Annotated in this window: 108 protein-coding genes and 1 pseudogene (2 of these 109 only partly in view); 54 read left to right on the plus strand and 55 right to left on the minus strand. The window is 62.1% G+C overall.

Annotated elements, in window-relative coordinates; genetic code table 11:
- Positions 1-1,102: the 5' portion of a pyridoxal phosphate-dependent aminotransferase gene (locus tag Q1A53_RS04985; protein WP_299963554.1), read on the minus strand. The gene continues 101 nt to the left of window position 1, outside the view; the window shows 1,102 of its 1,203 coding nt (coding positions 1-1,102); the start codon lies at positions 1,100-1,102; the stop codon falls past the left edge of the window.
- Positions 1,103-1,188: 86 nt separating this feature from the next.
- Between Q1A53_RS04985 and Q1A53_RS04990 the strand changes: the two genes are divergently transcribed.
- The 3 genes from Q1A53_RS04990 (at position 1,189) to Q1A53_RS05000 (ending at position 2,455) form a co-directional block, all read left to right on the plus strand.
- Complete coding sequence (locus Q1A53_RS04990; protein ID WP_299963556.1) at positions 1,189-1,596, plus strand: helix-turn-helix domain-containing protein; 408 nt, start codon at positions 1,189-1,191, stop codon at positions 1,594-1,596.
- The gene (locus Q1A53_RS04995) at positions 1,580-1,846 is read left to right on the plus strand and encodes a succinate dehydrogenase assembly factor 2 (protein WP_299963558.1); all 267 of its coding nucleotides are present in this window, start codon (positions 1,580-1,582) and stop codon (positions 1,844-1,846) included. The genes Q1A53_RS04990 and Q1A53_RS04995 overlap by 17 nt, the downstream gene beginning before the upstream one ends.
- Positions 1,847-2,002: 156 nt before the next feature.
- A complete protein-coding gene (locus Q1A53_RS05000; RefSeq protein WP_299963560.1) occupies positions 2,003-2,455 on the plus strand; it encodes a winged helix DNA-binding protein in 453 nt (150 codons plus the stop codon).
- Here Q1A53_RS05000 and Q1A53_RS05005 read toward each other — a convergent pair.
- The 3 genes from Q1A53_RS05005 to Q1A53_RS05015 are packed head-to-tail and all read right to left on the minus strand — an operon-like array spanning position 2,449 to position 4,312.
- Positions 2,449-3,186: a DUF1194 domain-containing protein gene (locus tag Q1A53_RS05005; RefSeq protein WP_366872372.1), complete on the minus strand. Its 738-nt coding sequence runs from the start codon at positions 3,184-3,186 to the stop codon at positions 2,449-2,451. The genes Q1A53_RS05000 and Q1A53_RS05005 overlap by 7 nt on opposite strands.
- Complete coding sequence (locus Q1A53_RS05010) at positions 3,183-3,884, minus strand: DUF1194 domain-containing protein (protein ID WP_299964447.1); 702 nt, start codon at positions 3,882-3,884, stop codon at positions 3,183-3,185. The genes Q1A53_RS05005 and Q1A53_RS05010 overlap by 4 nt, the downstream gene beginning before the upstream one ends.
- Positions 3,884-4,312 carry a VOC family protein gene (locus Q1A53_RS05015; protein ID WP_299963562.1) on the minus strand — a complete coding sequence of 143 codons (429 nt, stop codon included), beginning with the start codon at positions 4,310-4,312 and terminating at the stop codon, positions 3,884-3,886. The genes Q1A53_RS05010 and Q1A53_RS05015 overlap by 1 nt, the downstream gene beginning before the upstream one ends.
- A gap of 185 nt (positions 4,313-4,497) precedes the next feature.
- Between Q1A53_RS05015 and thyX the strand changes: the two genes are divergently transcribed.
- The gene (thyX, locus tag Q1A53_RS05020; protein WP_299963564.1) at positions 4,498-5,406 is read left to right on the plus strand and encodes an FAD-dependent thymidylate synthase; all 909 of its coding nucleotides are present in this window, start codon (positions 4,498-4,500) and stop codon (positions 5,404-5,406) included.
- Here thyX and Q1A53_RS05025 read toward each other — a convergent pair.
- From Q1A53_RS05025 to Q1A53_RS05040, 4 genes are read right to left on the minus strand one after another with little or no spacing between them, the layout of a single operon-like run.
- Positions 5,403-6,557, minus strand: coding sequence for an ABC transporter permease (locus Q1A53_RS05025; protein WP_299963566.1), 1,155 nt, complete (start codon positions 6,555-6,557; stop codon positions 5,403-5,405). The two genes, thyX and Q1A53_RS05025, sit on opposite strands and share 4 nt — an antisense overlap.
- Positions 6,554-7,582: an ABC transporter permease gene (locus Q1A53_RS05030; RefSeq protein WP_299963568.1), complete on the minus strand. Its 1,029-nt coding sequence runs from the start codon at positions 7,580-7,582 to the stop codon at positions 6,554-6,556. Before Q1A53_RS05030 ends, Q1A53_RS05025 begins: the two co-directional genes overlap by 4 nt.
- Positions 7,579-9,498, minus strand: a complete 1,920-nt coding sequence (locus tag Q1A53_RS05035) for an ABC transporter substrate-binding protein (protein ID WP_299963570.1) — start codon at positions 9,496-9,498, stop codon at positions 7,579-7,581. Before Q1A53_RS05035 ends, Q1A53_RS05030 begins: the two co-directional genes overlap by 4 nt.
- On the minus strand, positions 9,491-11,266 hold the full coding sequence (locus Q1A53_RS05040; protein ID WP_299963572.1) for an ABC transporter ATP-binding protein: 1,776 nt from the start codon (positions 11,264-11,266) through the stop codon (positions 9,491-9,493). The genes Q1A53_RS05035 and Q1A53_RS05040 overlap by 8 nt, the downstream gene beginning before the upstream one ends.
- A 164-nt stretch (positions 11,267-11,430) precedes the next feature.
- On the opposite strand from Q1A53_RS05040, the gene Q1A53_RS05045 reads away from it, so the two are divergent.
- On the plus strand, positions 11,431-11,916 hold the full coding sequence (locus tag Q1A53_RS05045) for a class I SAM-dependent methyltransferase (RefSeq protein ID WP_299963574.1): 486 nt from the start codon (positions 11,431-11,433) through the stop codon (positions 11,914-11,916).
- Between the two features lie 8 nt (positions 11,917-11,924).
- On the opposite strand, the gene rpe is transcribed toward Q1A53_RS05045, so the two are convergent.
- Entirely contained in the window at positions 11,925-12,614 is a 690-nt protein-coding gene (gene rpe, locus Q1A53_RS05050; protein WP_299963576.1) for a ribulose-phosphate 3-epimerase, read from the minus strand.
- Between the two features lie 131 nt (positions 12,615-12,745).
- Between rpe and Q1A53_RS05055 the strand changes: the two genes are divergently transcribed.
- From Q1A53_RS05055 to Q1A53_RS05065, 3 genes are read left to right on the plus strand one after another with little or no spacing between them, the layout of a single operon-like run.
- Positions 12,746-13,765 (plus strand): ABC transporter substrate-binding protein, encoded by a 1,020-nt coding sequence (locus Q1A53_RS05055; protein ID WP_299963578.1) that lies wholly within the window; start codon positions 12,746-12,748, stop codon positions 13,763-13,765.
- 4 nt (positions 13,766-13,769) lie between these two features.
- Positions 13,770-14,537: an ABC transporter ATP-binding protein gene (locus Q1A53_RS05060; RefSeq protein WP_299963580.1), complete on the plus strand. Its 768-nt coding sequence runs from the start codon at positions 13,770-13,772 to the stop codon at positions 14,535-14,537.
- Positions 14,515-15,324, plus strand: a complete 810-nt coding sequence (locus Q1A53_RS05065; protein WP_299963582.1) for an ABC transporter permease — start codon at positions 14,515-14,517, stop codon at positions 15,322-15,324. Before Q1A53_RS05060 ends, Q1A53_RS05065 begins: the two co-directional genes overlap by 23 nt.
- Positions 15,325-15,461: 137 nt before the next feature.
- Here Q1A53_RS05065 and Q1A53_RS05070 read toward each other — a convergent pair whose 3' ends face one another.
- Positions 15,462-16,334 carry a MurR/RpiR family transcriptional regulator gene (locus tag Q1A53_RS05070; protein WP_299963584.1) on the minus strand — a complete coding sequence of 291 codons (873 nt, stop codon included), beginning with the start codon at positions 16,332-16,334 and terminating at the stop codon, positions 15,462-15,464.
- Between the two features lie 121 nt (positions 16,335-16,455).
- Between Q1A53_RS05070 and Q1A53_RS05075 the strand changes: the two genes are divergently transcribed.
- From Q1A53_RS05075 to Q1A53_RS05105, 7 genes are all read left to right on the plus strand, one after another.
- On the plus strand, positions 16,456-17,220 hold the full coding sequence (locus Q1A53_RS05075) for an N-formylglutamate amidohydrolase (protein WP_299963586.1): 765 nt from the start codon (positions 16,456-16,458) through the stop codon (positions 17,218-17,220).
- Positions 17,221-17,282: 62 nt separating this feature from the next.
- A complete protein-coding gene (locus Q1A53_RS05080) occupies positions 17,283-17,795 on the plus strand; it encodes a TRAP transporter small permease subunit (RefSeq protein ID WP_299964450.1) in 513 nt (170 codons plus the stop codon).
- Positions 17,785-19,107, plus strand: a complete 1,323-nt coding sequence (locus tag Q1A53_RS05085) for a TRAP transporter large permease subunit (protein WP_299963588.1) — start codon at positions 17,785-17,787, stop codon at positions 19,105-19,107. The genes Q1A53_RS05080 and Q1A53_RS05085 overlap by 11 nt, the downstream gene beginning before the upstream one ends.
- A 46-nt stretch (positions 19,108-19,153) precedes the next feature.
- Positions 19,154-20,188 carry a TRAP transporter substrate-binding protein gene (locus Q1A53_RS05090; protein WP_299963590.1) on the plus strand — a complete coding sequence of 345 codons (1,035 nt, stop codon included), beginning with the start codon at positions 19,154-19,156 and terminating at the stop codon, positions 20,186-20,188.
- A 56-nt stretch (positions 20,189-20,244) separates the two neighbouring features.
- On the plus strand, positions 20,245-21,609 hold the full coding sequence (locus Q1A53_RS05095; RefSeq protein WP_299963592.1) for a glutamine synthetase family protein: 1,365 nt from the start codon (positions 20,245-20,247) through the stop codon (positions 21,607-21,609).
- 3 nt (positions 21,610-21,612) lie between these two features.
- Positions 21,613-22,986, plus strand: coding sequence for an aldehyde dehydrogenase family protein (locus tag Q1A53_RS05100; protein ID WP_299963594.1), 1,374 nt, complete (start codon positions 21,613-21,615; stop codon positions 22,984-22,986).
- A 4-nt stretch (positions 22,987-22,990) separates the two neighbouring features.
- A complete protein-coding gene (locus Q1A53_RS05105) occupies positions 22,991-24,136 on the plus strand; it encodes an iron-containing alcohol dehydrogenase (protein ID WP_299963596.1) in 1,146 nt (381 codons plus the stop codon).
- 4 nt (positions 24,137-24,140) lie between these two features.
- On the opposite strand, the gene Q1A53_RS05110 is transcribed toward Q1A53_RS05105, so the two are convergent.
- Positions 24,141-24,881, minus strand: coding sequence for a sulfite exporter TauE/SafE family protein (locus Q1A53_RS05110; protein WP_299963598.1), 741 nt, complete (start codon positions 24,879-24,881; stop codon positions 24,141-24,143).
- Positions 24,882-25,178: 297 nt separating this feature from the next.
- Between Q1A53_RS05110 and Q1A53_RS05115 the strand changes: the two genes are divergently transcribed.
- The 3 genes from Q1A53_RS05115 to Q1A53_RS05125 all read left to right on the plus strand — a co-directional run bounded on the left by Q1A53_RS05115 (position 25,179) and on the right by Q1A53_RS05125 (position 28,675).
- Positions 25,179-26,567, plus strand: a complete 1,389-nt coding sequence (locus tag Q1A53_RS05115) for a cytochrome ubiquinol oxidase subunit I (protein ID WP_299963601.1) — start codon at positions 25,179-25,181, stop codon at positions 26,565-26,567.
- A 2-nt stretch (positions 26,568-26,569) separates the two neighbouring features.
- Entirely contained in the window at positions 26,570-27,580 is a 1,011-nt protein-coding gene (locus Q1A53_RS05120; protein WP_299963603.1) for a cytochrome d ubiquinol oxidase subunit II, read from the plus strand.
- Between the two features lie 72 nt (positions 27,581-27,652).
- Complete coding sequence (locus tag Q1A53_RS05125) at positions 27,653-28,675, plus strand: aldose epimerase family protein (RefSeq protein WP_299963605.1); 1,023 nt, start codon at positions 27,653-27,655, stop codon at positions 28,673-28,675.
- Here the strand turns inward: Q1A53_RS05125 and Q1A53_RS05130 are convergent.
- The 4 genes from Q1A53_RS05130 to Q1A53_RS05145 form a co-directional block, all read right to left on the minus strand.
- Entirely contained in the window at positions 28,662-30,185 is a 1,524-nt protein-coding gene (locus tag Q1A53_RS05130; protein ID WP_299963607.1) for a tripartite tricarboxylate transporter permease, read from the minus strand. The two genes, Q1A53_RS05125 and Q1A53_RS05130, sit on opposite strands and share 14 nt — an antisense overlap.
- A gap of 38 nt (positions 30,186-30,223) precedes the next feature.
- Positions 30,224-30,727, minus strand: coding sequence for a tripartite tricarboxylate transporter TctB family protein (locus Q1A53_RS05135; protein ID WP_299963609.1), 504 nt, complete (start codon positions 30,725-30,727; stop codon positions 30,224-30,226).
- A gap of 43 nt (positions 30,728-30,770) precedes the next feature.
- On the minus strand, positions 30,771-31,718 hold the full coding sequence (locus Q1A53_RS05140; protein ID WP_299963611.1) for a tripartite tricarboxylate transporter substrate binding protein: 948 nt from the start codon (positions 31,716-31,718) through the stop codon (positions 30,771-30,773).
- A 147-nt stretch (positions 31,719-31,865) separates the two neighbouring features.
- Positions 31,866-32,720, minus strand: coding sequence for a universal stress protein (locus tag Q1A53_RS05145; protein WP_299963613.1), 855 nt, complete (start codon positions 32,718-32,720; stop codon positions 31,866-31,868).
- Positions 32,721-33,094: 374 nt separating this feature from the next.
- On the opposite strand from Q1A53_RS05145, the gene Q1A53_RS05150 reads away from it, so the two are divergent.
- From Q1A53_RS05150 to Q1A53_RS05160, 3 genes are all read left to right on the plus strand, one after another.
- Positions 33,095-33,679: an SGNH/GDSL hydrolase family protein gene (locus Q1A53_RS05150; RefSeq protein WP_299963615.1), complete on the plus strand. Its 585-nt coding sequence runs from the start codon at positions 33,095-33,097 to the stop codon at positions 33,677-33,679.
- 1,328 nt (positions 33,680-35,007) lie between these two features.
- On the plus strand, positions 35,008-36,195 hold the full coding sequence (locus Q1A53_RS05155) for an XRE family transcriptional regulator (protein WP_299963617.1): 1,188 nt from the start codon (positions 35,008-35,010) through the stop codon (positions 36,193-36,195).
- A complete protein-coding gene (locus tag Q1A53_RS05160) occupies positions 36,192-36,701 on the plus strand; it encodes a DUF4411 family protein (protein WP_299963619.1) in 510 nt (169 codons plus the stop codon). The genes Q1A53_RS05155 and Q1A53_RS05160 overlap by 4 nt, the downstream gene beginning before the upstream one ends.
- 120 nt (positions 36,702-36,821) lie before the next feature.
- Here Q1A53_RS05160 and Q1A53_RS05165 read toward each other — a convergent pair whose 3' ends face one another.
- From Q1A53_RS05165 to hisD, 8 genes are all read right to left on the minus strand, one after another.
- The gene (locus Q1A53_RS05165) at positions 36,822-37,715 is read right to left on the minus strand and encodes an IS1595 family transposase (protein WP_299963621.1); all 894 of its coding nucleotides are present in this window, start codon (positions 37,713-37,715) and stop codon (positions 36,822-36,824) included.
- Between the two features lie 240 nt (positions 37,716-37,955).
- A complete protein-coding gene (locus Q1A53_RS05170; protein WP_299963623.1) occupies positions 37,956-39,059 on the minus strand; it encodes an alpha-hydroxy acid oxidase in 1,104 nt (367 codons plus the stop codon).
- 3 nt (positions 39,060-39,062) lie between these two features.
- Positions 39,063-39,617, minus strand: coding sequence for a sulfopyruvate decarboxylase subunit beta (gene comE / locus Q1A53_RS05175; RefSeq protein WP_299963625.1), 555 nt, complete (start codon positions 39,615-39,617; stop codon positions 39,063-39,065).
- Complete coding sequence (gene comD, locus Q1A53_RS05180; RefSeq protein WP_299963627.1) at positions 39,614-40,120, minus strand: sulfopyruvate decarboxylase subunit alpha; 507 nt, start codon at positions 40,118-40,120, stop codon at positions 39,614-39,616. Before comD ends, comE begins: the two co-directional genes overlap by 4 nt.
- A 53-nt stretch (positions 40,121-40,173) precedes the next feature.
- On the minus strand, positions 40,174-40,578 hold the full coding sequence (locus tag Q1A53_RS05185; protein ID WP_299963629.1) for a universal stress protein: 405 nt from the start codon (positions 40,576-40,578) through the stop codon (positions 40,174-40,176).
- Positions 40,579-40,613: 35 nt separating this feature from the next.
- Complete coding sequence (locus Q1A53_RS05190) at positions 40,614-41,630, minus strand: alcohol dehydrogenase catalytic domain-containing protein (protein WP_299963631.1); 1,017 nt, start codon at positions 41,628-41,630, stop codon at positions 40,614-40,616.
- Positions 41,627-42,379, minus strand: coding sequence for an SDR family oxidoreductase (locus tag Q1A53_RS05195; RefSeq protein ID WP_299963633.1), 753 nt, complete (start codon positions 42,377-42,379; stop codon positions 41,627-41,629). The genes Q1A53_RS05190 and Q1A53_RS05195 overlap by 4 nt, the downstream gene beginning before the upstream one ends.
- A 6-nt stretch (positions 42,380-42,385) precedes the next feature.
- Positions 42,386-43,693 (minus strand): histidinol dehydrogenase, encoded by a 1,308-nt coding sequence (gene hisD, locus Q1A53_RS05200; protein WP_299963635.1) that lies wholly within the window; start codon positions 43,691-43,693, stop codon positions 42,386-42,388.
- Between the two features lie 237 nt (positions 43,694-43,930).
- Between hisD and Q1A53_RS05205 the strand changes: the two genes are divergently transcribed.
- The 8 genes from Q1A53_RS05205 to Q1A53_RS05240 all read left to right on the plus strand — a co-directional run bounded on the left by Q1A53_RS05205 (position 43,931) and on the right by Q1A53_RS05240 (position 51,375).
- On the plus strand, positions 43,931-44,950 hold the full coding sequence (locus Q1A53_RS05205) for a LacI family DNA-binding transcriptional regulator (RefSeq protein WP_299963637.1): 1,020 nt from the start codon (positions 43,931-43,933) through the stop codon (positions 44,948-44,950).
- Between the two features lie 111 nt (positions 44,951-45,061).
- Positions 45,062-46,174 (plus strand): S-(hydroxymethyl)glutathione dehydrogenase/class III alcohol dehydrogenase, encoded by a 1,113-nt coding sequence (locus Q1A53_RS05210; RefSeq protein ID WP_299964452.1) that lies wholly within the window; start codon positions 45,062-45,064, stop codon positions 46,172-46,174.
- Between the two features lie 3 nt (positions 46,175-46,177).
- Positions 46,178-47,002, plus strand: coding sequence for an S-formylglutathione hydrolase (gene fghA, locus Q1A53_RS05215; RefSeq protein WP_299963639.1), 825 nt, complete (start codon positions 46,178-46,180; stop codon positions 47,000-47,002).
- A 37-nt stretch (positions 47,003-47,039) separates the two neighbouring features.
- Positions 47,040-47,441, plus strand: coding sequence for a cytochrome c family protein (locus Q1A53_RS05220; RefSeq protein ID WP_299963641.1), 402 nt, complete (start codon positions 47,040-47,042; stop codon positions 47,439-47,441).
- Between the two features lie 128 nt (positions 47,442-47,569).
- On the plus strand, positions 47,570-49,372 hold the full coding sequence (locus Q1A53_RS05225; RefSeq protein WP_299964454.1) for a methanol/ethanol family PQQ-dependent dehydrogenase: 1,803 nt from the start codon (positions 47,570-47,572) through the stop codon (positions 49,370-49,372).
- A gap of 122 nt (positions 49,373-49,494) precedes the next feature.
- Positions 49,495-49,995: a c-type cytochrome, methanol metabolism-related gene (locus tag Q1A53_RS05230; RefSeq protein WP_299963669.1), complete on the plus strand. Its 501-nt coding sequence runs from the start codon at positions 49,495-49,497 to the stop codon at positions 49,993-49,995.
- Entirely contained in the window at positions 49,979-50,830 is an 852-nt protein-coding gene (locus Q1A53_RS05235; protein WP_299963671.1) for a substrate-binding domain-containing protein, read from the plus strand. Before Q1A53_RS05230 ends, Q1A53_RS05235 begins: the two co-directional genes overlap by 17 nt.
- Positions 50,827-51,375: a PQQ-dependent catabolism-associated CXXCW motif protein gene (locus Q1A53_RS05240; RefSeq protein WP_299963673.1), complete on the plus strand. Its 549-nt coding sequence runs from the start codon at positions 50,827-50,829 to the stop codon at positions 51,373-51,375. Before Q1A53_RS05235 ends, Q1A53_RS05240 begins: the two co-directional genes overlap by 4 nt.
- 6 nt (positions 51,376-51,381) lie before the next feature.
- Here Q1A53_RS05240 and Q1A53_RS05245 read toward each other — a convergent pair whose 3' ends face one another.
- The 4 genes from Q1A53_RS05245 to Q1A53_RS05260 are packed head-to-tail and all read right to left on the minus strand — an operon-like array spanning position 51,382 to position 54,140.
- On the minus strand, positions 51,382-52,194 hold the full coding sequence (locus tag Q1A53_RS05245; protein ID WP_299963675.1) for a quinoprotein dehydrogenase-associated SoxYZ-like carrier: 813 nt from the start codon (positions 52,192-52,194) through the stop codon (positions 51,382-51,384).
- Complete coding sequence (locus tag Q1A53_RS05250) at positions 52,191-53,129, minus strand: cytochrome D1 domain-containing protein (RefSeq protein ID WP_299963677.1); 939 nt, start codon at positions 53,127-53,129, stop codon at positions 52,191-52,193. Before Q1A53_RS05250 ends, Q1A53_RS05245 begins: the two co-directional genes overlap by 4 nt.
- Positions 53,113-53,658 carry an SRPBCC family protein gene (locus Q1A53_RS05255; RefSeq protein ID WP_299963679.1) on the minus strand — a complete coding sequence of 182 codons (546 nt, stop codon included), beginning with the start codon at positions 53,656-53,658 and terminating at the stop codon, positions 53,113-53,115. Before Q1A53_RS05255 ends, Q1A53_RS05250 begins: the two co-directional genes overlap by 17 nt.
- Positions 53,655-54,140: a DUF3280 domain-containing protein gene (locus Q1A53_RS05260; protein WP_299963681.1), complete on the minus strand. Its 486-nt coding sequence runs from the start codon at positions 54,138-54,140 to the stop codon at positions 53,655-53,657. Before Q1A53_RS05260 ends, Q1A53_RS05255 begins: the two co-directional genes overlap by 4 nt.
- A 151-nt stretch (positions 54,141-54,291) precedes the next feature.
- Between Q1A53_RS05260 and Q1A53_RS05265 the strand changes: the two genes are divergently transcribed.
- The 7 genes from Q1A53_RS05265 to Q1A53_RS05295 all read left to right on the plus strand — a co-directional run bounded on the left by Q1A53_RS05265 (position 54,292) and on the right by Q1A53_RS05295 (position 59,546).
- A complete protein-coding gene (locus Q1A53_RS05265; RefSeq protein WP_299963683.1) occupies positions 54,292-55,479 on the plus strand; it encodes an ABC transporter substrate-binding protein in 1,188 nt (395 codons plus the stop codon).
- A gap of 13 nt (positions 55,480-55,492) precedes the next feature.
- The gene (locus Q1A53_RS05270) at positions 55,493-56,464 is read left to right on the plus strand and encodes a YVTN family beta-propeller repeat protein (protein WP_299963685.1); all 972 of its coding nucleotides are present in this window, start codon (positions 55,493-55,495) and stop codon (positions 56,462-56,464) included.
- A 31-nt stretch (positions 56,465-56,495) separates the two neighbouring features.
- The gene (locus tag Q1A53_RS05275; RefSeq protein WP_299963687.1) at positions 56,496-56,933 is read left to right on the plus strand and encodes a hypothetical protein; all 438 of its coding nucleotides are present in this window, start codon (positions 56,496-56,498) and stop codon (positions 56,931-56,933) included.
- 20 nt (positions 56,934-56,953) lie between these two features.
- Entirely contained in the window at positions 56,954-57,205 is a 252-nt protein-coding gene (locus tag Q1A53_RS05280; protein WP_299963689.1) for a PepSY domain-containing protein, read from the plus strand.
- Positions 57,206-57,293: 88 nt separating this feature from the next.
- The gene (locus Q1A53_RS05285) at positions 57,294-58,193 is read left to right on the plus strand and encodes an ABC transporter substrate-binding protein (protein WP_299964456.1); all 900 of its coding nucleotides are present in this window, start codon (positions 57,294-57,296) and stop codon (positions 58,191-58,193) included.
- Positions 58,194-58,203: 10 nt separating this feature from the next.
- On the plus strand, positions 58,204-58,953 hold the full coding sequence (locus Q1A53_RS05290; protein ID WP_299963691.1) for an ABC transporter permease: 750 nt from the start codon (positions 58,204-58,206) through the stop codon (positions 58,951-58,953).
- Positions 58,938-59,546: an ABC transporter ATP-binding protein gene (locus Q1A53_RS05295; protein ID WP_299963693.1), complete on the plus strand. Its 609-nt coding sequence runs from the start codon at positions 58,938-58,940 to the stop codon at positions 59,544-59,546. The genes Q1A53_RS05290 and Q1A53_RS05295 overlap by 16 nt, the downstream gene beginning before the upstream one ends.
- A 142-nt stretch (positions 59,547-59,688) precedes the next feature.
- On the opposite strand, the gene Q1A53_RS05300 is transcribed toward Q1A53_RS05295, so the two are convergent.
- Complete coding sequence (locus Q1A53_RS05300; protein ID WP_299963695.1) at positions 59,689-60,147, minus strand: hypothetical protein; 459 nt, start codon at positions 60,145-60,147, stop codon at positions 59,689-59,691.
- Between the two features lie 110 nt (positions 60,148-60,257).
- Positions 60,258-62,795: an HWE histidine kinase domain-containing protein gene (locus Q1A53_RS05305; RefSeq protein WP_299963697.1), complete on the minus strand. Its 2,538-nt coding sequence runs from the start codon at positions 62,793-62,795 to the stop codon at positions 60,258-60,260.
- A 120-nt stretch (positions 62,796-62,915) separates the two neighbouring features.
- On the opposite strand from Q1A53_RS05305, the gene Q1A53_RS05310 reads away from it, so the two are divergent.
- The 3 genes and pseudogenes from Q1A53_RS05310 to Q1A53_RS05320 all read left to right on the plus strand — a co-directional run bounded on the left by Q1A53_RS05310 (position 62,916) and on the right by Q1A53_RS05320 (position 66,862).
- Positions 62,916-63,353 carry a response regulator gene (locus Q1A53_RS05310; protein WP_299963699.1) on the plus strand — a complete coding sequence of 146 codons (438 nt, stop codon included), beginning with the start codon at positions 62,916-62,918 and terminating at the stop codon, positions 63,351-63,353.
- A gap of 1,404 nt (positions 63,354-64,757) precedes the next feature.
- Positions 64,758-65,888 carry a mannitol dehydrogenase family protein gene (locus Q1A53_RS05315; RefSeq protein ID WP_299963701.1) on the plus strand — a complete coding sequence of 377 codons (1,131 nt, stop codon included), beginning with the start codon at positions 64,758-64,760 and terminating at the stop codon, positions 65,886-65,888.
- A 38-nt stretch (positions 65,889-65,926) separates the two neighbouring features.
- Positions 65,927-66,862 (plus strand): annotated as a pseudogene (locus Q1A53_RS05320) (aldo/keto reductase).
- A 2-nt stretch (positions 66,863-66,864) separates the two neighbouring features.
- Here Q1A53_RS05320 and Q1A53_RS05325 read toward each other — a convergent pair.
- Positions 66,865-67,707: a GntR family transcriptional regulator gene (locus tag Q1A53_RS05325; protein ID WP_299963705.1), complete on the minus strand. Its 843-nt coding sequence runs from the start codon at positions 67,705-67,707 to the stop codon at positions 66,865-66,867.
- A 228-nt stretch (positions 67,708-67,935) separates the two neighbouring features.
- On the opposite strand from Q1A53_RS05325, the gene Q1A53_RS05330 reads away from it, so the two are divergent.
- The 4 genes from Q1A53_RS05330 to Q1A53_RS05345 all read left to right on the plus strand — a co-directional run bounded on the left by Q1A53_RS05330 (position 67,936) and on the right by Q1A53_RS05345 (position 71,786).
- The gene (locus tag Q1A53_RS05330; RefSeq protein ID WP_299963708.1) at positions 67,936-68,949 is read left to right on the plus strand and encodes an ABC transporter permease; all 1,014 of its coding nucleotides are present in this window, start codon (positions 67,936-67,938) and stop codon (positions 68,947-68,949) included.
- A 32-nt stretch (positions 68,950-68,981) separates the two neighbouring features.
- The gene (locus Q1A53_RS05335; protein ID WP_299963710.1) at positions 68,982-69,923 is read left to right on the plus strand and encodes an ABC transporter substrate-binding protein; all 942 of its coding nucleotides are present in this window, start codon (positions 68,982-68,984) and stop codon (positions 69,921-69,923) included.
- Between the two features lie 61 nt (positions 69,924-69,984).
- Positions 69,985-70,770, plus strand: a complete 786-nt coding sequence (locus tag Q1A53_RS05340) for an ATP-binding cassette domain-containing protein (RefSeq protein WP_299963712.1) — start codon at positions 69,985-69,987, stop codon at positions 70,768-70,770.
- Positions 70,767-71,786 (plus strand): zinc-binding alcohol dehydrogenase family protein, encoded by a 1,020-nt coding sequence (locus Q1A53_RS05345; protein ID WP_299963715.1) that lies wholly within the window; start codon positions 70,767-70,769, stop codon positions 71,784-71,786. Before Q1A53_RS05340 ends, Q1A53_RS05345 begins: the two co-directional genes overlap by 4 nt.
- A gap of 121 nt (positions 71,787-71,907) precedes the next feature.
- Here the strand turns inward: Q1A53_RS05345 and Q1A53_RS05350 are convergent, their stop codons facing one another.
- Together Q1A53_RS05350 and ugpC are read right to left on the minus strand one after the other, a co-directional pair.
- The gene (locus tag Q1A53_RS05350) at positions 71,908-72,663 is read right to left on the minus strand and encodes an HAD family phosphatase (RefSeq protein ID WP_299963717.1); all 756 of its coding nucleotides are present in this window, start codon (positions 72,661-72,663) and stop codon (positions 71,908-71,910) included.
- A gap of 10 nt (positions 72,664-72,673) precedes the next feature.
- On the minus strand, positions 72,674-73,690 hold the full coding sequence (gene ugpC / locus Q1A53_RS05355; RefSeq protein WP_299963719.1) for a sn-glycerol-3-phosphate ABC transporter ATP-binding protein UgpC: 1,017 nt from the start codon (positions 73,688-73,690) through the stop codon (positions 72,674-72,676).
- Positions 73,691-73,843: 153 nt separating this feature from the next.
- Here ugpC and Q1A53_RS05360 point away from each other — a divergent pair, with 153 nt between their 5' ends.
- The 11 genes from Q1A53_RS05360 (at position 73,844) to Q1A53_RS05410 (ending at position 84,431) form a co-directional block, all read left to right on the plus strand.
- On the plus strand, positions 73,844-75,187 hold the full coding sequence (locus Q1A53_RS05360) for a sugar ABC transporter substrate-binding protein (RefSeq protein ID WP_299963721.1): 1,344 nt from the start codon (positions 73,844-73,846) through the stop codon (positions 75,185-75,187).
- Between the two features lie 72 nt (positions 75,188-75,259).
- Complete coding sequence (locus tag Q1A53_RS05365) at positions 75,260-76,126, plus strand: sugar ABC transporter permease (protein WP_299963724.1); 867 nt, start codon at positions 75,260-75,262, stop codon at positions 76,124-76,126.
- 3 nt (positions 76,127-76,129) lie between these two features.
- Positions 76,130-76,948 (plus strand): carbohydrate ABC transporter permease, encoded by an 819-nt coding sequence (locus tag Q1A53_RS05370; protein ID WP_299963727.1) that lies wholly within the window; start codon positions 76,130-76,132, stop codon positions 76,946-76,948.
- Between the two features lie 65 nt (positions 76,949-77,013).
- On the plus strand, positions 77,014-77,994 hold the full coding sequence (locus Q1A53_RS05375) for a sugar-binding domain-containing protein (protein ID WP_299963729.1): 981 nt from the start codon (positions 77,014-77,016) through the stop codon (positions 77,992-77,994).
- Positions 77,995-79,038: an NAD(P)-dependent alcohol dehydrogenase gene (locus tag Q1A53_RS05380; protein WP_299963731.1), complete on the plus strand. Its 1,044-nt coding sequence runs from the start codon at positions 77,995-77,997 to the stop codon at positions 79,036-79,038.
- On the plus strand, positions 79,035-79,601 hold the full coding sequence (locus Q1A53_RS05385; RefSeq protein ID WP_299963733.1) for an SIS domain-containing protein: 567 nt from the start codon (positions 79,035-79,037) through the stop codon (positions 79,599-79,601). The genes Q1A53_RS05380 and Q1A53_RS05385 overlap by 4 nt, the downstream gene beginning before the upstream one ends.
- A gap of 3 nt (positions 79,602-79,604) precedes the next feature.
- Positions 79,605-80,372, plus strand: a complete 768-nt coding sequence (locus Q1A53_RS05390) for a glucose 1-dehydrogenase (protein WP_299963736.1) — start codon at positions 79,605-79,607, stop codon at positions 80,370-80,372.
- 32 nt (positions 80,373-80,404) lie between these two features.
- Positions 80,405-81,217: a sugar phosphate isomerase/epimerase family protein gene (locus tag Q1A53_RS05395; RefSeq protein WP_299963738.1), complete on the plus strand. Its 813-nt coding sequence runs from the start codon at positions 80,405-80,407 to the stop codon at positions 81,215-81,217.
- Between the two features lie 10 nt (positions 81,218-81,227).
- Entirely contained in the window at positions 81,228-81,953 is a 726-nt protein-coding gene (locus Q1A53_RS05400) for an SDR family oxidoreductase (RefSeq protein WP_299963740.1), read from the plus strand.
- Positions 81,950-83,578 carry an FGGY-family carbohydrate kinase gene (locus Q1A53_RS05405; RefSeq protein ID WP_299963743.1) on the plus strand — a complete coding sequence of 543 codons (1,629 nt, stop codon included), beginning with the start codon at positions 81,950-81,952 and terminating at the stop codon, positions 83,576-83,578. Before Q1A53_RS05400 ends, Q1A53_RS05405 begins: the two co-directional genes overlap by 4 nt.
- A gap of 175 nt (positions 83,579-83,753) precedes the next feature.
- Entirely contained in the window at positions 83,754-84,431 is a 678-nt protein-coding gene (locus tag Q1A53_RS05410; RefSeq protein WP_299963746.1) for a hypothetical protein, read from the plus strand.
- Between the two features lie 76 nt (positions 84,432-84,507).
- On the opposite strand, the gene Q1A53_RS05415 is transcribed toward Q1A53_RS05410, so the two are convergent.
- The 23 genes from Q1A53_RS05415 to Q1A53_RS05530 all read right to left on the minus strand — a co-directional run.
- A complete protein-coding gene (locus Q1A53_RS05415) occupies positions 84,508-85,542 on the minus strand; it encodes a hypothetical protein (RefSeq protein ID WP_299963748.1) in 1,035 nt (344 codons plus the stop codon).
- A 12-nt stretch (positions 85,543-85,554) separates the two neighbouring features.
- Positions 85,555-86,280: a protein phosphatase 2C domain-containing protein gene (locus Q1A53_RS05420; protein WP_299963750.1), complete on the minus strand. Its 726-nt coding sequence runs from the start codon at positions 86,278-86,280 to the stop codon at positions 85,555-85,557.
- A gap of 1 nt (position 86,281) precedes the next feature.
- On the minus strand, positions 86,282-86,872 hold the full coding sequence (gene tagF / locus Q1A53_RS05425) for a type VI secretion system-associated protein TagF (RefSeq protein ID WP_299963752.1): 591 nt from the start codon (positions 86,870-86,872) through the stop codon (positions 86,282-86,284).
- On the minus strand, positions 86,869-90,438 hold the full coding sequence (gene tssM / locus Q1A53_RS05430; RefSeq protein ID WP_299963754.1) for a type VI secretion system membrane subunit TssM: 3,570 nt from the start codon (positions 90,436-90,438) through the stop codon (positions 86,869-86,871). Before tssM ends, tagF begins: the two co-directional genes overlap by 4 nt.
- A 3-nt stretch (positions 90,439-90,441) precedes the next feature.
- Positions 90,442-91,812, minus strand: a complete 1,371-nt coding sequence (gene tssL / locus Q1A53_RS05435) for a type VI secretion system protein TssL, long form (RefSeq protein ID WP_299963757.1) — start codon at positions 91,810-91,812, stop codon at positions 90,442-90,444.
- 24 nt (positions 91,813-91,836) lie between these two features.
- A complete protein-coding gene (gene tssK / locus Q1A53_RS05440; protein ID WP_299963759.1) occupies positions 91,837-93,171 on the minus strand; it encodes a type VI secretion system baseplate subunit TssK in 1,335 nt (444 codons plus the stop codon).
- A gap of 18 nt (positions 93,172-93,189) precedes the next feature.
- Positions 93,190-93,624, minus strand: a complete 435-nt coding sequence (tssJ, locus tag Q1A53_RS05445; protein ID WP_299963761.1) for a type VI secretion system lipoprotein TssJ — start codon at positions 93,622-93,624, stop codon at positions 93,190-93,192.
- Positions 93,625-93,636: 12 nt separating this feature from the next.
- Positions 93,637-94,836, minus strand: coding sequence for a type VI secretion system-associated FHA domain protein TagH (tagH, locus tag Q1A53_RS05450; protein ID WP_299963764.1), 1,200 nt, complete (start codon positions 94,834-94,836; stop codon positions 93,637-93,639).
- Positions 94,837-94,841: 5 nt separating this feature from the next.
- The gene (locus tag Q1A53_RS05455) at positions 94,842-95,132 is read right to left on the minus strand and encodes a PAAR domain-containing protein (RefSeq protein ID WP_299963767.1); all 291 of its coding nucleotides are present in this window, start codon (positions 95,130-95,132) and stop codon (positions 94,842-94,844) included.
- Positions 95,133-95,197: 65 nt separating this feature from the next.
- Positions 95,198-95,755, minus strand: a complete 558-nt coding sequence (locus Q1A53_RS05460) for a hypothetical protein (protein ID WP_299963770.1) — start codon at positions 95,753-95,755, stop codon at positions 95,198-95,200.
- 8 nt (positions 95,756-95,763) lie between these two features.
- Positions 95,764-97,794, minus strand: a complete 2,031-nt coding sequence (tssI, locus tag Q1A53_RS05465; RefSeq protein ID WP_299963775.1) for a type VI secretion system tip protein TssI/VgrG — start codon at positions 97,792-97,794, stop codon at positions 95,764-95,766.
- A gap of 44 nt (positions 97,795-97,838) precedes the next feature.
- Positions 97,839-100,655, minus strand: a complete 2,817-nt coding sequence (gene tssB, locus Q1A53_RS05470; protein WP_366872387.1) for a type VI secretion system contractile sheath small subunit — start codon at positions 100,653-100,655, stop codon at positions 97,839-97,841.
- Positions 100,656-100,733: 78 nt separating this feature from the next.
- Positions 100,734-103,385: a type VI secretion system ATPase TssH gene (gene tssH / locus Q1A53_RS05480; RefSeq protein ID WP_299963778.1), complete on the minus strand. Its 2,652-nt coding sequence runs from the start codon at positions 103,383-103,385 to the stop codon at positions 100,734-100,736.
- 24 nt (positions 103,386-103,409) lie between these two features.
- Entirely contained in the window at positions 103,410-104,426 is a 1,017-nt protein-coding gene (tssG, locus tag Q1A53_RS05485) for a type VI secretion system baseplate subunit TssG (protein ID WP_299963780.1), read from the minus strand.
- On the minus strand, positions 104,390-106,264 hold the full coding sequence (gene tssF / locus Q1A53_RS05490; protein WP_299963782.1) for a type VI secretion system baseplate subunit TssF: 1,875 nt from the start codon (positions 106,262-106,264) through the stop codon (positions 104,390-104,392). The genes tssG and tssF overlap by 37 nt, the downstream gene beginning before the upstream one ends.
- Before the next feature lie 4 nt (positions 106,265-106,268).
- Complete coding sequence (gene tssE, locus Q1A53_RS05495) at positions 106,269-106,766, minus strand: type VI secretion system baseplate subunit TssE (protein ID WP_299963784.1); 498 nt, start codon at positions 106,764-106,766, stop codon at positions 106,269-106,271.
- Positions 106,759-107,589, minus strand: coding sequence for a type VI secretion system accessory protein TagJ (locus tag Q1A53_RS05500; protein ID WP_299963786.1), 831 nt, complete (start codon positions 107,587-107,589; stop codon positions 106,759-106,761). The genes tssE and Q1A53_RS05500 overlap by 8 nt, the downstream gene beginning before the upstream one ends.
- 90 nt (positions 107,590-107,679) lie before the next feature.
- Positions 107,680-108,213, minus strand: a complete 534-nt coding sequence (locus tag Q1A53_RS05505) for a type VI secretion system tube protein Hcp (protein ID WP_299963788.1) — start codon at positions 108,211-108,213, stop codon at positions 107,680-107,682.
- A 33-nt stretch (positions 108,214-108,246) separates the two neighbouring features.
- Positions 108,247-109,740 (minus strand): type VI secretion system contractile sheath large subunit, encoded by a 1,494-nt coding sequence (gene tssC / locus Q1A53_RS05510; protein ID WP_299963790.1) that lies wholly within the window; start codon positions 109,738-109,740, stop codon positions 108,247-108,249.
- Between the two features lie 3 nt (positions 109,741-109,743).
- Positions 109,744-110,250, minus strand: a complete 507-nt coding sequence (tssB, locus tag Q1A53_RS05515) for a type VI secretion system contractile sheath small subunit (RefSeq protein ID WP_299963792.1) — start codon at positions 110,248-110,250, stop codon at positions 109,744-109,746.
- Between the two features lie 53 nt (positions 110,251-110,303).
- Positions 110,304-111,344 (minus strand): type VI secretion system protein TssA, encoded by a 1,041-nt coding sequence (gene tssA / locus Q1A53_RS05520; protein WP_299963794.1) that lies wholly within the window; start codon positions 111,342-111,344, stop codon positions 110,304-110,306.
- Positions 111,337-112,674, minus strand: a complete 1,338-nt coding sequence (locus Q1A53_RS05525) for a serine/threonine-protein kinase (protein ID WP_299963796.1) — start codon at positions 112,672-112,674, stop codon at positions 111,337-111,339. Before Q1A53_RS05525 ends, tssA begins: the two co-directional genes overlap by 8 nt.
- Positions 112,667-112,689, minus strand: the final stretch of a protein-coding gene (locus Q1A53_RS05530; protein ID WP_299963799.1) for a DUF3365 domain-containing protein. 850 nt of this gene lie beyond the right edge of the window; only the last 23 of its 873 coding nucleotides appear in the window; its start codon lies beyond the right edge, outside the window; the stop codon is at positions 112,667-112,669. Before Q1A53_RS05530 ends, Q1A53_RS05525 begins: the two co-directional genes overlap by 8 nt.

Below are 112,689 nucleotides of genomic sequence, written 5' to 3' on the forward strand. Positions count from 1 at the left end.
AGGCCGCGCCAAAGACCACGGCGACGCCCGTTTCCTCCAGCAGCGCAGTTGCGAATGCCTCGTCATCTTCGATCAGCGCACCACCGGCGGAAGTCTTGCCGATGCAGCCCGCAATCGACGGGTAGACATAAAAGGCCCCGTCCGGCACCGGGCAACGCACACCCTCGGCGGCATTCAGCATCTCAACCACCAGATCCCGGCGGCGCACGAACATCTCGTTGTTGGGCGTGATGAACTCCTGCGTGCCGTCCAGCGCCTCGACCGCGGCCCATTGGCTGATGGAGCAGGGGTTGGAAGTGCTTTGCGACTGCACCTTGCGCATCGCCTTGATCAGTTCTTCGGGACCCGCGGCATAGCCAATCCGCCAGCCGGTCATGGCGTAGGCCTTGCTGACGCCGTTCACGGTGAGCGTCCTGTCGTAGAGCTGCGGCTCAACTTGCGCAGGCGTGCAGAACTGGAAGTCGCCGTAGACGAGGTGTTCATACATGTCGTCCGACATGATCCAGACATGCGGGTGGCGCATCAGCACATCCGTCAATGCCTTCAGCTCGTCCCAGGTATAGCCCGCGCCCGTAGGGTTGGAGGGCGAGTTGAAGATCAGCCACTTGGTCTTGTCGGTGATCGCGGCGTCCAGCTGATCCGCGGTCAGCTTGAACCCGGTCTGCAACGATGCTTCGGCCACCACCGGCGTGCCACCGGCGAGCAGCACCATATCCGGATAGCTCACCCAGTAGGGCGCGGGGATCACTACCTCGTCGCCTTCATTCAGCGTTGCCATGAGGGCGTTGTAAAGGATTTGTTTACCACCTGTGCCCACACTGACCTGCGAGGGGGTGTAGGTTAGATCATTGTCGCGCTTGAATTTCTTGCAGATGGCCTGCTTCAACTCTGGAATTCCGTCCGGTGCGGTGTATTTTGTCTTACCAGCGGCGATGGCAGCGACGGCGGCATCCTTGATGTTCTGCGGCGTGTCGAAGTCAGGCTCGCCCGCGCCCAGGCCGATCACATCGCGCCCTGCGGCTTTCAGCTCTGCCGCCTTTGTTGTGACCGCGATGGTCGGAGACGGTTTGACGCGGGCGAGTGTCGTAGACAGGAATTCCATTTCGGCCTCAGGTTGGTACAAGCTGGGTCGACTCATAGGGGGCAGCTTGCCGCCGTTCAAGCGCGATCGTCGAAGGAGACTACAGCATGCATGAAACGGAAAACTGGTACGGGCCCGAAACCGCAACGTTCGGGGATCGTGTGGCTGCCGCCCGCGAGACCGCGGAAATGACGCAGGCGCAGCTCGCGCGGCGCTTGGGTGTGCGGGTATCGACGCTGCGGTCCTGGGAAAACGACCTGAGCGAGCCTCGCGCCAATCGGTTGTCGATGATGGCGGGGCTGCTGAATGTCTCGATGATGTGGCTGATGAACGGCCAGGGTGAAGGGCTGGAGGCGCCCGGCGACGAGGCGGACTTGATGCCGAGCGCACAGGATCTGCTGAATGAGCTGCGCGATATGCGCGCCGATATGGTTGCCCGGGCCGAACAGATGGCGCGTCTGGAGAAAAAGTTGCGGGTGATGCTGAAGGAAGAAGCCCATGACCGAGCCGCGTGAGCATCGCATAAAACGGCTTCAGATGCGATCCATGCGGCGGGGCATCAAGGAAATGGACGTCATCCTGGAGCGGTTTGCCCGCGCGAATTTGGATGCCATGTCCGAGGCCGATTTGGAGGTCTATGACGCCATGCTCAGCGAGAATGATCACGATTTATATCAGTGGGTTAGTGGCCAAGTAAGTCCCCCGGACCCCTATGGAGCGTTGATCGGTCGGATTGTCGCCGGTCTGCCCAAACCAGCTATCTGACCGGCTGCGTACGTACTATTTTTGTTCTTTTAACGAATTATTGGCGTTTCTATTCCAAATTCCTGGCGAATTGGAATGAGTCGGAGCGCTTGGCACATGAGCAGACAAGAACAAATTCCGCACGATCCCTCCGCCACGAACCGCACACAGGGGTTTATGGTCAGCTATCTGGAGGCATTGTCGCTGGTCGAACGGCTGCACCGCTTGTTGCTGGATGTCATCAAGGATGAATTCGAACGCGTCGGCGTGCTCGAAATCAACGCGGTTCAGGCGCTGCTGTTGTTCAACATCGGCGACAACGAAGTGACCGCGGGGGAATTGAAAAGCCGAGGTTATTACCAAGGCAGCAACGTAAGCTACAATCTCAAAAAGCTGGTGGATATGGGCTACATGCACCATCAGCGCTGTGAAATCGACCGCCGCTCTGTCCGGGTTAAGCTTACCGACGAAGGGCAACATATTCGCCGCGTCGTGTCTGATCTGTTCTCACGCCATGCGGATGGATTGGAAAACAAGGGGGTGCTTGGGCCGGATGGCATCGACAGCATCACAGGCTCGCTCCGCCGGATGGAACGCTACTGGTCGGATCAGATCCGCTACATCTATTGACGCTCTGTCGAAGAAATAGCGCTCAACGGCCGACCGCTTAGCTCACGCTTGAGCTTGGCGGTCATTGCTTTTGCGTAGTCCTCGAACCCCAGTGCCGTCTGGACGAAGGCATCCGGTCCGGTGATCACCTCTGTCCGGAAGTAGGACGACAGCGCGGCGATGTCTGCTTGCCGTCGGTCGCCCGTTCCCGGCGCATCGGCGCCGATGACCAACGCATTGATCGTGATCCCCCGCGCACCGATGGCGTCCTTGAGGCTGCGAGGACGTGGGCCGAGGTTGGCCTCGCCGTCACCGGAGATATCGAGCGTGCGCCGCCAGCAATCGGGATGCTCATCAAGAAATGCCGCCCCGGTCTGCATTGCGACACCCAGTGCGGTGCCCGGGGTCGTCACCCGCCGTTCGGCATTCGCCAGCGCCGCACTGACCTCCGCCAACGTGTCCTCACCGGCAATCTTTGTCCACGGCACGATAATGGTCTGATCTGCCGGACCGCTCCATTCAAATACCAGCAGCATCACGGGTGCGGACGGCTCTGTCAGAAACGCCGCCATGACGCCCGGATCAGTCAGGGCAGTCACGATGCCATCCAGCTGCAACCGATACTCGCGCAGATCGACCGACGCCGATACGTCAAGCCCGAGCGCCAGCGCCTGGCGGCATTTCGTGAACCCTGCGACAGGCAGGCTTGCCGCTAGCAGCAGGCCCAGCAAACCGGCGCGTACCACCCTCACCCGCCCGTCACCGGAAGGGGACTGACGGCTCCGATGACCCGCGGGCTTAGTTCCCGTTCCAGCTTGCGGCGCATGGCGCGTTCGTAGTCATCAAATCCCTGGGCAATCTCGATGAAGGCGCCGGGTCCGTGCAGCACTTCGCGCTGGTAAAAGGCGATCAACCCCGTTTCCGCTTCAAAGTCGGCTCCGTTCACCACCAGCCCATTCACGGTCACGCCGTCGAAAGGAAACTCTGCGTAGGCCCGACGCGGGCCGAACCCTTCGTTGTTTTGCCCGTCCCCAGCCATATCCAGCGTCCGGAACAGACAATCGGGGCCGCGCCGGAACAACCCGGCACCAAAGCCGAGCGCATATCCCATGGCCGTGGGGAAATCATTGTGGCTACGGGTGCTGGTGGCCAGAACCTGCGACGCACGCAACAGCACCGCGGGGCTGTCAATCAGGGTCCAGTCCAGCAGGACCTCCTGATTATACCGCCCTGACCATTCGTAGACGGCAAGTGCCACATGCTGATCGCCCGCAAAGAACGCGGCACGGACCTCAGGTGCTGCGAGGGCCGCCGCCAACCCGCTGCGCTGCAGTCGGTCCTCCTCTGCATCGACAGAGCTTGAAACGTCAATCGCCAGCACGAGTGCCAGCCGACACTCCGCCGAAGCGGGGCCGGCCAGTACCGCGCAGGCCAAAAGACGCGAGAAGATCACCAGTGCCCTGTGTTTTCCATGCTCGACCAAGGCTCGGCCGGGGGCAGGTTGTCACCCTCCTGCAACAACTCGATGGAGATATTATCGGGAGAGCGCACGAAGGCCATGTGCCCGTCGCGGGGCGGGCGGTTGATAGTGACGCCGTTGTCCATCAGGGTCTGGCACATCTCGTAGATGTTGCCGACACGGTAGGCGAGATGTCCGAAATGGCGGCTGTCGTCCGGCAGCGCATCGTCGCCGTCCCAGTTGTAGGTCAGCTCCACGGGGCACTCTTCCTGCCCGGGCGGTGCCATGAAGACCAGCGTGAAACGCCCGCCCTCGCTGTCCATCCGCCGGGTCTCTTTCAGTCCCAGAAATTCGTAAAACGCCATGGACTTTTCCAGGTCTTTCACGCGCACCATCGTATGCAGGTATCTCAGGCTCATGGCCCCTCCGTTGCTTGTGTATTTCCGTCTGCGGAAGAATAGCACACCGCTGCCATGAGGCCACCCACCTCCGGTAGAAGTGACCACGGCGCAATTCCCGACGCAATACAGGATATAGCGTGTTTCGCACGTGAGACAGCCCAGATATAGTCAATGGCGACTCACCCCAATGAGAGGACAGTTCCATGCCGATCAGCCCGGAGCATCAAGCCGAGATCGACGCGCTGCGCAGCGCCCCGCAAAGCACGCTGCGGGCGGTTGCCCCGGGGATGGAGCAGCATCTTTACCGGGCTGCGCCGGTGCTGGATCACGGGTTCGTCCGCGTGATCGACTACATGGGTGACGATGCGGCGATTTGTCAGGCGGCACGGGTGTCCTACGGGCGCGGCACAAAATCAGTGCAGAATGACGAGGGGCTGATCCGCTATCTGATGCGGCACTGGCATTCAACGCCGTTCGAGATGTGCGAGATCAAGCTTCATGTGAAGCTGCCTGTCTTCGTGGCACGCCAGTGGATCCGGCACCGCACGGCCAACGTCAATGAGTACTCCGCGCGCTATTCGATCCTCGACCGGGAATTCTACATCCCCGCGGAGGGTGATCTGGCCGCACAATCGGTGGTCAACAATCAGGGCCGGGGCGGGACACTGGAGGGCGAAGAAGCGGCCCGCGTTCTGGAGATCCTGAAGGCGGACAGCAACCGCTGCTATGATAACTACGAGGCGATGATCAGCCAGGACGGTCAGGACGGTCTTGCGAGAGAGCTCGCCCGCATGAACCTGCCCGCCAATATCTATACGCAGTGGTACTGGAAAGTGGATCTGCACAACCTCTTTCACTTCCTGCGGCTGCGGGCCGATGCGCATGCGCAGTACGAGATCCGGGTCTATGCCGATGCGATCTGCGCCATGGTGGCCGATTGGGTGCCTGCGGCCTACCGGGCGTTCGAGGACTACCGGCTCGGCGGAGCGACGCTTTCTGGCCGGGCGCTGGAGTGCGTGCGCAAGATGCTGGCGGGTGAAGAGGTCACGCAGGAAACCTCCGGCATGAGCAAGGGCGAGTGGCGCGAGTTTCAGGCCACGTTGAACGGTTAGCTTTTGTAGGGGTCCAGCGAGGCGCGCAGCCCATCGCCGAGGAAGTTGAAAGCCAGCACCACAAAGATGATCGGCAGCATCGGGATCGCTGTCCAGGGGTAGATCTCAATGGAGGCGAGGTTTTGTGCGTCGTTCAGCATGACGCCCCAGCTGACGGCGGGCGCACGCAGGCCAAGACCGAGGAAGCTGAGCGCCGTCTCGCCAAGGATCATCGCGGGGATCGACAGCGTGGCCGAGGCGATCAGGTGGCTCATGAAATTGGGTAGCAGATGCCGCCGGATCACCCGGCCGGGCTTGGCGCCCATCATCTCTGCCGCGCGGACATATTCCTCCTCCCTCAGGCTGAGGAACTTGCTGCGCACGGCGCGGGCGAGGCCAGGCCAGTCGAGGATCCCCAGAATGATCGAGATGATAAAGAAGACCGCCACGGGCCCCCAGTTCGACGGTACGGCGGCGGATAGCGCCAGCCAGAGCGGCAGTTCCGGCAGAGAGCGCAAGACCTCGATCACCCGGTTGATGAACCAGTCGGTCTTGCCGCCGAAGTAGCCAGCGATGGCACCAAAGAAGATGCCCAGAGCAAAGGACACGGTGATCCCTATCAGCCCGACAGTCAGCGACAACTGCGCGCCGTAGAGAATGCGGCTGAAAACATCACGCCCCAACCTGTCCGAGCCCCAGAGGAAGATCGTGGCACCTTCGGGCGCGCAGAAAAGATGGGTATCGGAGGGGATGAAGCCCAGCAGCCGGTACTCCGCCCCCTCGCAGAAGAACTGCAGCGGCATGGGGCGGGTCGTGTCCGTCTCATAGGTCCAGCGGAAATTCTCCAGATCCGCGGTGGCGGTGGTGGGATAGACATATGGTCCGATGAACTGACCCTCGTGCCAGAGATTGATGGATTGCGGCGGGGCATAGAGGTACTCCGCACTGCGTTCGTTTGCTGTGTAGGGCGCGATGAACCCTGCAATGGGCAGGATCAGGTAGCAGATCAGCAGGAACAGCCCCGAAATCAGCCCCAGCCGGTGGCGGCGGAACTTGCGCCAGACCAGCAGCCAGTTGGGCGCGTCCATGTCCGAGCGCTCCGGCGCCGACAGATCCGCGTCATCTGACCACGGGGTCTCGTCCACAAAGCGGCCATCGGGGAGCTGTTTCATGCGGCGCGGGCCCCGTAGCGGATACGCGGATCAAGGAGTACGAGCAGCAGATCCGAGACCATCGTACCGATGAGTGTCAGAAGGGCCACGAACATCAGGATGAACCCCGCAAGGAACTGGTCCTGCGATTTGAGCGCGGTCAGCAGCGAAGGCCCGATGGTCTGCAACCCCAGCACCACCGACACCAGCACGGAACCCGAGATCATCGCAGGCAGCAGGTTACCAATGTCGGCGACGAAGGGGTTGAAGGCCATGCGGAGCGGGTACTTCGCCAGCAGCTTCGAGGGTGCGAGGCCCTTGGCCTTGGCGGTCTCAACGTAGGGTTTGCCCAACTCGTCGAGCATGTTGGCGCGCAGTCGCTGCATCATCGCCGCAGCCCCGGAGGTGCCGATCACAAAGGTGGGCACAATGAGGTGGATCAGGACCGAACGGACCTTTTCCCAGGACATGGGGGCGCCTTCGAACCGCGGATCCATCAGCCCGCCGATCGGCAGATCAAAATACTTGTTACCGTAGTAGAACAGCATGAGCGCCAGCAGGAAATTGGGCGTGGCGAGGCCCAGATAGCCCACGAACGCGGCTGAGTAGTCGACCCAGGTTTCCGATTTCGCGGCGGCCAGCACACCGAGGGGTAGGGCGACAAGGTAGACAAAGAGAACGGCAGCGAGGTTGACCAGCACCGTGAGCCACAGCGCGTCGCCCACGATCTCGGAAACGGGGCGGTCGAACTCAAAGGACCAGCCGAAATTGCCCTGGATGAGCCCGTACCAGCCCTGCGGCCCCGGTGCCATGCCGACCCAGATCAGATATTGCTCCCAGATGGGCCGGTCGAGCGCGTACTCCACGCGCAGAAACTCGGCCTTAGCGACGCCTTCTGCCTGTCCTGTGGCGCGCAGCTCGGCGATCTGGTTGCTGAGGTAGTCACCAGGGGGCAGGTTGATGATCACGAAGATCATGATCGACACCACCCAGAGCGTCAGCAGCATGGTGATGAAGCGGTAGATCGCGTAGCGCAGAAACATCATTGGGTGAGCTGCTGGAAAGGTTCGTCGTAGTAAAACTCATCGACCCGGTGGATGCCGAAATGCGCGCCTGGATCCCAAGACCATTTCGCCTGTTCCGGTACGTTCCGCAGCCTGTTCGAGACAACGATCGGCTGTGGCGCCTCGGCCAGAATGCCGATACCGAATTGCTGTTCGGCGTGGATGTCGAGCATCTCTTTCCAGATCGCGAGGCGTTTTTCGCGGTCCTGGGTTCGGTCCCACCGCTCGCTCAGTCTCATCAGATCCCGTGCGGCGGGTATGTCAGGCTGCTCGCCCACCTCGCCGCGGGTCTGGTAGTATTGTCCCCACTTGGGCCAGGCAAAGAACTCCTGTTGCGTAGGTGCCAGATAATCGGGCGGCGTATAGGGCTGCGGCAGCCCGTTGTCCCAGCCGAACCAGACCGCAGCCATGCTGAGGCCGGAGTAGACGCGGTTACGCAGGATGTCGCGGTCCAGCGGGCGCATGATCAGCTCTACCCCGATCTCGCGCCAGGTATCGGTGATAATGGCCAGTGCGTTTTCAACCTCCTTGCGTTCGCCTGCGGTTTCGATCACGAACTCCATTGGCCGACCGTCGGGCAGTTTGCGGATGCCCGATGGTGTCCGCTCGGTCAGCCCCATCTCGTCCAGCATCGCATTGGCGGCTTCGGGGTCGTAAATGGCCCATCGGGACAGGTTGGAGGGATCGAAGAACGGGCTCTTGGCCAGCGCCGTCATCCCGCCTTCCTTGGCCAGCCCGAAGTAGAGCGCGCGGTTGATCATGCGCCGGTCGATGGACAGGGACAGCGCACGCCGAAAGCGTACGTCACGCATCACCTCACGCCAGACCGGATCGGCGAAATTCAGGTTGGGGTAGATGGCGATCTGGCTCGCAGCCCCATTGCCCCAGAGCAGCACGCGGTAGCCCGCGCCGTCCCGCTCGCCCTTTTTCAGGATCGAGATGTCGGGAAAGTCGAGCCCGCGCGCCTGCAGATCCACTTCGCCCGCGTTGGCCTTGGCCGCGATCAGCCCGCCGCCCACCACGGTCATTTCCACCACGTCGATATAAGGAAGCTGCACACCGCGGCTGTCCGCGCGGTGATAGTAGGGGTTGCGGACAAAGACGTTGCGGCTGGACTGGGTGCCAGAGGCGTTCATCCAGGGCTGGAGTGTCGGCAGATCCGGGTTGTCGAACTTGTACATGTTGTCCCGGTCGTTGTGCAGCGCAGCCCAAGTGCGCAACCGGGCCGTCTTGATGGTACGACGCAGGGTCTTGGGGTCCGTGAAGTCGGCGTGAAACTGTTTGAGGTAATGCGCGGGTCGGTAGATATAAAGCGGGCTCGCTTGTGCCAGCAGTTGCAGAAACTGCGTGTTGGGCTCTGGCCATTCAACGACAACCGTCTGCGCGTCCGGAAAGGACATCTTGGCGAGCTGGTCGTTCACGAACATGGATTGGGGCGGGCCTGCGGGGTTGAGCTCTTCGTTGAGCGCCACATGCTCCCACCAGTATTCGAAATCCGCGGAGGTGAAGGGGTGGCCGTCCGACCAGCGGTGGCCCGGGCGCAGATGCAGGGTGAACCTGCGCCCGTCCTCGACCTCCACATCGCGCAGGATGTCGGGGGCGAGTTCATAGTTCTCGTCGTATCCCACCAGCCGCGCGTAGCCATAGACCACCATCTGCCGCACGTCCTTGGACCGCGAGACCAGCGTGCGCAGCGTGCCGCCCTGCGTGCCAAAGCTGCGGCCTTTGGCGCCCAGATCCACGATCAGGGGTGTGTCGGGCATGCGCGCCTCGACGTCTGGCAGGATTCCGTTGGTGACTTCCTTTTGCCAAAAGCTGCTTTCCTGCAACGTGGGCGGCTCTGCGCGAACACCAAGGCTCGTCAGACAAAAAAGGAGGACGATGAGGGATCTAAACATGACAACGCACCTTGTGGCCGGGTTCAAGTTCGGTGAGAGCAGGGGCCGCAACGCCTTCGAAACGGAAGGCTTCGGGCCAGGTCGCCGGACTGCCGGCGCCTTTTGACACGAGCTCAAGATTGATCGGTCTGGATATATCTGGCTCGGGCTGCGCGGCGATCAAGGCGCAGGTGTAGGGGTGGCGGGGGTTGTAGAAAAGCGTATCCGGCGGGGCCTGTTCCACGATCACGCCCTGGCGCATGACGGCAACCTCATCGGCGATGCGCGCGACAACCGCCAGATCGTGGCTGATGAAGAGATAGCTCAGCCCGATGCGGTCTCGGATGTCCTCCAGCAGGCAGAGGATCTGTTCTTGCACCGACACATCGAGCGCTGAGGTCGGCTCGTCACACACCAGCAGTACGGGATCCAGTGTCAGCGCGCGCGCGATGGACAGCCGCTGCCGCTGCCCGCCCGAGAACGCATGCGGATATCGGCTGAGCATCGACGGATCGAGGCCGACCCACCGCAGCATCTCTGCGGCCTTCTCGCGCCGCTCAGATTTGCGGCCCAGATCGTGGATCTCCATCGGTTCGGTGAGTGCCTGGCCCACGCGCATGCGCGGCGAGAGTGATGAGTAGGGGTCCTGAAATACCATCTGCGCCTGGCGCTGAAAACGGATCCGATCCTCGGCATTCATGTCGTGGATCTTGAGCGGCGCAGCGTCCGCGGTGGCGCGAAACAGGATCTCACCGCCCTGATCAGGGGGTTCCGCACCCAGAGCGAGCCGCGCGCAGGTCGTTTTGCCGGAGCCGCTTTCGCCGACGACAGCGAGCGTCTTGCCGCGCTGCACGGTGAGGTTGACCTCGTGGCAGGCCGTGATCAGCGTTGGCTTGCGCCAACCGCCCGCGCGCATCGTGTAGGTCTTGCAGACGCCGCGCATCTGTAGGATGGGATCGTCATTGGTCTCGGGTCGGGCGGGGGCGGCCACTTGGGGGATCATCGGGGCAGCGGCAAAGAGCTTTTGGGTGTAGCCATGTGCCGGATCGGACAGTACTGCCTCGGCCGGGCCGCGCTCCATCACCCGGCCCTTGTTCATCACCACGACGCTCTCGGCCATGTTGGCGACGACGCCCAGATCGTGGGTCACGAGGATCACTGCCATGCCGGTCTCTGACTGCAATTCCTTGATCAGCCCCAGCACCTGCGCCTGTGTCGTCACGTCGAGTGCGGTTGTCGGTTCATCCGCGATCAGCAGTTCGGGTTTTGCCACCATTGCCATGGCGATCATGGCGCGCTGCCGCATGCCCCCGGACATCTCGAAGGGATAGGAGCGCCAGACCCGTGCGGGATCGGGGAACCCGACGCGCTCGAACGTCTCCAGCACCGAGGCCTTCGCGCGTGCGGCGTTCATATCCCGGTGCAGCAAAAGCACCTCTGACACCTGATCCCCCAGACGGTGCAGAGGCGACAGCGACCGCATGGGCTCCTGAAAGATCATGGAGATATGGTTGCCGCGGACCTTGCGCAGTGCGCGTTCCGGTTGACGCAACAGGTCAACGGTGCTGCCTTGCTGCGTGCTGGAGAACGTGATGCTGCCGCTGCGTATCTGCGCGGCCTCGGGCAGGATCCGCAAAACCGCCCGGCAACTGATGGTCTTGCCCGATCCGCTTTCGCCCACCAGCGCCAGGGTCTCTCCCGGCATGACCTGAAAGCTCACGTCTTGCACCACCGGTTTTTCGGTGCCAAAGCCGATGCTCAGGTCCTGCACGTTGAGCAATGGGGTCATCGAACGCCTGTCTCTTCTGTCTGCCTGCGATCACGGGCCGCGTGAATTCAGTCAACGCGATTTCCCGCGTAAGGTCCAGCGCCCCGGTCGAGGGGGCTTTCCTCTGGCAACCCTATTCGAAAGAGTGCATGGACTTGTGACAGTTTGACTGGGAGGGCGGGGCCGTGAGCCGATTGGATCTGTTTATCGACCGGATGGTGTCTCAGCGGGCCTGTCTGGATCACGCAGCGCGGCTGGTGGCCGACATGGATGGGCCGGTGTTCGAACTGGGGCTCGGTAACGGTCGGACGTACCACCATATGTGCAGCATCCTGCCTGAGCGGGACATTTACGTGTTCGAACGCAGCGTCGCATCGCATCCCGACAGCACGCCACCCGAGGATCGGGTGCTGCTCGGTGATGTTTTCGAGACGCTGCCGCAGGCGCAGGCCCGGTTCGGGCCGGTGGCGCGTCTGATCCACGCCGATCTCGGTGGGCATGACGCTGCGAAAAACGATGCATTTGCTCGCGCCGTCTCACCTGTGGTGGCACCATTACTGGCGCCCGGCGGGCTGATGGTGTCGAGCGACCGGATGTATTTCGACGATCTTGAAGAGATTGCGCTGCCACCCGGTGCCGTCCAAGGGCGCTGTTTCATCTACCGGCGCTGAGCGCTCTCTCAGGCATAGGTGCCGGTCGCCGCGTCGCGGATGGCGCGGATGTTAGTGCCGTAGGGGGCCGGATCGCTGACGGAGCCGCCGCGAAAGACGGCCGATCCCGCTACCAGCACATCGGCTCCGGCCTTGGCGACAAGCGGCGCGGTTGTCGGATCAACGCCGCCGTCGATCTCGATATGCACGGGCCGGTCCCCGATCATGGCGCGCAGGCGGCGAATTTTCGCGGTCATGTCGATGAACTTTTGCCCGCCAAAGCCCGGGTTCACGGTCATCACACAGATCAGATCGACCATGTCCATGAGGTCCGCGACCGCCTCTGCCGGCGTGCCGGGGTTGAGGGCGACACCGGCCTTGGCACCGGCACCGCGGATGGCCTGCAGGGTGCGGTGAATGTGAGGGCCGGCCTCTACATGTGCCGTGATCACATCCGCGCCTGCCTGGGCAAAGGCGTCGATATAGGGATCCACCGGCGCGATCATCAGGTGCACGTCCATCACTCCCTTGATATGCGGCCGGATCGCAGCACAGGTCGCGGGGCCAAAGGTGATGTTGGGCACGAAATGCCCGTCCATCACATCCACATGCACCCAATCGGCGCCCTGGGCCTCGATGGCCGCGCATTCCGCCCCGAAATTCGCGAAATCCGCGGCGAGAATGGAGGGAGCGATCTTGATGGAACGGTCGAAGGACATGGGGCACCTCAGGTCATTGGATGCTCCAGGTTGTACCGGGGCGGCGGGCGCAGGGGCAAGAGCGCTCTTTGGTTGCGGCGGTGCATCGGGCTCCGCTAAGGTCCGGCACAGGGGCGTTCAGGGAGGATCACATGCCACATTTCAATCGCAGAACCGTTCTCGGGGCCATGGGAGCCGCTGGTGCTGTCGGCCTGGCGGCACCGGCTATCGCGAAAACACGCAAGATCACCGTGGGGGCGCTGCGTTTCACCAGTCATTCCGGCACATTCATCGCGGCGGAGCGGGCCTATTTTGCTGATGCGGGTCTTGAGGTCGAGCTGAAGTTCTTTCAGGCGGCGCAGCCCATGGCCGTGGCCATCGCCAGCGGCGATGTGGACTACGCGATCACGGCTGTGTCGGGCGGTCTGGTGTCGCTGGCGGACAAGGGTGCGATCAAGGTCATTGGCGGCGCGCTGTCCGAAGAAGCAGGCATCGACGGTCAAAAGATCCTCGTCAGCGACGCGGCGTTTCAGGCAGGGTTGACAAGTCCCGCTGCTCTGGACGGGCGCAGTTTCGGCATGACGACGGCGGGGTCTTCGTTTCACTATATGGGTTCCAAGATCGCACAGTCCGAAGGTGCGGATCTGTCGTTCAAGCCCCTGCAGAAAGTGGGGGCCATCATCGGTGCGCTGAAATCCGGGCAGATAGACGCATGGTCCATCGTGCCTCATATCGCCAAGCCGCTGGCAGGGTCCGGCGCGGTACATATCATCGGTGACGTGGCCCAGTACCTGCCTGAATATCAGGTGACGACGGTTTTTACCTCCGCAAAGAATGCGGCCGACGAACGCCAGATGACGCAGGATTATCTGGGCGCTTACGCGCGCGGTGTGGCGGATTACAACGCCACCATGATCGCGCGGGAGAACGGGCAGGAAGGGGTCGACGCCATGGTCGATCTGATCCACCGGTATGTCTACACCGACCGCCCGCGCGAAAAGGCAGCACCGTCGATCATCAACGGCACCATGCGGCTGAACGAAGGGGCCGCGCTGAATGTGGCGTCGGTGGCCGATCAGCTGGGCTGGTTCCAGTCCGAAGGGCTGGTGAGCGCCGACATCCCGCTGGAGACGCTGCTCGATACGTCCTACGTCGACACACTGGGCAGCTGACAGTATGGAGCTGCGCGTTGACCGCGTCAGCCACAGCTACGATGGCCGGAAGGTGCTGAATGAGGTCACACTCGATGTGCCTGAAGGTCAGATCGTGTGTATCGTGGGACCGTCCGGCTGCGGCAAATCCACCTTGCTGCGTCTCATGGGCGGGCTGGAGGAGCCCGCCTCCGGTCAGGTGCAGCAGGTGGGGGAAGCGCCTGCAGGCTGTCTCAACCCGCTCACCTATATCTTTCAGGACTTCGCCCTGCTGCCGTGGCGGACGGTGGCGGGAAATGTGGCGCTGGCGCTGGAAGATCATGCGCTCGGGCGGATGGAGATGCGCGCGCGGATTGACGGCGTGCTGGCACGTACCCGGTTGCAGGAGTTCGGCAAGGCGCTGCCCCGACAGCTTTCGGGCGGGATGAAACAGAGGGTGGCCATCGCGCGGGCACTGGCCGTGGATCCGGCAGTGCTGCTGATGGATGAGCCGCTCTCCGCGCTCGACAGCCAGACCCGGGAGCTGCTGATGGATGATCTGATCACCCTGTGGACAAAAACGCCCTTCACTGCGGTTTACGTGACCCACAATCTGGCCGAGGCCGTGCGGTTGGGCCACCGGGTCGTGGTATTGTCGCGCAGGCCGGGGGAAGTGCGCGAGATCGTGACGCTCGATCAACCCCTTGGACAGCGCAGCTATGGAGATACGGATCTGGAGCGAACCCAAAAGCATCTCTGGGGGCTGATGCGGGACGAAGCGATGGCAGCGGATGCGGAGCTCGTCAGTGGATAAAAACGCCCGGACGGTCGCTTTCAGAGGGGGTGGTTTTGCGCCCCGAGGTCGGGCCTGGGTGGGTTTTGTCGTCTTTGCCGTGCTTCTAGGTGCGGCAGAGTGGGGCACGCGCAGCGGGTTGATCTCGCCATTGACGCTGCCGCGGCCCAGCGATGTGGTCCAGACATTCTCCGAGCTCTACGCCTCGGGTCTGTTGTTCGCGCATCTGCTGCCATCGCTGTCGCGTCTGGTGGTGGGGGCCGCGTTCGGTGTGTCCGTCGGGATATCCGTGGGTCTGATGATGGGACTTTTTTCGCTGGTACGTGCGGGGCTTGTGCCGCTGGTGGCCGCGATCTTTCCGATCCCGAAGATCGCCCTTTTGCCGCTTTTCGTGATCTGGTTTGGCATTGATGAGGGCAGTAAATATGCGCTCATTGCCTTCGGGACGTTCACCCCCACGGTGGTGGCCACCTACACGGCTGTGGACAACGTGGACAGGACGCTGATCCGCATGGGCCAGAGCTTTGGCCTGAGCTGGCTCAGCATCGTGCGCAAGATCGTTTTGCCCGGTGCGATGCCCGGCATCCTCGCGGGGCTGCGAATCTCGCTGGCGATTGCCATTATTCTTCTGGTCGCAGCGGAGATGCTGGGCGCGGAATACGGCATTGGCGCGTACATCCTGGAAGCAGGGTCGCTCTATGATCTGGAGCGGCTCTTTGCCGGTGTCGTGATCCTGTCGGTTCTGGGCGTGCTCGTCAGTTCAGCGATCGGTGCCATCGAGCGGCGCGTGCTGAATTGGCGGACGTGACCTGACAGGCGCGGCTTGCGCCGCACGACATGTCCCGAGCGCGCCCCTCCGGGCCGTGCTCGGTGCTGGCGCGGGTTTCGGAGGAACGCAGAAAATACAGATCGTTACGCCATATGTCTCATGTGAAGCTTGAAGCTTCAGGTAAACTTTCGGAAGAGCTTGGTCTGGTCGAACATCTCCTCCAGCGCCTGAGTGCGGTCGCGGGTCCGATCCCAGGCGTTGTTCTGTACCTGCGCGATCAGAGTCTCTATCAGCAGCAAAGTGGTCGCCGCGGAATCCCAGGCAGAAGGCACGACAATCCGGCTGGAAAAGCAAATGTCCGCCAGTTGGTGCACGGGCGAGCGCCATTGATCTGTGAAGAGGATGAGACGAGCGCCGCGGGCACGCGCCATCTCTGCCAGCTTGAGAGTGTTTGCCTCATATCGGCGGACATCGAAGATCACGAAGACATCGCCTTCGCGCACATCCAGCAGGTAGTGCGGCCAGGCGTTGGAGGTTGACTGAATATGGATCACGTCCGGTCGGATCATCTGCATGTGCAGAAACAGGTATTCCGCTAGCGTGTGGGTGATCCGGCCGCCCACGATGTGCAGTTTGCCGCTGGTGTCGGCCAGATGCGCGCAGGCGGTGTCGAAGTCGGCGGTGTCGATCTGGCTGAGTGAGTTGCGGATGTTGCCGATCACGGCTTCGGTAAAACGGTTGAGCATATGCTCTTCCGGCGCGCCTTCGGCCCAGGTGTCGTGTTTGGCGATCGGGCCGCTGACCTTGGCCTTGATCTCCTCGCGCAGGTCGGCCTGGAATTCGGCGTAGCCCTTGAAGCCCAGTTTCTGCACCATCCGCGCCACCGTCGGCGTCGAGACATCCGCATCCGCCGCGAGCGCCGCAATCGGCCCGAGGCCGGAGGCGGGGTAGTTCTCCAGGATCGCCTGAGCCAGTTGTCGCTCGGCCCGGGTCAGGCTGTCTAGCCGGGTCTGTAGCCTGTCGGCGATGGTCAGGGTCGGGTCGGTCACAACGCCTCTGCCTCAGTTTTGACGGATTTCATTACAGCTGAGACTTAACTGAACATCAGCTTTCATTATTGTGTTGACAGAGCGTCGGACAGGCAAGAGATTTATGCCGAACGGGGGTCGAATGTCGGCAGATCAGACGCAAAACGGGGAAGAGGAGGCTGTCGCGGTGCTGCGCGGGCAGGGGGCCGCCGGTGTCGTACTGGTCTGTGAACATGCCGCCAACGTCTTTCCCCAAGACATCGGCGATCTGGACGTGCCGCCGGAGATGCGGAGCGGCCACGCGGCCTGGGATCCCGGCGCCCTGGGTGTCGCGACGGGGATGTCCGAACGCCTCGATGCGCCACTGGTCGCGGGGCGGGTCTCGCGCTTGATCTACGACTGCAACCGGCCGCCGGAGGCGGAGACAGCCATCCTGCAGCAGAGCGAGGGCATGGCCATTCCGGGCAACATCGGACTGTCGCCGGCGGATCGCGCGGCCCGTGTGACGCGCTATTACCTGCCGTTCGAGGCGGCGTTGCACCGGACGCTGGACCGCGCGCGCGCCAAGGCTCTGGTGACCATCCACAGCTTTACGCCGGTCTTCATGGGCAAAAGGCGGGATGTGGCACTGGGCGTTCTGCACGACAGCGATACACGGCTGGCGGATGCGATGCTCGCCTGTGCCGGACGGCACACTGATCTGCGCACCGAGCGTAACGCACCCTACGGCCCGCAAGACGGGGTGACCCATACCTTGCGCCTGCATGGTCTCGCCCGGGGGATTCCCAATGTCATGCTGGAGGTGCGCAACGACCTGATTTCCTCGCCCGTCGAAGAGGCGGCGATGGCCGCGATGCTGAGCGGCTGGCTGATGGAAGCGATGGCGGCCATCGAGGTGCCGGTGTGAGGCGTCTCGCCACGCTCTATGTCCGGGTCGTGGATGCGGTCAACTACCGGATCGGGCGGGTCATGATGTACGGTATCTTTGTCATGATGGGCATCCTGCTGTGGTCCTCGATCTCCAAGACGTTTTTCCTGCCAACGCTCTGGACGCTGGAACTCGCACAGTTCGCCATGGTCGCCTACTACATCACCGGCGGTCCTTACGCGATGCAGATGGGCGCCAATGTGCGCATGGATCTGTTCTATCATGAATGGTCGGTGCGCAAGAAGGCGTGGTTCGACGCTTTCACGGTGCTCCTGCTGATATTCTATCTCGGCGTGCTTCTCTACGGTGCGCTTGGCTCTACTGCCTATTCGCTGGGCTATTGGGGGCAGGAGCCGTTGGCTTTTTTCGCTGGGCTGGTGACCGGTGCGGAGGAAGTCGGACGGCTGGAGCGTTCCAGCACGGCATGGCGGCCCTATATATGGCCGATCAAGGCGATCATGATCCTGGGCTTTTTCCTGATGCTGCTCCAGGCGATTTCGGAGCTGATCAAGGACATCGCGACCATCCGGGAGGTTGATCTGCATGTCCTATGAGCTGATCGCCATCAGCATGTTTGCCTCCATGATGCTGATGCTCATGACGGGGCAGCGGGTGTTCGGTGCCATCGGTGGTGTGGCAGCACTAGCGGCGATCCTGCTGTGGGATCCGGGTGGGGTGAACATTCCGTTTTCAGCGGCGATGAAGCTGATGAACTGGTACCCGTTGCTGACGCTGCCAATGTTCATCTTCATGGGCTATGTGCTGTCGGAATCGAAGATCGCCGACGATCTCTACCGCATGTTCCATGTCTGGATGGGGCCGGTGTCGGGCGGGCTGGCGATCGGCACGATCGGGCTGATGGTGCTGGTGTCGGCCATGAATGGTCTGAGCGTCGCGGGCATGGCTATCGGAGCAACCATCGCGCTGCCGGAGCTGCTGCGCCGCGGCTACGACAAGCGGATGGTCACGGGGGTCATTCAGGCTGGATCATCACTGGGCATTCTGGTGCCGCCGTCGGTGGTACTAGTGCTTTATGCGATGATCGCGCGGCAGCCGGTAGGGCAGCTATGGCTGGCCGGTGTGGTGCCGGGGCTGATGATGGCGGGGGCGTTTATCCTCTATATCTACCTGCGATGCCGGGCGAACCCCGCGCTTGGGCCGGTGCTGCCGCCGGAGGAGCGCACGGTGTCCATGTCCGAAAAACTGCGGCTGCTGCGTGCGGGGCTGCTGCCCATCGTGATTTTCATGGCGATGATGGTGCCCTTTGTGAATGGTTGGACGAGCCTCGTGGAAAGCTCTGCCATCGGGGCGCTGACGGCCTTGCTGGCGGCGGTTCTGAAGGGGCGCATGAACCGCGTCGTGTTCGAGACCTCGGTGCGTCAGACCCTCGCAATCTCCTGCATGTTCATGTGGATTATTCTCGCCGCCCTCGGGTTTGGTGCGGTTTTTGACGGGTTGGGGGCGGTAAAGGCGATAGATCAGCTGTTTACCGAACAACTCAATCTCAACCCCTGGATGATCCTGATCCTGATGCAGCTGTCGTTTCTGCTGATGGGCACCTTCCTCGATGACACCGCGATGCTGGTGATCGTCGCACCGCTTTATGTGCCGCTGGTGGCGGCGCTCGGGTTCGATCTGATCTGGTACGGGGTGCTCTATACGATCACCACACAGATCGCCTATATGACGCCGCCCTTCGGCTATAACCTTTTTCTGATGCGGGCCATGGCCCCGCCCGAAATCACGCTCAAGGACATCTACGGCTCGATCCTGCCCTTTGTCGTTGTGATGATCGGGTGCCTCGCGCTCATCATGACCTTTCCGCAGATTGCCCTGTGGCTGCCGGAATATGTTTACGGAAAATAACCAAGACCCCGGACGACGGGGCGTTCAACGCAACAAGGAGACCACAATGACAACAAGACGCAAGTTCATCACCTCCGCCGCTGTCGGTGCAGCAGCGGCCCCGCTGGCTGCCCCGGCGCTGGCGCAATCCACGATCCGCTGGCGGATGCAGACCTATGCAGGCCCCGCGCTCGCCGAGCATGTGATCAAGCCTGCCATCGACAGCTTCAACAAGATCGCCGGCGACCGGATGCAGATCGAGCTTTTCTTTGCCGATCAGCTGGTGCCCACGGGTGAGCTGTTCCGCGCCATGCAGAACGGCACGATCGACGCGGTGCAGTCAGATGACGACAGCATGGCCTCGCCCACGGAAGTCACTGTCTTCGGGGGGTATTTCCCCTTCGCTTCGCGCTACTCGCTCGACGTACCGGTGCTCTTCAACCAGTACGGGCTGAATGAGATCTGGGATCAGGAATACTCCGCCGTCGGCGTTAAGCACCTGAGCGCCGGTGCCTGGGATCCGTGCCATTTCGCCACCAAGGATCCCATCAACAGTCTCGCGGATCTCGAAGGCAAGCGGGTCTTCACCTTCCCCACGGCCGGGCGGTTCCTGACGCAGTTCGGCGTGGTCCCGGTGACGCTGCCATGGGAGGACATCGAGGTTGCCGTGCAGACCGGAGAGCTGGACGGCATCGCATGGTCCGGCATCACCGAAGACTACACCGTCGGCTGGGCCGATGTGACCAACTACTTCCTGACCAACAACATCTCCGGTGCCTGGGCGGGCTCGTTCTTTGCCAATATGGAGAGCTACAACGCGCTGCCTGAGGATCTGAAGGAATTGCTCAAGGTCTGCATGGATCAGTCCCATTACTATCGCCAGTGGTGGTACTGGGGCGGCGAAGCCAATCTGCGCGTCAACGGCACCAAGATGGAGCTGACCTCGATCCCCGATGCGGAATGGCAGCAGGTCGAGGATGCTGCGCTGAAGTTCTGGGACGAGATCGCAGCAGAATCCGAGACCAAGGCGAAGGTCGTGGAAATCTTCAAGCAGTACAACGCGGATATGGTGAAGGCCGGACGGCCCTATCGCTATAGCTGAACCATCCGCCGGGGGCGTCCGCGTCCCCGGCATCTCCCACCAGGAAAGACACGCCCATGCCCGGATTGCTGAGCTTCAAGGATCTCAAGAAACAGGTGAGCGACGGCCAGGTCGACACCGTGCTCGTCTGCGCCGTGGACATGCAGGGCCGGCTGATGGGCAAACGCTTTCATGCGGCGAATTTCGTGGAGCATTCCCACAAGGAGACCCACTGCTGCAATTATCTGCTGGCCACGGATCTGGAGATGGCGACGCCCGATGGCTACGCCTCCACCTCCTGGCAGTCGGGCTACGGTGACTACGTGATGTGGCCCGATCTGGAGACGATCCGCCCGGTGCCGTGGCTGGAGGGCACGGTGATGGTGCTCTGTGATCTGCTGGATCACCGGACCCATGATCTGGTGCCGCAGTCGCCGCGCGCGGTCCTGAAAATGCAGATCAAGCGGCTGGAGGCGATGGGTTTCACCGCGATGATGGCAACGGAGCTTGAGTTTTTTCTTTTCGAGAAAAGCCTCAAGGAAATCCGCCGATCGGGCTTTCGCGATCTGACGCCTATCAGCGGGTACAACGAGGATTACCACATCTTCCAGACCACCAAGGAAGAGATGATCATGCGGCCCCTGCGCAACCATCTCTATGCCGCGGGTGTGCCGGTCGAGAATTCCAAGGGCGAGGCGGAGGCCGGTCAGGAAGAGCTCAACATACGCTATGCCGAGGCGCTCGACTGCGCCGATCATCACACCATCGCAAAACATGCCGTTAAGGAAATCGCCTGGCAGCACGGGCATGCGGCGAGCTTTCTGCCCAAATGGTCGGCGGATATGGTGGGCAGTTCATCCCACGTTCACCAGTCGCTCTGGGACGGCACGACACCGCTTTTCTACGAAAAAGGCGCGGCGCACGGCATGTCCGATCTGATGTGCCACTACATGGCCGGGTTGATCGCCTACGCGCCGGACTACACCTATTTTCTGGCGCCCTACGTCAACAGCTACAAGCGCTTTGCAAAAGGAACCTTTGCGCCAACCAAGACGGTCTGGTCCGTGGACAACCGCACCGCTGGGTTCCGGCTGTGCGGCGAGGGGACGAAGGGCGTCCGGGTGGAATGTCGCATCGGCGGGTCGGACCTGAACCCCTATCTGGCGCAGGCTGCCTTGCTGGCCGCAGGCATCAAGGGGATCGAAGACAAGCTGGCGCTGGCCGATGCCACCAAGGGCGATGTGTACGAGGATGCAAAAGCCACCGAGATCCCGCAGAACCTGCGCACGGCGACTGAGACGCTGCGTGGCTCGACCATGTTGCGCGAGGCGATGGGCGATGATGTAGTCGACCACTACGCGCGCGCCGCCGAATGGGAGCAGGAAGAGTTCGACAAGGCGGTCACCGACTGGGAAATCGCCCGCGGGTTCGAGAGGGCTTGAGCGATGACGGTGACCTGTATTTCCCCGATTGACGGATCGACTTACGCCACCCGCGCGGTGCTGACCGAGTTCGAGGCAGCGGAGGCAGTGGCCAAAGGGCAGGCAGCACAGGTCGCCTGGGCCGCGCGCCCGCTGCAGGAGCGGATCGATCTGGTGCTGGCCGGTGTCGCCAATGTCGGTGCCATGAATGACGCCATCGTGCCGGAGCTGGCCTGGCAGATGGGGCGGCCCGTACGCTACGGCGGAGAGTTTGGCGGGTTCGAGGAACGGGCCACGCATATGGCGCATATCGCGGCGGAAGCGCTGGCACCGCTTGAGGTTGAGGACAGCGGCGCCTTTCGCCGCCGGATCAAACGGGTGCCACAAGGTCTGGTGCTGGTCGTCGCCCCGTGGAACTACCCCTACATGACCGCGATCAACACAGTGGCGCCAGCGCTGATCGCCGGCAATGCGGTGATGCTGAAACACGCCAGCCAGACGCCGCTAGTGGGCGAACGCATGGCCCGCGCCTTTCATGACGCAGGCGTGCCGACGGATGTGTTCCAGAACGTCTTTCTCGACCACACCACGACCTCTGCCCTGATCGCGGACCGGGCCTTTGGGTTCGTGAACTTCACCGGCTCCGTCAGTGGCGGGCGCACCATCGAAAAAGCCGCCGCCGGGACCTTCACCGGGCTTGGGCTGGAACTGGGCGGCAAGGATCCGGGCTATGTCTGTGCGGACGCGGATCTGGAGGCGGCGGCCGAGACGCTGATCGACGGGGCGATGTTCAACTCCGGTCAATGCTGCTGCGGTATCGAGCGCATCTATGTGGCCGAACCGCTGTTCGAGCGGTTCGTGGACAAGGCGGTCTCCATCGTCGAAGGCTACCGACTGGGCAACCCGCTGGAGCAGGAGACAACGCTTGGCCCGATGGCGCAGGTGCGCTTTGCCGATCTGGTGCGCGCGCAAACATCCGAGGCCGTGGCCGCCGGGGCGCGGGCGCTAATTGATCCGGCGCTCTTTCCGCAGGACGCGGGCGCCTATCTCATGCCGCAGATCCTCGTGGACGTGGATCATTCGATGCGCGTCATGCGCGAGGAGAGCTTTGGCCCGGTCGTGGGGATCATACCCGTCAAGGACGATGCGGAGGCGATCCGCCTGATGAACGACAGCGATTATGGCCTGACGGCCTCCGTCTGGACGCAGGATGTGGCGCGTGCCGAGGCGATTGGCGACGCAATCGAGACGGGGACGGTGTTCATGAACCGCGCCGATTATCTCGACCCCGGCTTGTGCTGGACCGGCTGCAAGGATACCGGACGGGGCGGAGGGTTGTCGGCGATTGGCTATCACAACCTGACGCGTCCCAAGTCCTACCATCTCAAGAAAGGCTGATCCCATGCCACTGACAGCAAACTGGTCCTACCCGACCGCCATCCGCTTTGGCGCGGGCCGTATCTCAGAACTGGCAGAGGCCTGCGCAGTCGCCGGGATCACCAAACCACTGCTGGTCACCGACAAAGGGTTGGCGTCACTTCCCATCACGCAAAATGCCCTGGAAGCGCTGACGGTGGCAGGGCTGGGCCGGGCGATGTTCTCCGACGTGGACCCGAACCCGACCGAGAAGAACGCGGAGGCCGGCGTGGCCATGTACCGGGCGGGCGGGCACGACGGGGTCGTGGCCTTCGGCGGCGGTTCGGGTCTCGATCTGGGCAAGGTCGTTGCCTTTATGGCGGGGCAAAGCAGGCCAATCTGGGATTTCGAGGATGTGGATGACTGGTGGACGCGCGCCGATCCGGAGGCCATTGCGCCCATCGTTGCGGTGCCCACCACTGCCGGAACCGGCTCCGAGGTCGGGCGGGCGAGCGTGATCACCAATTCGGAAACCCACGAAAAGAAGATCATCTTTCACCCCAAGATCCTGCCATCGGTCGTTATCTGCGATCCCGAATTGACAGTGGGCATGCCGCCCGCGATCACGGTGGGAACAGGGATGGATGCTTTCGCGCATTGTCTGGAGGCTTATTGCTCCCCTCACTACCACCCGATGTCTCAGGGCATGGCGCTGGAGGGCATGCGGCTGGTCAAGGACAACCTGCTCATCGCCTTTGAGGACGGGACAAACCTCACCGCGCGGGCCCATATGATGTCGGCCGCGGCCATTGGGGCAACGGCGTTTCAAAAAGGGCTGGGCGCGATCCATGCGCTCAGCCATCCCATCGGGGCCGTCCACCACACCCATCACGGCACCACAAACGCGGTCGTCATGCAGGAGGTGCTGATGTTCAACCGCCCCAAAGTGCGCAAGCATCTGGCACGGGCGGCGAATTACCTGTCGATCTCCGGAGGGTTCGACGGGTTTCATGCTTTCGTGGGCGAGTTGAACGAAAAGTTGCAAATTCCAAAGAATCTGACGGATCTCGGTGTCAAAGACCCTGATATTGACATGCTTGTGGCATCTGCCCTGCAGGACCCGAGTGTCGGTGGCAATCCGGTTCGGATGACCGTCAAGAACACGACGAGTTTGCTGGAGGCATGTCTCTGACCGCTTAGCCGTACCAGATCGCCCGGCGGATCAGATTGACCCCCATCAATACAAAGACGATCAGGATCGCGTTTCGAAACCCGACACCGGAGAGCCTGTTGCGCAGCAATTCGCCCAGGCTGAACCCTATGAGTGTGGGGATGATCATGACCAGCGATACGCCTGCCAGCGGCCCGGTGAGAAAGCCCAGCCGGGCGTAGCCGAGACAGAGCGGCAGGCTGCCCACGAAGATCAGAAAACCGGTTGCGCGGATGAACTCGTCCTTGTCAACCTGTTTGGTTGCCAGATACATCGCCAGTGGCGCCCCCCAGCCTGCGGTCAGCCCGCCGATGATACCTGCAAAGAGGCCAAAGCCGATCTGTGCGGAGCGATCATGGCGCGGCGGCAGCGGCGGGACCCAGCCGCGCCAGGAGACAACCACGAAAAGAAGAATGACCAGACCCAGCACCGCAAGCAGCGCGCGGTCGCTCGTCTGCCGGGTTGCAAACACTGTCCAGGTGACGCAGGCGACCAACACCAGCGCGAAAACCATATAGCGCCGGGCCGTGCGAAGGAGATTTCCTGCCCGGAAAAGCTGCCAGGCGTTGGACCCGAGCATCGGAAAGAGAACAAGAGCCACGGCGGTGCGCGGATCGAAAAAGATGGTCATCAGTGCGATCGCGGCGGTAGGCATGCCAATGCCAGCAACCCCCTTCACAGCGCCCGCGGCCAAGAAGGCCAGTGCTCCGACAAGAAGGATGGTCATATCGGTCAAAACCCTGTCCTTCAGTCCTCGGTAGAGCTGAGACGCAGAACGCCTGAAGGCAAGCGTGTTGTCAATCAGCGGGATGTCCAGATCGAAGGATCCGAAAGGGTCTGCTTCAGCTCTGGAAAAAGAAACCAGATCAACATTTTGAATGAATTTTTTGATGTATCGCGATGAGCCTGTTCCAGGTGTCTGACACAGGACCGGACACCCTGCGCAATTCGTCGCACGACCCTGAAAAACACGCCGCAAAGCCTATCTTTGGATCAAGCAAATAAAACTCGGTGAGCGTATCCCATGGACACCCTACTGTTATCGCGCATCCAATTCGGCGCAAACATCTCGTTTCACATCCTTTTCCCCACGATCACGATCGCTCTGGGCTGGGTGTTGCTGTTCTTCAAGCTGCGGTTCAACGCGACCGGAGATCAGAAGTGGATGGACGCCTATCTCTTCTGGGTGAAGGTCTTTGCCCTCTCATTCGCTATGGGAGTTGTATCGGGCATCACCATGTCATTCCAGTTCGGCACAAACTGGCCCGGCTTTATGGAGACCGTCGGAAACGTGGCCGGGCCCCTGCTGGCTTATGAGGTCATGACGGCGTTCTTTTTGGAGGCGGTTTTCCTCGGTATCATGTTGTTCGGCGCCTCGCGCGTGAAGCGGTGGGTTCATACTCTGGCGACCTTCCTTGTCGCTTTCGGCACCACGATGTCGACATTCTGGATTATCGTTCTGAATTCCTGGATGCACACGCCGCAGGGGTACGAGCTCCGCGACGGTGTGGTGTTTGCTACCGACTGGTGGGAAATCATCTTCAATCCCTCCATGCCATATCGCTTTGTGCATATGTTGCTGGCGTCCGGTCTGACCGTCGCCTTCCTGATCGCGGGTATTTCGGCGTTGCGGTTGCTTTGGGGGGATCGCGCGGAGAGCGTCAAGTCCACGCTCCGGTTCGGTGTCGTGACCGGCGCGCTGCTGATCCCGTTGCAGATCCTCGCAGGTGATTTGCACGGCTTGAACACGCTGGAGCATCAACCCGCCAAGGTCGCTGCGATGGAAGGTAACTGGGAAACTGGACCGAACGTGCCCTTGCTGCTCTTTGCCCTGCCCGATGAGGAGGCACGCGAGAACCGGTTCGAGATCGGTATTCCCAGCGGCGCCTCGCTGATCCTGAAGCACAAGCCGGAGGGCGTCGTGCCCGGGCTCAACGATTTCGTCGCGGAGGACGGCACCGTGATGCATCCCCGAGTGGCGCCTGTGTTCTTCAGCTTCCGGGTGATGGTCGGCACCGGCATAGCGATGCTGCTGCTCTCCTGGGGCGGGCTTTACCTGATGCGGCGTTACGGCGCCGGTGAGATGCCGCGGCTGTCGCTCTATGCCTTCAGCGCCATGAGCTTCAGTGGTTGGATTGCCACGCTCGCCGGTTGGTACACGACAGAGATCGGCCGTCAGCCGTGGCTGGTGCAAGGGGTTCTGACAACCAAAGAAGCGGTTGCGGATGTGCCTGCGGGTATGGTGCTGGGGACGCTGCTTGGGTACTTGGCGATCTACGCGGCGCTGATCGTGGCCTACATCGCCGTCATTACCTACCTGGCTCGCAAGGCATCGCGCGGTGAGCCGCTCGGCAGCCGGGTCCACCCCGCCAGCGGCGAGGCCGAAGTCGCCATGCTGCAGCCAGGAGAATAGCGATGGAAACCTTTGGCGATCCGGCAATCTGGCTGCCGTGGACTTTCGCGGCGCTGATGGGGCTGTCGATCCTGATCTACGTCATTCTGGACGGGTTCGATCTGGGCGTGGGGCTTCTGATGCCGCTCGCCAATGAGGAGGAGAAAGACAGGCTTGTCGCCTCCATCGGTCCGTTCTGGGATGCGAATGAGACATGGCTTGTCCTTGCCATCGGGCTGCTGCTGGTCGCGTTTCCGCCTGCCCACGGCATCATCCTGACGGCGCTCTATCTACCGGTTTTCATCATGCTGGTGGGCCTGATCCTGCGCGGCGTGTCGTTTGAGTTCCGCGCCAAGGCCCCCGCGAGCCAGAAAACGCGCTGGAACGCGGCATTCTTTGCAGGATCGCTCATGGCCTCGATGAGCCAGGGGTTCATGCTGGGCATGTACATCATGGGTCTGACATGGACGTTGAGCCACGTAGCCTTCGCCCTTTTGACAGCCGTCTTTCTGACGGTGGGCTACAGCTTTATCGGCGCGGCCTGGCTGATCGGTAAGACCGAAGGGGCGCTGCAGGCCCACGCGGTCCGCTGGGCGCGGGGCGGCATTTGGGGCCTGATCCTCGGGGTCGGTGCGATCTCATTGGCAACACCGTTCGTCAGTGCACGGATCTTTGACAAATGGTTCAGCCTGCCGGAATTTCTGTATTTATCGCCGTTGCCCATCCTGTCGGGCGCCCTGATTGTTTACCTCTGGTGGCAGATCAGGCAGCTGCCGCGGTCGGATGATCGCATGTCTTGGGGGCCCTTTGCCGCGGCGATTTTGCTATTCGCGCTGGCGTTCGGGGGTATGGCCTATTCGTTCTATCCCTACGTGGTGCCGGAGCAGATCACCATCTACGACGCTGCTGCAGCGCCGGAAAGCCTGTTTATCATCCTGATTGGCACGCTCTTCGTGTTGCCTGCCATCCTTGGATACACCGTGCTGTCCTATTACATCTTCAGGGGCAAGGCGACCGAGTTGCGGTACGACTGACCAGCCCGGCTGCGGCTTTCGCTGCCCGGAGCGGCAGGCTAGGGTGCCACGGCAGCAGGGCGGGCAAACTACATGAAGATGGAAGCGATCGGCGAGGTATCGGGTCAGACAATCGAGGCCGTGACCTTGCGGGGTGGTGAGACCGAGGCGCGGCTCATCACCTACGGTGCCCGGTTGACGCATCTTTGGGTGCCCGATGCGACGGGACGGCTGGGCGATATCGTTCTGGGTCACGATGAGCTGGCGCCCTACACCCAATACGGCACCTATTTCGGCGCGACCTGTGGCCAATACGCCAATCGGATCGCGGGCGGCAAGTGTCTACTGGATGGGCAGCTTCATCAGCTCGATCTGAACGAGGGGCCCAACCACCTGCACGGTGGGACCGCGGGGTTCGACCGCAAGGTTTGGCGCGTCGCCGCGTTGGATGATCATTCAGTCACCTTTGCCACGGAGACCGGCGATGGTGAGATGGGCTATCCCGGCCCATGCACCCTTCAGACGCGCTATGCGCTGGACGAAAGCGGCGCGCTGGACATCGAGATGACAGCGACGACCGCCAAGCCAACGATCATGAACATGGTCAACCACGCCTACTTCAATCTGGCAGGTGCCGGTGACGTGCTGGGTCATCACCTGCAGATCCCGGCCGCGTTCTATACCCCGGTTGATGAGGCACTGCTGGCGACGGGAGAGATTGCGGATGTAGAGGGGATGGCGTTTGATTTCCGGCAGTCAAAGACCATCGGACAGGACATTGGCACGCTCTCGTCCGGATATGACCACAATCTTTGCTTGGGTCCCACGATGGATGGCATGCGCCTGTGCGCGGTGGCGACCGACCCCGTCTCAGGTCGGCGCCTACGGCTTTTGACATCGGAACCCGGGGTGCAGCTTTATACAGGTGGGGCGTTGAGCGCGGATATCCCCGGAAAGCAAGGACAGTCACTGTGCCGCTTTGCCGGGTTCACGCTGGAGACACAGAAGTTTCCGGGCTCACCCCAGTTCGCACATTTCCCCAGTGCCATGCTGAACCCGGGCGAGCACTACCGCCACCGGATGCGGTTCACCTTTGACGCGCTCAGCCCGAGTTGACGTCGCTCGCCGTTTTGCGCTTGCCGCGAAAGAGCTTGATCGCTGGCAGGAAAATCAGGATCAGCGCGATGATGGTGATAGGGCCCGCCACGGGCCGTGTGAAAAAGATCGATGGATCGCCCGAGGAGAGCAGCAGGGATTGCCGCAAGGTTGGCTCCGCGATGGGACCGAGCACGATGGCCAGCACGGCAGGCGCCAGTGGATAGTCGAACCGGCGCAAGAAGAACGCGCCGATGCCAAAGATCACCATCAGCCAAATGTCGAACATATCCCGGGTGGCTGCATATCCGCCAACGATGGACAGCACGAAGATGACCGGAGCGAGCACCGTAAAGGGCATCCGCAGCATCCAGATAAAGAGCGGGATAAAGGCGAGGTTGATCAGCACCGCAGCTGCGTTGGAGACATAGAACGACCCGATCAGGCCCCAGACGAATTCCTGCTCGTCCACGAACAGCCGCGGGCCGGGCGTCAGGCCCCAGATCACCATGCCGCCCAGAAGGATCGCGGTTGTGGGTGATCCCGGAATCCCCAGCGTCAGCATGGGCAGCATCGACCCGGTCGACGCGGAATTGTTCGCGGCTTCAGGTGCGGCAACGCCGTCGGGGTTGCCGGTTCCGAAGCTTTCCGGTTTGCGGGAGATCATCTTGGTCACGCCATACGACATCAGCGAGCCGGGCGTCGCACCGGCCGCAGGCAGAACGCCTACGAAAAACCCGAGGAAGGAGCCCACAAAGGTGCCTTTCCAGCCTCGTTTTGTGGCATCCTTGGCGTCCGAGACCATGCCTTTGACGGTCATCTTTGGCGTTGTCTTGGTGACGGCGCCACGGGACTGCTCGATCGTCCACAGCATCTCTCCGATGCCGTAGACACCAATGGCAAGCACGAGAAAGCCGATGCCCTGCAGGAAGCCATTCATCTCGAACAGGATGAGGCGTGGCGCCCCCGAGATCTGGTCGAAGCCCACAGACCCCAGCACGAGGCCAAAGCAGATCGAAAAGACGGTTTTGGGAATATCGTCGCCACCGAGGCCCACAAAGGTTGCAAAGGCGAGCAGCATCAACGCAAAGACCTCTGGCGGTCCAAAGGACAAAGCGACAGAGGCAAGTGCCGGTGCAAAAAGCGTGAAGAGCACATTGGCGACCGTGCCACCGACAAAGGAGGCCAGTGCCGCCGTCACGAGCGCGAGGCTGGCGCGCCCCTGTATGGCCAAGGGACGACCGTCAAAGGTCGTGGCGACCGCCGTGGATGCGCCGGGAATACCAAGGGTGACGGAGGAAATTGCGCCGCCGTACATGGCACCGTAGTAGATCGCGGCCAGAAAGATGATTGCCGCGCCGGGGGGCACCAGAAAGGTGACCGGCAGCAGGATGGCGACCCCGTTCACAGACCCCAGACCTGGCATGGCGCCAATCAGCAACCCGACGCTCACGCCGATAACGATCATCATCAGGTTGAGCGGTTGCAGCGCAACCAGCATTCCATCGGTGAGCAGAGCCAGAACTTCCATGATCTCGGCGATCTCCTTCGGGCACGCGGGCCCAGCGGTCAGTAGATGATTTCGTAGAGGATGTTGAAGACAGGATCCGTAAAGGCCAGGCCTGTGGGCATGGTGATCCGCATCGCTCCTTCAAAGAAAAAGAAGAAGGCAACAGGCAATACCAACGCGAGCGTCAGGCTCAGAAACCAACCGTGTCTGCCCAGATACTTCAGATAGTAGAGCAGGAAGACAGCGATGGCCCCGTACATCGAAATGACGTTGACGAGCCCCACGAAAGCAATGATGCCACCGCCGACCAGGGCCAGCATCTTCCAGCCGTAGCTGTCCAGCACAGGTGCGTCGGATTGAGAGGGCGGGCTGACCCCACGCCACCAGTTCCACGCAATCATCACGCAGCTCAGCAGCATCATGACCGCCAGCCAGAAAGGCCAGGCACCTCCGCCTGGCCCCTGTCCGGCGATATAGCCGATGGGCAGTTCCGCACTTTTCCACATCAGATAGAGGGAAAAAAGGGCAAGCACGCCTGCGGTTATGATCTCACCGTTGCGCATGTGTCACTTGCCCTTCTACTACGTCAGCATCCGGCGCGGTGTCTTATTCGCCCAGAGCGGCGAGTAGCTTGCGATGGTTCTCCACCTGCAGCCCCCAGTAGTCCTGCTGTTCGGAGGCGTCCATCCAGAGGGGGGAGAGGCTTTCGGAGTCCAGATAACCCTGCCACTCTTCGCTCTCGAATATCTGGGTGAAAACATCCTGATAATACGCCGCGGCCTCGTCCGACATCCCGGGTGCACCAACGACAGCCCGTTGGTTATAATAGGAGAAGTCGTGCCCTTTCTCCTTCAGCGTCGGCACATCCGGATAGGCGGGCATCCGTTCATCGGAAAATGCCAGCAGCGGTACAAAATCGCCCGCCTCATAGAAGCCTTTGGCCTCTGCGGGGTTGTTGACGGTCGCCATGATCTGCTTGCCGGCCAGATCTTTGGCCACCGCACCGCCGCCGCTGTAGGGAATGTATTTGATATCGAGGTCATAGGCGTCGGACATATAGGCGATGACAATGGAATCTTCCTGCCCCTGTCCCGTGCCGCCCATCACGAACTCGCCGTTCATCGATTTGACCTCTTCGACGTAACCTTCGAACGTCGTGATCCCGGCATCCTTGTGAACCCAGAGCACAAAGGGATCGACCCCCATCATCGCAATGGGTGTGAAGGTCTGGATATCGATCCCGAGGTTTTCCTGCCGCAGCGGTGTTGTGAAGAACGAGTTTAGCGTCACCAGGATCGTATGATCAGGATCATTCGCGCCCGACACATGGATCAGCGCCTCTGCACCCGAGCCGCCGCCCTTGTTGTTCGGCACCAGCGGACGATTGGTGAGATCCTTCTTCTCTGCAACGGACTGAATAAAGCGGGCGATCTGGTCAGCCCCACCGCCGGGCCCTGCCATGATCGTGAAGTCAATGGGTTTTCGGGGCGTCCAGCCATCCGCGACCGCATAACCTGGCGCACTCGCCACCATGCTCGCGGCGAGAACTCCCATGAACCTACGTTTTGAAAATAGCATCTCTTCCCTCCTTTTAGTCCGGTTGCAGACCCGAGCCTCTGGCCGAGTTAACAACCTCTTAATAGACGGGAAATTAAATTTCAAAATCCTTATTTCAAGAAGTATTTTGTTGCGAGGTTGTCGTTAGTGTACCAGCAAGACTGGAATCTCGGCGTTATCCACAACTGCCTGGGTATTGCCGCCAAAAAGCGTTTCGCGTTCGTGGCTGAGGCTGTAGGCACCCATGACCAGCATTCCGGCCCCTAGCTCGGTCGTCTTCTTGAGCAGCGCGACACCGGGGTTCTGCGCATCAAAGCGGTGTATCTGGGCGGTGATTCCACGCAGGGCGTAGTACTCCGCCAATTCTTCCGCAGTCGCCCCGTGCGGTTCACCCTTCCCACCTGACAGAATGGTCACGCTCTCAGCCGCGGCGGCCAGATCAAGCGAATGCGCAACCGCCCGCGATGCTTCAAGCGATCCGTTCCAAGCCACCGCGATATGGGTGCAGAAGGCCTCTGGTCCGGCGGCCTTGCGCGGGCACATCAGGACCGGGCGCCCCGTCTGAAAAAGCGCCGTTTTCAGAGAGTTGGTGCCCACGTTGGTATCCCGATTGGGCTTGGCGACCACCACCAGATCGGCCAGCCTGCCATTATGTTTGATCACGTCGGCCATGCGCCCGCTTTCCTCCACAAAGGCGACGGTGACGGTCTTGCCGGGGGCGGCGGGAGCTTCGTCCAGATCAAGCGTTTCGGCCAGTGTGTGCAGCTCTTCTCGGAGCACCTGCTCCTGTTGGTTGGCGAGTTCCTGCGCCTGGTTCAACATCGTCTTTTTCGCAAACGCGGGCATGGGGACGCCGTAGGGCATCAGGTCCTCGGCCTGTGCACGGCAATGAGCGACCACGATATGCGATTTGTGGCGGCGGGCGAGTGTGGCCGCGTGACCCATGACTGTTTCGACGAGACCGTCCCCTCTGACTGGCACGAGTATCTTGCTGAGCATGGTGCAGGCCCTCCCTCTTTTGGCGGGCTTTGGTGTTTCGGCATCTCCCGCATGATCAAGATATAGCGCGGTTCCGGCGCTGACCACCAAAGGTTGATTTGATCCCGGAGCGACCCGGACCAACGTCCGCGCAATCATAAGGTTTGTGTCAAATTTGAGCTTTTCATGCGGCTCTTGTGTGTCGTCGTTAACCAGTTTTCAGACCCCTGCCACTAGCGTCTGTCTCAATCGGACTGTCGCGAAAACCGCGACCGACAATGAAAGGTGATAGGCACGAGATGCGGTGGATACTCCTGCGGTTAAGTATGTTTTTCCTGTTCCTTGCGGGATGTGGAGAGACCATCCCTCACAACACATCGCCGCGGATCCTGGCGATGGGCGATTCGATGATGGCATGGCATGCGGGCAGCAACAAAGGCATCGCTGGCAATCTTGAGGAGATCCTTGGCGAGCCGGTGATCGACCGGTCCGTTGTCGGTGCACGGGTCATCTACAACCTGCCGATTACGGGCGCGATGGGCATGAATATCTCTCAGCAGTATCGACCCGGAGAGTGGGATTGGGTCATCCTAAACGGCGGGGGCAACGATCTGTGGCTGGGATGCGGATGTCATCGCTGTGACAGGCGGATCGAGCGGATGATCAGTGCCGATGGTCAAAGCGGCAAGATTGCAGATTTGGTGCGTCAGATCCGTGCCTCCGGGGCCCAGGTTATCTACGTGGGATATCTTCGCAGCCCCGGCGTCGGTTCGATCATCGAGCACTGCCGCAACGAAGGTAACGCGTTCGAGCAGCGGATTGCCCGAATGGCCAAGCAACAGCCCGGCGTCCACTTTGTGTCGCTTCAGGACCTGGTCCCCCATGGTGACAAATCCTATCACGCAGCGGATCGAATTCACCCGTCGCGCAGAGGAAGCCGCGCCATCGCCATGCGGATCGCGCAGATCATGGATCGTTGAGTGAACTGCGGATTGCAGCGGTGGCAAAATTCGTAACCGGGGTAAGGCGTTTGATAGCGGGGCCGTGTCAGCCAAACTGTTTTGCGCAATCACTTTAATCAACAAAGACGGTTGGTCAGCTTTGCCTTTACCCGCCCCGATTTCTGTCACGGCGTTCGATCAAGGCCCCTTGAGGACATGCCGCGGTTGATTGCCAAAGCTTCGGTCGCCAACATGATACTGCTTCAACGTAGTTCCGCTGAAAGACCAAAGTGCAGCCAGTGTGAGAATGGCCCAGCCTCCGGGCCAACCGCTCTAACCAGCCTGGGCCAATCCGCTCAACCAGTGTGTCAAACCTTCGGGGTCGCGGGTCGTCCCAGCCGCTCTCCCAATCTGGCCGCGCTCGCCGATCGAGCAGCTTGCGGTCTTGGCCGGTGACACGTCCCGTCCGACGAACGGTCTCATCCCGTCATCATTTCTGTGAGTACAGTACGGGAATGCCGGCAACGCGGCGCGGGTCTGACAAGTGGTAACGGTCGTGCGTGACGCAGGCAGCGTTACAGCATCTCAAAACCGGTACATGACGGTTGCGGCGAGGGCGATGACGGACAGGAAAACAGTCGGCCATCTGTCCTGACGTGTTGCTGCGTCGCGCCAGTTCTCGAACCTGCCAAGCGTAATCTCGACTTGTTGTTATCGCTTGGCGCATTTCTTGGTTTCTTCCGCCGTTCCCGCACTGGGATAGAGTCGCGCATCTTTTTGTCTTTCGACGCTTCTCTGAACCAGTTGGCGTCATACTCACGATCCATTGCTCGGTGTATTGAGCACAATCAAATCTGCCGAGGGGGGGGCAGCCGTAACAAGCGGGCCGATAGGACGCATCTGGCTATCGCGGGCGGCGTACAGTTTGGTATTAAAGCTGCCCTTTGCCCTCGTGATTAGACATCCACGCCCCTTTTTCTAGCTTCTATTTTGGCCTCGGGTCGACGCTGCTTCAAATACGTAGCATCTAGGGGTCGACAGTTCGGATACCCTGTCGATGAGAGAGATCGTGACGGTCTTTTCTGCACCATGCTCGGTGGCCAGACCTATCATGATTTGAGTAAAAAAAGCCCTTTGTTGCCCCATTTCTACCACCGGTTGTGGGGCTTTCAAAGCGCTTACGCGGCCTCGCTTGGATCACGTGTAACTTCAATTGCCTGGACCGGACTCTGGGGGGCCTCATCAGCGCAAGCTATTTTTAATGGGGTGTATCCCCTTGACGCAAGTGTTTCATATCTGCCGCTGCCGGGCCATGACGTGACGCCGCAGGTCTAGCCTCAAGACCTAGATGAGACTACCTTATTAGTATGAGCGCTGCAGACACCCAACTTCCATACAATCCGCGAGTCCTTGAGTGGGCACGTGTCCGGACGGGCATGGCTGCTGATGAAGTTGCGAAGAAGATCAATGTTGCAACTCAGAAAGTTATGGATTGGGAGTCGGGAAAGTCGAAACCTACCACACGTCAAGGGCGGATGCTTGCAGCCTCTTATGATAGACATTTTCTTGAGTTTTTTTCGGACAGTATACCGCAGATGTCTGAGGTTGTTCTCGTGCCGGACTACAGGACTTTTCGAGGCAAGACAGCGCCGGGTCCAAAAGAAAAGCGATCCATGGTTGCCGTTCAAGAGTGGGCAGAAGAGCAAAGGCTAAATGCTCTGGCAATAATTGAAGAACTTGGTGAGCGCCCTCCTGTGTTCTCTCAGAATCTTCGTTTTAGTGTTGATGATGACGTTGATCTGGCTGCCGAGGTTAGCCGAGAGGCGATGGGGCTCAAGATCGAAGATCAACTTCAACTGAAAAAGGCGCTTCGGTATACATTCCCTGAAATCCTTCGCGACAAAATAGAAGGCATGGGTATTCTTGTTCTCAAGCAAAGCGGAATTACCAAACTGGGCGCACGGGGCATTTGTCTGTTTGCTGAGCCACTGCCCATAATAGTCTTTGGAAGTGAATCTGCAGGCGCACAGGCGTTCACGCTTGCGCATGAGTTTGGCCATGTCCTGCTCGGATCGAGTGGCATAAGCGGGCAACCACGGCTTGGCGGCAAGTCAGGCCATAAAGCCATTGAGGATTGGTGCAACAGATTTGCATCAGCTTTTCTGGCCCCTAGCAGGTCGATAGAGCGAGTACTACAGAAGCCCACCAAACCATCCGAGAAGATCGACACTACAGTAATTGGCAACCTCGCTGAAATGTTTGCCATGAGCCGTCACGCAATGCTCATTAGGCTCATAGGGCTAGGTTATGTTCAGCCTCAATTCTATTGGAGAACAATGCGCCCGATCTTCCTCAAGGAAGAGGAGGAGCATACCTCTTTCGGGCGCCCACAGTACTATGGGAAGAGGTACGTCAACGCAAAGGGGCGCTTCTATACCGGACTTGTCATGTCGGCTTGGAGCGGAGGCTATGTAACCGCACATAACGCCGCTGAGTACATGGGGATCAAGAACTTCGAGCACCTCAAGGATATTCGCGAGGACTATGGATTTTGACCCATAAGTACTGCCTCGACACCTCTGGCTTTTCTAACCCTTTGATGGAGATGCCGGAGGACATCCACAAGACTTTGTGGCCTAGCGTTGTTTCCAGAGTGCAGGCAGAAATATTCTGTTGGAATTATGAGATCGCTAACGAAATGGCCTCAATACAAGGCGCTATCGGTAATGCACTAGACGGCTGCAATGGCTCGTGCTGCTATGAAGTCGGAAAAGGAAGTTGGGATTGGGCTGCGTACGTAGCAACAAACAACACCTGGAGGACGCATTTCCATCAATTTATATCTGAGTATCACGGCAACAGGAAAGACACTATCGGGCTTAACGACCTATCCATTGTTGCCTTGGCCCATACCTTAGGGTTGCCAGTGGTCAGCATGGAGCGCCCGAACATGGGTCAACCAAGCCAAACGAAACTGCGCATTCCAGATCTGTGTATCGCCGTTGGCGTGACGCATTACAACTTTAACCAACTTTGCCGAAAAGAGGGAATTACCGGATGAGCTTATCTCTTATGCAGGCCCTAAACGAAGATCGCCTTGAGGACTTCATTGCACAAGAGGAAATTCGCGGGGTGCAACCGATCAGCGAAGCGGCTTTTGACAAAACCGCCTCTGCCGTTATCAGAACGCCGCAATCAGCCGATCAAACATCAGGTTCGCCTCGTCGCGATGGTTCGCGCGGAAAGTGAACTCGTCCAGATAGCGCTTCATCCACTTCTGGCTGATCGAAACGTGCGTGCCGCGCACCGAATGCTTGAAGTGACGCCAGAAGCTCTCAACGTGGTTCGTGTGGTGAAGCTGCTGCGTTTCGTAATCGTAGATCGCCCACTGCTTCTTGCCGTGCTTCACCGCTACATGCGTGTAGCCTTCATCGCTCAGTAAGCCATAGCTGTAAAGTTCGTCGGTCGAGACGGTCGCCCCCGGCGCGACGTTTACCAGTGTCTTCTCGCGAAGCGTCTTCATCTTCACGTCCGGGATGATTTCCGTAACCAGCCGACCGCCGCGTTGCTTGAAGCCCATGACGATGGTTTTGCCAGCGGCACCGCGACCACGCTTGCCGGGACGCTTGCCACCGACATACGCCTCATCAATCTCGACGTGACCCGACAGGATCGCCTGAGCGTCGTGCTTACTCATCTGTTCGCGGATTTTGTTCCCGATCCGCCAAGCCGTCTTATAGGTCACGCCAAGTTGCCGCTGGAGTTCCTTGCCGCTCACACCGTGGCGCGTCGTGACGAAAAGGTAGATAGCATAGAACCAGACTTGGAGCGGCGTCCGTGTGTCCTGAAAGATCGAGCCAGCGGTCGGATACAGGTGGTCACCGCAAGCCGCACAAGCCCACGCGCGGCGATTACCCATCCGGTGGAAAGTAGCTTCTACGCCGCACGCCCGGCACAGATGCTTTTCACCGAAGCGAACATTGAAGATGTGCTCAAGGCAGGTTTCATCATCCGGGAAGCGCTTGAAGAATTCGCGGACACTGAAAACGGGGGTGGCTGATTTGCTCTTTTCCATGCACTATAGATAGCAATTCGGCTTACTTGCGTCAAGGGGATACACCCCTTTTTAATTGAGTAACCTGGTTCGCTCAAGATGCGCCGATCGTCGTCGCATGGCGTGCCTTGCGACTTGGAAACGAACGAAAAGTTCCAAACGCGCTATCTGCACGTCATTTAACCAGAAAAACCACTCATGTTTACCGCTCGGTTGTCTAGCCGCGACCCATACCGCGAGCCCAAAAAGTAGGTCACGATCCTAAGAGATGCCGCGGGGCAGACGGGTCAGCCCGATCTGCGCGAGCGTCAGGCCCACCTCTTCGCAGGTAAGATCCCAAAAGCGCTTAAGCCCCTCCTCACCGCCCGCCGCGATTGCGAACTGAAGCGCACGCCCGAAGAACACGAAGTCGGCGCCCATTGCGTAGGCTTTCACCACATCCTCGCCTGATCGAAGGCCACTGTCGTAGAAAAGAGGATAGTCGGGTCCAAGCGCCTCGCGGATGGCCGCAAGCGCTAGGATAGGCGGGGGAGCTGCGTCAAGCTGACGGCTTCCGTGGCTAGAGACCTGAATGGCGTCCACGCCCTCGGCGCGTAATCGCTGGGCATCGCCAACATGGCTCACGCCCTTTGCCACAAGGTTGCCGTCCCAACTGTCGCGCAGACGTTTGAGGAACTCCCAATCTGCGGCTGCTCTGCTCTCCGTCCGGTCAAAGCTGAACCCGTCAGTCTGGAAGTTCGCCAGCGTCGGTGCGCCCGCCAGTAAGGTGGAGATCGACCAGCGGGGGTGCACCGCAAAGTCAACGAACTGCCTGGGTCCGATCCGGAACGGCATCTTGAAGCCACGGCGGAGTTCCCGCGGACGGCGGCCTACCTCAGGCACATCCAGCGTCATCACGAGTGTCTTGTACCCTGCGGCCTTTGCTCGTTCGACCAGTTTGGTCGTACCGCTTCCGTCGCCGCTGAAGTACAGCTGGAACCACGCATGACCCTCGGCTTCGTCGATGATCCGCTCCATCGAGGTCGAGGCCACCGTGGAGACCCCGTGCGGCACCTGATGCCGCGCCGCCTGACGCGCCAGCATCAGATCCGCGCCGGGGCTCGAGAGATTGCACATCCCCATGGGGCTGATGCCAAATGGACTGAGCCCGCTGTGACCCAGAACGGGTACGCTCAGGTCGCGCTCCTTCACGTTGACCAGCACGCGAGGCTGCAATGTCACATCGCGCAAGGCCGCGAGGTTCCGTGCCTCGCCATCGCCGTCACCTGCCGCCCCGTCGATGTAATCAAAGACCATCCAAGGCAAGTGCCGCCGGGCGAGGCGTCGCGCATCCGCGTAGGAATGGATCGCGTCCGCCCTGCCCAAGGATCAGGCCTGCACCGACTTCATGAAGCGGTCCCGGATGACCACCGGATCCATCGTTATGACGGGCAGTTTGATATTGCCGCTGTCGCATTTGCTCACGATGATGGTCATCTTTTTGCTGTCGATGGCCTCCTGCAGTACTTTGCCGGTATCCTTGTCCTGGCATTCTATCACATTCTCGCAACCGCAGGCCTTGGCCACCGCCGCAAGCGAGGTCTTCTTGCCGGTGTAGGTTGGCTGATCTCCGGTCGAGCCATAGCTGCCATTATCGACAATCAGCAGGATAAAGTTGTCGGCCACGTTGTTGGCAATCGTGGGCAAAGTGCCAAAGTTGGTCAGCACAGAGCCGTCCCCGTCGATTGAAATCACCGTCTTGTCCTGGGCGAGCGCCACGCCCAACCCGATGGAGGAACTGAGCCCCATGGTGCCCAGCATGTAAAAGTTGGTGGGCTGATCATCGATCATGTGCAGCTCTTGGCTGGGCAGACCGATATTGCAGATAACCAGATGGTCGCGAAGGATGGGCGCGATTTCGCGCAGGATTTCAGAGCGGATCATTGGTCGCCGTAGCCTCCCCAGAAGGACGCATCCGTCAGGATCGCCACAGGTTTGTTGCACATGAAGGTGTATTTCAGGATCTCCGGCAGCTCGGCTGCGTCGGATTCCTTGTGAAAGTGATAGGTCGGGATGTTGAGTTGGTTCAGCAACGCTTTTGTATGCACGGCCATTTCCACCTGACAGGCGACCGGCTCGCGCAACTCGCCCCGGTAGGAAATGAGCATCGGCAACGGCATCCGGTAGAACTGGGTCAGCGTCACCAGCGTGTTGATCGTCACCCCGATCGCGGTGTTCTGCATGATGATCGCCGGTCGTTTGCCGCCCATGAAAGCACCGGCACACAGCCCCATGCCTTCGTCTTCCTTGTTGGAGGGGATATGGTAGATCTCCGGCCGCGCATCGACTTCGTCAATGACACCGGCCAGCTGCTTGCACGGCACGGTGGTGACGAATTCGATGTCAGCAGCAACGAAGTCGTCAACGATCTTTTTACTGATGGACACCTAGGTACTCCTTGTAGTGAAATGCCGAATTATCAGCATCTTGCATTCTATTTCTAACGTATCACATAAACTGAACAGGGCGCGTGACGGACCACACGGGCGGCGGTGGAGCCGAGGAAGTAGTCGCTCAACCCCGGTTTGTGAGAGCCCACGATAATACAGTCCGCCCCGATCTTTGCAGCATAGTCCACCAGCGCACGCCCGGGCTGCCCGTGCAGCATCACTGGCTCGACATCCGGCGTCTGCGCGACCCGCGCCGCCAGCTTATCCCGTGCAGCTTCCGCTGCGCGCGCCATGACCTCTTCGGAGACATAGGCGTTCACTGTGCTGTTCGGTCTGTCGTAGACGTGGACTGCCTTTATCTCGCCGTCATCACCCTTGAGGTGACGCGCCATTGCGAGCGCCTCCGCGCTGATACCGTGATCGAGGGCGAGCGAAACGATGATTTTCTTGTGCATGTCAGTCTTCCTCCTCCGATGATGCCACGCGCCACTCAGGCGCTGGCGGTTGTGTGCTCAGGGGTTAAAATGATCTTGGGTGCAGCAACGCGCCCTGCGCGGATGTCCTGGAACGCGGCTTGTCCGGCCGCAAGCGGTCGTTCCTCAATCCAGTCGAGCGGGCCCAGTCTGCCGTCAAAGATAGCGCTGGCCGTGTCCGCAAAATCTTGGGCCGTGTAGGTGTAAGTGCCGATAAAAGTGATCTCCTGCAGGGTCATGCGGCGGATATCGAGCCCGCCCGTTCCTTCGCCGAGACCGATGTGGACAATCACACCGCCGGGGCGGGTCAGTTCGCTCGCCATAGTGCGGGTGCTGGCGAGACCAACGCCATCGATGACCACATCCACCGTACCTGCGGAGGGCATGGCGGGCTCATTCGCCGCGCAAACCTCAAAACCGGAGACGTCGGCCAGGCGGGCGCGACGCATCTCGTTCGGTTCGACCAGCATGACATCGTCCGCTCCCTGAGCGCTCAGGGACAGGGCGGCGCCGACACCGATGGCGCCTCCGCCGATGACCACGCAGCGCAGGCCTGCGAGATCGGTCCCCACCACGCGGCGCGCCAACCGCACGCCATGCCAGCCGCAGGCCACTGGTTCGGCCAGCGCGGCATGGGAAAGTGGCACATGCTCCGGCACCGTGACGAGGTTGCGGCGCGGCATTGCAACGTAGTCGGCAAAGGCGCCCTGACGCGGCGGCATGGAAATGATCTGGCGTTGCGAACAGAGATTTTCTCGACTGGCGCTGCACTCTGCGCAGGTTTGGCAGGCAACCAGCGGGTTGATCGTAACGCGGCGCCCGTCCTCCGGCCCCCCCGTGACAACACCTGCGGCCTCATGCCCGAGCGTGAGGGGGGCGGGGCGGCGTGGATCGTGACCGAGAAAGGCGTGCATGTCCGAGCCGCAAATGCCCGAGGCGACAATGCGCACAAGCGTTTCATCCACGGCGGGCGAAGGGTCCGGCAGCTCCAGATAGCTCAGTTCCTCGACGCCGGTATAGACCAGAGCTTTCATTTTGCGGTGAACCCTCCGTCTACGAAAAGGATTTGGCCCGTCACGTAAGCCGATGCGTCTGAACAGAAAAACAGGAGCGGACCGTCAAGATCTGCAGGCTCGCCGTTGCGCCCGATGCAGGTCTGATCCGCGTTGCGCTGCGCCAGAACCGGATCATCAAAGACCGGGCCGGTCAGCTCGGTCCGGAAGAAACCAGGAGCCAGCGCATTCGTGGTAATGCCATGGCCTGACCAGGCCTCTGCCATCGCACGGGTCATCTGTTCGACCGCACCTTTGGACGCACCGTAGCTGATGCCACTTGCGAAGGCCCGGCGTGACTGCAGCGAGGCGAAGTTGATAATTCTGCCCCAGCCCCGTTCCTTCATCGCGGGCACCATCGCCTGCGACAGAAAGAAGGGCGCGCCGAGGTTGAGATCCAGCGTCAGATCCCAGCCGTCATCCGTCACCGCGTCCGCGTGCTCGCGCGTATTGATCCCGGCGGCGTTGATCAGGATATCGACCGGGCCGAAGGGCCGTGCTGCTTCCCGTGCAACGTCGGCCAATGCACCACGATCCGAGAGATCCGCGACGAGACTTGCAGTCTCGCCTTCCGCGTTTTCCCGCCACGCGTTGAGCGCGGTCTCTCGCCGTGCGATGCCGACGACCCGCGCGCCCGCCGCTGCCAGCAGTGTTGCCGCCTGTCGTCCAAGGCCACTGCTGGCGCCTGTTACGCAGACAGTTTTGCCACTGACATCAAAAAGCGGGCTCATCTCCGATCAGTCCATCGCCGAGAGGTCAAAGTTCTCTTCGGGGAAGTACTTGCGCAGCCGGGCATCCGCTGTCCGTGCATGCCCTTCCATGCCCTCAAGACGGGAGATCCGCGCAGTGGCTTCTGCAACCGGCCGGGCGCCTTCGCGGGTGGATCGCTGCCAGGTGACGATCTTCATGTATTTGTGCACCGACAACCCGCCTGTGTATTTAGCCGACTGGGAGGTGGGCAGGACGTGGTTGGTGCCCGACGCCTTGTCGCCAAAGGCCACGGTTGTTTCTTCGCCAAGAAACAGTGATCCATAACACTGCAGTCGTTCCAGCCACCATGGCAGATCGCCAGCCTGAACCGTCAGATGCTCTGGTGCGTAGTCGTCGGAACAGGCCGCCATTTCTTCGCGATCGGGGCAAATGATGACCTCGGCATAATCGCGCCAGGCCGCTTCGGCGTTCGCGCGGTTCAACTCCGGCAGGTCAGCGATCAGGCCCGGGACAATCTCCATCACTTTTTCGGCGAGGGCGCGGTCATCGGTCACGAGCCAGACTGGCGAGTTGTAGCCGTGCTCTGCCTGTCCCACGAGGTCGGTCGCGACGATAAAGGGGTCAGCGGTCGCATCAGCAAGGATCAGGCTGTCGGTGGGACCTGCGATCATGTCGATCCCGACGCGGCCAAAGAGGATCCGTTTGGCTTCTGCGACAAATTGATTGCCGGGACCAACGAGAATATCCGCCTTCGGCAAACCAAAGAGCCCGAAGGTCATCGCCGCAACGCCCTGAACGCCGCCCATGGACAGGATCTTGTCGGCGCCGCAGAGGTTGGCGGCGTAGATGATGGCGGGTGCTATGCCTTCGCCAGCGCGTGGTGGCGAGCAAGCGGTGATGTGCCGGCATCCGGCCACTTTGGCTGTTGTGACGGTCATGATGGCGCTGGCGATATGGCTGTAGCGTCCCCCCGGCACATAGCATCCGGCTGCGCGGCAGGGGATCGCCTTTTGACCGGCGATCAGTCCGGGCACGATCTCCAGTTCAACGTCTTTCATCGTCGATTTCTGTGTCTCGGCAAATCGCCGCACATTGTCGTGGGCAAAGGCGATATCGTCCTTGAGTTTCTGGGATACGAGGACGGAGGCCGCTGCGATTTCTTCCTCGCCGAGCACGACGCTGCCCTGATAGTTGTCGAATTTTTGAGCGTATTTCAGCGCGGCTTCGTCGCCGCCGGTTTCGATGTCATTCAGGATGCCCTGGACTGTCTCGCGAACGTCACCGGCATCTGTCATGGCGGTCTTGGCAGCTTTCTTTAGGTACTCTCGGGCCATGAATGCATTCCTGTCTGCTGTGTAAATCGGGTCGAATGATGCGCAGCGAGTGGTAGGCCGTCTTGCCGTCCGCACCGATCTGACGTGGGTCTCACAAACTGCGAGGTAGTCAGACACCTTGCGTATCGTTACTGTCATGTAAGCGCTTACATTGATTCTGACAAGAGGATTTACAATGTCACGCAGGAAGACGAATGTGACGATCCGCTGGCTAAATCGAGAGAGGACGATCCGGCTATGAAAAAAGCGGCTGGCCCAACGCTGGCGGATGTGGCCCGTATGGCAGGCGTCTCTACGGCAAGTATTTCTCGCGCTTTGAATGATCCTGACAAGGTTGCCAAGCCGACACGGGAGAGGATCGAGCAAGCGATCGACACGCTTGGCTACACGCCGAATTTCGGCGGGCGTGCGCTGGCTTCGAACCGGACAAATACGGTGGGCGCGATCATTCCAAGCATGGCCAACGCGATGTTTGCCAGCGGTGTGCAGGCCTTTCAGGAAGTGCTGGACGAGGCTGGCGTGACACTCTTGCTGGCCACGACAGCATATGACCCCGATCACGAACTTCGACAGATCAAGGCACTGGTTGCGCATGGTGCGGGCGGGCTGTTGCTGATTGGAGATACACGTCCACGGGAGACCCGTGAATTTCTGATCAAGCGGCGGGTGCCTTACGTGCTCTCCTGGTGCTACCGACCTGATCCGAAACAGCTATTTGTGGGTTTCGACAATCGGCTGGCGGCGCGCGAAGCGACACGTCGCGTCCTTGAATTAGGGCACCGGAACCTTGCCATGATCAGCGGTTTGCATCCCGGGAACGACCGGGCGCAGGACCGATCAGATGGTGTGGTTGAGGCTGTCACAAGCTTTGGACAGGGCGCGCGATTGCACCCGGTGGTGCAGGTCTCTTACCGTTTGGAATTTGGCGGCGACGCCTTCACCCGGTTGATGGCGGCGGACGCCCCACCGACAGCGATCATGTGCGGCAACGACGTGCTGGCGGCGGGGGCGATGAAACGTGCAAAGGAGATGGGTATCGACGTGCCAGCCCAAGTATCCATTGTCGGTTTCGATGACATCGGGGTGGCTTCGGTCGTGACACCGCAGTTGGCGACGGTACGCGTGCCGCAGATCGAGATGGGACGCACTGCCGCGCGGATGCTACTCGGTCGGATTGCGGGCGATGCAGACCTTCAGAGCGTCAGATTGCCCACGGAGTTCATACCCCGGGGGTCTTTGGCGGCACCTTCCGGGTAACCTTTTGGTCTGCTGGTTTGGTTTCCTGACCAGATCCACCGCGCGTCGCTTGACAATGACCCTGCGGCGTTCTTTCTGGGCGGATAGCAGTGAAAAGGACGATATACGATGATGAAGACGCGCGCTGCGGTTGCGGTATCTGCGGGGGCACCTTTGGAGGTGATGGAGGTGAACCTTGAGGGTCCGCGGGCGGGCGAGGTTTTGGTGGAGATCAAGGCGACGGGTCTGTGTCACACGGATGAGTTCACGCGGTCGGGCGATGATCCGGAGGGGATCTTTCCGGCGATCCTCGGCCATGAGGGCGCGGGCGTCGTGGTGGAACTGGGCGAGGGGGTGACGAGCCTGGAGGTGGGCGATCACGTGATCCCGCTCTACACGCCCGAATGCCGGGAGTGTGAATACTGTCTGAACCCCAAGACGAACCTCTGTCAGAAGGTGCGCGCCACGCAAGGCCAGGGGCTGTTGCCCGATGGTTCGACGCGGTTTTCCATGCTCGACGGCACGCCCATTCATCACTACATGGGCTGCTCGACCTTCGCCAACCACACGGTGGTGCCCGAGATCGCACTGGCCAAGGTGCGAAAGGACGCCCCCTTCGACAAGATCTGCTACATCGGTTGCGGCGTGACCACCGGCATTGGCGCTGTGATTAACACGGCAAAGGTTGAGATTGGGTCAAGAGCGATCGTTTTCGGCCTCGGCGGGATTGGTCTCAACGTGATCCAGGGGCTGCGGCTGGCGGGGGCGGATCAGATCGTGGGCGTGGATCTGAACGACGACAAGGTGGAGATGGGTAAACACTTCGGGATGACGGATTTTGTCAATCCATCCAAGGTTGATGGGGACATGGTCGCCCACTTAGTTGAGATAACGCAAGGGGGTGCGGACTATACCTTTGACGCCACCGGCAATGTGAACGTGATGCGCACGGCGCTGGAGGCGGCGCATAAGGGCTGGGGCGAGAGCATCATCATCGGTGTGGCGCCCGCGGGGGCGGAGATTTCCACGCGGCCCTTCCAGCTGGTGACGGGGCGGATCTGGCGCGGCACGGCCTTTGGCGGGGCCAAGGGGCGCACGGATGTGCCGCGGATCGTGGACTGGTACATGGATGGCAAGATCGAGATCGACCCGATGATCACCCACAAGCTGACCCTCGACGAGATCAACCACGGCTTCGAGCTCATGCACGAAGGCAAGTCCATCCGCGCCGTCGTGGAGTTCTAGGGCGTGGAGCTGGTGTCGGAAAATCGCAGCTTTGGCGGGCGGCAGAAGGTGTTCAGACACCCTTCCAATACCTGCGGCTGCGAGATGACCTTTGCGGCCTATCTGCCGCCGCAGGCAGAGCACGGCCCGGTGCCGGTGCTGTGGTATCTGAGCGGTCTGACCTGCACCCATGAGAACGCCATGACCAAGGGCGGCTTTCAGGAACATGCCGCAGAGCACGGGCTGGCGGTGATTTTTCCCGACACCAGCCCGCGCGGCGACAATGTCAGCGACGACGATGCCTATGACCTTGGCCAGGGTGCCGGGTTTTACGTGAACGCGACCCGGAACCCGTGGAAAACCAACTACCGGATGTATGATTACGTGGTGAGCGAGCTGCGCTCTATCGTGATGGACAATCTGCCGGTGCAGGACCGCCACGGGATCACCGGTCATTCGATGGGCGGGCACGGGGCGATCACGATCGCCATTCGCAACGCGGATCTTTTTGAGTCCTTGTCAGCCTTTGCCCCCATCACCAACCCCACGAAATCCGACTGGGGCCGCAAGCAGCTGAGCGCCTATCTGGGCGATGATGAAAGCAGCTGGGCCGCGCATGACGCGACGCTCCTGCTGGAGGAGCACGGCTGGAAGGGGGATTTGCTGGTGGATCAGGGTGCGGGCGATCAATTCCTCGATCTGCTGAAACCCGAGGCGCTGGCCAATACCATGGCGCGGCGACGCCAGCCCGGCCAGGTCCGGATCCAGGACGGCTACGATCATTCCTACTTTTTCGTCAACAGTTTCGCGCGTGACCATGTAAGGTGGCATGCGGCCCGGCTGAACTGAGGCCGCGAACCCAGGTAAAACCCAAGGAAGGTAACAAATGTTCAAGACGTTCTTAGTGGCAACTGCTCTCACGGTGTTTCCGGCGACGCTTTTTGCGGACGGTCATGTCACCGGAGACGCTGCCGCGGGCGAAAAGGTATTCCGCAAGTGCAAGGCCTGCCATGCGGTGGGCGAGGGCGCTGAAAACAAGGTGGGCCCGATGCTCAACGGGGTCGTGGGCCGCGAGATGGGCGCTGTCGAAGGGTTCGGCTACTCCAACGCGCTGATGGAGTTTGCGGCCGAAGGCAAGGCCTGGACACCAGAGGAGCTGGACGCGTTTCTGGAAAAGCCACGGAACTACATGAAGGGCACCAAGATGTCCTTTGCCGGTCTGCGCAAAGAGGAAGACCGGCAGAATGTGATCGCATATCTTGCGACCTTCCCCGGGGAAGGGTCGTAAGCACACGGATTTCCTGTGCGGGATGGAGGAGAGACCGTCCCGCACAGGAAGCACCTGATGCCGAGCCCAAGGAGGGGCCAGGGTGTCAGTTTCGCGGCAATTCCGCCGCACACTAGGGAGGTACTATGATGAAGAAGCTAACGCTTTTCACGTCTGGGATCGCTCTTTGCGCTGCCACTATGGCCTATGCAAATGACGATCTTATCGGCCTGATTGACGACCCGAACCAATGGGCCATCCAGACAGGGGACTACAAGAACCAGCGCTATTCCGAACTGGACCAGATCAATGCCGACAACGTCGGTGATCTGCAGGTGGCGTGGACGTTCTCCACCGGTGTTCTGCGCGGTCACGAAGGCTCGCCGCTGGTCATTGGTGATGTGATGTTTGTGCACACGCCTTTCCCCAACATTGTCTACGCGCTTGATCTCAAGAACGAAGGCAAGATCATCTGGAAGTATGAGCCAAAGCAGGATCCGGACGTCATCCCGGTGATGTGCTGTGACACGGTGAACCGCGGTGTGGCCTATGCCGATGGCAAGATCTTCCTGCATCAGGCTGACACCAAAGTCGTCGCGCTGAATGCGGAAACAGGGGCCGTCGAATGGGAAGCGCAGAACGGCGATCCCTCGATCGGCGAGACCAACACGGCGACGGTTCTGCCCATCAAGGACAAGGTGATTGTCGGCATCTCGGGCGGCGAGTTCGGCGTGCGTGGTCACACGACCGCCTATGACATGGCCACCGGCGAGCAGGTCTGGCGCGCCTATTCCATGGGTCCCGACAGCGACATTCTGGTCGATCCAGAAAACACCACGCACCTGGGCACGCCCGTGGGCGAGAATTCCGGCACGAACACCTGGGAAGGTGATCAGTGGATGATCGGTGGCGGCACCACATGGGGCTGGTATTCCGCGGATCTGGACGAGAACCTGTTCTACTACGGCACGGGTAACCCCTCCACCTGGAACCCTGCGCAGCGTCCCGGTGACAACCGCTGGTCCATGACGCTGATGGCGCGTGACATCGACACCGGCATGGCCAAATGGTTCTACCAGATGACCCCGCATGACGAGTGGGACTATGACGGTGTGAACGAAAACATCCTGTCCGAGCAGATGATCGACGGTGAAGAGCGCAAGCTGCTCACGCATTTCGATCGCAACGGTCTGGGCTACACCATGGACCGCGTGACCGGCGAGCTGTTGGTGGCGGAGAAATTCGACCCGGTGGTGAACTGGACCACGGGTGTCGATATGGACCCGAACTCCGAAACCTACGGTCGTCCCGCGGTTGTGGCGCAGTATTCCACAGCGCAGAACGGCGAAGACGTTAACACCACCGGCGTTTGCCCGGCGGCTCTGGGCACCAAGGACCAGCAGCCAGCGGCCTATTCGCCCAAGACGGAAATGTTCTACGTGCCGACCAACCACGTCTGCATGGACTATGAGCCTTTCCGGGTCAGCTACACCGCCGGTCAGCCCTATGTGGGTGCGACACTGGCGATGTATCCAGCACCAGACAGCCACGGCGGCATGGGCAACTTCATTGCCTGGGATAACATCAACGGCGAGATCAAATGGTCTATCCCAGAGAAGTTCTCCGTGTGGTCCGGGGCGCTGGCGACAGCGGGCGACGTCGTCTTTTACGGAACGCTCGAAGGTCACCTGAAAGCCGTGCATGCGGACACCGGTGAAGAGCTTTACCGCTTCAAGACACCGTCGGGCATCATCGGCAACGTCATGACCTACACGTCGGACGGACGCCAGTATGTCGGCATCCTGTCGGGTGTCGGCGGCTGGGCCGGGATCGGTCTTGCGGCGGGTCTGACGAACCCCAATGACGGTCTGGGAGCTGTAGGCGGCTATGCGGCGCTCAGCGACTACACCGCTCTTGGGGGTCAGCTGACCGTCTTCGCGCTGCCAAACTGATCGGGCCTCGTGATGTGAAACCTGTTTGGCGCGGCGGCCTGGGCCGCCGCGCCGGACCCACAAAATCAAGGGCCGGACGACCAACGCGGCCCCAGAGATAACGGGTGAGATGTATGAAAACCATGCAATTGAGTTTGGCACTTGGGCTGATGGTTGCCCTGCCGCTGACGGCAACGGCTGAGGACAAGATCGATCCCAAGACCTACGAGGTCGCCTACAGCGAGGATGGCCGCTACTACAACCACGATGATGTGCCGACCTTCAATGTGGCCGAAGATGGCACGGTGGACTGGCTCACCTTTTCCGGCTTCCGGCGCTATCACGCGGAATGCCACGTCTGTCACGGCCCCGATGGCGAAGGCTCCACCTATGCGCCGGCGATCAAGAATTCCGCGGTCGAGATGGGCTATGACGGGTTTTTCGAAGTCGTCGTGAACGGGCGCGAGAACGGCAATTCGGTGATGCCGCATTTCGGCGATAACCGGAATGTCATGTGCTATCTTGACGATATCTACGTCTATCTCAAGGCGCGCGGCGTCGAGGCCGTGCCACGGGGACGCCCCGCCAAGAAAGAAGCCAAGTCGGATGTGATCCGCGAGGATGAAGATGCCTGCATGGGCTAACAAGCGGTTTTGCGCGCTGATCGCGGCAGCCCTGTCTTTGGGGCTCTGCGTCGCGGGGTCGGCCAATGCGCAGACCTCCGATCTCGTCTCCGAACGTGCGCTGCGCGTCTGTGCGGATCCGGCCAATTACCCCATGTCCGCGCAGAGCGAGACCGGGTTCGAGAACAAGCTCGCGGAACTGATGGCAGCAAAGCTGGACCGGCCCGTAGAATATACGTGGTATCCGATGGCCACGGGCTTTATCCGCAACACGCTGAACGCCAAGAGCTGTGATGTAGTGATGGGCTACGCGCAGGGCCATGAGCTGGTGCTGAACACCAACCACTATTTCACCTCCGTCTATACGCTGATCGTGCCGCAGGACAGTGATCTGGCGACGGTGGAGACGCTCAGCGATGCGCAATTGCAGGGGCGGCGGATTGGCATCATCGCGGGCACGCCTCCGGCGGCGCATCTGGCGCGCAACGGTCTGATCGGCAAGGCCAAGGCCTATAATCTGGTGGTGGACCGTCGGCACGAGAGCCCGGCCAATGACATGCTGGATGATCTGGCCTCCGGCGATATTGATGCTGCCGTGCTCTGGGGGCCGCTCGGGGGGCCGCTGGTCAAGGAGGACTACCCGGGGTTCAAGGTCATCCCGCTTATCCGCGAGGATCTGCCGCCGCGGCTCTTCTTCCGCATCACCATGGGCGTGCGGCAGGGCGAAAAGGTCTGGCAGCGGGAACTCAACTCGCTCATCCGCCGCAATCAGGACGAGATCAACGCGCTGCTGGTGGAGGCGGGCGTGCCTCTGGTGACCGATCTGGGCACCGAGGTGATGGAGATCTCCAATTGATCAGGGGCGTCTGGCTCGCCGCAGTTCTGTTTCCGTTGGCAGGCATTGCGCAGACCGTTCCGGAACCCGCTGATTACCGGATGGATCACTACCGCGCGCCGGTGCCCGCGACGCTGGCGGGTGCGACCGTGATCGGACCGGAGGAGGCCCATGCGCTCTGGCAGGAGGGTGCCGCCTTTGTCGATGTCATGCCGCAGGCCCCGAAACCCGCAAACCTGCCAGACGGCACGATCTGGCGCGACAAGCCCAGACAGTCGATCCCCGGCGCGATCTGGTTGCCGAATGTGGGCTACGGAGCGATTGCGGATGTGACGGCAGAGTATTTCCGAGCAGGACTGGAGGCGGTGACCCAAGGGGACCAAACGCGGGCGGTTGTCTTCTTTTGCCTTGAGGATTGCTGGATGAGCTGGAATGCCGCCCGCCGCGCGATGACGTGGGGCTATACCTCTGTTCATTGGCTGCCCGAGGGTACGGACGGCTGGCAGTTGTGGGACTACCCGCTGGAGCGGGTCCTGCCCGAGAAGGGCCAGCCACAGGCGCAGTGATGCGGCTTAATATCCGGCGAGATCTTTATGGGCGCGGCTTACCGTGCCGTTCGTATCAGTCATGGTCACATCTACCGAGCGCGTGCTTTGAGGCACCGCGAGCCCCAGCCGGGGGTTCTCCGACAGCGAAATGGATCCCGTCAGATCTACGTAGCCAGCGCCGTCCAGCGCAATCTCGACATTTTCGACATAGCGCATGGGGATGAACAGCAGCGAGATCTGATCCATCTGCATGCCGGAATGAGACGGGTGCGAGATGTCCACGTCCATGCGTCCCAGTCTTGAGGCGAGGTTGGTCAACCGGCCCGCATCCACGCCGGGCACCGTGCCCGCGACCTCGATGTTCATCTGTCCCAGCGTCGCGAGTGCGATCTCCGGATCCGTGCCGGGCGGTGCAGCGCAGGCCCCCTGGCCGGAGGTCTTCACAAAGGTCTCCGAGACGAAGAGCCGCCCATCCGTCGTTTCTGCGATCACATGCATGGGCGTGGGGCCGTTTACCCGCATGGTGATGTCGAAATAGAAACCGGGCTGCGGTGTCTCCAGATCGAAGACCGCGGAGACGGGCATGGGGTTTTCGTCCAGCACCACGGTCACCTTGGCAATCTGCGCCCCCGCAGGCGCGACGATCTGAGCGGCCAGATCGGTGCGCGCGTCGTCGTAGGTGCGGTAGGGGGCGTCGATGGCGATGATGTCCGCACCGTTCAGCAGCGCGCGGTCGCCGTAAAGCTGCGCTTTGACGGCATCCCAGGCCTCGGTGTTCGCAAGCGCGGGGAGCGCGGTGGCGCACAAGAAGGCGGCTGCCAGTGCAAGAGGTCTCATTGGATGTCTCCTCCCAGAAACGTGCCGAAGGCCCGCGGGCCGTCGCAGGTGGTAACTGTCTGTAGCACAGAAAGCGTGTCTGCGCTGAAAATTGTGACCGTGTTGTCGAACCAGTTGGCCACGATGATCTGGCTGCCGTCGCGGCTCGCGTCGATGCCTTCGGGGTATTCGCCGGTGTCCAACGTGGCCTCGGTGGTGAGGGTGCTCAGATTGATGACGCTGACGCTGTCCTCATACTGGTTGGTGACGAACGCGCGGCCCCGGGCGAAGGCCACGCCGTAGGGTCGCGCGCCAACCGGGACGGTTGTGATGACGCTGGCGGTGTCGGGGTCGATCACGGTGACATCATCGCTGCCGACGTTGCCGACAAAGAGCCGCCCCGCTGGACCAAAACGCAGACCGAAGGGGCGCGCGCCGACGATCACCTGAGCGCGGGGTGTGAGGCTGTCCGCTTCAAAAAGCGTGACCTGGTCCGCATCCCTGTCCGCGGAGGCCAGCGTGCGACCATCCGCGGAGAGTGCCAACCCGGCGGGGGCGGCCCCGACCGTCAGTTCCGCTGTCGTGGCAAGGGTCGTGGCGTCCAGCACCCAGATCCGCGCGTTGTACCAGTCGGAGACGAAAAGCCTGCCCCGCGCTGGATCATGGGCGATGCCGATGGGCCCGCCGTCCAGTGTGATGCTGGCCTGCACCGTTCCGCTCGCAGGATCGTGACGGCGGACGGTCTTGGCCTCGGGCGCGACCGTAAATACCGCATCTTGCGCGACCGCCACACCCGCCGGTTTGCCGGGCACAGACCATTCGACGATCTGCGCGCCGGTTGTGGTGTCGATCACACCGACCGCATCGCCGTTCTGGCAGGTGATATAGGCCAGATCAGCCGCAGCAGAGCTGCCCGCCAAGGCTAGCACCAGGGCGAGTTCACGAACCGGGCGCACCGAACTTGGCCGTCAGCGCGTCCAGCCCCGCCTGATAGACACCGGTCACCGCCGCAATCGCCGCCGCGTCGTTGAGCTCTTCGGGTGGGTCGTTGTTGGGGTAGCCACGGTAGAACGCCCCGCGCCATTCGACGATCGACCCGCCATCGGCGCGGGGTTTGACAGTGAGATGAGAGGAATAGTTGGTCACTGGCAGCACCTCGACCTTCACATCGGTGATCCGGTAGGAATAGGACATCTTCTCGTCGCTGAACTTGTAGAGGATTTCCGAGATCGTCGGCCCATCCGCTGCCCCCAGCGTCAGAACGCGGGTGGCGTCAATGTCGTTGCCATTCTCGCCGGTGCTGGCATGCACAGCCGGGTGCCAGGACATGTCCTGAAAGTCACCAATCGCGGCCCAAACGTCGGCCGGGTCCGCGGCCACTTCGGTGGTGAGTGTCACCTTTTGCCGCGTGGGTCCGTGCGCCAGCACAAGTCCGGGCAGGGCCGTTGCCGCGATCAGAACCCCCAGAAAAGCGCGCTTTCTCATTTCTTCTCCTCCACAAAAAATCGGTTTTTCAGGATGTAGCGCATGCCGCGCTGCCAGCTTTCGTCGGTGTTGCCACGGATATCGACGACCCCGCCCTTGACCATCTCTCCTGTGGTCGCGGCGCGCAGTTGCAGGTTGATGGCGAGGATCAGGTCAGAGACCTTCTGCACCTCGCCCACCAGCGAATAATCCGCGCCGAGATCGGTGGCGATCCTCGTGTCGCAGCCGTAGCATTTGGCGAGGTTCACCACGCGGTCGATCTGCGCCCGGGCGGGTTCGACATCTATCAGGATATAGCCTTCGTCGCGAAATCGCGCGGCGACCATCTCCTCCAGCATATCAATGCGCTGCTGCTCTGTGCCGGTCTCGCCTCGGGCCGTGGTCTGCAGGGATGTGTCCAGCAGGGTCAGCCCGAAAAAGGCCACCTTTTCCTCCGCATGAACGCCGGAGGCCACAAGCAGTGCAAGCGCGGTCAGTCGCATAGGCCCTTCTTAAAAAATAAGATTCGTGCTTTAGGGTGCGGCTGCTAGGCTTTGTGGAACAACCCGGCCAAAAGTATCGGTTCACACGGTCATGGCGGGCGGGAATAAAAAGACAAGCCCGGTCACAAATGCGGGCAGTGGGAGGTTCTTGGTGCATCGCGTGCACGGGTTGCTTTTGGCGGCTCTCTTCATCTTTGTGTCAGCGTGTTCGGCTTTGGCGATTGACGTCAAGGCGGCAGTGCTGCGGGTGGACTATCCCACGCTTTTGCCCATCAGCCGTTATGATCTGCCTCCGGCCGATCTGGGCTTTGCCGGTGCCGCGCTGGCCGATGAGGACAATGGCACGACCGGCGGATTTCTGGGGCATACCTACGAGACAGCGACCGTCGCAGTCACCCCCGAAGAGGCCGAGGCCGCGATGGCGTCGATCCTTGAGGCGGGCACGCGGCTGATCGTGGTTCAGGCCCGGGCGGCGGAGCTTCAGCAACTGGCGGATCAGGCGGCAGAGGCGGGGGCGCTCGTGTTCAACGCCCGCGCGGCGGACATCGCCCTGCGCGATGACGTGTGCCGCGGCAACCTGCTGCATACCGCCCCGTCGCATGCGATGATGGCGGATGCGGTGGCGCAATTCGCCGTGTGGAAAAAGTGGACGGATTGGTTCGTGATCGCCGGATCCAACCCGTCGGACATCGCCCTGGCAGAGGCCTTGCGCAAATCCGCGCGCAAGTTCGGCGCGCGCATTGTCGAAGATCGCAGTTTTGAGGATACCGGTGGCTCGCGCCGGACCGATTCAGGCCATGTGCTGGTGCAGCGACAACTCCCCGCCTTTACCCAGGGGGCCGCGGAGCATGACGTGGTGATCGCCGCGGATGAGACGGATTACTTCGCACGCTATCTCAGCTACCATCTGTGGGACCCGCGCCCGGTTCTGGGCTCGGGCGGACTGGTGCCTACGACCTTCCATGGGGCGCATGAGGCTTACGGCGCCACGCAATACCAGACCCGGTTCGAGGCGTTGACGGGTCGCTATGCCCAGCCCGAGGATTACAATGTCTGGCTGGCTCTGCGCGTGGTGGGTGAGGCCGTGACCCGCGCCAATACCGCAGAGCCGGAGGGCGTGCGGGACTACGCCCTGTCGGACGCCTTTGAGCTGGCGGCTTTCAAGGGGCAGCGGGTCACCTTCCGTGACTGGAATGGCCAACTGCGGCAGCCGATTCTTCTCTACGATGGGCGCATCACTGTCAGCGTCAGCCCGCAGGAAGGTTTCCTGCATCAGACATCGCCCCTCGATACGCTTGGCCTCGACCGGCCCGAATCCCGTTGCACCTCCTTTGATTGACCGGAGACAGACGATGAAACACCTTCTACTCTCGACCACAATCGCCCTGTTGATGAGCGCACCTGCCTACGCTGGCAAGGCTTTCATCTCCAATGAGCGCGGTAACACGATCACCGTGGTGAACACCGAGACCTGGGAGGTCGAGGATGAGTTCTTTGCGGGCAACCGGCCCCGGGGCATCACCGCCAGCCCCGATGGCAGCGTGATCTACGTCTGCGCCTCTGACGACAATCTGGTGCGCGTGTTCGACGCTAACACCTACGAGGAACTGCCCAGCCTGCCGTCCGGCCCCGACCCGGAGCTGTTCATTCTGGAGCCCTCGGGCAAGCGGCTCTATATCGCGAATGAGGATGATAATCTGGTCACGGTGACGGACACCGAAACCCGCACGGTACTGGCCGAGGTGCCGGTCGGCGTGGAGCCGGAGGGCATGGGGATGAGCCCGGATGCCAAGTTCGTGGTCAACACTTCCGAGACCACCAACATGGCGCATTTCATCTCCACCGAGGATTACAAGATCAAGCACAATATCCTGGTCGATCAGCGCCCGCGCTATGCTCATTACACGGCCGATGGCAGCAGGCTTTTCGTGACCTCCGAGATCGGCGGTACCGTCACGGTGATGGACATCGACGCGGAGGGTGCGCCCACGGTTGTGGGCAAGATCAGCTTTGAAGTGGCAGGGGTGCAGCCCGAATGGTTACAACCAGTGGGGGCGCGGGTCACCTCCGATGGCACCCGCCTGTTCGTCGCTCTGGGGCCCGCAAACCGGGTTGCGGTGGTCGATGCACAAAGCCTTGAGGTGCTGGACTACATCCTTGTGGGGCAGCGTGTCTGGCAGCTCGATTTCACGCCGGATGAGCAATTCCTGCTCACCACCAATGGTAATTCCAACGACATCACCGTGATTGATGTGGCCAAGGAAAAGGCGATCAAATCTGTTCAGGTAGGCCAGCAGCCCTGGGGCGTGGTGGTGATCGAATGAGACAGATTAACCAGCAAAGGAAGTCTCCGATATGAAGAAACTGATGATGGCCGCCGCCGTGGCGATGATGGGCAGCCCGGTCGTGGCAGCACCGCTCTGCGATGATCTGGGCTTTGCCGGATTGCTGGCAAGCTGTAACCGGGGCGAGGACATTCAACTGACGCTGGCGTCGGGCGAGCCGCTGGGCGAGGATGCCACGCTTGAATCGGGGGCTTACTATACGCTGGTGGTCACCGCCGACGGCTCCGCCGAGCTGGCCATTGAAGGTGCGAGCTTCTTTCGGTCGATCTGGATGAACGAGATTGTCATCAACAAGATCGAGATCCGGCCCATGGCCATCGACAGCATCGAGTTCGATAAGGCAGGCGTCGCCGAGCTGTCGTTCATCGCGATCAAGCCCGGACGTCATACGCTGCGCATCCCCGGCTCCACCGGAGAGACGCAATCCATCACCTTATCCATCCAGTAACGAGAGAGACGGAGACACCCATGAAACAGCTTTTTGCTCTGAGCGCGGCAACCCTGATTGCTGCCCCTGCTTTTGCCGAGACCGAGCTTGACGCCGCGACCATCGAAAAGATTGAGACCATGCTGACGTCTATCGAGTGCCAGATGGACCCTGATGACATCGAGGTAGAAGAAGATGGCTATGACCTTGATGACGTGATCTGCAAAGGTGGCAACCAGTTCGACATCAAGCTCGACAAGGACCTCAACGAGGTCAGCCGCCGGGCCGAATAGGGCCGCGAGAAAGGATAGCGCCGTGCGCCTGATCACGACCATTTTCGCGTTGCTGCTGGGTCTCTCTGGCCCCGTTTTGGCCGAGGATATGCCGGTGATCCGGGCGGCGGTGCTCAAGATCGGTACGGTCAACTGGGAGCTTACGACGATCACCGATGGTGGGCTTGACCGTGCGAACGGCTTTAGCCTGCAGGTGCAGCCCTTTGCTGACAACGGCGCCACGCGCATCGCTGTCGAGGGAGGCGAGGCCGACATGGCTGTGGCCGATTGGATCTGGGTGGCGCGCCAGCGGGCGGCGGGCAAGGACTACGTCTTTATCCCCTATTCAAAGGCGGTGGGTGGCATCGTGGTGCCGCAGGATAGCACCGCAGAGACCCTTGCCGATCTGGAAGGCGGCAAGATCGGTATCGCGGGCGGGCCGTTGGACAAGTCCTGGCTCATTCTGCGGGCCTACGCGCAGCAGCAGTACGGCATGGATCTGAAGGCCGGAACGGAACAGGTGTACGGTGCACCGCCGCTGATCTTCAAATCCGCGATGGGCGATCAATATGCGGGCGCTATCAACTTCTGGCACTTTCTGGCCAAGAACAAGGCCGCGGGCATGCGGCAGCTGATCTCGGTGGAGGAGGCCGGTCAGGCGCTCGGCCTCGACACCAATACGCCGCTCTTGGGCTATTACATGAAAGAGAGCTTTCTGGAGCAGTACCCCGGGCTGGCGCAGTCGTTCTTTGAGGCAAGTCGTGCGGCCAAGCTGGAGCTGGCCACGTCAGATGCGGCGTGGGAGGCGATCCGACCCCGGATGAACGCCGCGACAGAGGCACAATTTGACCAGTTGAAAGCGGATTGGCTCGCGGGCATTCCCGACCGTGCCCCGGTGGATACGGAGGCGGCTTCTGCCTTTCTGGCCTTGATGGGGAAGCTGGGCGGGCCGGAACTGGTGGGCGATGCCACCCAGGTGCCTGCCGGTCTTTTCGCCGATGTGAAATAGCCTCCGCCGGATGAACGCATCCCGGCTCACCCCTGTGTTGTCGCTGGCCGGATTGCTCGCGCTCTGGGTCGTCGCGGCGATGCTCACCGCGGATGCGCAGATCCTGCCGAGCCCGTGGCAATTGGGTGCCCCCTTCGCGCAGGAGCTTGCCTCGGGTGAGTTGTTACATCACCTGGGCGCCACGCTGGTCCGGGTCATCTGGGCTTTTGCGCTGGCCATGACGCTGGGTACGGTCCTGGGGATCGTGATGGGGCGGTCGGCCGCCACAAACGCCTGGCTCGACCCTTGGCTGGTCGTCTTCCTCAACCTGCCCGCACTGGTGCTGATTGTGCTGTGTTATCTGTGGATCGGGCTGACGGAGGCCGCCGCCATCACCGCGGTGACGCTCAACAAGGTGCCGAATGTGGCGGTGGTCATTCGCGAAGGTGCGCGGGCGCTGGACCCGGAGCTTGACGCCATGGCGCGGATCTACCGGATGGGATGGATGGCGCGGATGCGGCACGTGATCTTTCCGCAGCTTGCGCCTTTCGTGGCTGCGGCAGCGCGGTCGGGCGTTGCTGTCATCTGGAAAATCGTGCTGGTGGTGGAGTTTCTGGGCCGCTCCTCCGGCATCGGCTTTCAGATCCACCTGTACTTTCAGCTCTTCGATGTGGCCATGGTGCTCGTTTATGCGTTTTCCTTCATCACTGTGATGCTGTTGGTGGAATGGTTGGTCCTGCAACCGCTGGAGCGTCGGGCACGGCGATGGCGCAGCGCATGATCACGGTGGACATTACCTCGAAACGTTTCGGGGAGACCCCTGTTCTGGGGCCGCTCAGCTTTACCATCGCGCCGGGGGAGACATTGGCGCTGGTCGGTCCGTCGGGTATCGGCAAATCGACCCTGTTGCGGATCCTAGCGGGCATTGATCCGGCGTTCGAGGGGACCGTGACCCGCCCCGAGGCTCTGGCCTTTGTGTTTCAGGAGCCGACGCTGCTGCCGTGGCGCACGGTGCTGCAGAACCTGCTGTTACCGCATCCGGATCTGAGCGTTGACGCCGCGCAGTCCGCACTTGCGGGGGTAGGGCTCACCGGCAAGGACACGCTCTTTCCTGGTCAGCTGTCACTGGGGCAGCAACGCCGTTTGTCGCTGGCCCGGGCCTTTGCTGCGGCACCGGAGTTGTTGATCATGGACGAGCCTTTCGTATCGCTCGATCCCGAAACGGCGCAGAGCATGTTTCAGCTTACCGAACGGCTGATCGCGCAGCACAGGCCCGCGACACTCTTTGTGACCCATGACATGCGCGAAGCCGACAGGCTCGCCGACCGGGTGCTGACCTTGCAGGTCTCCGACAGAGGCGCGGTTCTGGGGTAGGGGGCCCGCGTGAAAACCGATTGCCGTGAGGGCGTCGTGTCCACGCCCCGGCTCAACCTGGCTGCGGTGCCTATTCCTGATGTGGCAACCGCCAGTGCGACAGCGACCCAAGCGAAGCTGACGACTTTACCAGCTGCGGGTTTCAGTCGTTTTCGGATGTAGTATCCGGGGCGCAGGTTTCCGCAAGTGTCTGAAATACCGTCGTGGCGCCCATGATCACCTGTTCCCGTGCCGCCTTGGTCTGACAATCGCGGTCGAGTGTTGCTGTCAGATCGCGCCAGAGCGCCGGTTGCGTTCCCATCGAGAAATAGTGATGCGCCTCGTCCGGGAGTACCTGCAGCAGGTTTCGCTGTATCACCCCACCCCCAAACTGGGCCCCGTGCAGGGTGTAAAGCATGCCCAAAACAGCCGGCGGGCAGCGCAAGGACTGAAAGAGCGCCATGTCCGGCTTGTGTTCCACTTCGGCATCGAGTGCCAGCGCCGTGCAATGCGCGGATAGCGAGAACCTGCCCCAGATCGCCAGAACGGCCCTTTGTGCTTCGGCGGCATCGAACACGATCCTGTACCCGCGGAGGATCGTCTTGTACTCGGCGCGTGACAACGACCTGTCTGTCAAACGGCGTATCAACGGATGAACATGCAGGGCTTCGTGGACGCTGTGGGTCCTGGTGCGGAGAAGAGTACGCACCGACATGGTATCGACGGCGCCGCTCATGAGAGCAGTATGCTCGCCAAGGCTGATTTGAGGGCTTCCAGCGAGACAGGTTTGGTCAACTTCAGGGCGGATGTAAATTCAAGCGGTGCGTAATCACTCTCGCTGTAGCCTGTCACGAAGAAGAAGGGGATACCCGCCTCAAGCAGCTTTTGCGCCACGGGAAAACTCGTCTGATTGTTCCCAAGGTTTACGTCCAGAACAGCACAGGTGGGGCGGAAACCTCCGAGCGTTTCCAGCGCGCTCTCGACATCCCGAGCCGCTTCGCATTCCGAGATGCCGAGAGATCGAAGATCGTCACTCAGTGCTTTTGCGATCATGAAGTTGTCCTCGACAACGAGGCACCTCGATCCCGTCAACGCGCGGGCGAAAGCGACTTGATCGTAGTCGGTGGCAAGTAGCGGTGCGTCATCGGTCGGGACGCGCGCGATCGTCTTTTCGAACAGTTTCTTGGGCAGGAAGAACCGGGCCTGCACGCCGCTCTCCAGAAAGTTAAGCGCAACCTCGCCGTCAAGCTCATAGGGGATGGCTTGCTTGATCAACGTGGAGCCAAATCCCAAATGCTTGGGGTCGGCAACCGTCGGGCCGCCGAACTCCTTCCAGTCGAGATGCAGCCCCTCGTCATCGTCCAGAAGTGCTATTTCAACGCGCCCCTTGGCGTTCGACAAAGCACCGTATTTCACAGCGTTTGTGACAAGTTCGTGGATCACCAGTGAAAAGATCGGTGCGGTTTCTGCCCGAAGCGATTGGCCGACGCCGTCGATATCATATCTGCTCCCTTCAGGCCCGACGAAGGGCTGGAACTCGCGGGTGATTAATTCTTTGACCGAAACAGTGGATATCACACCATCGGATGTCAGCTCATGCGATGCTGCCAGCGCCTGAATGCGCGATTCAAGCGAGCGCGCGTAGGAATCCAGCGATCCGTAGCTGCTTTGCTGAGCCTGTTTTGACACCGATCTCACCAACGCGAGGATGTTGCGGACCCGGTGGTTCAGCTCCTGGATCATGATTTTCTGTTGCCGAGCCAGTGAGGCGGTCAACTCGCGCCGCTCGACAGTATTTGCCAACGACCAGATCCGGCTGGCGAAGTAGTGATCCTGTTCCGACCATGGCTTTGCACGGCCATGAACCTGCTGCAGATACGTCGAAAACGATCCCCGAGGCGAGATGCGCAGCCTGTCGTCGACCTGTTCCACCTGCTTTTCGGGGTTTCCTGCCCAGGAGATCTGCTGCGCCATCTCAGCCCGAAATACCAGAAAGGAGCGGTTTTCGTCCGGACCGAAGACCAACGCGCCAGCGCAGCCGTTGCGGATACCGTCAAGGCTGGGAAATTCAGCGGTCAGGGATTCATAGGTTTGAACGTCCGTACTCGTATCGGTACTCTTCCGGAGCGCATCAATCAGGGCGTCCCCCGGGACTTGCCCCATGCGATGTTCGGTGCCGTTATGTTGGATAATAACGCCATCGGCGTTCAGGATCTGCAGCACCGAGGCGAGAAACGAGTTGACGCCGGATCCGGTCTCGGCGGCGAGCAGTACCCTGTCCTTGAGCGCATCGACGCGCGACACCACATCCAACCGTTCTTTTTGTTGCAGAACCTGAAGTTTGGTGGAGAAGATCTGTACCAAGTTGATGAGGACTTCACGCAGCGAGGGGGCAGGCACCCGCGGCGTTTCGTGATGGAACGAAATGATTCCCCAGAGTTTTCCAGCCACCATGACCGACAGGGTCATTGTGGATCGAATCCCCATGTTACGGACGTATTCAAGATGGATGGTTGAGACGCCGCGCGTGGCAGCAAGGCTCATATCAAGCGGCGGCAGGTCTGCATTTCTGGCGTGCAGAGGGATGGGTTCCTGCTGGACATCTTCGATGAAGCGCAGGGGGACCTTTTCCATCATCGCACGTGCCTGCGCCGGAATGTCCCAGTGAGGAAACCGTAACCCTTTGAATTTCGGCATGTTATGGCGGCGGTTCTCGGCGAGCACCTCGCCGTTAAACTCCTGGTCGAAGCGGTAGACGATGACACGGTGGTACCCGGTGATATGGCGCAGGAGTTCGGTCGTCAGCGTGAAAAGGGCCTCTTCATCAGAGCAGTGTTCGATATGCTCCATGAACATGCGGAGTGTTTTCAGACCTTCCGAGCCGGCAAAAACACTTTGCTGTTGGCGTTCGAATTCCAGCACCGCCATCCCGTTGCTTTCATGCGCATGCACCGAGAGTTGCTGGCCGTTGATAGGGTAGTCACCGAGCAGGGTGGTTTGGCTCTGGCGCTCTGGACGGGAGAGAACATTTCGCAGCGTGTGCCACAGATCCGTGCCGGTCAGATCATGAAGACTTGTCCCGAGCAGTCTCGCGGGTTCTACCGACAGAAGGGCTGTCGCATTGTCGCTTGCATAAGAAATGATGGCAGTTTCAGCATCGGCTGCTATGAGTGCTGCAAAGGGCTGTACAAGGCCCGGGATATGTACCGGCTCTGATGCGCAGGTCTCCAGCGCTTCCGAGAGGTCGGCGTTTGACAAGTTGAGCACCATTTTGCTACCTCTACGAGACTGTCGTGTCGATGTTTAACTTGGGGTTGTCTTTTTGGCGACTGCCTTTACTCAGATGATCCAAAACGGGCGAGTGGCACTGTGACCAAAAGTATCGTGATAATGGATGATGATCTGTCATTTTCACTAAGCCTTGCAGATGATCTGAGGGTGCATGGATATGATGTGGATACGGTAAGCAGTGCGACCGATGCAATTGAGCATATCCTCACGAAGTCATACGACGTGGTCATTACCGACATGATCGTTAAGTCGGATGACCGGAGCGTTCCGGACGGCGGCGTGTCACTGATCCATTGGCTCAGGTTTACATTGCGGGAAGGGCACCCCATGGCGCTTGTCCCGATCATCGGGATCAGCGGTGCGACGAAGTTTCCCGGTATGAAGAGCATCCTGCAGGTGGCGCAGTCTCTTGGCGCAAACGCTGCAATGGAAAAGCCCGTGTCACCGTCGGAGCTGGTAAAGACGATCGAAGCCCTGACGGGCGGTGCGAAACGCACCCACGCTTCCGCAAGTGATGTACCCGAGCAACCCGGCTGAGGGCTGCGTTCTCGCGCGTCGTCTCTTGTCGCGAGCTGGTGCCGGACATCTGAACGATGCCCTTAAATCGCTGGCCATGCGGTCAAAGACACAAGGCGCCGGGAGACGCGCCTGACGTTGGGCTGCGCCAATCGGGCAGTGCCGTTTGATTGCTATTACAGTGCCGGCTTGAGACCTATTGGCACGATACTTTTCGGGTTGGGCGGGCGATATCCAGATAAGCTGTGCGGTCTGACCGTATCGCAGAGCCTGCCGCAAGCAGTCGAAGACTTTCCCGGACAGGGGTCCATGCCAGAACCAGCCGCTGATGCTTTAGCAGCGTCCATTCCTGCAGCGCGATCCAGCCCGGATGTCGGTGGCCCACGCCGCTGCAATCCAGCCCGGCACCTCCATATCTCTCGGCAACAGATGTCGTGTGGCCGTGCTGAAAGGCGGCACTTGTTGGTTCGGACACCGTTCCGACGTCTGCAGCGAATGACGACTATGCCTTTTGTCCTGATCCGCTTGACACGGCTGCACGGCCGTCGCGGTAAGGTGAAGGGTCCCGGCCTTATGGTCCAGTGTTTGTCTGTGGATACCGCCCTCCGACGGGATGGATCGACGCTTTAGACCTTTGAACTGTCGTGGTACCGGTCTGACCGGTCACCATTTGATCGAACTTGTCTTGTCGGAGCGCGTAGAAAGTCTTGAGCTTTATGGTTCCTCGTCCGAAGCGCTAAATCGGGCAACGGTTAAAGATTGGCCTAGAGATCAAGCAGCCTGTGCAAGACAATCAATGACCAGAGATTTGTCCAGAACGGCCCGGTCGACTGCCGACGTGATCGAGCGGATAACCCGACATGAAATCAATCTACTTGTTTCCATTGAACAGCTGCCGCCGACTTTTACGGCAAATCAATCATGTCACTTCGATGCTGCGCACCCAAATGACGGTCGCGTCACATCTGATAACCGATAAATACTCAACATAAGTATCCTTACAGCCGGATGAGATATAGTCGGGGGCACATTCTAAACTGGTGTGCGGCAAGTTCCCTATCTTATTGAAAAGATTGGAGAACGCACATGACGCACACAGAGCGCGATTTGCGTGAGAGAAGCGCGACAGAGAAAATATCAACTGCCAGGATCTCTGCGCTTGAGACTGCAGCAGAGACCGGAAGAGAAGCAGACTTATGCAAAGGTCCGCGAGTGCTTCACGATTGGTAGCTTTTCTCGACTGAAACAATGGCGATGCCAGTATGTTTCGTCTGATGCAAATTCACCTACCGCATCTTTTTTCCATAGGAATTTGCTGTGGTCGGCGTCGCGTCCTGCTTCCGTCTCAATCCCTCTTGGCATTGTCGAAAGTCCGCTTGACGAAATTTGTTTTATATAATTAAAAACATAAATAGGCCGACACTGATGGAAGGACATCCTTTGCGCCCCACGCCCATCCTTCAGTTCGGGACCAGCCGCTTTTTACAGGCACATGTGGATTTGTTCATCTCGGAAGCGATGGAGAGTGGCCAGGACGTCGGCCCTATCACGGTTGTCCAGAGTTCCGGTAGCCCGGAGCGGGCAAGGCGGCTGGTGGGTTTGGTTGGCTCCTACCCGGTCCGGATAGAGGGTATTGCCGATGGCCGCCGGGTGCAAAAAAGCGTCAGGGTCAAAAGCGTTGCCAGAGCGCTGTCGACGGCAACCGATTGGGACGAAATCTCGCGGATCTTTGTCTTTGAGGCGCAGGTCATATTTTCCAATACCGGGGATGCCGGCTTTGATGCGCGCACCTGCGACACCGGCCAAGCCTTTGATCAGGAAATGTCCTATCCGGCCAAGCTGATCCACCTGTTGCGCCAGCGGTTTGCGCGGAACCCTGCCCCGATCCAGATCATGCCGCTCGAGCTCATTGCCGATAATGGCGACGTGCTCAAGCGGAGGGTGCTGGAGTTGGCGCAGGCGGATGATGCGGCCTTCCGCGCCTATCTTGAGCGTGACGTGCTATGGGTCAACTCGCTGGTGGACCGGATCGTGTCGCAACCGTTGGAGCCAGCGGGGGCCGTGGCGGAGCCCTACGCGCTTTGGGCCATCGAGGACCAGCCGGGTTTGACGCCGCCCTGCGAGCATCCGGCAGTGACCGTTGTGCCCGCCTTGGCAGACATAGAAGCGTTAAAGCTCTTTGTGTTGAACCTTGGGCACACCTATCTCGCGGATCGCTGGATTCTGGAAGATGACCGAAGTAACACATGCGTTCGTGATCTGGTGGCCGACCCGACCGAGCTGGCAGCGCTGAAGCGTGTGTGGCAGGACGAGGTGCGCCCGGGGTTTGTCGCAGCCGGGCTCGAAAAGCAGTTCGATACCTACGTAGCGAAGACGCTGGAACGCTTTGCCAATCCGTTTCTGGATCATCGGATCGCGGATATTGCCCAGAACCATCCCCAAAAGGTGAACCGCCGAATTGCGGCCATGCTGACCTGGGCGACCGCAAAGGGCGACGATACGGCAAAGCCGATCCTTTCGGACATTGTGGCGCGTCACCAGGATGCAGGCTCCTGACCTTGCAGACCCGGCGCGTCGGTGAGACCGACATATCCGTGACATCATTGTCGTTGGGCGGGTCCAGCATCGGCAACCTTGGCGGGGTTGTCAGCGAAGCCGACGTGACAGCGCTGCTGGATCACGTCTGGTCGGCGGGGATCCGTTATGTGGATACCGCGCCTCACTACGGCCGTGGCTTGTCCGAGCAGCGGCTTGGTGCTTTTCTGAAGGGGAAGGATCGCGACACCTACGTCCTGTCGTCTAAAGTCGGGCGTGTCCTGCGGCCCGGCCCGCCGTTGCAGGAGGCCGACGGCTTTGTGATGCCGCTCCCCAACGCGGTGCACTACGACTATTCCGCCGACGGCATTCTGGAGAGCTTTGAGGGCAGCTGCGCGCGTCTCGGCACATCGCGGATAGACATCGTCTTTGTCCATGACATCGGCGAGGACACGCACGGTACAAAAGCGGGTGCCGCGCATATGGAGGCCCTTCTGGGCTCGGGGCTCGGCAAGCTGCATGATCTCCGGCAGGCCGGTCGCATTGGCGCCATCGGGCTCGGCGTGAACGAGACCGAAGTCTGCATGGAGGTGATGGCGCAGGCCAGACTGGATGTCATTCTTCTGGCCGGGCGGCTGACGTTGCTGGACCGGACGGCAGAGGATGGGCTGCTCGACCTCTGCGCGGCAACGGGCACCAGCCTTGTGCTGGGGGGCATTTTCAACTCGGGGATCCTGGCGACAGGTCCGGTTCCTGGCGCATAGTTCGACTATGCGCCAGCCTCGCCTGAAATCAAGGAGAGGGTCGCAGCGCTGGAGCGGGAGGCCAAAGCGGTCGATCTGACCCTCGCGCAGGCCGCGTTGAAATTTGCCCTGCATCACCCGGCTGCCTGTTCGGTTTTGCTGGGCACTGGCAAGGTGCGATCCCTGCAACGCAATCTCGACGCCGCGGCAATGCCGCTGACAGGCGCGGCACGGCGCTTTGTCACGCGGTGACGTCAGCCCGTATGGCTGTTGACCCGGAGCGAGGTCAGCAGCGTCTGTTTGGAGGTGGCCAGATGACGCCGCGCCGCCGCTTCCGCCGCTTGCGGGTCACGACCGCGCAGAGCGTCGATATACTCCAGATGTTCCGTGATGGCGGAGGCATTGCGGCTCCGTTCATCTGACTTGTTCCATTGAAAATGGTAATGGAACACCAGCGAGATCACCTTCTGGAACTCTTTGACAAAGCGGTTTGTCACGACGCCGTTGATCGCCGCGTGGAATTGCTCATCGAGCTGCGAAAAATCATGGTAGTCCGTCTCAATGCGCTCGAGCAGGTCGCGATGTTGCTGCTCCAGCCTGTCCAATTGGGACCAGATGCCGTGGTGCGGCGGCAAGGCCACCAGCGCCCGGACGGAGTTCAGCTCCAACACCGCGCGGAAATCCGATAGCTCCAACGCGTAGTCCCGGGTAAAGCCGTTCAGGACCCACCCACCCCCGGGTCTGCGCACGACGATCCCGAACCGGCTGAGCGACGACAGAAACTCCTGCAGGGTATGGGTTGCGACCGAGAACTCCTTGGACAGCTGCGTGACATTCAAGGCCGTGCCCTGCGGCACATCCATACGCAGCACCCAATCGAGAAACCGCGCTTCGAGTTCCTCTATGGTCAAGAGAACCGGTGGACCGTCTAGATGGTCGTCATCGACCGGATGACGTCTGACGCGTTTGTCCCGCCCTTCCAGCGTGACGATCCCTTGCTCGTCCAGCTTCGCCAACACACTGCGTACCACCGTGCGGCTGACCCCCAGTCGCATGGCCAGAGCGTTCTCCGATGGCAGCAGATCGCCGATATTCATTTCCCTACAGTCCCTTAACGCGCTGTTATAGGCTGAGACAAATCGTATGTTGGTGCGCGCCATTCTGGTCCTGCGTCTGCCGTCGGGTGGTTGCATCTTACCTGTTCTTTTCCCGCGGTCCAAAAAATTAAAAACATTTGACGGATCACAGAGCGAGCCATACGGTTTATTATTATTAAAGACATAGCGCTCATTGCGGCGGTGTCTTTGGGGGAGGAAAAAAACTTCGTGACCGCCAAGCAAGTCACATCAGGGATGCGATTCCTGCCGACAGGTTCTGCGCTGCACAAACTGTCGGCTCTGCTGACCCTGTTGCTGCTGATTGCGGCGTTTTCATTCACCAGCCCTGCGTTTCTGAGCGTGAACAATGGTCTGACGGTTTTGCTGCAGACCTCCGTCATTGGCATCCTCGCTATCGGCATGACGATGGTGATCATCACCGGCGGCATCGACCTCAGCGTGGGGTCGGTTCTGGCGCTCGCCGGCGTGGTTGCCGGGCTTGTGATCAAGGCCGGTGTCCCGGTGGCTCCTGCCATGGCGCTTGGTGTTCTTGCGGGGGCCGCCTGCGGGCTCGTCAATGGCATCGTGATCTCAAAGATGCGGATCACCCCTTTTGTTGCGACGCTCGGCATGATGATGATCGCTCGCGGTGTGGCCCTGCAACTGACCGGTGCCGCCCCCATCAGCCGCTTGGGCGAGGCCTTTGGGCTGCTGGGCAACGGCACCTTTTTCCGGATCGTGGAAATGCAGCCCAACGGATTTCCCAAGGTCATCTTTCCCGGCATCCCTTATCCGGCCGTTTTGCTGGTGCTGACGGCGTTGCTGGGTGCGTATCTGCTGCAGAAGCGCCAGATCGGGCGGCATATCTTTTCCGTTGGCTCCAATGAGGAGGCCGCGCGCCTTTCGGGTGTAAACGTCGACCGGACCAAGATCTGGGCCTATACCGCCTCCGGTGCGCTGGCCGGGCTGGCGGGCATGGTGCTGATGTCGCGCCTCGTGACCGTCCAGCCGAATGAAGGCGTGATGTACGAACTCGACGCCATCGCCGCCTCTGTCATCGGTGGCGCATCGCTCATGGGCGGGGTGGGCAGCATTTCCGGGAGCATGATCGGCGCCTTTATCATCGGTGTTCTGCGCAACGGGCTGAACATGGCGGGCACCTCCGCCTTCATCCAGCAGATCATCATCGGGATCGTCGTCATCGGTGCTGTCTACATCGATCAGATCCGCAACCGAAACTAAGCAAACCAACAGGATTTCTAAGGGAGGAAACCATGAAAAACCTGATCACAACGGCCCTGGCAACGGGCATTCTCGCAGTGGCGGCAACGGTCGCATCGGCGGGCGAAATTGCCGTCATCGTCAAGACGACCAACTCCAGCTTCTGGCAAAACGTCAACAAGGGCGCGTCCGCAGCAATCGAGGGGCATGCAGACCATACAATGACCTTCAACGGTCCGGCCTCTGAATCCGCGATCGCGGATCAGGTTGCCTTGGTCGAGAATGCCATCAATCGCGGTGTGGCGGGCATCGTGCTGGCCCCGTCCGACCCCGAAGCGCTGGCCCCCGTGGTCAAGCGTGCCTTTGAATCCGGGATCCCGGTCGCAATCATCGACAGTGGCCTGGCCGAGGGCAATGAGCAGTACTATCAGGCGTTCTTGTCCACCGATAACTGCGCCGCCGGTGAGCAGGCGGCCCAGATGATGATCGACAGTGCAGGCAGCGAAGGCAAGGTTGCCGTCATGTCGTATGTGGCAGGTGTCGGATCCGAAATCGGGCGCGTGGGCTGCTTTGTCGACTACCTCGGGGCGAATTCCAAGATCGAGGTTGTGGGACCGTTCTATTCGCAGTCCCAGATGGCCACTGCGTTGAACCAGACGACCGATATCCTTGCCGCGAATGATGATCTCATTGGTATTTTCGGCGCCAATGAACCTACCGCCATCGGCATGGGTCGTGCGATCGAGCAGGCCGGGAAAGCAGGCGAGCTGACCGCCATCGGGTTCGACGGCAACGCGGATCTGCAGGATATGGTGAAAAGCGGCACGCTGCTCTCCACGGCGGTGCAAGGCTCCTTCCAGATGGGAGAGCTTGGTGTGAACGCCGTCGCCGATATTCTGGCGGGCAAGGAGGTGACCGACTTCATCGACACCGGTGTGGTTATGGTCACCAAAGAGAACATCGACACGCCTGTCGCCCAGAACGTGCTCTACTGATACCAAAAGGTCCGACGCGCCGAGGGGTGCGCCGGACTGGCCCCGAGCGATAGGACGCCAGATGTTGGACACCCACGCCTCCACAACGCCGTTGGTCCAGATGTCGGACATTCACAAGCACTTCGGCGGCATTCACGCGGTTGAGGGCGTGTCCGTTGATCTCTACCCCGGTGAAGTCGTGGGCGTTCTCGGGCACAATGGCGCGGGCAAGTCCTGCCTGATGCGGATGCTCGCCGGGGCCATGCTGCCCACCGGTGGTGAAATCTTCGTCAACGGTCAGCGGGCTGATTTGAAGACCCCGCAGGACGCCAAACGCTACGGCATCGAGACGATCTACCAGACACTGGCCCTGGCAAACCACCTCGATGCCGCCGCCAACCTCTTTCTGGGCCGGGAGCTCAAGACGCGCTTTGGCAATCTGGACGAGACGCGCATGCACGCCGAGACCAAAGACGCGCTGCGCCAGCTCAACCCGAATTTCAAGAACCTCAAGGATCCGGTGGCCCGGCTGTCGGGCGGACAGCGGCAGGTCATCGCCATTGCCCGCGCAATCTATTTTCAGGCCAAGGTGCTGATCATGGACGAGCCCACAGCCGCCCTTGGACCCTCGGAGACGGCGATGGTTGCGGATCTGACGCTCCGCCTCAAGGATGAAGGGATCGGCATTTTCCTGATCAGCCACGACATGCACGATGTCTTTGATCTTTGCGACAGGGTCATGGTGATGAACAAGGGCCGCAATGTCGGTACATTCAGGATCGGGGATGTGGACAAGGACGATATTCTCAGTTTGATCATCAAAGGCGCCTTGCCCGATGGTTGGGTGCCAAGGGGGCGAACGTCATGAGTGCGACTGGCACCGTCATGGCGGGCGTTGTCGTGGCCCCCGGGACCTTCGCCCTGGAGCCGCGCCCGGTGATCACCAAAATCCCCGACGGTTGGGTGTTGATCGACATCTGTGCCGTGGGCCTGTGCGGTACCGATTACCATATTCTGGAGGGCAAGCACCCGTTTCTTGCCTATCCGCGGGTGATCGGACACGAGCTCAGCGGTCGGATCGCCCGGCCCGCCCCCGGCTGGGAGGTGGGCGCGCTGGTCGTGGTAAACCCCTATCTGTCCTGCGGCAAATGCCGGGCGTGCCGACGCGGCAAACCCAACTGTTGCTACAATATCGAGGTGCTGGGCGTTCACCGCGACGGCGGACTGCTGGCGCAACTGGCGGTGCCAGCGACGAACCTCTATCCCGCGACGGGTCTGACGCCTTTGCAAGCCGCCATGGTAGAGTTTCTGGCGATTGGCGCTCATGCGGTCCAACGTTCGGAGATTGGTGAGAACGACCGGGTGCTGGTCACCGGGGTGGGGCCAATCGGGATAGGAACGGCGCTTTTTGCGCGGCTGAAGGGGGCTGATGTGACCTTGCTGGATCTGAGCCGGGAACGTCTCGGCCTCGCTGCCGAACGGTTCGGTTTCGATCAGGGTCATACCAGCGTCGCCGCCGCGATTGATGCCACGGACGGAGAAGGATACGATGCGCTATTTGATGCCACCGGGCATGGCGCCGCGATCGAGGGGGGGTTTCCCGCGGTGGCGCATGGCGGATCCTACGTTCTGGTCAGCGTGGTCAAGGACGATATCACCTTCAACGATCCGGAGTTCCACAAGCGCGAGATGCGCCTGATCGGCAGCCGCAACGCGCTGGAGGCGGATTTCAACTGGGTCATGTCAGCGTTTCGGGAGGCTCTGATCGACGCCGATGCCCTGTGCTCCAGCGTCATGTCGCTGTCAGACCTCGAAGGGCGCTTCACGGATCTGGCCTCGGACCGCTCAGGGTTGATCAAGGCGATCGTACAGTTAAGCGAGTGATCCGGCGTGCCATGACGCCTTGGCGCGGTTATGGCCGGGTGGTCCTCATTTGCGCGCGCGTTGACTCCTGCGAAAATCAGTTGCCGAGGTAGGGCAGCGGGGCTTTGGGCCTATCTATATCCTATTGCCCGCTCCCGTCCTTGCTCTCTTGGATGAGCTGTTCCGTCAGAGCCGCGTAGCTGGTCAGGACCACCTCTGCGCCTTCATGCCGCAGGATGGCGCCATGGGCGCTGGCGATGTCCACCACATGCGCACCGCCGACAAAACCGATGCAGCGCATACCCGCCTCTGTGGCTGCGCGCGCGCCATAAGGCGAGTCCTCGATGACAAGGCAGTGTTGGGGCGCGACGCCGATGGTCTTTGCCGCGTGCAGAAAGAGGTCAGGCGCTGGTTTGCCGCGCGTCACCTGTTCGGCGCTGAAGATATGGTCAAAGCGTGCCACCAGCCCGGTGCTGGAGAGCGCGACATCGATGCGCTCGAATGTCCCGCTGGACGCGATACAGTGCGCGTAACCCTGTGCAGACAGAGCGCTCAGTAACTCGCAAAGGCCCGGGATCGGTGTCAGATCGGTACGAAAGCTCTCAAAAAGGGCAGCCTCCCAATGTGTGGCGAACCCGTCAGCGGACCGGGCCGGGCTGTGTTCGGCCACATATGTGGCGATGCTCTTGAGGGATGTGCCCAGGAAGCGGCTGCGCACCTCCTCCGCCGACAGCTCGATGCCGAAGGCGGCCAGCGACCGGCGCAAACTGGCGAGCGAGATGACCTCGCTGTCGACCACGACCCCATCGCAATCAAAGATGACCAGTTCCACATCCGCCAGAAGGTCACCGGGGACGCAAACGGGAGCGGTCTGGAGGGGGGGAACGGGAGAGACCATCGGCCCGCCGCTAGATGGCTCTGCCGGCACCGTCGAACTGGTGCAGCCGGTCCGTCGGAAAGCGCAGGCCCACGGCCTGCCCCAGGGCTGTGGCGTCGTCTCCGCCCACGCGAGCCACGATCTCGCCGCCGCTTTGCATCCCGAGATACAGGAGACTTTCGCCCCCGAGCCGCTCGTGGACCTTTACGGTTGCGTCCAGATGACCATCACCGGAGGGAACCAGTTCGATATGCTCCGGCCGACAGCCGACATAGGCAGCGGAGGCGTCCAGCGACAAATCCCGCAGCTCACCCTTGGGTTCAAAGACGTTCATTGCGGGCGATCCGATGAACTCTGCCACGAAGCGTGAGTTTGGCTTGTGGTAGAGCTCCATCGGCGTGCCCACCTGCTCCACCCTGCCGCCGTTCAGCACGACGATCTTGTCGGCCATGGTCATCGCTTCGACCTGATCGTGGGTCACGTAGATCATCGTTGCGGCAAGCTGTTTGTGCAGCCCTTCCAGTTCCACCCGCATCTGCACGCGCAGCTTGGCGTCAAGGTTGCTGAGCGGTTCGTCGAAAAGGAAAACGCTGGGGTTCTTGACGATGGCCCGTCCGATGGCCACGCGCTGGCGTTGCCCACCTGACAGCTGTCCCGGCTTGCGGTCCAGATAGTCTTCAAGCTGCAGGATGCGGGCGGCCTCGGAGATCCGCTCCTCCCGCAGCGCAGGATCGAACCCGTTGACTTTCATGCCGAAATCCATGTTCTCGCGCACGCTCATATGGGGGTAAAGCGCGTAGGACTGGAACACCATCGCAAGACCCCGGTCCGCGGGTTCAGCGCGCGTTACATCCGTGCCGTCGATTTCGATGGTGCCAGAGCTCACCGCTTCCAACCCTGCCAGCGTGCGCAGCAATGTGGATTTGCCACAGCCTGACGGGCCGACAAAAACCACGAACTCGCCGTCCTCAATTTCGAGGTTCACATCGAACAGCGCCTGTGTGTCGCCGTAGAACTTGTTGATCCCGCCAATCTTGATCCCTGCCACGGTCGGCTCCTTCTGCTCTGCGGGGCTGCCCGCCGATCATTTGTATCTTCGTACGAACTTTTGTATTGACAGGCAACAGGTTTTTTACTTTTGTAATACGGTGAATGCTAATGGATGCCCCTTGGGGCGTCACCCACGGGAGGAGTCACGATAATGAAAAACCTACGAAATCTTTGCTATTCCGCTGCACTGGCTGGTGCGATGGCAACCGGTGCCGCAGCAGACGGCCACGGCTGGAGCCTGAAGGACGCCGCCGCCCCCTATGCAGGGACAACCGTCGATGTCGTCTTTTTGCTGCGGCCCGGCTATGAGGCCATCGAGGCCATGCTGCCCGCTTTCGAAGAAGAAACCGGCATCAAGATCAACATCATCAAGCACCCCTACGAGAACGCCCTGGGCGAGCAGGTTCGTGATTTCGTCTCGGGCGGTGATCTGGACATTGCGCTGATCGATCTGGTCTGGATCGGCAACTTTGCCGAGAACGAATGGGTCCTGCCGCTGGAAGAGGTGCAGGCAAAGTTTCCGGACGCCGTCGATCCGGATCTGGATATCGACGATTTCTTTCCGCTGGTGCTGAATGCCTTTGGTGGCTGGAACGATACGGTCTACGGCCTGCCCTTTGATAACTACTCCGGGCTGATGTTCTACAACCGCTGCATGCTGGAAGAAGCGGGTTTCGATGGCCCGCCCGAGACCTGGCAGGAGCTTAAGGACGTTTATGGTCCCGCGCTCACCAAGGATGGCAAATACGCCTTTGCCCTGCAGTCCAAGCGCAACGAGACGCAGTCCGCCGACAGCTTTGCACGGGTGCTCTGGCCCTTTGGCGGGTCTTTCCTCGACGCGGATTTCAAATCCAACCTGATGAGCGAGGAGAGCCAGGCAGGTCTGCAATTCCGTCAGGACCTGATGCAGTACATGCCGGACGGGATCGTGGCCTATGACCACGCCGAGACGGTGAACGCCTTTGCCCAGGGCGATGTGGCAATGATCACCGAATGGTCCGCATTCTACTCCTCTGTGGTCTCGCCTGACACTTCCAAGATCGCGGATTGTGTCGAGATCGCGCCTGAACCCAAAGGTCCCGCGGGCCGCAAGCCGGCTCTGGGTGGCTTCTCGCTGGCCGTGGCGTCTCAGGCGGATGAGGATGAACAGGCCGCGGCCTATCTCTTTATCCAGTGGGCGACTTCCAAGGCTAATGCACGCGAGTATCTGGAGCGTGGCGGGGTGCCCGCACGGCAATCTGTCTATACCGAGGACGGTCTGGAAGACTTCAAATTCGTGCCCGCGCTGGTCGAAAGCTGGCAGGATGGCGTGCCGGAGTTCCGTCCGCGCTTTGCCGAGTGGCCAGAGATCACCGAGATCGTGCAGGAGTGGGGCACCAAGATGATGCTGGGTGAGGTCACCACCGAAGAAGGCGCTCAGGAAATCGGCACCCGCATGGAAGAAGTGCTTGAAGACGCAGGCTACTACTCCGGCGACAAGCGGCTCGCGCAGTAAGCGCGCCAACGGATTGCCCGCGGCGCCCCTGTGGCGCCGCGGCACATGCACGCGAGCCTGAGGGAGGTGCACATGCGTGGCCAGGTACCCCGCAAGACAATCTTTGCATTCATCGGACCTGCTGTGATCGGCCTCGCCGTCGTCGGCATTGCCCCCCTTCTCTATGCGGTCTGGACATCGCTGCATTTCTACAACCTCACCAAATTGCGCCGGGTCGAGTTCATCGGGCTGGAAAACTACTGGACGGTGCTGACGGATGAGGCGTTCTGGCAGGCGATGGGGCGCACGTTCTTTCTGCTGGGCACCGCCCTGCCCTTGCAGATCGCGCTTGGTCTGGGCATCGCGCTGGTGTTGCACCAGCCGGGCCTGACGCTGGTCAAGACGCTGGCACGGCTCAGCCTCGTGCTGCCCATGGCCACGACCTATGCGGTGGTCGGCCTGCTGGGGCAGGTCATGTTCAATCAGAAATTCGGCGTCGTGAACCAGCTTTTGGGCGGCGCTGACATCAACTGGATCGGCGATCCCGAGAACGCTTTTGCCATGATCATCTTCTGGGATGTGTGGCAGTGGACCCCTTTCGTGGCGCTCGTCCTGCTGGCGGGTCTGACCATGGTGCCTGGAGAGGTCGAGGAGGCCGCGCGGCTGGAGACAAAGTCCAAATGGACCGTACTGCGCTATGTGCAGCTACCCTTTCTACTGCCGGGGCTGGTCGCGGTGCTGATCCTGCGCACCGCCGATACGCTCAAGCTTTTTGACATGGTGTTCACGCTCACGCGCGGCGGGCCGGGTGCCTCGACGGAGTTCATCTCGCTCATGATCCAGCGCGTGGGCTTTCGCGGCTTCGATCAGGGGCTGGCCTCGGCGCAGGCAATCATCCTGCTGATCATTACCATCGTGCTGGCGCAGATCTATATCCGCGTCTTCTACAAGGAGGTCTGAGCGATGACGACGACGCGCTCCTTCTGGACGCAGATCGCGCTTCTGGTCGTGATCATTGCGGTCTGTGTCTTTCCCTTCTACTGGATGGTCACCACCTCGCTGAAAACCCAGATCGTGGCGCTGGAGGCACCGCCCGTCTGGACCTTTGAGCCGACGCTCAACAACTACCGTGAGGCGCTGTTCGAGGACGGCGTGCTGCGCACGCTGATCAACTCTCTTGTGGTGGCCGTCTGCACGACGCTGCTGGCGTTGGTCCTCGGCGTGCCAGCGGCCTTTGCGCTGGCGCGGTTCGAGTTCCGGGGAAAAAACGATCTGTGGTTCTGGTTCATCACCAACCGCATGGTCAGTCCCATCGTGCTGGCGTTGCCGTTCTTCCTGATCGCGCGTAATCTCGGGATGCTGGACAAGCACATCACGCTCATTCTGATCTATCTGACCTTCAATCTGCCTATCGTGATCTGGATCGTCACCGACCAGTTTCGCGGCATTCCCTACGATCTGGACGAGGCCGCACGGCTCGAAGGGGCGTCGCAATTCACGATCATGCGCCGGATCTGCCTGCCGCTGGCGATGCCCGGCGTGGCGGTCTCGGCCATCTTTTCGTTCATCTTTTCGTGGAACGAACTGATGTTCGGTTTGATCCTCACCCGGTCGGAGGCCAAGACGGCGCCAGCGATGGCGGTCTCTTTCATGGAAGGCTACAATCTGCCCTACGGCAAGATCATGGCGACCTCGACGCTCATCGTGATCCCGGTATTGATCTTTGCGCTGATCGCCTCCAAGCAACTGGTTCGTGGCCTTACCATGGGGGCGGTGAAATGATCCGCGCGGATCATTCCTCCCAGCGGCGTTGTCCTATGCGCGGCAATTGGTAACGAGGAGCCCCGGTGTCACGCCTCATAAAACTAGACCAGATCGACGCGGAGGAGCAGCTGCTGGTGCGGCTTTCCTGGGCCTGCGAGGTCGAGGGCATGACGCAGGCCGATGCCGCGACCCGGTTCGGTGTGACCCGCCTGCGGGTGAATAAGGCACTGGGCGAGGCGCGGCGGCGTGGCATCCTGCGGGTGAGTGTGGAATCGGTATTCGCCGCTGCTGCGGAGCTTGAGTGGCAGTTGGAGCGGCAATTCGGTCTGCGGCGCGCGGTGGTGGTCCCAGCCCCTGCCGATGCGTCCTCCGTCACGCCGCTGGTCAGCGCGGGCCTCGGCGCGCACCTGGGCGAGTTGCTACAGGATCCCGCGATCACCCGCTTTGGCATGTCCTGGGGCAATACGCTGAACCTCGCCACCCGGCACATGCAGCCCCTCAACCGCCCGGATCTGGAGGTGGTGTCGATCATGGGCGGCGTCTCCCGCGGCTCGGACGTCAACGGCTACGAGATCACCACCCGGCTCGCAGATCTCTGCAATGCGGAGCACAGTTTTTTCACCGCACCGCTTTACGCGGGTAGCGCGGAGAGCCGGTCCGTCTTTGCCGAACAGGACGTGATCCGCGATATGCTGACCAAGATCCGCTCCTGTCAGGCGATAGCACTTGCCACCGGTGATCTGGAAAGCTCTCTGCTGGTGCGCGATGCGCTGCCTGCGGATGTGGACCCCGCGGACCTCGCGGCACGGGGCGGGGTTGGTGACATCACCGGGCACATCCTGACCGCGGACGGTGCCTTGGTCGATCATCCGCTGAACGACCGCGTCATCGGCATGTCGCTGGATGATATGACCCACATCGACAACGTGATCCTCGCGGCGGGCGGGCTGCACAAGGTCCCGATCATCGCTGCCGCCCTTAGCCGCGGGTTTGTCGATACCCTCGTGACCGAAGAGACTACCGCGAGCGCCCTGTTGGCGCTCAACGATGAAAAAGGAGCGTAAATGGCCAAGGCACTGGTACTGGAAGAAACCCGTAAACTCACGCTCCGTGACATCGATCTGCCGTCGGAGCTTGGACCCGAGGACGTCCGGATCGACATCGACACAGTAGGCGTTTGCGGCAGCGACGTGCACTACTACACCCATGGCAGGATAGGCCCCTTCGTCGTGGAGGAGCCCATGGTGCTGGGCCACGAGGCCGCGGGCGTGGTGTCGGAGGTCGGGACGGCAGTCACCGGGCTCGCCGTGGGCGACCGTGTCTGCATGGAGCCGGGCATTCCCAACACCCGCTCCAAAGCCGCAAAGCTGGGCGTCTATAACGTGGATCCGTCGGTGCGCTTTTGGGCGACCCCGCCGGTGCACGGGTGCCTGACGCCATCGGTGGTGCACCCCGCGGCCTTCACCTTTCGCCTCCCCGATCATGTGAGCTTTGCCGAAGGGGCCATGGTGGAGCCCTTTGCCATCGGGATGCAGGCGGCGGCGCGCGCGCGGATCAAACCCGGCGATGTGGCCTTTGTGACCGGTGCCGGACCCATCGGGATCATGGTGGCGCTCGCCGCACTCGCCGGTGGCTGCGCCAAGGTCTACGTCGCCGATCTGGTGGAGGAAAAACTGCAGGTGGCGGCACAATACGACAACATCGAACCCATTCTCATCCCCCGCGATGACCCCGCCGCCGTTCTGCGTGCGGCGACCGAAGGATGGGGAGCGGACGTGGTCTTTGAATGCGCCGGGGCTAAGGCCTCGATCCAGACAGCACTGGAGGTCGCGGCCCCCGCGGGCTGTGTCGTTTGGGTCGGGATGCCTGTGGACCCCGTGCCAGTGGATATCGTGCTGGCACAGTCCAAGGAATTGCGGATGGAAACCGTTTTCCGCTACGCCAATATGTACGACCGCGCGATTGCCTTGCTGGGGTCCGGCAAGGTGGATCTGAAGCCGCTGATCTCCGAAACCTTCGCCTTCGAGGACAGTATCGCGGCCTTCGACCGTGCGGTCGAGGCACACCCGACGGATGTGAAGATACAGATCAAGCTGGGGACGGCATGACCGTGGAGTTGGACAAAATTGCAGATCAGGTGCTGGAAGAGCTGCGCCCCGGTCTCTCGGTAGAGGTTCTGGCCCAGATCGAGACGCTGTCCAGGACGCTTGCCGCGGGCAATCGCATCCTGTGCCACGGCGTCGGTCGCGAGGGACTGATGATGAAGGCGCTGGCGATGCGGCTCTATCATCTGGGCTGCGATGCGCATGTGGTGGGCGACATGACTGCGCCGCCAGTGAGCGCTGGCGATGTTCTGTTCGTCAGTGCCGGACCGGGGGCGTTCGGGACAGTCGCGGCGCTGGCCGGGATCGCCCGGCAGAGTGGCGCACAGATCATGTGCATCACCGCCGAGCCCTCCGGCAGCGTCCCCACCACTGCCGATCTGGTCATCCACCTGCCCGCCCAGACAATGGCGGCGGACCAAGGCGCGGCGGCGACCTCGGTTCTGCCCATGGGCTCGCTCTTTGAGGCGCTGATGTTTCTCTTCTTCGAGGTCCTCGTACTGGATCTGCGGGAGCGTCTTGGCGTGTCTCCGGATGCCATGCGCGCCAACCACACCAATCTGGAGTAGCGCATGGCCTGGCAGGATCGTTTCAGCCTGACCGGCAAGACTGCCCTGATCACCGGTGCCTCCTCCGGCATCGGGACCGCGATTGCGGAGGTTTTTGCCGAAGCTGGCGCTGATATCGCTGGTCACGGTCGGGACGCCGGACGGCTCGAACAGCTGGGCGCGCGGGTCACCGCGGCTGGTCGACGCTTTGTGCCTGTGACGGGCGATCTCGCTGATACGGGCGAGACGGAGCAGATCGCCGCCCGCGCGCTGGAGGCTCTGGGGCGCGTCGATATTCTGGTGAACTCCGCCGGGATCGCGCTGACCGGCCCCGTGGTGGACTACGACATCGCCGATTGGCAGCGCACGATCGCCGTCAACCTGACAGCGCCCTTCGTGCTGGCCCGCGCGCTGCTGCCCGGCATGATGGCGCGCAAACAGGGCAAGATCATCAACATCTCCTCTCAGACCGGCGTCATCGCGCTGCAGGATCACGCCGCCTATGCCTCGTCAAAAGGCGGGCTGAATGCGCTCACCAAATCGCTGATGACCGAAGCCGCACCGCACAATGTGCAGGTCAACGCGATCTGCCCCACGGTTGTGCTGACCGAGATGGGCAAGCAGTTGTGGTCTGCGCCGGAGAAGAAGGATCCCTTTATCGCGCGGACCCCGCTGGGGCGTTTCGGCGAGCCGGTGGAGATCGCGGATATGGCGCTTTACCTTGCGTCGCCCGCGTCCGATCTGGTCAATGGGGCAGTGATGATGATCGAAGGGGGGTACGCGAGCGTATGAAGGGATTTGGTGTTCATACCAGCATGTGGACCATGAGCTGGGATGCGGCAGGTGCCGAACGCGCCATTGCCGCCGCGAAAACCTCCGGCATGGACTTTATCGAGATCGCGCTGCTGGACCCGGCCTCGACCGATGCCGCCTTGGGCCGCCGTCTGCTGGAGCAGGCGGAGTTGCCCGCGGTCTGCTCTCTGGGCCTGCCGGAGGCTGTCTGGGCCTCCCGCAACCCCGACGGCGCCATTGATTTCCTGACGCTGGCGGTCGAGAAGGCCGCCGGTCTCGGCGCTGAAGCACTGACAGGCGTCACCTACGGTGGCATCGGAGAGCGATCAGGTCTACCGCCGACGCAGGCCGAACTGGACAATGTGGCCCGCGTGTTGGAGGCCGTCTCCGGGATCGCGGGCAAGGCCGGGGTGGCCTTCGGGATCGAGCCCGTGAACCGCTACGAGACGCATCTGATCAACACCGCCGCGCAAGGGGTGGCCATGATCGAGCGAGTGGGTTCGGAGAACCTCTTTCTGCATCTTGACACCTACCATATGAACATCGAGGAGAAAGGCGCAGGCAACGGGATCATCACGGCCCGCGAGCATTTGCGCTACATTCACCTGTCGGAATCAGACCGCGGCACACCGGGTCAGGGTACCTGCGACTGGGACGAGATCTTTGCCACGCTGGCGGCCATCAATTTTCGCGGTGGGCTCGCGATGGAGAGCTTTATCAACATGCCGCCGGAGATCGCCCATGGCTTGTCGGTCTGGCGCCCGGTGGCCGACAGTGCCGAGGCGGTGATCGGACAGGGCCTGCCGTTCCTGCGCGGCAAGGCGGCGCAATACGGGTTGATCTGAAGGGGGCGACATGGCGGATTTATCGGGAAAAGTAGTCGCCATCACCGGTGGGGCGGCGGGCATTGGTCTGGCCTGCGCGCGGGCCGCGCGGGATGCCGGGGCCACGGTGGTCCTGATCGACAGGGACCAGGCGGCATTGGAGGCGGCCTGCGCCGATCTGGGGTCCGGGGCGGTGCCCGTGGTCACCGATCTGACGGATCGCGAGAGCGTCGCCCGGATGCTGCCGCAGATCCTTGAGCAAGCTGGCAGGCTCGATGCCTTTCTCGCAAATGCGGGCGCCTATGTGGGCGGCGATGTGCTGGAAGGCGACCCGGACGTCTGGGACCGGGTGCTAAACCTCAACATCAATGCGGCCTTTCGCTCGGTCCATGCGGTCCTGCCGCATATGGCGGCACAAGGGTCGGGCGATGTGATCCTCACCAGCTCCGTCGCCGGGGTCGTCCCGGTGGTGTGGGAGCCGATTTACACCGCCTCCAAACACGCGGTGCAGGCCTTTACCCATACGGTGCGGCGTCAGATGTCGGACAAAGGCGTGCGCGTCGGTGCCATTCTGCCGGGGCCGGTGGTGACCTCCCTGCTGGATGACTGGCCGCAGGAAAAGATGGATCAGGCCCTCGCCGAAGGCAGCCTGATGCAACCCGAGGAAGTGGCGGATTGCGTGGTTTTCATGCTGACGCGCCCGCGCAACGTGACGATCCGCGATCTCGTCCTTCTGCCGAATGCGGTGGATCTGTGAGCTGTTTCATCGGGGTCGATGTGGGGACGGGCAGCGCCCGCGCCGGGGTCTTTGACGACAGTGGTACCCTGCTTGCCAGCCACAAGCAGGATATCCGCATGTGGCGCGCGGCCGACAACATCGCCGAGCAGTCCTCGGATAACATCTGGGAGGCTGTCTGCGCCTGCGTCCGCACCGCGGTGCAGCACGCCGGGATCGCGCCGGACGATGTGCAGGGGATCGGGTTCGATGCCGCCTGCTCGCTGGTGGTGTTGGACGGCGAGATGCGGCCCCTGACCGTCAGCGCGTCCGGGGAGGATGCGCGCAATGTGATCGTCTGGATGGACCAGCGCGCAACGGCACAGGCCGACCGGATCAACGCCACAGGCCACGCGGTCCTGGAATTTGTCGGGGGCCGGATCTCGCCCGAGATGCAGACGCCCAAGCTTTTGTGGCTAAAGGAAAACATGCCCCAAACCTTTGCCGGTGCCGGGCAGTTTCTTGATCTTGCGGATTTCCTCAGCTGGTCGGCCACCGGCTCCCTGGCGCGCTCGTCCTGTACGGTGACGTGCAAGTGGACCTATCTCGCCCATGAAGACCGGTGGGACGACAGCTATTTCAACGAGATCGGCCTGCCGGAGCTTGCAACCGAAGCCTACGCGCGCATCGGGCAACGGGTCGTCCCCGCCGGGACGGCGCTGGCAGACGGGCTGACCGCGCAGGCGGCGGAGCGGATGGGTCTGCGCCCCGGCACACCCGTGGCCGCAGGGCTGATCGACGCCCATGCCGGTGGTGTCGGCACCGTGGGGGCCGATCCGGCGAACGGTCCGGCCACGACCATGGCCTATGTCTTCGGCACCTCCGCCTGCACCATGGCAAGCTCGGATCAGCCACATAAGGTGCCGGGTGTCTGGGGCCCCTACTATTCGGCGATGGTGCCGGGCATGTGGCTCTCTGAAGGCGGGCAGTCCGCCGCGGGCGAGGCGATTGCCCATCTGGTGCAGACCCACCCCGCGGGGGCGGATGCTGCAGTGCAGGCGGAGGCTGCGGGACTGTCGCTGCAAGCCTACCTGCTCAGCCTGGTGGAGCGCCGCGCAGCGGATCCCAGCGAGCCCGCAAGGCTGGCAGGCGCGCGGGTGATCGTGCCGGATTTCCTCGGCAACCGTGCGCCCTATGCGGATCCGTCGGCAACCGGGGTTGTGTCGGGCCTGACGCTCGCCCGGGACATGGATGATCTGCTGTGCACATACGTGGCGGCGGTCCTTGGTGTCTGTTACGGGCTGCGCCAGATCATGCAGGTGCAAAGCACATATGGCGTGCGCCCCCAGGTGATCGCCATCAGCGGCGGTGCAGGCGAAAGCCCCACCATCAAACAGTTGCTGTCCGATGCCAGCGGGGTGGATGTGATCGAGACCGCCTCGCCCGAGCCGGTCTTGCTGGGCGCGGCCATGCTGGGCGCCGTTGCGGGTGGTGTCCACCCGACGATCGAGGCAGCCATGCCCGCGATGTCGTCGGTCAAGACGCGGTTTACGGCCGCGACCGGGGCGCTGGCCCGGTTTCACGACGCCCGGTTCAAAGCCTTCGAGGACCTTCAAAAGGTAGATCAGCAGATGCGTGAGACGCTCTCCACGTCAGCCGCGGATTGACGTCCCGATCCAACGATGCGCGATGCAGCACGCGCAGCGCCGGTGTTCCCGACATGCTGAAAAAGTAATCTGCCAACGAACCATTTCCGACGTCCCGGTGACTTACCAGTACAGACACCCTGACTGAAAGGAATGCCAGATGGCCATAGGTGACGTACCAAAGATCCAGGACTTCATGAACAAATGCAAACTGACCGACAAGGTGATCGGATCGCGTAAGATCACGATTTACGATGCCTTTGAAAATGCGCTGGACGCGCGCCGGGTCGGGAAAAAGACCGATACCGCGAAATGGCTCAAAGCTGCACTGACCGAGATCGACGGCCTCGATATCTTTGATGACAAGCAGATGGCCGCCTTCACCAAAGCCGCCCAGGCTTTCCTGAAGAAGAACGGGTATTTTGGCTATGGTGCCGCGTTCAAGAAACGCGCGGGCGATCTGAAGAAGCTGACCAGCATCTTCAAGAAGAGCGGCGGTACCGCTGCGCAGCGTGCCAGCCAGAGCCTGCATGCGTCGATGGAACGGTCGGGCGAGATCCCCCGGGGCATGAGCTTTGCCGATTTTGAAAGCGAGTTGACGAGTTCCTTCAAGGACATCCCCAAGTTCTCAAATGCGAACGACAAGGCGGTGAATGCGGTCAAATGGCCCGGCATCATCCGCAACTTCGCTTTGCCCAAGGGATCAGAGAAAGATCTCAAACTGCTTGGCGGGTCAATCATCAAGCATGGCGCGTCCAACAAAAAGACCATCGACATGGCCAAAGAGATCCTGGCCGCGGCAAAGAACACCCGCAAGAAGGGCATTGAGCTGGTGCTCGCGGTGGATGACAAGCTCGTTGACGAGATGATGTAGTCCGCGACGTTTGATGCGCTCGGTCCGAAAGGCCCCGTTTTGTGCGGGGCCTTTTGCCGTTTGCGGGCGCTTTAGCCTAGGAGAATGGGCACAGGCTGCAGGCATCGAGCGGTTCCATATCCAGCACGATCTGCAACGACGCGCCCAGCCCCAGCATCAGGTTGGCCACCGGCAGGAACCCGATTTGCGGCATGGAAAAGCCCATGATCGGCGCAAACATCGCCGGTGTGGCCATCGAAGCCCCCAGTTGGACGGAATCGAGCGAGGGCAGCGCATCGAGATCGGCGTGAAGCGCCAGCGCAGGCATCGGCGGCATGGGAAAGGGCAGCGCCCCCCAGAACCGCATCATGGCGCGGATCGGGGCCAGTCCTGCGCCCGACAGACCAATGTCACCAAAGGCCAGCTTGATCGTCGCCAGTGCGTTCAGCACGAGCGCCAGCTTGCTCAGCTGTGGGAGTGATATGCCCAACTTCGGGGGCTTGATGCCCGCGAGCCCCTGCAGCGCGCTCATCATGCCGGGAAAGGAGCCGTTCTCGCCCAGGGTCGGCAGTTGAAAGGTCTCCGTCAGCGAAAAGAGGCTCGGCAGTCCCATCAGGATCCGCGCCATATGCAGCTGTGGTCGTGGCAGCGACATGCGGAAGTGATGACCGGGGTATTGAACCGCTGGCATGGTGTAATCCATCGCAAAGGCATCGATCCCGAGTGCGCGCAGATCCAACACCAATCGCGCGGCCAGCGCGAAATTCAGCAGTGGACCGAGCTTGAGCGAGGCGAGCCAACCGGTGAGCGGCCAGACGTTTGTGACCAGCGTATCGCCCATCTGTTGCAACGACAGCTCCAGCGCTGGCAGATCCATCAAGGGGAATGTCCCTGCGATCAACGCGAGCTGCGGCGCAATCTGAAAGAGCCCCCCACTGGGCAGCGACAGCGTCGGCAGGTTCAGATTGCCCAGATAGGCGCTCAGGGCCATGTCGAGCCGGTTCTCGGGCGTGATCGCGGGAAAGGCCAGGGCAAGCTGCATTTGCAGCGGGACCTGCGGCAGCGCCATGGAAAAGCTCGGCGAGATCCGGGAGGGGATCGTGGCAGCGGGGGTTTTGCAAAAACAGACCATGGGTGTCTCCTCTCAGACCTCGACCGCGATGACGGAGACATTGTCCGCCCCGCCGCCCGCCAGCGCTTGTTTGATCAGAGTGTTGGCGAGGCTGTCGATCGGTGTCTCACGCATCAGCCGTTCCAGCCCGAGGTCATCAACGTGGCTCGTCAGCCCGTCCGAGCACAGCAGGAACCGATCCCCTGCCGTAGCTGCGCCGCGCCGTTTCTCCACGCCCGGGTCGGTGCCGATGCCGATGGCCCGGGTGATCTGGTTGCGCTGCGGATGGCAGGCGGCCTCGGTCCGGCTGATCTGACCCGCGGCGACCATGGCCTGCACCACGGAATGGTCCTCGCTGATCTGGGCCAGCCTGCCCTGCCGCAGCCGGTAGAGCCGACTGTCCCCGGCCCAGAGACAGAGGAAATGATCCTCCGCCAACGCCAGAAGGATGATGGTGGTGCCCATAGTGGCGACGCGGTGCCGGGCTGCTTCGTGCCGGATGCGGTGATGTGCGGCGTGCAGCTCCGCCCGGATCCGGTCCGGCAACGCCGGGGCTGTCAGGTCTGTGGGCAGGCCCGCCAGTGCATCAATCACCGTCTGGCTAGCCACGTCTCCGCCCGCATAGCCGCCCATCCCGTCCGCCACGGCCCAAAGGCCTAGCTGGGGCAGCGCAAGGATCGCGTCCTCGTTGACGGTTCGGACATGGCCGATGTGAGTGCGCGCGCTGTAGCGTCGAGTTTTGGTCTTGGCGGTGATCATGTCAGATATCCCGGTGCTCGGGGGTGGTGGTGTCGAACAGCGCTGCCGCTTGCCAGGGGGCTGTGGGCATCTGGGGCAGCTGCATCACGCGCGCGCCGCCCTGCGCCATTGTCGCCCAGATGGAGCCCGCGCTCGAAGGCGCTGCCCCCAAATGCAGAACCGGAACGGGACGAGGCAGCCGGTCGATCTCCGCCTCCAGCGTGGCCCGTGATACCGTTTCGGCGATCAAATGCAGCGCCACACTCTCCCAAAGGGCCGCGACCTGATGCAGCGCAAGCTGCGCTGACAGCGGTGGCAGATCGGTCTCTGCCGCGATGCAGAAGGGAAAGAGCCGCCCGACCCGGTCATGACTGGGGATCATGATGCCCATCGCCCCCCGCGGGCCGAGCAATCCGGGGGCGAGACTGAATCGCCAGATGGGCGCGGAGAGATAGGCTGCACGCCAGGTGCCATCATCCTGTTGCGCGCGCTCCAGCGTTCTCAGCATCCAGCCATCCCACGCCGTGGTGAACTCAGCCGATAGCCCTCGCCTCAGGAAATCGCCCGCCAGCGGGAGCTTGCCGTAATACCCGATGCGCATCACGGTGCTCACAGGGTCGCCGGGCAGCTGAAACTGCCGAGCGCGTCCAGCGTGAAGGGATCGAGCGATGATCCCGCGCGCAGCTGAAAGATGGCAATCTGCCCGTCCATGTTGAAGACCACGCGGCTGCGGTCGCTGACGGTCGTACGCCGCAGTTCCGCCGTATCCAGCAGCCGAAAGAGCGCCCAGGGCCCGTCCCGGCTGAGATCACGCTGCAGCCCTGATTGCGCGGGCGTAAAGCTGATCCGGCTGCGCGCGCCCGGTGTGCCGGGCCATCGGAGCGCGCTCGCCTGTGGCGGGCCGTGGGCGTAAGTGACGCTTTGCCCGCCGGTTTCCAGCGTGACGCGCGCTACCTCCGGGTCCAGTGCCGCGGGCGTGATCTCAAAGCCGACATCGGGTAGGCCCGGAGCGGTGAAAAAGCTGTTCTTGATCTCATCGGCACGTTGGAATTGCGCAATCACCTCCGTTGGCAGGCCGATGTCGATCCCGTTGACGCGCCGCGGCTGCCAAGGGGTCAGAGTGGTATCCACAAAGCGCGCCAGATGCGTGTCAAAGAACGTCTCTATCAGCCCGGCAGGACCGAAGAGCTGGCCGAAATCCTGCAAGGTCGTATCGGCCTGTGCGGTCGGATCAAAGGGATAGCGGGCCTGTGTGGCGCGCGTGCAGACGGGGAGCACCTCGCGTCGCCACGTGGCGTTGACCTCAGCCCGTGCGCCGCCCACGGCAGCCCCGGCAGAGGCTTGCACAACCTGCCTGGCCCAGCGGTCCATGGGGGCGGGCATGCGCCCGATCTCCGCCTGCAGCCGGGCGGGCGCGCTCTGCGTGCCGTCGAGCAGTGCATCGCTCAGGTTCTGGCCCAGCGACAGCCGGTTGAGCGCGTCATACACCTCCGCCATCAGCGCGATGATCCGGTCAAGCTCCGCCGGACCTTCGGTGCGGTCGGCAAGGCGCAGCACTGCACTGAACCGGTCCTCGACGAACTGGCCCGGCGGGGGTGGGCTTTCATCGGGGATCTGCTCCAGCGTCCCGCGCACGGCGTTGAAAAACTCCTCCGCGTCCAGGCTGAGGCTGCCTGCGAGCTCGTCAATCGCGAATTCCTGCGCCTGTCCCGCGGCGATGCCCGTGATGGCATCGGCGGTGGGCAGGACGGTCAGCCGGGTTTCCTGTGCCACGCTTTCGAGCAGGTTGCGCAGGGGCGAGACCGGCCCCGAGAGGATGTTGATCACATCCGTTGCCTGCGCGAGGCTGGTCATGGGCAGAATGTCGATGTCGGCCAGAAGCGCGTCGTAGCGGTTCACATAGTCGGTCTCATAAAGCGCCAGCACATCGCGGCTGACCAGCGCGCGGGCCTCGGGCGTGTCGGGGGTTTGACCCGCGGCCCCAAGGATCTGGCTGTCGCGCACGGCCCGGTCGCCTGCCAGCAGCACTTGCGGCAAGAAGACATCGTAGAACGCGCGCCGGCTGTAGATCCCCTCGATCCCGCTGCTCAGTGGCCTGCCCGAGGGCCGGATCAGCACCCGGGATGCTGCAGGCCCGCCCGCTTCGGTGATCCGGAAAGGCGGCAGCGCCTGCGCCGCATCGGACGTTACGATGCTGCGGTAGATCCGCTCCGATATGGGGGTCTCGGACAGAACGGCCTGCGCGCGTTCGACCAGACGCCCGTCAAGGGCGATCTGCTGCATGGGCTGGCCAAGCAGGGCATCCAGATGACCTGCGAGATCCGCTTGCAACGCGGGCTGACCGACATGGAGCGTGGCCCAGTCCTCGGCCATCCAACGGGTGACATGCGCGCTGTCCATGGGCACTTGCAGCCCCAGCATCATATAGGTTTTGAGCGCCTCAAAAAGCAGATCACTATCGGTGAGGTTCGCGCGGATCTCTTCCTCCACCCGGAGCACCAGCCTCGGCAACATCAGGGTGTTGAGCGCTGCACGGTAGCTTTGCGCTGTTTCCGTGCCGATCACATCGCCCTGATAGAGCCCGTATTGCAGCGCGCGGGGCGGCTCAGCGTCAGTGGCGGCCGGGTTGCCGGGCAGATCGCGCAGGATGTTGAGCGCCTGCGCCACGTCCGACAAGTCGGTATCAGCGATCTCGCGTTGTGGGATCTCGGCGGTCATGAGCTGAAAGCGTGCGATCTCGCGGCCCGTCTCGGCCAGCAGGGTCCGGTTGCCCGCAAAGCTGTTCACCAGCACCCCGGCCATCAGCCCGAAGGCGAGCACTCCGCTCGCCAAGGCACCGCGCGTGGCCCAGCGGGTACGCCGCCGCGCCGCGTCGTTCCGCGACACCAACCCAGCCTCGCCAAAGATCACGTCTGTCATGAGCCGCGTCAGGAAAAAGCTCCGCCCCTGCCCCTGTCCGGTGCCGATGGCCTGCCGCGCGATGCCGAAACTCTCCGCCATGCCCGCCATCAGCCGGTCAACGGGCATGCCTTCCTGAGTGCCGGAGGTGAAATAGACACCACGCAGCATCAGCGGATCGTGATAGCGGCTGTGCTGAAAGATCTCCTCCAGAAAGCGCTGAGCCACATCCCGCAGGCTGGCCATCTGGGCAGGGAAGCCCGCGATCAGCGCGCGGCGCTGGAAATCGGTCTCGGTCTGCATCCGTTCAAGGCTGTGGTCGCTCAGCCGGGTGATCAGCGCGTCGAATTCGCCGGGGAAGGCATCGGTGGTTGCGTCCCGCGGCAGGGTGACGCCCCAGACCTGTTCACGCTCTCGGCTGCCGAGACGGTCAAAGAATTCCTGAAACCCGGCCACCAGATCCGCTTTGGTCAGCATCACGTAAACGGGGAACTGCACCCCCAGCCGCGTCCGCAATTCCTGCAGGCGCAGCCGGATGGCGCGGGCGTGCTCGGCGCATTCCGCCTCGTCCATCCGGGCCAGATCGGACAGGCTGATCGCCACCAGCGCACCATTGATGGGCTGGCGGCTGCGGGTTTTCCTGAGCATGTCGAGAAAGCCTGTCCAGGCGCGTGCGTCCGCCTCCGCGTTGCTGTCCTGGGTGGTGTAGCGCCCCGCGGTGTCCAGCAGCACGGCCCCCTCGGTGAACCACCATTCGCAGTTGCGCGTCCCGCCGATACCGGAGACGGAGGCCGCACCCAAGCTGTCGGCCAGCGGAAACTGCAGACCGGAATTTGCGATGGCGGTGGTCTTGCCAGCGCCCGGCGGGCCGATCATGACGTACCACGGCAGCTGGTAGAGGTAGGCCTTGCCGAACCAGCCCCCCTTTGTGCTCTTGCGCAGTGTCTTCAGCGCCGTCCGGAGCCTTGTGCCGATCTCGCCCAGTTCGGCCTCAATCGCGCTGTCCTCGATGCGTGCGTCTTCGGCTTCCTGTGCCATGGCCCGGGTGATCTGGCTTTCCCGGGTGCGGCGGGTCAGCAGGATGATGAGCACCGCGATGGTCGCCGCGGCAAAGATCGCCAGGGTCGCGGCGAGCCGGTCGAGCACCGTGTCGAAGGGTCTGATGCCAGCGATCTCCAGCAGCGGGCCAAGGTACCACAGCGGCAGCAGCACCAGCGTGGCCGTCAGCGCCACGATGCCGATGGGTGAAAGAAGGACGTTCCAGAAGAAATGGCGGATCATGGGTTAGTTTGCCTTTATGAGAATGACGTCGATGCGGCGGTTCTGCGCGCGGCCTTGCGCGGTGTCGTTGGAGGCGATGGGCTCGCTGTCGGCGCGGCCCTCGGCGGTCAGCCGGTCAGGTGCGCTCAGCGTGGTGGCCATCTTCTCCATCACGGCCTCGGCCCGGGCGAGGGACAGCGACAGGTTCGAGGGAAAGCGCGCGGTGTTGATCGGCACGTTGTCGGAATGACCCGCGACAATCACGGGGCCGCTCTCAGTCTCCAGTGCGCCTGCCACGCGGTCGATCAGCGGCCGGATATCGGGGCGCAGCACATCCGAGCCCGAGCCGAACATGCCCTCGCCGTTGATGCGTATGCGCACGGTATTGGCCTCGCCTGCGACACTCACCAGCTCTTGTGCGATCTCCGGTGCCAGAAATGCGGTAATGCGGTCCAGCGCATCCTCGCGCGGCGGCTGAGGTGCAGGTGGCGGCGGCGGAGGCGGTGCAGGTTCGGCCCGCGCCAGCGTGACCGGCCCGTTGAGGTCCAGCGCGAGGATCTGGCCGCGCACCTGCTCGGTGTCGAGCCGGAGCAGAAAGGACAACACAAAGAAAACCAGCGTGATCGCGGCGAGTGTCACCCCGCCCACGAGCCAGACCGGCATCCAAATCGAGAGTGCGCGTTGTGCGATCTTCAGCCCCTGCCAGCGCGGCGACAGATCCGCCTCTGCCCGCCCGCGCTGCGCCCGGATGGTGCGGGCGAGACCTTCGCGCAGGCTCAGATGCTGTTCGGCGCCGCGGGGGGCGATACGCAGACGGCCCTCGAACCCGAGGGCAAGGCACATATAGAGCAGCTCCAGCAGATCGCGGTTGCCGCCCGGATCAGATTGCAGCCGGTCCAGCAGATCGTAAAACCGCTCGCCCCCGTGGGTTTCCTTGTGAAAGGTGCCGACCATGCTCTGCTGTGCCCAGAGGCTGGCACCGCCCCAGGGCGTGTTCAGCACCACATCGTCGATCGTGGCACACAGCGCGTAGCGCGCGATCTTGCAGTCGCGGTCGGAGATGCCTGCCCCGGCGGCGCGCTGCTCAAAGGCGCGGATTTCGGCGATGACACCGCCGCGCAGCTGCGCGGGATCACTGTGCTGCGCACGGTTGCGGATCCGGCCCACCAGTTGCAACAGCGGCGACGCCGCAGTGCAGAGCGGGTTGAGCCCGGCGCGCCCTTCGGCAACGGGCAAAGCGGGTTCTGGCGTGGCACGGGCTGGTACCACGGCATCGGCAGGGGGCACGGCCAAGGCAGGCGCCGGTGGCGGCGAAGGCAGTCTGCCGCCGGGATTCAGGCGGATCACGGTCTTGTCTGTGTCCGTGGCCTCGGCAAAGGGGTCATCCTGGGTCATGCGCGTACCTCTCTTGAGCCGGCCTTAACGGACCGCCCAAAGCTCCATTTCCAGATCCGGGAAATCACCCGCCACATGGATCGCCAGCCCGCCCGAACCGCGCATCTGCTGCCAATGCGGGTTGGCGCGGTCGATCTCGAAGTAGACGACGCCCGCGTGATAGGGCACCTGCCGCGGGGCGACGGGCAGCGCGCGCAGATCCAGCCCCGGCAGGGCGGAGTTCACCAGCTGCCGGATCTCCTCCACCGGGCCAAGCTTGGCCTGCCCGGGGAAGTGCCGCCTGACACTCTCCGGCGGCACGCTGGCCTTGGCGGCGAGTACGAAACTGGCGCTGTCAAAGAGGCTCTTGTCCTCTATCATGGCCACCGACACGCCGTAGTTGCGCTGCTGCAGCGGGATGGCGACGGCATTCTGTTCCAGCACCATGCTGAGGTTTTCCCGCAACGCCCGGACAACGGGCCTGAAGGTTGCTGTCAGGTCCGCGTGGCGATAGGGGGGAAACTCCGGCGTGATGCGATCCGCGCTCATGAAACTGGCGAGCTGTCCGGCGAGCCCCACAAGCTGCTGATAGATCTGTGCTGGGTGTGCGTTTTCAATGCTGCGCAGATGGCGGATCTGCGGCAGGGTGGCGTTGATCGCGATCAGCAGCAGGAAATCTGAAATCTCCGCCACGCCGCGGCCCGCCCCGTTTTGGCCCAAGCGCCCGGAGAGCGCCTGCACCCGGTGGCTGAGCAGCCCTTCCAGCTCCTCCAGAAAGTCATGCAGTGGCGGTGCGGCGCGCGCGTCGAGGCAGGACGCCATGAACCGCTTGTCGAGCAGGATTTCCCCGTCGCTGCGCACTTCCGTGATCCGCGCGATGGGGATGATCACCCGGTCGCTCACCTCATCGAGATCGAGCGCCAGCATCATGCGCAATTTGCCGATGGCGACAGAGGCCGTGCGCTGGCTGCGGGCGGAGGCATCGGTCACCTCTATCTCTTCGGGCAGATAGCGCGAGCGGGCCGCCGGATCGCCGGTCAGATCCACCTCCGGCGCGCCCGGCGTGCGTGTCGGCAGGGTGAGGTAGACAACCGCCTCTTTCACTGTCTCCGGCACGTCGAGCGCGGCGGGATGGGCATCGGTGTCCGGGATGCGGAAGGGTACGCCATCGGGGGTCAGCCCGTGGGCCGATTTGACGGCGAGCTTGCCAAGCTTGAGCAGTTCGGTGTCCAGCGTCAGTGCGCTGACCCCCCAGGCATAGGGCATGAGGCTGCCTGCGAGCCCGGCCACCAGCGCTTCGGTATGGCGGTCCTGCTGCTGGAAGTGCTGCGGCTGCAAGAACAGCCCCTCCTGCCAGATGACTTTGTTGTGCCGGGACATTGCGGTTGGCTCCTCGGTTCAGCGGATCAGGGCGCGGTTGCCGGACAGGGTGACGGTGACCGGATTGGGTGCATCGGGTGTCAGTCCGCGGGTCGCACGGAACGTGCCGGTAATGTCGCGAAAGGCGGCGATCACACCAATGGCGGCCGGGGGTTGCGCAAAGCTCCGGGCGTCGGTCAGCGCCGTGTTCGGGGTCACCAGAAAGCTTTGGGTGGAGATCAGATCTGCGCCTAGCGTTGCCTCTGGCGTGCCGAAGAGCGCAAAGAAATCTGCCGTGCGAAAGGCGTTCGCATCGGTCAGGTACATCACCTTGACCTCAACCGGCGCGCCCCCGTTCATGTCCGCGGCACCGTTGATCGTCAGCGCCACGTCGGTGGATGCGGGGCCGCGGGCGGCGCAGCCCGAAAGGGTCAGCGCAAGAGAGGAGAAAAGCAGGCGTCGGCGGGTGATCATGCGGGTATCCCTTCAGAGTTTGGAAATTTGCTGTTCGTAGGCACTGGCGAAGGCGCGGAGGAAACTGCCCTGAAAATCCTCTTCAGCTTCGCGGGCAATCCGGGCGTAGCGGGCCTCGTAGGCATCCCACGCGCGGGCCTTGTGACGCGAGGAAAGGCGGGCCAGCGGGCCTGTCGCGTGTGTGTCGGATTGCAGCGCGTCGGGGCTCAGTTGGGTCAGCAGATCCTTGATCGCGGCCTGAAGGCCGGTCATGGTCGCAATCTCATGGGCCTTGATGTCGCGCAGAACCTCGGCGGTCGCAGCCTCGGGGTCCTGATAGCCGGGCCGTGCCGGACCGATCATCGCCTCGATGGCCTGCTCTGCGCTGACGGAGAACTTCAGCGGATTGTTGGCCTCTGCCGCGATCATCGTGCGCGCCACCCGCATCTCGCTCTTGAGCGCGGTGCGGGTCATCATGACGTCGCGCAGACCGCTGATCATCGCGGCCATGACGCGGCCCACGCGGCCCATGACCTCCGGTGCCTGATCTTCGGGGATGTGCAGGTCTGCCATCCCGAGCCCGGTTGCAAAGGCCTCAAGCGCGTCCCCCGGTGTCGCAGACCTTACGGGTGCGGCCGGCGTTCTTGAAGGCGCGGATATCTCTGCATCCCAGTCGTCGGGGATCACCGGTGCCTGTACCTTCGGTGCCGCGAAATGATCCTGCATAGCCGGTGAGTGATCTGCCGCGCTGCCGCCGGTATGAGGGTGTGATGAAGGCGCGGCAGCGAAGGGGTCCGCCTCCGCATCTCCGCCGCGGAGCAGGTCATCGAGAAAGGCGTTGTCGTCCTCCACCGTATCGCACGCCGACATGACCGGCGGCATTGCGGATGGCGCGGCGTCTTTGTTCAGCGCCTCCATCGCGCCGATTTCCACCACCAACTCGTAAGTGCCGACGAGGATGACATCGCCGGTTTTCAGCACTGTGGCGGTGTCGCCGATCCGCTCCGGCTGGTAGTTGAGAAACGTACCGTTGATGGAGGTATCGCGGAGCACATAACCCTCGCCCTGTCGCTCCAGCAGGCAATGGCGCTTGGACAGGACACGGTCCGGGTCTGGCAGGGTGAGATCGTTGTCGGCCTCCCGCCCCACGCGGAGCGCGTTGCCGGTCATCGTCACCTCGATCGGCGCGGCGTGGTCCTGGTCGGTATCATGAGCGGTGAGGGTCAGCGACATGACCTTTAGCCCCCGATCAGCACGGTGGCGCATCCCATCACGATGGCACCGCCGTGCGCGCAGCTGTCGCCGAGACGTGCCTGAGGCAGCTTGCCGGTCAGCACGGTGGCCGAGCCCATCGCCACAACATCGGGTGGCCCCACACAGACCGCCATGGATGTCGCTGTAGCTGCTGGCATGCCGCCGATCAGCACGGTGGGCACCGGCGTCAGAAGCGGACCACCCACATGCGGAACGATGCCGCTGATCATCGGGCAGACGTGCATGTCACCTGTGCGGGCGGCGGGCATGGTCATCGGGAAACCTCACTCGGACGGGCGCAGTGATGCGCGGTTCACTCCGTTAGTGCCCGGTGATGCGCTTAAGGTTCACGCTGCCCGTTGCCGCCGCGCGCAATATCGAGCCCGCGGGTCAGAAATAGCCCGGTGCGCGCCTCCGCGTCAGTCTCATTGGCGTAGATCGCGATCAGCAGCATGCCGTAGACCGCCGCTCCCACAGCCCCCGGAGGTGCAGGATGATCATCAAGCTCTCCCGGCCCCATGGTGCCATCGGCAAAGCAGGCCGCGAGGGCGCAAAAGGCGGTATCATCGTCCGGTCTGGCCGCATCCAGCGCGGCGCGGGCGGCCAGACGGGTGTCAAAGCCCGGCTGCCGGACCCACGCCTCCGCAGCGCTGACAGCGGTGCTCTGCGCTCCCATCTGACGCGCGGCGAGGCATGCCCACCAAGTGGCCTCGCGCGCGGGCAGCGCGTGGGCCAGCAACTGCAGCATGTCGAGTGTTGCGCGCTTTTCGGTGAGTTCCTCCAGCACGGCAGAGGCAGGCGCCCCCGCCGGTGCATCGAGCGCTGTCTGCAACGTCACGCCGTTCCGAGTCAGTATCCGCGCCAGCGGCCCGCGCGGCAGCTTGCTCAGATCGTCCATGGCACCGCTCAATTGATCATGGTCAAGCTGCCCTTGACCGTCAGGATGCCAGAGGATTTGAGCTGGGTCATGCCGCCACCTTCGAGGCTGAGCATGCCGCTGCCCTTCAGGCTCGCCTGCCCCTTGCCTTCCAACGCCAGTTGCCCGCCCGCCGCGACCTTGGCGGTGGCCTGAGCATTGACGTCGATCTTGGGGGCGGAGATCGTCACGCCGCCCGGCGTCAGCTCGATCTCGGAAGCGCCGCATTTCAGCGTGATATTGGACTTTGCCGTCAGCGTCAGCGCACCATCCACGGTCGTGGTATGATCCTTGGCGATATGCCGGGTCTCCCCCCCTTTGGCAACGATAAAGCTGTGATCGCCCTCGCGGATGGTCTCGGTCTTGTCGCCGTGGATCGTCTGGGTGAGCCCGCCGGGGCTCTTGTGCTCCAGACCCACTTCGATCTCGGCACTGTTCTTGATGATCTGCTTGAAGTCGCGCTCGGACTGCAGGCGCACGAATTCGGCGTCTTTCTTGTCTTCGAAGATCAGTTCGCTGCAGCCGTTCCCGCCCTTGGCGCTATTGGTGCGCACCCCCGTTTGCGTGCCATCACCCGGCAGCGACGTGGGAGGCTTGGCATCGCCGTTATAGACCATCCCGGTGATGATCGGGCGGTCGGGGTCGCCCTGCTCGAACTGGACGACGACCTCCTGCCCGATCCGTGGCACGGCGACCATGCCCCAGCCCTTGCCGCTCCATGGCACGGCGGAGCGGATCCAGCAGGAGGATGTCTCGTCGCGTTTGCCGTCCCGGTCCCAGTGGAACTGTACCTTCACGCGGCCCATGCTGTCGGTCCAGACCTCTTCGCCCGCCTTGCCGACGACGACCGCTGTCTGCACGCCCGGGTTCTCCGGGCGCGGTGTATGGTGCGGGCTGCGATAAGGGTCGCGCGCGGGCTGCACCTCGATCTCGCAGCGGTAAAGATCGGGGTTCGTGGTATGATCGAAATCGAGCACGGGTCCCAGGATCGCCTGCACGATGTCGCGATCCTCCATCATCACATCGAGCTGGATCTGGTGCCGGGCACGCAACACCAGATAATCGGCGTTCTCCGCCTTGCGGGGATGCTTTTTGAGCTGGAAGCGCGCACCAACGGCCATCTGCCGGACATTGCCCACGGCCCGTGCGCGGTGGGTCTGGGCGGCGTAGGCTTCGGCGCGGATCTGCGCGTGATGCTCCCCCGCACCGCTGGTGGTGTGGCGGCCCGAGGCGTCGTAGACCTCATAGCTGACGTGCGCGCCGCGACCCTTGGGCAGCGCTTTGCTGCATGTCAGATCGGTCTTGGGGGCCTCGAAATCATGCCCCTGAAGGGTCACCTTGCCGGGGCGAATACGCTCCGAGCCGCGCCATTCGTAGATATGATCTTCGTCACGAAACATATCCGCCGCGCGCATGTAATAATTGAGCGTGGGATGATCCTGCGTCGGTAAATGGCAACTGGCGTCATCGACCAGCACCAGCGTCTCGCGCGCCTTGTCATAGGTATGGAAGTAGTAGATCCCTTCCTCTTCCATCAGTCTGGAAATAAAGGCAAAATCACTCTCCCGGTACTGCACGCAATAGCTTCGTTTGACAAAGCTGTGCTTGGTCTTGTCCTTGAAGTCGGAAAACCCGTGGGCACCAAAGACCTCGCGCAGGATCTCCATCACTGTCTTGTCCTGAAAAATCCGACAGTTCGTCGTCTGGGTGAGAAACCATAACCAGCTGCGCAGCTCAGCCCGAAAGTATCCCTGACTGCCCGAGGCGCCGAGGAATTCAGCGGACACGCAGCGGCCCTGAAAATGGCGTAGCTTGTCCCGGGGTGCGTCGAGGTCTATGCCCAGACGCTCACCCACCAGCTTTTGCAGGTCGAGGTCGAGGTCGGTGGACATGAATTCCACCGTCATGCGCGGGATCTCGGCCAGCGCCTCGTCGATCTGCGCGCGCACCAGATAGCCCTTGATCCCATTGGGCAGTTTGAGCCGCGCGGGCCGGTTTTCCAGCAGGATATCCTTGGACATTCAGGATGCCTCCCTGGGTCTTGTAAGGGCGATGTGATGCTGCATCACAGATCCGCCAGCAGAGCGGCGAGGTCGGCATCAATCTCGGCGTCATCGTTGCTGCCGGCGTCCTCGTCTCCGCCCAGATCCGCGAGCAACGCGTCAAGATCATCGTCGTCGCCAGAGGCGGGCGGCGCATCGTCGCCGGTATCGTCATCGCCCAGATCAAAGGCGCTCAGGTCCATGTCATCGTCGTTGAGCCCCAGATCATCGTCGTCTTCCTCCGCGTCGGCGCTGGCGAACTGTTCATCATAGTCATCGCCCGCACCGCCGGGGCGGGAGGGTCCGAAGTCGTCGCCCGCATCGGGCGCATCGCCTGCTTCTCGCGTGATATCGAGCGTCGCGCCCGCCCCGCCAAGCCCGGTACCACCGCCCGCACTTTGACCCCAGGGGCCAGCCAGCATCCCCGCGCCCAGACCCTGAAAGGAGCCCTGGCGCACTTCGTTGCGACCCTTGATCGAGACCAGCGGGATGTAGCCGCGGGCCACCACCTGCGCCATCGTCGTGGTATTGAGCAACCGCGTCGTTACCGGCAGGGCGACCTGATCGCCATGTGGGTCCGTTATGACATGCATCGGCATATCGCCAAGGCTCATCACGTCGCCCAGCTTCATGGTCTTGCCCTTCTGGTTGACCGTCTCGCACATCAGGACCGCCGAGAGCACGACCGGATTGGCCCAGAGCATGCCCTTGAGCCCTTCGCGCAGGGTAAATTCCTCGAAATCGAATGCATCGACCGGTTCGGTGCGCGCACCGTACGGCAGGCGCAGCAGAAAACCGGGAGCCGCCAGTGCTGCGTATTGCGCCTGCGGCAGTTCGCGCAGCGCGTCCCAGGATTTCGCGACCAACGGGTGGCGTTCGTGCTTGGGTGTGGCGAGGAAGCTGTCGGAGATCGCCGCGAGGAATGGCGCGTTCATCCACGCGCTGACCTTGGCCATGCGCGCCATGAGATCCGCGTGCGGCGGCGTTTCTTCCAGCGTGTAGAGCCCGAAGACCGCCGAGAGCGCCCCCTGCCCTTCATCCAGCCGTGGTTCCTCGGCCAGCATCTGGAAAAGTCCGGTTTGTGACAAGTCTTCGTCACTGGCCAGATCCGCGGCCCATTCCTCAGCCGAGACGTCATAGAGCACGATGTCCACGGCTGGCCCGGTGCGGATCCGCCGGGCGAGAAGCTCCAGTGAGCGCCAGGTTGCCTCCACCGCCTGGAAATCAGGGTGGTGCAGGATGGCGCGCATGGTGCCGGAGATGGCGGCATCAACCGCCGCCAGCATCGCAGGTTGGTCCGGATCGGTAGCGGCCTGAACGTGAGGCCCGACAATGCGACCGATCAAATCCTCGGCGGGTGATGGCGTGCGCAAGCGCGCGGTTGTGTCGCCGATGAGGGTCTGGAAGGTGCTGAGTTTCAGGCCAGCAGGCACAGCCGCACCCTTGGCCCGGCTGCGCACGGCGGGTTTGAGATCCCCGAAGAGGCTGGCCCATTCGTGCATTTGCGCTGCGTCCTTCGGGCTGAGCCCGCGTGCGATACGGCTGCGCAAAGCCTTGAGCTCGTCAAACACGGCGACGTTTTCGTAAAGCTCATCGGGACGCAGATCGTCCAGGCTGGACAGCGGGACTTCGATCCCGGCGCCATCGGTACCCAGAGGCAGGATCAGCGTGGTAGCGAACCGCGCGATCACATCGTCGAGCGTGTCCACATCAAGGCGCATGGGCTTGCGGGCGGCCAGATCGGCACCGATTTGCAGCGTCCCCGTGGCAGCCCGGCCTGTGAAGTCACCCAGAACGGCGATCCGGAAACGCGGGCGCGGAGCCTCGCGGTCGTCGGGCTCGGGCAGATCGAGCCGACCGTGCGGGGAGGGTTCCGGCGTCTCATCGTCCTCCGGCTCGGCTTTGTCGGTGTCCTCCGCGGGCACGAAATCGGTGTCGACCGTATCTTCTTCGTCGGGATCCGCCTGCCGTATGTCGTCGTCAATCAGGCCCGTCGGGTCAGCATCCGCTGCGTCGTCTTGCGCTGGCTCCAACGGATCCGCTGCGAGATCGAGGTCTTCGTCCTCCTTGACCAAATCCGGATCGACCGTTTCGCTTTCCGCCGTGATTTGCACCTCGTCTGCCCTGCCTTCTGCGGCGGTCAGGGTTGCGTCGATGGCGGTCGCCGTCGCTTCTTCTGGCCCACGGGTCTTGGGCGCCCCGTGCGCGTCGGTATCTGTCGCGTCGTCACCAGGGGTTGCCTCGCGGGCCGTTGTCGCAATCTCCGCGAGGATAGCGTCGGTAGGGTCCACATCCTCGGCGGCAGGGGCAACAGCGCGAAGGGCCTCCAGCGTTGCCTCGACCTCGCTCGGCGCATCGGCGGGTCCGGCGAGTGTCGCCATGGCGCCGGGATCCGCAAGCAGCCCGGCGATCAGGGCCTCCGCACCCGGTTTACCGTCCATGTAGGTGCGCAGGTGCTCCAGCCGGGTGCGGGCGTCGAGAAGCTGTGCCAGCGGGGCCAGCGCGCGCGCGACAGCCGTCGGAGAGAAATCCTCCATCCGCTCGAAGGTCATATCGACGGCAAGGCTGCCCTCGCCCGTCAGCGTGTTGGGGACAGTGAACGCCGCCCGTGGTTTGATCGCGCGCATCCGGTCGTCGAAGTTATCCACGTCGATGTCAAGGAAGGGGCGCTCAGCCACGGGCCGTGGCGCGACGTCGGATCTGCCAGAGAGATCCGCCATAACCCCCATCACGAACGGCAGCTGAATCGTTTTTGCGGCACCGTAGAGCTCCACGTCATATTCGATCTGAACGCGGGGCGCGCGGTTCCGGGCGACGAATTTCTGGCTGCTTTGGGACATCGGGCAACTTCCTCAAGGGGGGTCTGTCGGTAAGTGCCCCGCCTGCCCCGGAGGGTTCAGCGGCCTGGGCCAAAAAAGCTACTGTGCGGCGAGGGTGTCTGCCTCTTCGTCAAGGGCGTAGGTAAACGTACCCTCGGTCACGTCGATGGCCATCCGCGTGACGGACCGATCCTCCAGCCGCCGTGTCAGTACCTTGCCCGACAGCGCGGGCAGCAGGGTATTGGTGACGATGGCGTCAATCATCCGGCCGCCGCTTTCCACCTCGCGACAGCGCGCGACGATGGCCTCGACCACGGCATCGGTATAGGTGAACGGGACGTCATAGGCGGTGCGGACCCGTGTACCGATACGGTCGAGGTGCAGGCGGGTGATCCGGGCGATCATCTCCGCGGACAGCGGGTAGTAGGGCACCGGCACCATCCGGCCTAGCAGTGCCGGCGGAAAAACCTCAAGCAGCGGGGCGCGCAGGGCTTTCGTCACCCCGTCAGGCTCGGGCATCAGCGCGGGATCCGCGCAAAGGTCCATGATCACCTCCGAGCCCACGTTGGAGGTCATCAGGATCAGCGTGTTGCGAAAATCAATCTGTCGGCCCTCCCCGTCTTCCATGACACCTTTGTCGAAGACCTGAAAAAAGACCTCATGCACATCCGGGTGTGCCTTTTCCACCTCGTCCAGCAACACGACGGAGTAAGGCCTGCGCCGCACCGCTTCAGTAAGCACGCCGCCCTGACCGTAGCCCACGTATCCCGGCGGTGCGCCCTTCAGGCTGCTGACGGTATGGGCCTCCTGATATTCGCTCATGTTGATGGTGATGAGGTTCTGCGCTCCGCCATAGAGCGTTTTGGCGATGGCCAGCGCGGTTTCGGTCTTGCCCACGCCGGAGCTGCCCGCGAGCAGGAAGACCCCGATGGGTTTGTCCGGGTTGTCGAGCCCCGCCCGGGCGGAGATGACACGCTTTGCGATCATCTCCATCGCGTGGTCCTGCCCGATGACATGGGTCGAGAGGTGATCCGCAAGGTCCAGCACGGTGCGCATCTCGTCGCGGACCATCCGCCCCACGGGGATGCCCGTCCAGTCCGCGACCACCTGGCCAACGGCCGTGGCGTCCACGAGCGGCAGGATCATGGGCGTCTCACCCTGAAGCGTCGCAAGCTCCTCTTGCAACCTGCGCAGTTGGGCGAGGGTCTCCTCGCCCTGTTCGGCCTGTCGCCGGGCGCGCAGATCCGTGATCCGGGTGACAAGCGACTTTTCGGCTTCCCATTTTGCGGTGAGCGTGCGTTCGCGGTCTGTCTCGACGGCGAGTGCGGCCTCTGCGGTCTCGCGCCGCGCCTGCGTGTTAGCGCCAGCGGCGGCATCTCGGGCAATGATCTCCAGCTCCGTGCTCAGCGCGGCGATACTGCGCGCGCAATCCTCCAGCGGGGCGGGCGTGGCGTGCAGGCTTAGGCCCACGCGCGCACAGGCGGTATCGAGCACGCTGACGGATTTGTCGGGTAATTGCCGTGCGGGAATGTACCGCGCGGAGAGCCGTACGCTCGCCTCCAGTGCTTCATCAAGGATCTGGACCTTGTGGTGCTTCTCCAGTGTCGCCGTCATGCCGCGCATCATCATCACCGCGGTCTCCGTGTCCGGCTCGGCGATCTGCACCACCTGAAACCGGCGGGTCAGCGCGGGATCCTTTTCGATATGCTTTTTGTACTCTGCCCATGTGGTGGCCCCGATGGTGCGCAGCGTGCCGCGGGCCAGGGCTGGTTTCAGCAGGTTGGCCGCGTCTCCGGTTCCCTCGGCGCCCCCCGCACCGACGAGCGTATGGGTCTCGTCAATAAAGAGGAGGACGGGAACCGCGCTGGCCGCGACCGCATCGATGACACTGCGCAGCCGGGTCTCGAACTCACCCTTCATGCCCGCACCCGCCTGCAGCAACCCGATGTCGAGCGCCATGAGCCGCGCCCGCGCCAGCGCGGGCGGCACTTCCCCCTCTGCGATGCGCAGCGCCAGCCCTTCGACCACGGCGGTTTTACCGACGCCTGCCTCGCCCGTGAGGATCGGATTATTCTGGCGGCGGCGGCTCAGCACGTCGATCATCTGGCGGATCTCGGTATCCCGGCCCATGATGGGGTCGATCTCGCCTGCGCGGGCGCGGGCGGTCAGATCTGTGCAGAAGCGATCAAGCGCGCCGTCCGAGGTTGGTGTGAGTGTGGCAGGCGGCTTGCCCGGGTCCGTGGCAAATGATCCGTCCTGCGGCGGCAGGCCCGCCTCGGGTGAGCCTGCCACGGCGTCGGCAAAGTCGCGGGAGAGCGCGCTGGCGTCGAGCCCGGCGAGGTCGGCAGAGATGCCGCGCAGAACATTGTGCAGCCCGCGGGCGCTGAGCAGCCCAAGCAGCAGATGCCCGGTGCCGATCTGCGCCCTACCCGCGCCCAGCGAGGCCTGCACCCAGGCGCGTTCCACCGCTTCTTCGAGATGCGGTGAGAGATCGGAGATCGCTGTGGCTCCGCGCGGCAGCGCATCGAGAGCACGCTGGATCTGCGTCTCCACGTGCCCCGCATCCAGCTCGTAAAAGCGCAGGATCCGGTGCAGATCGCTGTCCTTTTCCTGAAGGATCTGGTGCAGCACATGCGCAAGCTCCACATAGGGATTGCCGCGCATCTTGCAAAAAACGGTTGCGTTCTCAACGTGCTGAAAGGCCTGGGTGTTGAGCTTGCCGAAAAGGGCGATGCGGCTGATCTGGGTCATGGCGGGTTTCTCCGTCGGGGTGTGTCAGTGGGCAATGTGGCAGGGTTGGGTGAGGGTCATGTCATCCACATCGCGGTCCGGTCGCTGCCCGATCCAGGTGGTCCGGCCCAGTGTCGCGGCCTGACCCAGGGTCGCGGCAGGCACCTCGCCTGCACGCAGGATCAGCTGTGCCTGCCATTCGAACGTATCGCCGGCGTAGGTGCGGATGATCGCGGCGAGCTGTTTGAACCCCGGCGTGCCCGGAAAGAGCCCTTGAAACGCAGCGAAGGACAAGGGCCCGATGCGCAGCCTAACGCTGGCGCTGCGCGACCAGACGCGGTTTCCCAGGCTGGCGGTCTGTCCCAGCGTCGCACGGCCCAGTTGCCCGCGGTCATCCGGCTCCAGCTGCAGCCAACTGCCGGTGAAGCTCTCGATCTCGACGGGCGCCTCCAGCAGGCCGGACAACACCGCATGAAGCCCTTCCTCGCTGCGGGGGCCGGCGGCCAGACGCCCCGCGAAATGGCGCTTGGCCACATCCGGCAGTGCGTCGCGATCCTGCAGTGCGGCGGTCCCGAACCCTGCCAGAGCGCCCACCTTGCGGCCAAAGTCATCGTCACCGGGACGGTCGAAAGAGGCGGTAGGCTGCCCGCTGGCCCAGGCGCGGTAGAGCAGCGACAGCATCCGGTGATGAAACATATCCGCAAAGGCGACCATGGTCGGGTCGTCCATGTTGCGGTGCCTGTCACGGGCGAATTCCGTCAGATGGAGCGGCAGCGGGCCGTTGGGACCGAAAAGCCCGAAGGCAAGCTGCGTGAGCTTAGGCGCGTTGGGCGCGTCCCGGTCGAAATCGGTGATGGTGCTGCCCGGAAAGGCCAGCTCCGGCGTCTGGCTCAGACGCACCGGATCCTGCGCCGGGCTGCGCGACTGGCCGAGCCGCGGTCGATCGGTATGCGCTGCCTCGATCAGGCGCAGGGCCTGAAAGAAGTTGAATGTATCCGGAGCCTTAGTCAGCGCGTCGAGCCGCGTCAGATCAGGACCCGGCGTCCGCTCCTGGCTGGCCATTGTGCGATGTCTCCGCGTTGGGGGGAATGAATGGACGTTTCAGTAAAGCTGTTGAGCCCGACGTATTTTGCAAAGAACCGCTCCAGCACGGCGCCCAGCAGATAGGAGCCGGTGCCTTCAAAGGCGCTTTCATCAAAGCTCAGATCGATGTGCAGCCCGCGCACGGCGGTGCTGAGGGCCCCGTCCGCCAGCCGCCGGACCACGGGACGGGTGGAGACCGTCGCCAGCCCCTCCACCTGCTTGGCCAGCGCCGGTTCGCCCAACCGGGCATAGAGCCCGAGGATCTCGCGCAGGGCAGCCGCGCCCTTGCCGCGGTCCGCATCCACCAGTGACAGGTAATTGAGGCTGAGGTGCGAGATCAGCTGCCAGGTCTGTTGTCCGTCCGCAAGGCTGGAACGGGGCCGGGTCGGAGGCACGATGGCACGCACGTGTTTGACGGGGCCGCCTGCGGGCAGGGTGAAGTCAGTTTCCCCCACGCCCACCGGCGTCATCAGGGGCAGATCGCGGTTGGTGCAGAGCGCCGTGACCGCCAGTTGCGTCAGGCTCCCGGGATAGGGGGCTTGGCTGCGGTCGGTGAGCGACAGATAGATTTCGGAGCCCAGATAGGACGTGCGCGGCCCCGCCAGCCGCTGGCGTTCAGAGCGTTGGCGCGGGCGGCGGCGCTGGTTGTAGTAGGCCAGATGGCCATGCTCTCCGGCTGCTGCATCTTGCGCGCTGTAAAACGGTCGGAAGGACACATCCGGCTGCCCGCCGCCCGCGATGCCGGTGACGCTTTCCAGCCGGTAGATCTCAAAGTCCATGGGTGCTGTTCGGTCCACGGTCACGAGGTGCTCTGCCTCGCTGTGCGACACATGCACCCGGTCGCAGCGCTTACGAAAGAGGTTGATGGCAGGCACAGCGTGCAGATCGACGTTCTCCGGCGTGACCGAGGCCAGTGCGGGCAGCCCGTCGCGCAGGGGGATGTAGATGTCGAGATCCTCGCCGGTGGTCCGCCGGATCGCGGGGCCCAATCCCTTAAGATCAATAAAGAAGAACCGTTGCGGCAGAGCGAAGTATTCCTGCAGCAGCCGGTAGCCGTCAAAGGATGCACCGGGCGTCGGCAGCAGCGCGTCTTCGGGGTCGAACCCGCAGGCGGCGATACCACTGCCGAGCGGCTGGACCCAGTCATCGCGGCGGTCGGTTGAGCGGCCCGCAACACCCATCCCCTGCCCCATGATCGCTTCATAAAGCCGCCAGGGCGTAGATCCCGCCCCGGTCAGAAACAATCGCAGCCAGTCGATCGGCAGGTCCGCCAGCGGCGCGCCGTCGGTTCGCCGCACCCGAAGGCGCAGGGCCGCCTTGGCCCCGTAGTGAGACCCCAGCCCTGCAGCGACAAGATCGCCGCGGCTGCCCAGGTATTCCGCTTCGCTGATCTGCAGCGGCCAGAGGGTGACATCCTGCGAGGTGGTGTAGATCACCCCCGTTTGCGCGCCCTCGCGAGCGGATCCACGCAGTTCGGTACCCCGCGGCAGGGTGACACCGGCGGCGAGGTTGCCCTGCGCTGGATCCGGCTCCAGCCGCGCGATCATCATGGAGGGGATCGGCGCGAGGTAGTGCGGGTAAACGACCTCCAGCAAGCTGTGGGTGAGGTTGGTGTTCTGCTGATCCAGCTCCACCTGAACCCGCGCCGCCATGAAGGCGAAACCCTCCATCAGGCGCTCTACGTAAGGGTCCATGACCTCCGGCTGTCCCATGCCCAGCCGTCCCGCGATCTTGGGGTGGGACGTGGCGAATTCATCCCCCATCTCGCGGATGAAGCCCAGTTCCTGCTCGTAATACTTCAGAAAACGCGGATCCATGGGGTTATCCCTGTCTGCGGACGGTAACGTCGCCCGTCGTCACGTCGAGTTGCGTGCGCAGGAATAGATCCAGCGGCACCGGCTGCGCCCAAAGCTCCGCCCGGATGTCGAAAGACATCAGCGTCCCGCGGGTGTTCTCGCGCGCGCTTGGCGTCACGAAGAGGGTGTCGGGCAGCAGCCGGGGCTCAAACCGCTCGATGGCGGTGCGGATAGCGCGCTCGATCTCGGTCGCGCGGGCTTTGGTCGCGGTCATGCCGGTCACATCGGCGATGCCGAAATTCAGCACCGAAGCAGCGGTCTGCGGATAGGCGTCGAGATCCATATCCGCGCTCAGATTGGTGCTGTTGAGCAGCCAGTGCAGATCGCGCTGGATGATGTCGCGCAGCCGGGTGATGTCGATGATCCATGCGGCGTTGGTTTCCGTCCGCTGGTGCGGGGCATCGTCGATCAACCGATCCAGCAATGCGGGTTGTAGCCGTTCCAGACGCGCGCGATCAGCCATGACGGGCCTCCTGGAGCGGTGCCAGTTCACGGGTGCTCTGCTCGAAGGTGATCTCACGCAGCTCCAGTAGGGGGATATCCTGGTCGGGTGTACATAGCATCCGCTGGCCAAGGCCCTCGGGCGCGCCGCCCGGAACCGTCAGCCAGTCCGTCGACCGCGCAAGCTTCTGCGCGTCTGTGCCGTGGAAGGCCGTTGCAGGGTATCGCACGGGCACAAGACCACCCGCTTGGGTCCCGCAGGCCAAGGTCAGCGCCACCGGTGCCCAGATCAGGTCGCGCAGATCTTGCGGCGGTGACATCCGGATCTCGCGCAAATCGGCAAAGGGCAGCCATCGGTAGGTGCCGTTCAGGATGACTTCGAACACCGGACCAAACCGCGAATCCGCATCGGCAATCCAGTCGAAAGGCCGACCATTTACCGTGCCGCCCACGGCGGGCGCTGCGCGCAATGCCATCGCGCGCAGCCGCTCGGCCCCGGCCACATCGCTCGCGGCCTGTTTCCCCACCGCATCCCACAGCACCGACAGCCAGGAGGACGCGTCTTCGTCAAAAGGGGCGGGCGTCTCGCCTCTTAAGGCGCTGTCACGCGACCGCTCGCAGTGGATCGCGGCGCTGTACGTCTCGGCCATGGGGGCTGCGGCGGGATCCAGCCGCGTGGCAGTCTGAAGTTGCCGGGCCGCGCGGGGCCAGTCGCCCGCGACACTGAGCAGTTGAAAGAGAAAGACCCGCAGCCGTGCGTCGGCGGGCGCCGCGCGGACCGCTGCCTCAAGCGCCGTGAGCGCACCAAACAGATCGCCGGTTTTGAGCAGGTTTTGGGCTGACATGGGGCGAACCTCGATCATCGGATGAAAAAGAGACCCCGGGCACATTGAGGGAGGGGGAGGAGAGAGGCGCCCGGGGCCGGAGAACCAGCGTCAGCGCTGGACCTCGTATTTCTCCTGGTTGAGCACCTTGCTCCACTCGGCCTCGCCCTGACCGCCGGTCGGCTTGATCATGTTGCCGTCCTTGCCCTGACGGCGGTATTCGATCTGCTTGGCGCCGTAGGCGAGCGTGATGGATTCCGTCAGCTCGTCGCCGGAACCGGCCCAGGTCACGCCTTTCACGATCACCGTCTTGAATCGCACGATGAAAAAGCTGCGGTTGCCCGGCTTGGTGCCGGCACCGGCACGGCGGCATTCCATGATGGCCTCTTCGATGTGCATGCCCGTGGCGCAGGCCCGGTAAAGCCCCGCGGACGCGCTGTCGGTCAGCTTGTCAAAGGTGAAATCCTCAAAGTCGGTCTTGCCGACCCCGCCGCCGCCCGACTGGCTGTCGATGACGGAACTGTTGGTGGCCCCGAACCCGAACTGGGTGATCTGGAAGGCGCCCTGCTTGGTCATTTCTTCGTCGAGCGTCTCCCCCTTGATCGTCGGATTCTTGGGGAAATAGAGGAAGGAATCAAAGGCCATGTCTCAATCCTTTCGTGATGAGGTTGGGGTTGGTTACTCGGTCTCGGACGGCAGTCGGGACACGAGGCGCAGCGAAACGGACAACCCTTCGAGCTGGTAGTGCGGGCGCAGATAGAATTTGCTGTCGTAGTAGCCCGGGTTGCCCTCCACCTCTTCGACGACCACCTCGGCCGCGGCCAGCGGTTTGCGGGACTTCACCTCTTCGGTGGAGGTTTCGGCGTTGTAATCCACGTAGCGGCTGATCCAGTTCTGCAGCCACTGCTCCATGTCGCCGCGGCTGGTAAAGGAGCCTACTTTGTCGCGCACGATGCATTTGAGGTAATGAGCGAACCGGCAGGTGGCGAAGAGATAGGGCAGGCGCGCTGCCAGATTGGCGTTGGCCGTGGCACTAGGATCGTCATACTGCGTGGGTTTTTGCAGCGACTGCGCGCCGATGAAGGCCGCCGTGTCGGTGTTCTTGCGGTGGATGAGCGGCATCAGCCCGTTGGTGCCCAGCTCCGCCTCTCGCCGGTCGGAAATGGCGATCTCGGTGGGGCATTTCATGTCCACGCCGCCGTCGTCGGAGGGGAAGGTATGTGTCGGCAGACCGTCCACCGTGCCACCGGATTCGACGCCGCGGATCCGCGAACACCAGCCGTATTCCTTGAAGGAGCGGTTGATATTGCGCGCCATGGCGTAGGATGCGTTGACCCAGCAGTACTTCTCTGCGCCCGCACCGGTGGTGTCTTCTTCAAAAGCGAACTCCTCCACCGGGTCGGTCTTGGCGCCGTAGGGGTGACGGCCCAGAAACCGCGGCATGGCGAGACCCAGATAGCGGGCGTCCTCGCTGTCGCGCAGGGACCGCCAGGCGGCGTATTCCGGGGTCTGGAAGATCTTGGTCAGATCCCGCGGGTTGGCCAGCTCGTCCCAGCCTTCCATCTGCAAAAGCGCAGGGTCCGCCCCCGCCAGAAACGGCGCATGTGCCGCGGCGGCGATCTTGGACATCTCGCCCAGCATCTCCACATCCCTTGGGCTGTGATCGAAATGATAGTCCCCCACCAGACAAGCATAGGGCTCACCGCCGAACTGGCCGTACTCTTCTTCGTAGATCTTCTTGAAGATCGGCGACTGGTCCCAGGCGGTGCCCTTGTACTTGCGCAGGGTCTTGGACAGATCCTTTTTCGACAGATCCATGAAGCGGATCTTGAGCATCTCGTCGGTCTCGGTGTTGTTCACCAGAAAATGCAGACCGCGCCAGGCGCTTTCCAGCTTCTGGTACTCCGCGTGGTGCAGGATTTCGTTGATCTGCTCCGTCAGCTTGGCATCGATCTCGGCGACCAGACCGTCGATGCAGCGCAGCGCGTCGTCGGACACCAGATCCTCGTGCGCCAGCACCTGCTCGGCCAGCGTCTTGACGGCCTCCTCCACGGCAAGCCGTGCTGTCTCGGACTTTGGGCGAAATTCCTTTTGCAAAAGATCCGCAAACTCGGACGAGGCAAAGATCGTCTCGGCCGGCGCTGCGGCGGGGGTCTGGATTGCTTGCGTCATGGCCTAGTCCTCATCTGCGGCAGTCTCGGCGGGTGCCGATGCCAGTGTCTTCAAGAGGTCGGGGTCGTTGATGATCTTGGCCATCAGGTCCTCCGCACCGGTCTTTCCGTCCATGTAAGTGCCCAGGTTCGACAATTGGGTTCGCGCCTGAAGCAGTTTTTTCAGGGGTGCGACCTTCTCGGCGATGGCGGCGGGGGCGAAATCCTCCATCCGTTCAAAATGGATATCGACGGCGATGTTACCCTCGCCCGTCAGCGTGTTGGGCACCGTAAAGGCCGCGCGCGGTTTGACCGCGCGCATGCGGTCGTCAAAGTTGTCCACGTCGATTTCCAGAAACTTGCGGTCGGCGACGCTGGGCAGGGGTTCTTCGGATTTGCCTGACAGATCCGCCATGACACCCATGACGAAAGGCAGCTGAATGGCTTTTTCCGCGCCATAAAGTTCAACATCGTATTCGATCTGAACCCGAGGCGCGCGGTTGCGGGCGATGAATTTCTGGCTGCTGGCCATGTGCACTTCCTTTCGTGATGCGACTGGAACCGCCCGGGAAAGGGCTTGTCTGGTCAGTAAGTGCCCTCGTCCCCCTCAGAAGGTTCAAATCCGCCGATCAAGGCGATGTTGCTGACACCTTCTGGGGCCATGTCTTTCATGATCGTCACGAAATCAGCGGAGACGAGGCGCTTGGCCCGGGTCAGCAGAATGGGCAGCGGGCTAGAGGGCTCGTAGCGCGCGTAATAGGCCATGATCCGGTCCAATGCGGCGGTGACATCCTGCGGCGTGGTGATGGTATCGCCCGTGGTGCGCGGGGGCGGCGGTGCGATGTCCGCCTGAGGTGATGGGCTATCTGCGCTGTCGCGCGCGGGTTCGCCGTCTGTGAAGGCACCGAGCCTGCGGCAGATGTCTCTCAGCATGTCCCGTAGGGGGTCAAGGTCTGGGCCCGCAGTGCCTACATGGGCGTCGAAAAGGGTGCAGATGGTGTCAACCGAGGCGAGAGTCTCTTCCGCCGCGGTCAGGGTTTCCTGAGCGGCATCGCCGCCCGCTTCCGCAAAGGTGGCTGCGACCGTTTGGGGATCTGGGGTCTTGCCGTAGCTTGCGGGCGCGCTGGCATCGCCGCTGGCGATCTCCAGATCCCGCAAGCACAGGCTGCCAAAGCTGCGGCTTTCCACCAAAGGGGCGTGCCGCAGCGATTGCAGCACACCCTCGCGGCTGGCCAGCGCCAGCACCGCATTGACGCGCATGGTCAGGTCGCCGTCATCCGCGTCGGGCCGCGGGTGCACCGCGTCCCAATGCGCCTCCAGACAACCCGCCGTATAGGCCAGCGCCAGCCGAAACCCGTCCAGCGCGCGAATGCGCAGCAGCGCATTTGCGAGGATTGCCGCGATGCGCAGATCCTGCGTGCGCGTCAGCAGCGTTGCGGCCTGGTCCGCCACGGCGGTGTAGTCGGGATCTTCCGCCGGGATCACGCTATCGCCGATCACCCGCTCTTCGGTGGGCTTGCTGGCAAGCTCCAGCGCGATGAAGTCGGGGTCATATTCCAGATCTTCGCCGCCCGGCGCATCGTCCGAGATGGGCTGTAGCAGCGTGTCGAGGTCGAGATCAGGCATGACGGTTTCCTTCTGCGGTTTGGCTTTGAACAGTGTCCAGAAACGCTGCGCGGGCCCGGTCGTCGGCGACTTCGGCGGCGATGGTGTCGAGCAGATGCGCGAGACTGGTGGAGTGCTTGGATTGCCGCCGCACGAGGGTTCCCGCGATGGGCCCCAGATGGGGGGTCAGCGCGGCGATCACCGCACCCAGATCCGCGTCCGAAAGGCCCTCCGTCGCGCGCCCCGGATCCGTGCTGAGCAGCCCCGAGATCCGGCAGCGCAGGATTTCCCGCTGGTCCGGATCGGTGATTTCACCCATAAGCTGGCTCAGCAGGTCCTCCTGGGTGAGGGCGGTTTCCGCCGCCCGCCGGGTGATCAGCTTGCCAATGGGCCCAATCTGACGGATCACGCTGTCTTCGAGATCGCGCAGGGTCCGCAGTGACAGCCTGGCGATCATGGTCCGGGCCGAGGGTGGCTGATCGGAGGGCCGCGCTTTTGTCCGTGCAGCGCCAGCAGTGCCAATCGCTGCGATCAGGGCGGCCTTCATCTCTTCGGCGCTCTGAAACCGCTCTGCGGGCTCCGGGCGGATGGCGCGCATCACCACAGCGTCAAGCGCTGCAGGCAGTGCGGGCACGCACGCCGAGGGCGGCGGAACGCTCTGACCCTTGGCTGCCAGCATCACTGCCGCGACACCGCCGCCGCGGTAGGGCTGCTGGCCTGTCAGAACCTCGTAGAGGATGACACCGGCCGCATAGAGATCGGTCCGACTATCGACCGTGTCGCCGGAAAACTGCTCGGGCGCCATATAGGCAGGCGTGCCGATCATGCCCGCGCCCGTATGTTCCATCCGGGTGAAGCGCGCGATGCCGAAATCGGTGAGTTTGACGGTACCGCTTGGTGTCAGCATGATGTTGGCGGGCTTCATGTCGCGGTGCACGATGCCTGCTGTGTGAATGGCGGCCAGCCCGTCGAGCATCTGTGCGGTGATCCCGGCCACTTCGTCCAGCGTCAGCGTCTGCGCGCCGAGGCGGGCGTCCAGCGTTTCGGCCTGCAAACGCTCCATCACCAGATAGGGGCGGCCCTCCTCTTCGAGGTAGTCGAAGATCGTGACCAGATTGGGATGGATCACCCGGCCCGCGGCCCGCGCCTCCCGTGCGAACCGGGCCAGCCAGTCGGCCCCCTCCGCGGTGTCGATGAGGTGCCGGTGGATGGTCTTGATGGCCACGGTGCGGTCGATGTCGCGGTCGTGCGCCTCGAACACCACGCCCATGGCGCCCTCGCCCAGTCGGTCGCCCAGCAGGTACTTCCCGATCCGCAGGCGCATCGGTGCAATGATGGTGCGGTCAGTCATCGAGCATCGCCATCG

Source organism: uncultured Roseobacter sp. (assembly GCF_947496515.1).
GTDB lineage: Bacteria > Pseudomonadota > Alphaproteobacteria > Rhodobacterales > Rhodobacteraceae > Roseobacter.

What these genes read in the sequence shown, in the direction of transcription:
- Q1A53_RS04990 (WP_299963556.1), top strand. Translation starts at nt 1,189, where the DNA reads ATGCATGAAACGGAAAACTGGTACGGGCCCGAAACCGCAACGTTCGGG.
- Q1A53_RS04995 (WP_299963558.1), top strand. Translation starts at nt 1,580, where the DNA reads ATGACCGAGCCGCGTGAGCATCGCATAAAACGGCTTCAGATGCGATCC.
- Q1A53_RS05000 (WP_299963560.1), top strand. Translation starts at nt 2,003, where the DNA reads ATGGTCAGCTATCTGGAGGCATTGTCGCTGGTCGAACGGCTGCACCGC.
- Q1A53_RS05015 (WP_299963562.1), bottom strand. Translation starts at nt 4,312, where the DNA reads ATGAGCCTGAGATACCTGCATACGATGGTGCGCGTGAAAGACCTGGAA.
- thyX (WP_299963564.1), top strand. Translation starts at nt 4,498, where the DNA reads ATGCCGATCAGCCCGGAGCATCAAGCCGAGATCGACGCGCTGCGCAGC.
- Q1A53_RS05025 (WP_299963566.1), bottom strand. Translation starts at nt 6,557, where the DNA reads ATGAAACAGCTCCCCGATGGCCGCTTTGTGGACGAGACCCCGTGGTCA.
- Q1A53_RS05030 (WP_299963568.1), bottom strand. Translation starts at nt 7,582, where the DNA reads ATGATGTTTCTGCGCTACGCGATCTACCGCTTCATCACCATGCTGCTG.
- Q1A53_RS05035 (WP_299963570.1), bottom strand. Translation starts at nt 9,498, where the DNA reads ATGTTTAGATCCCTCATCGTCCTCCTTTTTTGTCTGACGAGCCTTGGT.
- Q1A53_RS05040 (WP_299963572.1), bottom strand. Translation starts at nt 11,266, where the DNA reads ATGACCCCATTGCTCAACGTGCAGGACCTGAGCATCGGCTTTGGCACC.
- rpe (WP_299963576.1), bottom strand. Translation starts at nt 12,614, where the DNA reads ATGTCCTTCGACCGTTCCATCAAGATCGCTCCCTCCATTCTCGCCGCG.
- Q1A53_RS05055 (WP_299963578.1), top strand. Translation starts at nt 12,746, where the DNA reads ATGCCACATTTCAATCGCAGAACCGTTCTCGGGGCCATGGGAGCCGCT.
- Q1A53_RS05060 (WP_299963580.1), top strand. Translation starts at nt 13,770, where the DNA reads ATGGAGCTGCGCGTTGACCGCGTCAGCCACAGCTACGATGGCCGGAAG.
- Q1A53_RS05065 (WP_299963582.1), top strand. Translation starts at nt 14,515, where the DNA reads ATGCGGAGCTCGTCAGTGGATAAAAACGCCCGGACGGTCGCTTTCAGA.
- Q1A53_RS05075 (WP_299963586.1), top strand. Translation starts at nt 16,456, where the DNA reads ATGTCGGCAGATCAGACGCAAAACGGGGAAGAGGAGGCTGTCGCGGTG.
- Q1A53_RS05080 (WP_299964450.1), top strand. Translation starts at nt 17,283, where the DNA reads ATGATGTACGGTATCTTTGTCATGATGGGCATCCTGCTGTGGTCCTCG.
- Q1A53_RS05085 (WP_299963588.1), top strand. Translation starts at nt 17,785, where the DNA reads ATGTCCTATGAGCTGATCGCCATCAGCATGTTTGCCTCCATGATGCTG.
- Q1A53_RS05090 (WP_299963590.1), top strand. Translation starts at nt 19,154, where the DNA reads ATGACAACAAGACGCAAGTTCATCACCTCCGCCGCTGTCGGTGCAGCA.
- Q1A53_RS05095 (WP_299963592.1), top strand. Translation starts at nt 20,245, where the DNA reads ATGCCCGGATTGCTGAGCTTCAAGGATCTCAAGAAACAGGTGAGCGAC.
- Q1A53_RS05100 (WP_299963594.1), top strand. Translation starts at nt 21,613, where the DNA reads ATGACGGTGACCTGTATTTCCCCGATTGACGGATCGACTTACGCCACC.
- Q1A53_RS05105 (WP_299963596.1), top strand. Translation starts at nt 22,991, where the DNA reads ATGCCACTGACAGCAAACTGGTCCTACCCGACCGCCATCCGCTTTGGC.
- Q1A53_RS05110 (WP_299963598.1), bottom strand. Translation starts at nt 24,881, where the DNA reads ATGACCATCCTTCTTGTCGGAGCACTGGCCTTCTTGGCCGCGGGCGCT.
- Q1A53_RS05115 (WP_299963601.1), top strand. Translation starts at nt 25,179, where the DNA reads ATGGACACCCTACTGTTATCGCGCATCCAATTCGGCGCAAACATCTCG.
- Q1A53_RS05120 (WP_299963603.1), top strand. Translation starts at nt 26,570, where the DNA reads ATGGAAACCTTTGGCGATCCGGCAATCTGGCTGCCGTGGACTTTCGCG.
- Q1A53_RS05125 (WP_299963605.1), top strand. Translation starts at nt 27,653, where the DNA reads ATGAAGATGGAAGCGATCGGCGAGGTATCGGGTCAGACAATCGAGGCC.
- Q1A53_RS05130 (WP_299963607.1), bottom strand. Translation starts at nt 30,185, where the DNA reads ATGGAAGTTCTGGCTCTGCTCACCGATGGAATGCTGGTTGCGCTGCAA.
- Q1A53_RS05135 (WP_299963609.1), bottom strand. Translation starts at nt 30,727, where the DNA reads ATGCGCAACGGTGAGATCATAACCGCAGGCGTGCTTGCCCTTTTTTCC.
- Q1A53_RS05140 (WP_299963611.1), bottom strand. Translation starts at nt 31,718, where the DNA reads ATGGGAGTTCTCGCCGCGAGCATGGTGGCGAGTGCGCCAGGTTATGCG.
- Q1A53_RS05145 (WP_299963613.1), bottom strand. Translation starts at nt 32,720, where the DNA reads ATGCTCAGCAAGATACTCGTGCCAGTCAGAGGGGACGGTCTCGTCGAA.
- Q1A53_RS05150 (WP_299963615.1), top strand. Translation starts at nt 33,095, where the DNA reads ATGGGCGATTCGATGATGGCATGGCATGCGGGCAGCAACAAAGGCATC.
- Q1A53_RS05155 (WP_299963617.1), top strand. Translation starts at nt 35,008, where the DNA reads ATGAGCGCTGCAGACACCCAACTTCCATACAATCCGCGAGTCCTTGAG.
- Q1A53_RS05165 (WP_299963621.1), bottom strand. Translation starts at nt 37,715, where the DNA reads ATGGAAAAGAGCAAATCAGCCACCCCCGTTTTCAGTGTCCGCGAATTC.
- comE (WP_299963625.1), bottom strand. Translation starts at nt 39,617, where the DNA reads ATGATCCGCTCTGAAATCCTGCGCGAAATCGCGCCCATCCTTCGCGAC.
- Q1A53_RS05185 (WP_299963629.1), bottom strand. Translation starts at nt 40,578, where the DNA reads ATGCACAAGAAAATCATCGTTTCGCTCGCCCTCGATCACGGTATCAGC.
- Q1A53_RS05190 (WP_299963631.1), bottom strand. Translation starts at nt 41,630, where the DNA reads ATGAAAGCTCTGGTCTATACCGGCGTCGAGGAACTGAGCTATCTGGAG.
- Q1A53_RS05195 (WP_299963633.1), bottom strand. Translation starts at nt 42,379, where the DNA reads ATGAGCCCGCTTTTTGATGTCAGTGGCAAAACTGTCTGCGTAACAGGC.
- hisD (WP_299963635.1), bottom strand. Translation starts at nt 43,693, where the DNA reads ATGGCCCGAGAGTACCTAAAGAAAGCTGCCAAGACCGCCATGACAGAT.
- Q1A53_RS05205 (WP_299963637.1), top strand. Translation starts at nt 43,931, where the DNA reads ATGAAAAAAGCGGCTGGCCCAACGCTGGCGGATGTGGCCCGTATGGCA.
- Q1A53_RS05210 (WP_299964452.1), top strand. Translation starts at nt 45,062, where the DNA reads ATGAAGACGCGCGCTGCGGTTGCGGTATCTGCGGGGGCACCTTTGGAG.
- Q1A53_RS05220 (WP_299963641.1), top strand. Translation starts at nt 47,040, where the DNA reads ATGTTCAAGACGTTCTTAGTGGCAACTGCTCTCACGGTGTTTCCGGCG.
- Q1A53_RS05225 (WP_299964454.1), top strand. Translation starts at nt 47,570, where the DNA reads ATGAAGAAGCTAACGCTTTTCACGTCTGGGATCGCTCTTTGCGCTGCC.
- Q1A53_RS05230 (WP_299963669.1), top strand. Translation starts at nt 49,495, where the DNA reads ATGCAATTGAGTTTGGCACTTGGGCTGATGGTTGCCCTGCCGCTGACG.
- Q1A53_RS05235 (WP_299963671.1), top strand. Translation starts at nt 49,979, where the DNA reads ATGCCTGCATGGGCTAACAAGCGGTTTTGCGCGCTGATCGCGGCAGCC.
- Q1A53_RS05245 (WP_299963675.1), bottom strand. Translation starts at nt 52,194, where the DNA reads ATGAGACCTCTTGCACTGGCAGCCGCCTTCTTGTGCGCCACCGCGCTC.
- Q1A53_RS05255 (WP_299963679.1), bottom strand. Translation starts at nt 53,658, where the DNA reads ATGAGAAAGCGCGCTTTTCTGGGGGTTCTGATCGCGGCAACGGCCCTG.
- Q1A53_RS05260 (WP_299963681.1), bottom strand. Translation starts at nt 54,140, where the DNA reads ATGCGACTGACCGCGCTTGCACTGCTTGTGGCCTCCGGCGTTCATGCG.
- Q1A53_RS05270 (WP_299963685.1), top strand. Translation starts at nt 55,493, where the DNA reads ATGAAACACCTTCTACTCTCGACCACAATCGCCCTGTTGATGAGCGCA.
- Q1A53_RS05275 (WP_299963687.1), top strand. Translation starts at nt 56,496, where the DNA reads ATGAAGAAACTGATGATGGCCGCCGCCGTGGCGATGATGGGCAGCCCG.
- Q1A53_RS05280 (WP_299963689.1), top strand. Translation starts at nt 56,954, where the DNA reads ATGAAACAGCTTTTTGCTCTGAGCGCGGCAACCCTGATTGCTGCCCCT.
- Q1A53_RS05285 (WP_299964456.1), top strand. Translation starts at nt 57,294, where the DNA reads ATGCCGGTGATCCGGGCGGCGGTGCTCAAGATCGGTACGGTCAACTGG.
- Q1A53_RS05290 (WP_299963691.1), top strand. Translation starts at nt 58,204, where the DNA reads ATGAACGCATCCCGGCTCACCCCTGTGTTGTCGCTGGCCGGATTGCTC.
- Q1A53_RS05295 (WP_299963693.1), top strand. Translation starts at nt 58,938, where the DNA reads ATGGCGCAGCGCATGATCACGGTGGACATTACCTCGAAACGTTTCGGG.
- Q1A53_RS05305 (WP_299963697.1), bottom strand. Translation starts at nt 62,795, where the DNA reads ATGGTGCTCAACTTGTCAAACGCCGACCTCTCGGAAGCGCTGGAGACC.
- Q1A53_RS05310 (WP_299963699.1), top strand. Translation starts at nt 62,916, where the DNA reads ATGGATGATGATCTGTCATTTTCACTAAGCCTTGCAGATGATCTGAGG.
- Q1A53_RS05315 (WP_299963701.1), top strand. Translation starts at nt 64,758, where the DNA reads ATGGAAGGACATCCTTTGCGCCCCACGCCCATCCTTCAGTTCGGGACC.
- Q1A53_RS05325 (WP_299963705.1), bottom strand. Translation starts at nt 67,707, where the DNA reads ATGAATATCGGCGATCTGCTGCCATCGGAGAACGCTCTGGCCATGCGA.
- Q1A53_RS05335 (WP_299963710.1), top strand. Translation starts at nt 68,982, where the DNA reads ATGAAAAACCTGATCACAACGGCCCTGGCAACGGGCATTCTCGCAGTG.
- Q1A53_RS05340 (WP_299963712.1), top strand. Translation starts at nt 69,985, where the DNA reads ATGTTGGACACCCACGCCTCCACAACGCCGTTGGTCCAGATGTCGGAC.
- Q1A53_RS05345 (WP_299963715.1), top strand. Translation starts at nt 70,767, where the DNA reads ATGAGTGCGACTGGCACCGTCATGGCGGGCGTTGTCGTGGCCCCCGGG.
- Q1A53_RS05350 (WP_299963717.1), bottom strand. Translation starts at nt 72,663, where the DNA reads ATGGTCTCTCCCGTTCCCCCCCTCCAGACCGCTCCCGTTTGCGTCCCC.
- Q1A53_RS05360 (WP_299963721.1), top strand. Translation starts at nt 73,844, where the DNA reads ATGAAAAACCTACGAAATCTTTGCTATTCCGCTGCACTGGCTGGTGCG.
- Q1A53_RS05365 (WP_299963724.1), top strand. Translation starts at nt 75,260, where the DNA reads ATGCGTGGCCAGGTACCCCGCAAGACAATCTTTGCATTCATCGGACCT.
- Q1A53_RS05370 (WP_299963727.1), top strand. Translation starts at nt 76,130, where the DNA reads ATGACGACGACGCGCTCCTTCTGGACGCAGATCGCGCTTCTGGTCGTG.
- Q1A53_RS05380 (WP_299963731.1), top strand. Translation starts at nt 77,995, where the DNA reads ATGGCCAAGGCACTGGTACTGGAAGAAACCCGTAAACTCACGCTCCGT.
- Q1A53_RS05385 (WP_299963733.1), top strand. Translation starts at nt 79,035, where the DNA reads ATGACCGTGGAGTTGGACAAAATTGCAGATCAGGTGCTGGAAGAGCTG.
- Q1A53_RS05390 (WP_299963736.1), top strand. Translation starts at nt 79,605, where the DNA reads ATGGCCTGGCAGGATCGTTTCAGCCTGACCGGCAAGACTGCCCTGATC.
- Q1A53_RS05395 (WP_299963738.1), top strand. Translation starts at nt 80,405, where the DNA reads ATGAGCTGGGATGCGGCAGGTGCCGAACGCGCCATTGCCGCCGCGAAA.
- Q1A53_RS05400 (WP_299963740.1), top strand. Translation starts at nt 81,228, where the DNA reads ATGGCGGATTTATCGGGAAAAGTAGTCGCCATCACCGGTGGGGCGGCG.
- Q1A53_RS05410 (WP_299963746.1), top strand. Translation starts at nt 83,754, where the DNA reads ATGAACAAATGCAAACTGACCGACAAGGTGATCGGATCGCGTAAGATC.
- Q1A53_RS05415 (WP_299963748.1), bottom strand. Translation starts at nt 85,542, where the DNA reads ATGGTCTGTTTTTGCAAAACCCCCGCTGCCACGATCCCCTCCCGGATC.
- Q1A53_RS05420 (WP_299963750.1), bottom strand. Translation starts at nt 86,280, where the DNA reads ATGATCACCGCCAAGACCAAAACTCGACGCTACAGCGCGCGCACTCAC.
- tssM (WP_299963754.1), bottom strand. Translation starts at nt 90,438, where the DNA reads ATGATCCGCCATTTCTTCTGGAACGTCCTTCTTTCACCCATCGGCATC.
- tssL (WP_299963757.1), bottom strand. Translation starts at nt 91,812, where the DNA reads ATGACCCAGGATGACCCCTTTGCCGAGGCCACGGACACAGACAAGACC.
- tssK (WP_299963759.1), bottom strand. Translation starts at nt 93,171, where the DNA reads ATGTCCCGGCACAACAAAGTCATCTGGCAGGAGGGGCTGTTCTTGCAG.
- tssJ (WP_299963761.1), bottom strand. Translation starts at nt 93,624, where the DNA reads ATGATCACCCGCCGACGCCTGCTTTTCTCCTCTCTTGCGCTGACCCTT.
- tagH (WP_299963764.1), bottom strand. Translation starts at nt 94,836, where the DNA reads ATGTCGCTGACCCTCACCGCTCATGATACCGACCAGGACCACGCCGCG.
- Q1A53_RS05455 (WP_299963767.1), bottom strand. Translation starts at nt 95,132, where the DNA reads ATGACCATGCCCGCCGCCCGCACAGGTGACATGCACGTCTGCCCGATG.
- Q1A53_RS05460 (WP_299963770.1), bottom strand. Translation starts at nt 95,755, where the DNA reads ATGGACGATCTGAGCAAGCTGCCGCGCGGGCCGCTGGCGCGGATACTG.
- tssI (WP_299963775.1), bottom strand. Translation starts at nt 97,794, where the DNA reads ATGTCCAAGGATATCCTGCTGGAAAACCGGCCCGCGCGGCTCAAACTG.
- tssB (WP_366872387.1), bottom strand. Translation starts at nt 100,655, where the DNA reads ATGTCCCAAAGCAGCCAGAAATTCGTCGCCCGGAACCGCGCGCCCCGC.
- tssH (WP_299963778.1), bottom strand. Translation starts at nt 103,385, where the DNA reads ATGACCCAGATCAGCCGCATCGCCCTTTTCGGCAAGCTCAACACCCAG.
- tssG (WP_299963780.1), bottom strand. Translation starts at nt 104,426, where the DNA reads ATGGCCAGCCAGGAGCGGACGCCGGGTCCTGATCTGACGCGGCTCGAC.
- tssF (WP_299963782.1), bottom strand. Translation starts at nt 106,264, where the DNA reads ATGGATCCGCGTTTTCTGAAGTATTACGAGCAGGAACTGGGCTTCATC.
- tssE (WP_299963784.1), bottom strand. Translation starts at nt 106,766, where the DNA reads ATGGCTGATCGCGCGCGTCTGGAACGGCTACAACCCGCATTGCTGGAT.
- Q1A53_RS05500 (WP_299963786.1), bottom strand. Translation starts at nt 107,589, where the DNA reads ATGTCAGCCCAAAACCTGCTCAAAACCGGCGATCTGTTTGGTGCGCTC.
- Q1A53_RS05505 (WP_299963788.1), bottom strand. Translation starts at nt 108,213, where the DNA reads ATGGCCTTTGATTCCTTCCTCTATTTCCCCAAGAATCCGACGATCAAG.
- tssC (WP_299963790.1), bottom strand. Translation starts at nt 109,740, where the DNA reads ATGACGCAAGCAATCCAGACCCCCGCCGCAGCGCCGGCCGAGACGATC.
- tssB (WP_299963792.1), bottom strand. Translation starts at nt 110,250, where the DNA reads ATGGCCAGCAGCCAGAAATTCATCGCCCGCAACCGCGCGCCTCGGGTT.
- tssA (WP_299963794.1), bottom strand. Translation starts at nt 111,344, where the DNA reads ATGCCTGATCTCGACCTCGACACGCTGCTACAGCCCATCTCGGACGAT.
- Q1A53_RS05525 (WP_299963796.1), bottom strand. Translation starts at nt 112,674, where the DNA reads ATGACTGACCGCACCATCATTGCACCGATGCGCCTGCGGATCGGGAAG.